The organism is Streptomyces sp. WMMB303, assembly GCF_029351045.1.
Taxonomy (GTDB): domain Bacteria; phylum Actinomycetota; class Actinomycetes; order Streptomycetales; family Streptomycetaceae; genus Streptomyces.
On record NZ_JARKIN010000001.1, the window covers coordinates 4751101 to 4866443 of the forward strand.

At 71.4% G+C, this 115343-nt stretch carries 88 protein-coding genes and 2 pseudogenes (2 of these 90 only partly in view); 41 read left to right on the forward strand and 49 right to left on the reverse strand.

The genetic code is table 11. From position 1 onward, the window contains the following. Positions 1-60, forward strand: the end of a protein-coding gene (locus P2424_RS21170) for an FAD-dependent oxidoreductase (RefSeq protein WP_276477333.1). Its footprint begins 1353 nt before the window's first position; the window shows 60 of its 1413 coding nt (coding positions 1354-1413); its start codon lies off the left edge, out of view; it ends in the stop codon at positions 58-60. 162 nt (positions 61-222) lie between these two features. On the opposite strand, the gene hemE is transcribed toward P2424_RS21170, so the two are convergent. Beyond that, on the reverse strand, positions 223-1230 hold the full coding sequence (gene hemE / locus P2424_RS21175) for a uroporphyrinogen decarboxylase (protein WP_276479058.1): 1008 nt from the start codon (positions 1228-1230) through the stop codon (positions 223-225). Positions 1231-1408: 178 nt separating this feature from the next. Here hemE and P2424_RS21180 point away from each other — a divergent pair, with 178 nt between their 5' ends. From P2424_RS21180 to P2424_RS21200, 5 genes are all read left to right on the forward strand, one after another. Then, positions 1409-2092, forward strand: a complete 684-nt coding sequence (locus P2424_RS21180; RefSeq protein ID WP_276477334.1) for a DUF3000 domain-containing protein — start codon at positions 1409-1411, stop codon at positions 2090-2092. A 419-nt stretch (positions 2093-2511) separates the two neighbouring features. Beyond that, positions 2512-3195, forward strand: a complete 684-nt coding sequence (locus P2424_RS21185; protein WP_026005023.1) for a response regulator transcription factor — start codon at positions 2512-2514, stop codon at positions 3193-3195. Between the two features lie 151 nt (positions 3196-3346). Beyond that, positions 3347-4609, forward strand: a complete 1263-nt coding sequence (locus tag P2424_RS21190; protein ID WP_276477335.1) for a ribonuclease D — start codon at positions 3347-3349, stop codon at positions 4607-4609. A gap of 170 nt (positions 4610-4779) precedes the next feature. Then, positions 4780-5994, forward strand: a complete 1215-nt coding sequence (locus P2424_RS21195; RefSeq protein WP_276477336.1) for an acetyl-CoA C-acyltransferase — start codon at positions 4780-4782, stop codon at positions 5992-5994. A 2-nt stretch (positions 5995-5996) separates the two neighbouring features. Then, the gene (locus P2424_RS21200) at positions 5997-8117 is read left to right on the forward strand and encodes a 3-hydroxyacyl-CoA dehydrogenase NAD-binding domain-containing protein (RefSeq protein ID WP_276477337.1); all 2121 of its coding nucleotides are present in this window, start codon (positions 5997-5999) and stop codon (positions 8115-8117) included. 152 nt (positions 8118-8269) lie between these two features. Here the strand turns inward: P2424_RS21200 and P2424_RS21205 are convergent, their stop codons facing one another. The 8 genes from P2424_RS21205 to P2424_RS21240 all read right to left on the reverse strand — a co-directional run bounded on the left by P2424_RS21205 (position 8270) and on the right by P2424_RS21240 (position 20012). Beyond that, positions 8270-10585, reverse strand: coding sequence for a hypothetical protein (locus P2424_RS21205; protein ID WP_276477338.1), 2316 nt, complete (start codon positions 10583-10585; stop codon positions 8270-8272). Beyond that, a complete protein-coding gene (locus P2424_RS21210; protein WP_276477339.1) occupies positions 10582-11112 on the reverse strand; it encodes a type VII secretion target in 531 nt (176 codons plus the stop codon). Before P2424_RS21210 ends, P2424_RS21205 begins: the two co-directional genes overlap by 4 nt. 183 nt (positions 11113-11295) lie before the next feature. Further along, entirely contained in the window at positions 11296-12843 is a 1548-nt protein-coding gene (locus tag P2424_RS21215; protein ID WP_276477340.1) for a glycosyltransferase family 39 protein, read from the reverse strand. Positions 12844-13037: 194 nt separating this feature from the next. Next, positions 13038-14954: a 1-deoxy-D-xylulose-5-phosphate synthase gene (gene dxs / locus P2424_RS21220; protein WP_276477341.1), complete on the reverse strand. Its 1917-nt coding sequence runs from the start codon at positions 14952-14954 to the stop codon at positions 13038-13040. Positions 14955-15350: 396 nt separating this feature from the next. Beyond that, positions 15351-16625 carry a sugar ABC transporter permease gene (locus P2424_RS21225; RefSeq protein WP_276479059.1) on the reverse strand — a complete coding sequence of 425 codons (1275 nt, stop codon included), beginning with the start codon at positions 16623-16625 and terminating at the stop codon, positions 15351-15353. Between the two features lie 50 nt (positions 16626-16675). Next, on the reverse strand, positions 16676-17482 hold the full coding sequence (locus tag P2424_RS21230; RefSeq protein ID WP_276477342.1) for an ATP-binding cassette domain-containing protein: 807 nt from the start codon (positions 17480-17482) through the stop codon (positions 16676-16678). 67 nt (positions 17483-17549) lie between these two features. Further along, positions 17550-18662, reverse strand: a complete 1113-nt coding sequence (locus P2424_RS21235) for a substrate-binding domain-containing protein (RefSeq protein ID WP_074999910.1) — start codon at positions 18660-18662, stop codon at positions 17550-17552. 165 nt (positions 18663-18827) lie between these two features. After that, positions 18828-20012: an ROK family transcriptional regulator gene (locus tag P2424_RS21240; protein WP_276479060.1), complete on the reverse strand. Its 1185-nt coding sequence runs from the start codon at positions 20010-20012 to the stop codon at positions 18828-18830. Positions 20013-20389: 377 nt separating this feature from the next. On the opposite strand from P2424_RS21240, the gene P2424_RS21245 reads away from it, so the two are divergent. Further along, a complete protein-coding gene (locus P2424_RS21245) occupies positions 20390-22069 on the forward strand; it encodes an IS1182 family transposase (RefSeq protein ID WP_276474614.1) in 1680 nt (559 codons plus the stop codon). Positions 22070-22124: 55 nt separating this feature from the next. On the opposite strand, the gene P2424_RS21250 is transcribed toward P2424_RS21245, so the two are convergent. From P2424_RS21250 to P2424_RS21280, 7 genes are all read right to left on the reverse strand, one after another. Then, on the reverse strand, positions 22125-23048 hold the full coding sequence (locus tag P2424_RS21250) for a carbohydrate ABC transporter permease (protein ID WP_276477343.1): 924 nt from the start codon (positions 23046-23048) through the stop codon (positions 22125-22127). Then, positions 23048-23992, reverse strand: a complete 945-nt coding sequence (locus P2424_RS21255) for a sugar ABC transporter permease (protein WP_276479061.1) — start codon at positions 23990-23992, stop codon at positions 23048-23050. The genes P2424_RS21250 and P2424_RS21255 overlap by 1 nt, the downstream gene beginning before the upstream one ends. A gap of 52 nt (positions 23993-24044) precedes the next feature. Next, complete coding sequence (locus tag P2424_RS21260) at positions 24045-25304, reverse strand: extracellular solute-binding protein (protein ID WP_276477344.1); 1260 nt, start codon at positions 25302-25304, stop codon at positions 24045-24047. Between the two features lie 233 nt (positions 25305-25537). Next, entirely contained in the window at positions 25538-26476 is a 939-nt protein-coding gene (locus P2424_RS21265) for a carbohydrate ABC transporter permease (RefSeq protein ID WP_276477345.1), read from the reverse strand. Between the two features lie 19 nt (positions 26477-26495). Further along, positions 26496-27416 (reverse strand): sugar ABC transporter permease, encoded by a 921-nt coding sequence (locus P2424_RS21270; protein ID WP_276479062.1) that lies wholly within the window; start codon positions 27414-27416, stop codon positions 26496-26498. 175 nt (positions 27417-27591) lie between these two features. Continuing rightward, positions 27592-29016: an N-acetylglucosamine/diacetylchitobiose ABC transporter substrate-binding protein gene (ngcE, locus tag P2424_RS21275; RefSeq protein ID WP_276477346.1), complete on the reverse strand. Its 1425-nt coding sequence runs from the start codon at positions 29014-29016 to the stop codon at positions 27592-27594. Between the two features lie 26 nt (positions 29017-29042). Then, positions 29043-29177, reverse strand: coding sequence for a hypothetical protein (locus P2424_RS21280; protein ID WP_276477347.1), 135 nt, complete (start codon positions 29175-29177; stop codon positions 29043-29045). A 232-nt stretch (positions 29178-29409) separates the two neighbouring features. Between P2424_RS21280 and P2424_RS21285 the strand changes: the two genes are divergently transcribed. Beyond that, on the forward strand, positions 29410-32901 hold the full coding sequence (locus P2424_RS21285) for a GH92 family glycosyl hydrolase (protein WP_276477348.1): 3492 nt from the start codon (positions 29410-29412) through the stop codon (positions 32899-32901). 86 nt (positions 32902-32987) lie between these two features. Here the strand turns inward: P2424_RS21285 and P2424_RS21290 are convergent, their stop codons facing one another. Further along, a complete protein-coding gene (locus P2424_RS21290; protein WP_276477349.1) occupies positions 32988-33470 on the reverse strand; it encodes an SRPBCC family protein in 483 nt (160 codons plus the stop codon). A 63-nt stretch (positions 33471-33533) separates the two neighbouring features. Here P2424_RS21290 and P2424_RS21295 point away from each other — a divergent pair, with 63 nt between their 5' ends. Then, positions 33534-34160, forward strand: coding sequence for a TetR/AcrR family transcriptional regulator (locus P2424_RS21295; protein WP_276477350.1), 627 nt, complete (start codon positions 33534-33536; stop codon positions 34158-34160). Between the two features lie 96 nt (positions 34161-34256). Here P2424_RS21295 and acnA read toward each other — a convergent pair whose 3' ends face one another. Next, on the reverse strand, positions 34257-36977 hold the full coding sequence (gene acnA / locus P2424_RS21300) for an aconitate hydratase AcnA (RefSeq protein ID WP_276477351.1): 2721 nt from the start codon (positions 36975-36977) through the stop codon (positions 34257-34259). 559 nt (positions 36978-37536) lie between these two features. Between acnA and P2424_RS21305 the strand changes: the two genes are divergently transcribed. Both P2424_RS21305 and P2424_RS21310 read left to right on the forward strand, forming a co-directional pair. After that, the gene (locus P2424_RS21305; RefSeq protein ID WP_276479063.1) at positions 37537-38847 is read left to right on the forward strand and encodes an APC family permease; all 1311 of its coding nucleotides are present in this window, start codon (positions 37537-37539) and stop codon (positions 38845-38847) included. 254 nt (positions 38848-39101) lie between these two features. Continuing rightward, on the forward strand, positions 39102-40631 hold the full coding sequence (locus tag P2424_RS21310; RefSeq protein WP_276477352.1) for a UDP-N-acetylglucosamine 1-carboxyvinyltransferase: 1530 nt from the start codon (positions 39102-39104) through the stop codon (positions 40629-40631). A gap of 262 nt (positions 40632-40893) precedes the next feature. On the opposite strand, the gene P2424_RS21315 is transcribed toward P2424_RS21310, so the two are convergent. The 3 genes from P2424_RS21315 to P2424_RS21325 all read right to left on the reverse strand — a co-directional run bounded on the left by P2424_RS21315 (position 40894) and on the right by P2424_RS21325 (position 43896). After that, positions 40894-41247 carry a hypothetical protein gene (locus tag P2424_RS21315; protein WP_276477353.1) on the reverse strand — a complete coding sequence of 118 codons (354 nt, stop codon included), beginning with the start codon at positions 41245-41247 and terminating at the stop codon, positions 40894-40896. A gap of 147 nt (positions 41248-41394) precedes the next feature. Then, positions 41395-42531: an FAD-dependent oxidoreductase gene (locus P2424_RS21320; protein ID WP_276477354.1), complete on the reverse strand. Its 1137-nt coding sequence runs from the start codon at positions 42529-42531 to the stop codon at positions 41395-41397. 48 nt (positions 42532-42579) lie between these two features. Further along, positions 42580-43896 (reverse strand): MFS transporter, encoded by a 1317-nt coding sequence (locus P2424_RS21325; protein ID WP_276477355.1) that lies wholly within the window; start codon positions 43894-43896, stop codon positions 42580-42582. Positions 43897-44033: 137 nt separating this feature from the next. Here P2424_RS21325 and P2424_RS21330 point away from each other — a divergent pair, with 137 nt between their 5' ends. Further along, the gene (locus P2424_RS21330) at positions 44034-44639 is read left to right on the forward strand and encodes a CGNR zinc finger domain-containing protein (protein ID WP_276477356.1); all 606 of its coding nucleotides are present in this window, start codon (positions 44034-44036) and stop codon (positions 44637-44639) included. Between the two features lie 64 nt (positions 44640-44703). Here P2424_RS21330 and P2424_RS21335 read toward each other — a convergent pair whose 3' ends face one another. Then, positions 44704-45126 carry a Rid family hydrolase gene (locus tag P2424_RS21335; RefSeq protein WP_276477357.1) on the reverse strand — a complete coding sequence of 141 codons (423 nt, stop codon included), beginning with the start codon at positions 45124-45126 and terminating at the stop codon, positions 44704-44706. Further along, the gene (locus P2424_RS21340; RefSeq protein WP_276477358.1) at positions 45123-46439 is read right to left on the reverse strand and encodes an acyl-CoA dehydrogenase family protein; all 1317 of its coding nucleotides are present in this window, start codon (positions 46437-46439) and stop codon (positions 45123-45125) included. The genes P2424_RS21335 and P2424_RS21340 overlap by 4 nt, the downstream gene beginning before the upstream one ends. 201 nt (positions 46440-46640) lie before the next feature. Between P2424_RS21340 and P2424_RS21345 the strand changes: the two genes are divergently transcribed. After that, positions 46641-48365 carry an AMP-binding protein gene (locus P2424_RS21345; protein ID WP_276477359.1) on the forward strand — a complete coding sequence of 575 codons (1725 nt, stop codon included), beginning with the start codon at positions 46641-46643 and terminating at the stop codon, positions 48363-48365. A 9-nt stretch (positions 48366-48374) separates the two neighbouring features. Beyond that, entirely contained in the window at positions 48375-49259 is an 885-nt protein-coding gene (locus tag P2424_RS21350) for a PaaX family transcriptional regulator C-terminal domain-containing protein (protein WP_276477360.1), read from the forward strand. Positions 49260-49347: 88 nt separating this feature from the next. Here the strand turns inward: P2424_RS21350 and P2424_RS21355 are convergent, their stop codons facing one another. The 4 genes from P2424_RS21355 to P2424_RS21370 all read right to left on the reverse strand — a co-directional run bounded on the left by P2424_RS21355 (position 49348) and on the right by P2424_RS21370 (position 53725). Continuing rightward, positions 49348-49629: a DUF3099 domain-containing protein gene (locus tag P2424_RS21355; protein WP_276477361.1), complete on the reverse strand. Its 282-nt coding sequence runs from the start codon at positions 49627-49629 to the stop codon at positions 49348-49350. A gap of 31 nt (positions 49630-49660) precedes the next feature. Further along, positions 49661-50413 (reverse strand): hypothetical protein, encoded by a 753-nt coding sequence (locus tag P2424_RS21360; protein ID WP_276477362.1) that lies wholly within the window; start codon positions 50411-50413, stop codon positions 49661-49663. 170 nt (positions 50414-50583) lie between these two features. Continuing rightward, complete coding sequence (locus P2424_RS21365; protein WP_276477363.1) at positions 50584-52890, reverse strand: bifunctional salicylyl-CoA 5-hydroxylase/oxidoreductase; 2307 nt, start codon at positions 52888-52890, stop codon at positions 50584-50586. A gap of 7 nt (positions 52891-52897) precedes the next feature. Next, on the reverse strand, positions 52898-53725 hold the full coding sequence (locus P2424_RS21370; protein ID WP_276477364.1) for an enoyl-CoA hydratase family protein: 828 nt from the start codon (positions 53723-53725) through the stop codon (positions 52898-52900). Between the two features lie 244 nt (positions 53726-53969). Here P2424_RS21370 and P2424_RS21375 point away from each other — a divergent pair, with 244 nt between their 5' ends. The 3 genes from P2424_RS21375 to P2424_RS21385 all read left to right on the forward strand — a co-directional run bounded on the left by P2424_RS21375 (position 53970) and on the right by P2424_RS21385 (position 56279). Continuing rightward, positions 53970-55310: an ATP-binding protein gene (locus P2424_RS21375; protein WP_276477365.1), complete on the forward strand. Its 1341-nt coding sequence runs from the start codon at positions 53970-53972 to the stop codon at positions 55308-55310. Between the two features lie 23 nt (positions 55311-55333). Further along, positions 55334-55720 carry a nucleotide pyrophosphohydrolase gene (locus tag P2424_RS21380; RefSeq protein WP_276479064.1) on the forward strand — a complete coding sequence of 129 codons (387 nt, stop codon included), beginning with the start codon at positions 55334-55336 and terminating at the stop codon, positions 55718-55720. A 103-nt stretch (positions 55721-55823) separates the two neighbouring features. Then, positions 55824-56279, forward strand: coding sequence for a DUF6099 family protein (locus P2424_RS21385; RefSeq protein WP_276477366.1), 456 nt, complete (start codon positions 55824-55826; stop codon positions 56277-56279). Between the two features lie 21 nt (positions 56280-56300). On the opposite strand, the gene P2424_RS21390 is transcribed toward P2424_RS21385, so the two are convergent. Beyond that, positions 56301-56534 carry a heavy-metal-associated domain-containing protein gene (locus P2424_RS21390; RefSeq protein ID WP_276477367.1) on the reverse strand — a complete coding sequence of 78 codons (234 nt, stop codon included), beginning with the start codon at positions 56532-56534 and terminating at the stop codon, positions 56301-56303. A gap of 111 nt (positions 56535-56645) precedes the next feature. Here P2424_RS21390 and P2424_RS21395 point away from each other — a divergent pair, with 111 nt between their 5' ends. The 9 genes from P2424_RS21395 (at position 56646) to P2424_RS21435 (ending at position 65997) form a co-directional block, all read left to right on the forward strand. Then, positions 56646-57569, forward strand: coding sequence for an LLM class F420-dependent oxidoreductase (locus P2424_RS21395; protein ID WP_276477368.1), 924 nt, complete (start codon positions 56646-56648; stop codon positions 57567-57569). Then, positions 57566-58486, forward strand: coding sequence for a homocysteine S-methyltransferase (gene mmuM / locus P2424_RS21400; RefSeq protein ID WP_276477369.1), 921 nt, complete (start codon positions 57566-57568; stop codon positions 58484-58486). Before P2424_RS21395 ends, mmuM begins: the two co-directional genes overlap by 4 nt. Positions 58487-58561: 75 nt before the next feature. Then, the gene (locus tag P2424_RS21405) at positions 58562-59809 is read left to right on the forward strand and encodes an arginine deiminase (protein ID WP_276477370.1); all 1248 of its coding nucleotides are present in this window, start codon (positions 58562-58564) and stop codon (positions 59807-59809) included. 60 nt (positions 59810-59869) lie between these two features. Then, positions 59870-60880: an ornithine carbamoyltransferase gene (gene argF / locus P2424_RS21410; RefSeq protein ID WP_276477371.1), complete on the forward strand. Its 1011-nt coding sequence runs from the start codon at positions 59870-59872 to the stop codon at positions 60878-60880. A gap of 238 nt (positions 60881-61118) precedes the next feature. Further along, a complete protein-coding gene (locus P2424_RS21415; protein WP_276477372.1) occupies positions 61119-62627 on the forward strand; it encodes an amino acid permease in 1509 nt (502 codons plus the stop codon). A 208-nt stretch (positions 62628-62835) separates the two neighbouring features. Continuing rightward, positions 62836-63243, forward strand: coding sequence for a hypothetical protein (locus P2424_RS21420; RefSeq protein ID WP_276477373.1), 408 nt, complete (start codon positions 62836-62838; stop codon positions 63241-63243). Positions 63244-63382: 139 nt separating this feature from the next. Continuing rightward, a complete protein-coding gene (locus P2424_RS21425) occupies positions 63383-64261 on the forward strand; it encodes a PP2C family protein-serine/threonine phosphatase (protein WP_276477374.1) in 879 nt (292 codons plus the stop codon). Beyond that, the gene (locus P2424_RS21430; protein WP_276477375.1) at positions 64261-65331 is read left to right on the forward strand and encodes an MASE1 domain-containing protein; all 1071 of its coding nucleotides are present in this window, start codon (positions 64261-64263) and stop codon (positions 65329-65331) included. The genes P2424_RS21425 and P2424_RS21430 overlap by 1 nt, the downstream gene beginning before the upstream one ends. Before the next feature lie 9 nt (positions 65332-65340). Continuing rightward, positions 65341-65997 carry a hypothetical protein gene (locus tag P2424_RS21435; protein WP_276477376.1) on the forward strand — a complete coding sequence of 219 codons (657 nt, stop codon included), beginning with the start codon at positions 65341-65343 and terminating at the stop codon, positions 65995-65997. A gap of 41 nt (positions 65998-66038) precedes the next feature. Here the strand turns inward: P2424_RS21435 and P2424_RS21440 are convergent. From P2424_RS21440 to yhfZ, 10 genes and pseudogenes are all read right to left on the reverse strand, one after another. Next, a pseudogene (locus P2424_RS21440) lies at positions 66039-66648 on the reverse strand (DUF4291 domain-containing protein). A gap of 81 nt (positions 66649-66729) precedes the next feature. Then, positions 66730-67554 carry an aldo/keto reductase gene (locus tag P2424_RS21445; RefSeq protein ID WP_276477377.1) on the reverse strand — a complete coding sequence of 275 codons (825 nt, stop codon included), beginning with the start codon at positions 67552-67554 and terminating at the stop codon, positions 66730-66732. 121 nt (positions 67555-67675) lie between these two features. After that, entirely contained in the window at positions 67676-68926 is a 1251-nt protein-coding gene (locus P2424_RS21450; protein WP_276477378.1) for a phosphopentomutase, read from the reverse strand. Next, a complete protein-coding gene (locus P2424_RS21455) occupies positions 68923-70086 on the reverse strand; it encodes an alanine racemase (RefSeq protein WP_276477379.1) in 1164 nt (387 codons plus the stop codon). Before P2424_RS21455 ends, P2424_RS21450 begins: the two co-directional genes overlap by 4 nt. 1 nt (position 70087) lies before the next feature. Continuing rightward, positions 70088-71389, reverse strand: a complete 1302-nt coding sequence (locus tag P2424_RS21460; RefSeq protein ID WP_276477380.1) for an aminotransferase class V-fold PLP-dependent enzyme — start codon at positions 71387-71389, stop codon at positions 70088-70090. 1 nt (position 71390) lies between these two features. After that, positions 71391-72389, reverse strand: a complete 999-nt coding sequence (locus tag P2424_RS21465) for a phosphotriesterase (RefSeq protein ID WP_276477381.1) — start codon at positions 72387-72389, stop codon at positions 71391-71393. A gap of 91 nt (positions 72390-72480) precedes the next feature. Beyond that, entirely contained in the window at positions 72481-73842 is a 1362-nt protein-coding gene (locus P2424_RS21470; RefSeq protein WP_276479065.1) for a YhfT family protein, read from the reverse strand. A gap of 54 nt (positions 73843-73896) precedes the next feature. After that, positions 73897-74250 (reverse strand): DUF2620 domain-containing protein, encoded by a 354-nt coding sequence (locus P2424_RS21475; RefSeq protein ID WP_276477382.1) that lies wholly within the window; start codon positions 74248-74250, stop codon positions 73897-73899. Between the two features lie 189 nt (positions 74251-74439). Continuing rightward, on the reverse strand, positions 74440-74814 hold the full coding sequence (locus P2424_RS21480; protein ID WP_276477383.1) for a PRD domain-containing protein: 375 nt from the start codon (positions 74812-74814) through the stop codon (positions 74440-74442). A 106-nt stretch (positions 74815-74920) separates the two neighbouring features. Further along, positions 74921-75865 carry a GntR family transcriptional regulator YhfZ gene (gene yhfZ, locus P2424_RS21485; protein ID WP_276477384.1) on the reverse strand — a complete coding sequence of 315 codons (945 nt, stop codon included), beginning with the start codon at positions 75863-75865 and terminating at the stop codon, positions 74921-74923. Between the two features lie 368 nt (positions 75866-76233). Between yhfZ and P2424_RS21490 the strand changes: the two genes are divergently transcribed. The 4 genes from P2424_RS21490 (at position 76234) to P2424_RS21505 (ending at position 83404) form a co-directional block, all read left to right on the forward strand. Then, positions 76234-78861, forward strand: a complete 2628-nt coding sequence (locus tag P2424_RS21490) for a SpoIIE family protein phosphatase (RefSeq protein WP_276479066.1) — start codon at positions 76234-76236, stop codon at positions 78859-78861. Between the two features lie 79 nt (positions 78862-78940). Then, positions 78941-80764 (forward strand): helix-turn-helix domain-containing protein, encoded by a 1824-nt coding sequence (locus P2424_RS21495; protein ID WP_276477385.1) that lies wholly within the window; start codon positions 78941-78943, stop codon positions 80762-80764. A 395-nt stretch (positions 80765-81159) separates the two neighbouring features. Then, complete coding sequence (locus tag P2424_RS21500; protein WP_276477386.1) at positions 81160-82512, forward strand: diaminopimelate decarboxylase; 1353 nt, start codon at positions 81160-81162, stop codon at positions 82510-82512. 73 nt (positions 82513-82585) lie between these two features. Continuing rightward, positions 82586-83404: a DUF1266 domain-containing protein gene (locus P2424_RS21505; RefSeq protein ID WP_276477387.1), complete on the forward strand. Its 819-nt coding sequence runs from the start codon at positions 82586-82588 to the stop codon at positions 83402-83404. 30 nt (positions 83405-83434) lie between these two features. Here P2424_RS21505 and P2424_RS21510 read toward each other — a convergent pair whose 3' ends face one another. After that, positions 83435-83803, reverse strand: a complete 369-nt coding sequence (locus P2424_RS21510; RefSeq protein ID WP_276477388.1) for a VOC family protein — start codon at positions 83801-83803, stop codon at positions 83435-83437. 541 nt (positions 83804-84344) lie between these two features. Between P2424_RS21510 and P2424_RS21515 the strand changes: the two genes are divergently transcribed. Then, a complete protein-coding gene (locus P2424_RS21515) occupies positions 84345-84473 on the forward strand; it encodes a DUF6408 family protein (protein ID WP_272944218.1) in 129 nt (42 codons plus the stop codon). Between the two features lie 58 nt (positions 84474-84531). Here the strand turns inward: P2424_RS21515 and P2424_RS21520 are convergent, their stop codons facing one another. Beyond that, positions 84532-86619: a DUF2075 domain-containing protein gene (locus P2424_RS21520; RefSeq protein ID WP_346660130.1), complete on the reverse strand. Its 2088-nt coding sequence runs from the start codon at positions 86617-86619 to the stop codon at positions 84532-84534. Positions 86620-86779: 160 nt separating this feature from the next. Next, positions 86780-88660 (reverse strand): DUF2075 domain-containing protein, encoded by a 1881-nt coding sequence (locus tag P2424_RS21525; RefSeq protein WP_276477390.1) that lies wholly within the window; start codon positions 88658-88660, stop codon positions 86780-86782. 305 nt (positions 88661-88965) lie between these two features. On the opposite strand from P2424_RS21525, the gene pglW reads away from it, so the two are divergent. The 3 genes from pglW (at position 88966) to P2424_RS21540 (ending at position 98197) form a co-directional block, all read left to right on the forward strand. Next, positions 88966-93702 carry a BREX system serine/threonine kinase PglW gene (gene pglW, locus P2424_RS21530; protein WP_276477391.1) on the forward strand — a complete coding sequence of 1579 codons (4737 nt, stop codon included), beginning with the start codon at positions 88966-88968 and terminating at the stop codon, positions 93700-93702. 58 nt (positions 93703-93760) lie between these two features. Beyond that, positions 93761-97405, forward strand: coding sequence for a BREX-2 system adenine-specific DNA-methyltransferase PglX (gene pglX / locus P2424_RS21535; RefSeq protein ID WP_276477392.1), 3645 nt, complete (start codon positions 93761-93763; stop codon positions 97403-97405). A 378-nt stretch (positions 97406-97783) separates the two neighbouring features. Then, positions 97784-98197 carry a hypothetical protein gene (locus tag P2424_RS21540; protein ID WP_276477393.1) on the forward strand — a complete coding sequence of 138 codons (414 nt, stop codon included), beginning with the start codon at positions 97784-97786 and terminating at the stop codon, positions 98195-98197. Positions 98198-98290: 93 nt separating this feature from the next. Here the strand turns inward: P2424_RS21540 and P2424_RS21545 are convergent, their stop codons facing one another. From P2424_RS21545 to P2424_RS21555, 3 genes are all read right to left on the reverse strand, one after another. Beyond that, on the reverse strand, positions 98291-98794 hold the full coding sequence (locus tag P2424_RS21545) for a DUF3515 family protein (RefSeq protein ID WP_276477394.1): 504 nt from the start codon (positions 98792-98794) through the stop codon (positions 98291-98293). Between the two features lie 216 nt (positions 98795-99010). Further along, on the reverse strand, positions 99011-99544 hold the full coding sequence (locus P2424_RS21550) for a GNAT family N-acetyltransferase (RefSeq protein WP_276477395.1): 534 nt from the start codon (positions 99542-99544) through the stop codon (positions 99011-99013). Positions 99545-99646: 102 nt separating this feature from the next. Continuing rightward, entirely contained in the window at positions 99647-100024 is a 378-nt protein-coding gene (locus P2424_RS21555; protein ID WP_276477396.1) for a MerR family transcriptional regulator, read from the reverse strand. A gap of 75 nt (positions 100025-100099) precedes the next feature. Between P2424_RS21555 and P2424_RS21560 the strand changes: the two genes are divergently transcribed. Further along, the gene (locus tag P2424_RS21560) at positions 100100-100828 is read left to right on the forward strand and encodes an SDR family oxidoreductase (RefSeq protein ID WP_276477397.1); all 729 of its coding nucleotides are present in this window, start codon (positions 100100-100102) and stop codon (positions 100826-100828) included. 79 nt (positions 100829-100907) lie between these two features. On the opposite strand, the pseudogene P2424_RS21565 reads toward P2424_RS21560, so the two are convergent. The 3 genes and pseudogenes from P2424_RS21565 to P2424_RS21575 all read right to left on the reverse strand — a co-directional run. Then, a pseudogene (locus P2424_RS21565) lies at positions 100908-101151 on the reverse strand (hypothetical protein); the annotation flags it as partial. Positions 101152-101493: 342 nt separating this feature from the next. After that, a complete protein-coding gene (locus tag P2424_RS21570) occupies positions 101494-101703 on the reverse strand; it encodes a DUF397 domain-containing protein (protein WP_276477398.1) in 210 nt (69 codons plus the stop codon). After that, positions 101685-102527, reverse strand: coding sequence for a helix-turn-helix transcriptional regulator (locus P2424_RS21575; protein ID WP_276477399.1), 843 nt, complete (start codon positions 102525-102527; stop codon positions 101685-101687). The genes P2424_RS21570 and P2424_RS21575 overlap by 19 nt, the downstream gene beginning before the upstream one ends. A 185-nt stretch (positions 102528-102712) precedes the next feature. On the opposite strand from P2424_RS21575, the gene P2424_RS31035 reads away from it, so the two are divergent. Together P2424_RS31035 and P2424_RS21585 are read left to right on the forward strand one after the other, a co-directional pair. Further along, entirely contained in the window at positions 102713-103096 is a 384-nt protein-coding gene (locus P2424_RS31035) for a hypothetical protein (protein WP_346660110.1), read from the forward strand. Continuing rightward, the gene (locus P2424_RS21585) at positions 103093-103428 is read left to right on the forward strand and encodes a hypothetical protein (RefSeq protein WP_276479186.1); all 336 of its coding nucleotides are present in this window, start codon (positions 103093-103095) and stop codon (positions 103426-103428) included. Before P2424_RS31035 ends, P2424_RS21585 begins: the two co-directional genes overlap by 4 nt. A 58-nt stretch (positions 103429-103486) precedes the next feature. Here P2424_RS21585 and P2424_RS21590 read toward each other — a convergent pair whose 3' ends face one another. After that, positions 103487-104407 (reverse strand): RNA polymerase sigma-70 factor, encoded by a 921-nt coding sequence (locus P2424_RS21590; protein ID WP_276477400.1) that lies wholly within the window; start codon positions 104405-104407, stop codon positions 103487-103489. Beyond that, positions 104404-105582 carry an FAD-dependent oxidoreductase gene (locus P2424_RS21595; RefSeq protein ID WP_276477401.1) on the reverse strand — a complete coding sequence of 393 codons (1179 nt, stop codon included), beginning with the start codon at positions 105580-105582 and terminating at the stop codon, positions 104404-104406. The genes P2424_RS21590 and P2424_RS21595 overlap by 4 nt, the downstream gene beginning before the upstream one ends. Before the next feature lie 364 nt (positions 105583-105946). Here P2424_RS21595 and P2424_RS21600 point away from each other — a divergent pair, with 364 nt between their 5' ends. The 4 genes in view from P2424_RS21600 to P2424_RS21615 are tightly spaced (at most 40 nt apart) and all read left to right on the forward strand, a layout consistent with a single transcriptional unit that may run on beyond the window. Next, complete coding sequence (locus P2424_RS21600; RefSeq protein ID WP_276477403.1) at positions 105947-109858, forward strand: phage resistance protein; 3912 nt, start codon at positions 105947-105949, stop codon at positions 109856-109858. Continuing rightward, entirely contained in the window at positions 109855-112839 is a 2985-nt protein-coding gene (pglZ, locus tag P2424_RS21605) for a BREX-2 system phosphatase PglZ (protein ID WP_276477404.1), read from the forward strand. The genes P2424_RS21600 and pglZ overlap by 4 nt, the downstream gene beginning before the upstream one ends. Before the next feature lie 40 nt (positions 112840-112879). Then, positions 112880-114202, forward strand: coding sequence for a BREX system ATP-binding protein BrxD (gene brxD / locus P2424_RS21610; RefSeq protein WP_276477405.1), 1323 nt, complete (start codon positions 112880-112882; stop codon positions 114200-114202). Further along, positions 114202-115343, forward strand: partial view of a DEAD/DEAH box helicase gene (locus P2424_RS21615; RefSeq protein WP_276477406.1) — the 5' portion only. 982 nt of this gene lie beyond the right edge of the window; only the first 1142 of its 2124 coding nucleotides appear in the window; its start codon is at positions 114202-114204; its stop codon lies off the right edge, out of view. Before brxD ends, P2424_RS21615 begins: the two co-directional genes overlap by 1 nt.

Genomic DNA, 115343 nt, shown 5'->3' on the forward strand with positions numbered 1-115343 from the left:
GTCTGGGATCCGGTGCTGGTGGCGGCCCGGAAGGCGGCGGCAGCGGTACGGAAGGACTGAGAGCCGCGGGCCGCCGCGTACGGGCCGGCGCCCTCCCGCGTCCCCTGGCTGCCGGGCCTCCGCGTCACCGGGCCACCGCGCCGCCCCGCCACCGTCGAGAGGGCGCGGGGGGCGGTGCTCCCCCGGCGCTCCGGGGGAAGCATCAGCGGCAGCGGGGCCGGCTCAGCGGGAGCTCTGCTCGTGCACGTACGCCACCAGATCGGTCAGCGCCTCCGGGTCGGTCTGCGGCAGCACCCCGTGCCCCAGGTTGAAGATGTGCCCCTCCAGGCCGCGGGCGGCCCGGAGGATGTCCGCGGCGCCCCGGCGGACGGCCTCCCGCGGCGCGAAGAGCACGGCCGGGTCGAGGTTGCCCTGGATGGCCTTCCCCGGCCCCACTCGGCGTGCCGCCTCGTCCACCGGGACCCGCCAGTCGGCGCCGACGACATCGGCGCCCGCCTGGCCCATGAGTCCCAGCAGCTCGCCGGTTCCCACACCGAAGTGGATGCGCGGCACGCCGTAGCCCGCGACGGCCTCGAACACCTTCGCGGAGGCGGGCAGCACCCGGTTCCGGTAGTCCTCGGGTGCCAGCGCTCCCACCCACGAGTCGAAGAGCTGCACGGCTGCGGCGCCCGCCTCGATCTGCACCTTCAGAAACGCGGCGGTGATGTCCGCGAGCCGGTCCAGCAGGCCGGCCCACAGCTCGGGGTCGCCGTACATCAGCGCCTTGGTGTGCTCGTGGTTCTTCGAGGGGCCGCCCTCGACCAGATAGCTGGCCAGTGTGAAGGGCGCCCCGGCGAATCCGATGAGCGGCGTGGCGCCCAGTTCGCGGGTGAGGATGCCGACCGCCTCGGTCACGTACCCGACGTCCTCGGGCTCCAGGGCCCGCAGCCGCTCCAGGTCGGCGCGGCTGCGGATCGGCTTCTCGACGACGGGCCCGACCCCCGGCTTGATGTCGAGGTCGACACCGATGGCCTTGAGGGGGACCACGATGTCGCTGAAGTAGATCGCGGCGTCCACCTTGTGCCGCCGCACGGGCTGCAGGGTGATCTCGGCGACCAGGTCCGGCCGCATGCACGAGTCCAGCATCGCGATGCCCTCGCGGAGCTTGCGGTACTCGGGCAGCGAGCGTCCGGCCTGCCGCATGAACCACACCGGGGTGTGCGGCACCGGCTCTCGGCGGCACGCGCGCAGGAACGCGGAGTCGAGCCCGGCGTGCGGCGCCGCGTTCGGGGTAGCGGGCGCTCGGGTGTCCCGGGGCGGCGTCGGCGGGCCCTCAGGGCGGTCGTTTCCACTCACGCTCCGAGTCTCCCACGGCCTGATGGGGTGTCCCTACCGGCCTCGGGCGCACCGTCCGCCTACCCTTCGGCCCATGACTGCGGCTCGGGCGGCGAAGGCGGGAGGCTCCGGCGGAGTGGAAGACACCAGCGGGACGGGAGGATCCGGTGACGGTGGCGGGGGTGGGGGTGGGGATGCCACACCGCCGCCGTTCCGGGCGGCGGTCGCGGCACTGAGCGAGACCCGCCCGCGCCCGGAGATCCAGCTCTCCGTCCTCCCCGCACCCCGGCGGCTGGCGCCGTACTCCTTCGCGCTGGAGGCGGCGGTCACCGACCCGGAGGGCACGGACTCCGAGCTGGCCGACGGACGGTTCGTGCTGCTGCACGACCCGCAGGGCCAGGACTCCTGGCAGGGCACCTTCCGGGTGGTCACGCTGGGGCGGGCCGAGCTGGAGCCGGAGATCGCCGGTGACCCGCTGCTGCCCGAGGTGACGTGGACCTGGCTGACCGGCGCCCTGGAGGCCCGGGGTGCCGGGTACACGGAGCCGAGCGGCACGGTGACGCGGTCGAGTTCGGCCTTTTTCGGCGGGCTGGCGGAGCGCGCCGCCGAGGAGTTGCTGGAGATCCGGGCGAGCTGGACCCCGGAGGGCAGCACTCCGGACGCGGCGGCCCACCTCACCGCATGGTGCGAACTCCTCTGCCAGTGCGCCGGGTTGCCCCCGGAGACGGGCGAGGGCAGTTCCGTGGTGCAGCTCCCCCAGCGCCGGGGACCGCACTAGCCGGCGCCCCCGCATTGCCCACTCCGGCTCACTCCGGCTCACCCTGAATCATCTCGGCTCGTTCCGGCCCCGTCCGCCTCCTGGCGGACGGGGCCGCTGCCGTGTCCGGGGGCGCCGCATGCCCGCCCTCCGGCCTCTTCGATCGCCGTACCGGCGGGAGCCGCTGCCGCCGGTACGGCGTTTTGTCTACAAAGCCGCCGTGCAATTCCGGTCACCGACCCAGCGTCTCCGTGTAGACAAAGGAATCTTTCGCACCCTGAAAATGCCGCTGGAAACGGGATTGTGGAATTTCGGGTCACTAATTCGTGATCTTTCTCTAAAGGGGCATGGAGAAGGTGCCGAAGGAGTCTGTGACCCTTCACACGGAATACCCGACTCGTTGGGTTCCGTCCCCCACAGCCACTCCCTCAGGAGGCCCGGTGTCTGTTCTTCTTGAGCACCCCACAAGCCTGGTCGCCTACCGCCCGAACAAGCCGACGGCCATGGTCGTCGTGGCCGACCCCCGCGTCCGTTCCACCGTGACCCGCCATCTGTGGGCTCTCGGCGTGCGGGACGTGATCGAGGCGTCGTCCATCGCGGAGGCCCGCCCCCGAATCGGCAACCCACGCGACATCTGCGTGGCCGACGTCCACCTGCCCGACGGCTCCGGGCTCAGCCTGCTGTCCGAGACCAGAGCCGCGGGCTGGCCGAACGGGCTGGCACTGTCCGCCGCGGACGACATCGGCGCGGTACGCAACGCACTCGCCGGCGGCGTCAAGGGATACGTCGTCACCGGCACCCGCACCAACCTGGGCGGGCCGCTGCCCACCCGGCACGGCGCCGCGCCGATCGGCGCGGCCGCTGCCGCGCGCATGCACCGCAGGCCGGGTGGCGGCGGTCCCGGCGGCCCGGGTCACCCGGGCGGCTACCGGGAGCTGTCCGGCCGCGAGGTCGAGGTGCTGCGCCTGGTGGCCGAGGGCCAGTCCAACAAGGCCATCGGCGTGTCGATGGGGCTCTCGGCGCTCACCGTCAAGAGCCACCTCGCCCGGATCGCCCGCAAGCTGGGCACCGGCGACCGCGCCGGCATGGTCGCCGTCGCCCTGCGGACAGGCATCATCCACTGACCGCACGCCCCCGTGCGGTATCCCGCCGCACTCCTGCCCCTCCCCTGTCCTCCCCCCACTTCTCACGGCTCCCCAGCTCTCCGGGCGCCCGTCGGCGTAACGTTCCGTCGGCGGGCGCTCGCCATTGCGTGCGCGCAGATACCCTTGGCTGGTGACCGACGCCCAAGAGACCGCATCAGCATCCGCAGCTCAGGCCCATCCCCAGGACTCAGCCCCGGCGCCGGTCCCCCTCCTGGAGCCACGCGAGGGGATTCCGCCGGTCACCGTGACGGCCGAGGAGCTGGCCCGGGTGACCGACGCCTACGCCGCGGGCAGCGGCCCGGTGGCGGTCGACGCCGAACGCGCGTCCGGGTACCGGTACGGGCAGCGGGCCTACCTGGTGCAGTTGCGCCGTGCGGGCGCGGGCACCGCACTGGTCGACCCGGTGGCCTGCCCGGACCTCTCGGCGCTGGACGCCGCGCTGGCGGGTACCGAGTGGGTCCTGCACGCCGCCAGCCAGGACCTGCCCTGCCTGCGGGAAATAGGTATGCGGCCCACGCGGCTCTTCGACACCGAACTCGCCGGCCGGCTCGCCGGTTTCGCGCGGGTGGGCCTCGGCGCGATGGTGGAGAACGTCCTCGGCTACGCCCTGGAGAAGGGGCACTCCGCCGTCGACTGGTCCACCCGCCCGCTGCCCGAGCCCTGGCTGCGGTACGCCGCGCTCGACGTGGAGCTGCTGGTGGACCTGCGGGACGCGCTGGAGGAGGAGCTGGCCCGGCAGGGGAAGCTGGAGTGGGCCCAGGAGGAGTTCGCGGCCATCGCGGCCGCCCCGGCCCCGCCGCCGCGCAAGGACCCCTGGCGCCGCACGTCGGGCATGCACAAGGTGCGGCGGCGCCGGCAGATGGCTGTCGTGCGGGAGCTGTGGCAGGCCCGGGACGCGGTGGCACGCAAGCGGGACGTCTCACCGGGCAAGGTGCTCTCGGACGCGGCGATCGTGGAGGCGGCGCTGAACCTGCCCGCGAACGCGCGGGCGCTGGGGGCGCTGCCCGGGTTCGGCCAGCGGGCCGGGCGCAAGCAGCTCGACCAGTGGCAGGCCGCCGTCGAGCGGGCCCGTGCGCTGCCGGACGAGGAACTGCCGCAGCAGTCGCAGGCCACCAACGGTCCGCCGCCGCCGCGCTCCTGGGCCGACAAGGACCCGGCCGCGGCGGCGCGGCTGGCGGCGGCCCGGGCGGCCGTCACCCAGCACGCCGAGGAGCTGAACCTGCCGCAGGAGAATCTGCTGACCCCGGACACGGTGCGCCGGTTGTGCTGGGAGCCGCCGGCGGAGGCGACCGCGGAGGCGGTCTCCGGTGCGCTGCGGGCGCTGGGGGCGCGTGAGTGGCAGATCGGCCAGACCGCCGGGCTGCTGCGCGTCGCGCTGACGGCCTCGGCCTGAGCGGCGCGCGGGGACGGCCCTACGCTCTCCGGGTGAGTGTGCGGCGCGCCGCGCCGCTCACCTGGCGATGTGACGTGTGCCCCTCGGCCGGAACCACCCCTTGCCACCTGGTTACCGACAAGTAGCATGGGGGGCGACCGACCCCTGGCCGCACCTGGAGGAGAGCCAACGTGCCTCGTACCGCAAGGGACGTCGTCTTCGTCGACGGCGTTCGCACACCGTTCGGCAAGGCGGGCCCCAAGGGCATCTACCACGAGACCCGCGCCGACGACCTGGTCGTCAAGTGCATCCGTGAGCTGCTGCGCCGCAACCCCGACCTGCCTCCGGAGCGCATCGACGAGGTCGCCGTCGCGGCGACCACCCAGATCGGCGACCAGGGGCTGACCCTGGGCCGCACCGCCGGGATCCTCGCGGGGCTGCCGAAGACCGTCCCGGGCTTCTCCATCGACCGGATGTGCGCGGGCGCGATGACGGCCGTGACGACGACCGCCGGATCGATCGCCTTCGGCGCCTACGACCTCGTCGTCGCCGGCGGTGTCGAGCACATGGGCCGCCACCCGATGGGCGAGGGCGTGGACCCCAACCCGCGCTTCGTCTCGGAGAAGCTGGTCGACGAGTCGGCGATGTTCATGGGCATGACCGCCGAGAACCTGCACGACCGCTTCCCGCACCTGACCAAGGAGCGCGCCGACGCCTTCGCGGTCTGCAGCCAGGAGAAGGCCGCCAAGGCCTACGCGAACGACAAGGTCCAGCCGGACCTGGTGCCGATCTCGATCCGCCGCACCTCGCCCGAGGGCGGCGAGACGGGCTGGGGTCTGGCCACCGCCGACGAGCCGATGCGGCCCGGCACCACCCTGGAGAACCTGGCCGGGCTCAAGACGCCCTTCCGTGCGCACGGCCGCGTCACGCCGGGCAACTCCGCCGGCCTGAACGACGGCGCCACCGCCTCCCTGATCGCCGCCGAGGACGTCGCCCGGGAGCTGGGACTGCCGGTCAAGATGCGGCTGGTCTCCTACGCGTTCGCCGGTGTGGAGCCGGAGGTGATGGGCGTCGGCCCGGTGCCGGCCACCGAGAAGGCCCTGGCCAAGGCCGGTCTGTCGATCGACGACATCGGCCTGTTCGAGGTCAACGAGGCGTTCGCCGTCCAGGTGCTCGCGCTGCTGGACCACTACGGCATCGCCGACGACGACCCGCGCGTCAACCAGTACGGCGGCGCCATCGCCTTCGGCCATCCGCTGGCCTCCTCCGGCGTGCGGCTGATGGCCCAGCTCGCCCGCCAGTTCGAGGAGCAGCCGCACGTCCGCTACGGCCTGACCACCATGTGCGTCGGCTTCGGCATGGGCGGGACCGTCATCTGGGAGAACCCCCACTGGGAGGGCAAGTAAGAATGAGCACCGCTGAGCTGCTGAAGGGTGCGGCCGAGCTGTTCCCGGACGAGGTCGTCACCCAGGCGCACGTACGCCACCTCGACCTGCCGTCCGGCGCGGGCCGGTTCGCCCTCATCACGCTGGACAACGGGCTGGACCACACCAAGCCCACCACCTTCGGGCCGCAGTCGCTGGCCAACCTGAACGCCGCCCTCGACCAGGTGGAGAAGGAGGCCGCGGACGGCGAGATCAAGGGCGTCGGCCTCACCGGCAAGCCCTTCATCTTCGCGGTCGGCGCCGACCTCAAGGGCGTCGAGCTGCTGAAGCGGCACGAGGACGCGGTCGCCATCGGCAAGGGCGGCCACGACGTCTTCGTGCGGCTGTCCGACCTGGCCGTGCCGACCTTCGCGTACTACAACGGCGCGGCGATGGGCGGCGGCGTCGAGGCGGGGCTGCACTGCACCTACCGCACCGTCTCGGCCGCACTGCCCGCCTTCTCGCTGCCCGAGGTCTTCCTCGGTCTGGTACCCGGCTGGGGCGGCTGCGCCCTGCTGCCCAACCTGATCGGCGCCGACCGCGCGGTCAGCGTCATCGTCGAGAACTCGCTCAACCAGAACCGGCAGCTCAAGGGCGCGCAGGTCTACGAGCTGGGCATCGCCGACGCGCTGTTCGAGGGCGCCGACTTCCTGGAGGAGTCGCTGCGCTGGACCGCCGCCGTGCTCAAGGGCGAGATCGAGGTGGCACGCCCCGAGATCGACCGCGGCGAGGCGTGGGACGCGGCCGTCGAGCGCGGCCGGCAGATCGCCGACAGCAAGGTGCACGGCGCGGCTCCGGCCGCCTACCGGGCCCTGGACATCATCGCCGCGGCCAAGAACGGCGATCTGCGCAAGGGCTTCGAGGCCGAGACGCAGGCGCTCGCCGACCTGATCATGGGCGGGGAGCTGCGCAGCGGCATCTACGCCTTCAACCTCGTGCAGCGGCGCGCCAAGCGTCCGGCGGGCGCCCCCTCCAAGGACCTCGCACGTCCGGTCACCAAGGTGGGCGTGGTCGGCGCCGGTCTGATGGCCTCGCAGCTCGGCCTGCTGTTCGCACGCCGTCTGGAGGTGCCGGTCGTACTCACCGACATCGACCAGGAGCGGGTCGACAAGGGTGTGGCCTACTGCCACGAGGAGATCGACAAGCTGCTGCTCAAGGGCCGCGTCAACCAGGACAAGGCCAACCGGCTCAAGGCGCTGGTCACCGGCTCGCTCGACAAGGCGACCACGTTCGCCGACGCCGACTTCGTGATCGAGGCCGTCTTCGAGGAGATGGGCGTCAAGCAGAAGGTGTTCGCCGAGGTCGAGGCGGCCGTGCCGGAGCACGCCATCCTCGCGACGAACACCTCCTCGCTGTCCGTCAGCGAGATGGCCTCGCAGCTCAAGCACCCCGAGCGGGTCGTGGGCTTCCACTTCTTCAACCCGGTCGCCATCCTCCCGCTGCTGGAGATCGTGCGGGGTGAGCAGACCGACGACGCGGCGCTGGCCACCGCGTTCGGTGTCGCCAAGAAGCTGAAGAAGACCGCGGTCCTGGTCAAGGACGCGCCCGCGTTCGTCGTCAACCGGGTGCTGACCCGGTTCCTCGGCGAGGTGCTGCGCTCCATCGACGAGGGCACCCCCGTCGAGACCGCCGACCGCGCGCTGGCGCCGCTCGGGCTGCCGATGTCGCCGATCCAGCTGCTGGAGCTGGTCGGCCCGGCCGTCGCGCACCACGTCGCGGGCACCCTGCACGCCGCCTTCCCGGACCGGTTCGCCGTCTCCGAGAACCTGGGCCGGGTCGTCGAGGCCGGCAAGCGGAACCTCTATGTGCCGGGCACCCAGGAGATGGACCCGGAGGTCGCCGGCCTCTTTCAGGTCGGGGACACCGTCCTGACGGAGGAGCAGGTGCGGGAGCGGGCGCTGAACGCCATCGCCGAGGAGATCCGGCTGATGCTGGACGAGGACGTGGTGGCCGAGGCCCAGGACATCGACCTGTGCCTGATCACCGGTGCCGGCTGGCCCTTCCACCTCGGTGGGGTCACGCCCTACCTGGACCGCGAGGGTGTCAGCGAGCGGGCCACCGGCCGCCGCTTCCTGCCTCCGGGCCTCGCAAGCGTCCCGGAGTGAACCGCTAGCGATCCCCTCCGCCGGGTACGGGCACCGTGCCCGGCGGGACCCGGTCCGGCCCCGCCTCGGTACTCCCCGCGGAGTGCCCCGGCGGGGCCGTCGGCGCCCTCGGCCCCCGCGAAAAAGCCCGGTCCGCGCACCCTCGCCCCGGCTTACTCCGTATAGGGCTCGCGGCCCTCGAATGCGTCCCCCTGCGGGCCGACGGCCAGGTACTTGGACTTGATGTCGTCCGCGAGATCTCCCCTCACATCCGGTCCCTTCCCGTAGTTCTCCAGATATTTCTCCGCGGTCGATCCGAGATCGCGCTCGCCCCGGGCGAAGAACTGATCCGTGTTCTCGGGGGGATCGGGCAGATCGGGCCCGCCGAAAACCGCGTCGTCGTGGAAGAGTTTCGCGAACTCCACCCCGCCCGCCTGTGCGATGGGAATCACCACACCCCAGGGTCCGCTCTTCCCGACCACCGAGAGGATCCCGTTGGCCAGGGCGGGCGCCGAGGAACTCATCCCGACCCGTGTCCAGTTCGCCGACTCGCGGAAGGCCCGCTGGGCCTCGGCGCTGTCGGCGGCGTACTGTGCCTCGATGTGCTGCACCCGGGAGTGGTCGAGCGTGCCCCGGGCTTCCGCCTCGGTGAGCAGCACCCGCCGCCCAGCCGCCCAGCTCTCCTCGCTCGTGGACGGCGGGTTCCGGGCCAACCTGTCCAGTGTGTAGAGGTGTTCGGCCTGGTTCATCAGGCCGTGCGACGTCTCGTCCTGGCCCAGCACGCTGAGGAAGTCGACAGCCTGCCCCCGGCTGAGCGAGGCGGCACCCTGGTAGGCGGGCGGGAAGGCCCCGGTGCTCTGCAGCGAGTCGCCGACCCCGGAGACCGCGCGGTTGATGTCGTCCACGTAGGCGCCGCCCATCGCGCCGAGGCTGGGCGCGATCGCGGGCTGCTCGTGCAGCAGTCGGGGGCCCTCCGGACCGCCGTAGACGTGGACGACCTGCTCCATGACGTCCGCGGTCGCGGCCGTGCGCCGGTCGCCGCCGTGCCGGAAGAGCTCCGGATCCTTCCCGGTCAATTGCGGATCGTCCCAGGCGTAGCCCGTCGCGGCGGCGGTGAGGGCGTGGCCGAGCGCCTCGTGCCCGGGCAACTGGCGGGGGTCCGCCCGGGTGTTGCCGTCGAAGACCCAGTTGCGCTCCCGGGTCAGGTAGGCGAGGCGGTCGTTGAGTTCGCCGTCGCGGTCCAGCACGCCGCTGACGTCCGCCGGCTGTGCGAAGAAGGTGGTGGCGGCGCCGGGGTTGTGGCCCAGGGCCTCCAGGAAGCCGACCATCGCGTCGTGTCCGGTGTCGCCCGGCGCACCGCCGGGGTCGAGGTCGTCGGTATCGGCGGAGTTGGCCCAATAGGCGTAACCGTCGCGGGTGTTGAGCTTCTCGTCCCAGGCGACGAGCCGGTCCCCGTACCGATTCAGGAAGCCGCCGTCATAGGTGCCCGAGTGCATCAGGTTACTCATGAGCTGGAAACCGTAGGGGTGCGTCCGGCCGCCGCTGCTCGCCAGCCGCTGGTCGCCCAGCGCGAGCATGTCCTGCTGCCACTGCCGCATCGCGGGAGTGTCCACGTGCGTGGCGTGCGCCAGCGTGGTGCTCAGCGACCCCTGGAGCGCCTTGGCCGACTTCCACCACGCCGCGTCGTCGATCTCGGTGTCCGGATGATCCGGGTGGTGCGGATGGGTGGCGTTGTACCACAGCCGCAGCATCCGCTCGGCGCCGAGCTCGGTGGCGAACCGTGCAGCGAACTCCGGGTCCTGGCTGTGCCGGGTGATCAGTGCGGTGAGCCGCTCCAGCCGGGCCGAGCTGATCGTGCCGTTGTCGGCCCGCGCCAGGTGCAGTGCCTCCTTCAGGTCCCGCGCCACCTGCGCACGGGCAGCCGCCAGGCTGTCGTACGCGTGGTCGTTGAAGCCGCGTGCGGTGCCGTTGACGTCGGTCGTCAGCGCATGCGCGAGGTCCCGGTCGGCCTGGTCCGCGCCGTCGAGCGCCGCGAGGGTGCGGTCCCGGTAGCCGGTGATGATCTCACGGTACGCCTTGGCCCACAGAGTGCGATGCTGTTCCTCCTCGTCCGTGAGCTTCAGCGAGACGGTGCCGTCGCGCGGGTCGAGTTGCAGATGCTCGTGGCCCTCGAGCTCGTCGACGATGTCCTGGAGCGCTTTCTGCGCGGAGCGGAACCTGCCCAGCGCCTCCGACAGCACGATGTGCGTCCGGCGCGACTCCTCCTGTGCGGCCAGCAACTGGGCCCGCACGGTGCGGAACCTGCGCCACGCGGCATCGGCGCTCTCGCCCTCCCAGTCCGAGTCGGCCAGGCCCTTGACGACCTCGGTGGCGAAGTTCGTGGCGACTTGCTCGAACTTGCCGGGCGCGGTCTTCCACTTGGCCACGGCCTCGCTCAGCGGGGTGAGGTCGGCCTGCCGGACGTCGGTGTAGCTGAGCCCGTCGCTCACCGGGAGCCGTTCCCGGCCGGGAGGTGCCTGCCGTTGTGCGCGCCGGTTCCGTTCCCGGCGCCCGGGCTGCTCTCGCCGCCCTGGCCGTTGCCGTCCGTGGCAGCGATGCGGTCGATGTCCGTCTTGCGGCGGTGGTCCTCGGTGGTGAACGCGCCGGCGGCGGTGCGCAGCGCGGACGCCGTGCCGGAGAACTGCTTCTCGACGTAGGACATCTGGTCGCGCCAGCGCTCCTGGAAGGTGGCGAGCGCGGTCTCGGTCCGGAAGCCGCCGAGGCTGCCGGTGATCTCGCCGGTCTCCCGCATGACCTCGTCGTCCGCCTTCAGGAACTGGCCCCGGACCGTCCCCGCGCGGCCCGCGCGGCCCCGCAGCACGTGGGCGGTCACCTGGAGCCGCGGCTTGGTCTGCTGCCAGCCGTCGGACCCGCTGCCGCATCCTCCGGTCCCGCCGGTCCCGGCGAGCCGCGTGTGCACCGTGGACTCCGGCGCGTAGGCGGCCTTGAGACCGGCCCACTCCTGCTCGAACGACAAGCTGACCACCCGTTTCCCCGTGCATGTGGCTGAACTGCGTGCGACGGCCCGGCGCACGCGGCGGCGAACGTAGCCGCCGCAGACGAACAGCAGGCGATCAACCGGGGAGCGGAAGCTGGACAACCGGGGGCCGCATGGGGCCGAGGGGGTGAATGAGGCGGGTGGGGCTTTCCGTGGGCGCGGTCAGCGGTCCCGCGGCGCGTGGCCCGCCCGGGAGATGGAGCGGAGGTCGGGACGGTTGCGCAGGTAGAACGAGGAGCCGTCGATGGTCGCCACCTTCTCGTAGTGGCGGGCGAGATGGCGGCGCAAGGTGGGAATCTGCTGGACCCCGTACCGTTTGCCGCGCGAGTCGTCCACGATCAACTCGGGCGGACGCCTGCGCAGTTCACGCTCGAAGTGCGGCCAGGCACCGTCCATCGCGTATCTCTCGCCCACCCGCGCCTCGCCGCGTCCGCCGCTGAAGTTGGTGAGGAACCCGGCGGTCAGATAGCGGGAGGCGGGCGACCGTTCGGACAGCCAGTATCCCTCCGGGTGCATGCCCCACAGCAGCACCCGGTCCTTGCGGTCGGTGTAGGAGCGCACGGTGTCGGCCAACCGGCGCGCGTGGTCGACCTCGGCCCGGCTGGCGGTGAAGCCCCAGCCCACGAACGCACAGGCCAAGAAAGCCGTCGCGGCCAGCGCAGCGGTGGCGACCCGCGCGGTCAGCTCGTGCAGCGCCGCCGCGCCGAGGATCGCGAGGGGCGGGACGAGCTGGAGGAAGTAGTGTCCGAAGAACTGGAAGCCGACGGTGGCGGCTCCGAACGAGGCGGCCAGCCAGATCCACAGATCGGCGGTGCCGCACAGCGGATCGCGCGCGGGGCACGCCGCGGCGGTGCGGGAGCCCGCACGGCGGGAGCGGACGGCGCGGACGAGGGCGGCGACGAGCGGCAGCGCGGCGAGCGTGAGCAGCCCGACCCCGGCGAGGGCGCGCAGCAGCGGTTTGAACCCGGCGCCGTCGGCGGAGAGGTAGGAGCCGGAGCCCGTGGCTATCCAGTACAGGAAACGCCCCGGATCAAAGGCGAGAGCAGCACTCACCACCGGGAGCGCCGATCCGGCCGCCACCCGGACCGCCGCCGGCCAGCCCGCCCGGTATTGCCACAGCAGCACCAGGACCGGCAGCAGCACCGCACCACCGGTCTGTTTCGAGAGCACCGCTCCGGCGACCGCCAGCCCGGCCCCGAGCCAGCGGGCGCGCTCGGCGTACCAGATCGCGGCGACGGTCCACGGCAGCATGAAGACCTCGAACGTCGCCGCCTGGGTGTCCTCCGGCTTGAGCCCCACCGACAGGAAGACGTAGCAGATCCCGGCCGTCCACCCGGCCCGCTCTCCCCAGCGACGGGACGCCAGGGACGCGGCCAGGACCGCACCCACCACGACCGCGACGACGGCCGCGACCCGCACCGGCCACAGCGAACCGTCGCCGAACACCGCGAAGGCGCCCCGGTAGAGCAGCGGCACGAATGGGGGCTTGCGGTCCACGACGGTGTCGTAGAGGACGCCGCCGTCGGCCAGTTGGCGCGCCTGCGTGGCCAGATATCCCTCGTCCGGGTTCCACGGCGTGCGGGCGAAGGACGGGAGACGGGTGAGGATCGTGAGCACGGTGAGGACGGCGAGCAGCCGCGTCCGGTTCGCCACCGCCTCCGGGACACGCGCGGCGGCGGTGAGGCGCTCCGTGGCAGGGGACAACGGCATACCGCTCAATCTAGCGAGCCCCCCGGTCTCCGGCCTCCTCGGCCCCGGAATCGACCCCCGACCGGCGGACCGGCCCCGGCGCGAACCGCCCCGGGGCCCCGGCCGAATGCCCCGGACCGAGGGGTGCGCCGGATCCCACCTACGGCGCCGGCACCGAGCGGCGACCTGTCGGCGCGGCCCCCGCGGCCCGCGGGTCAGTCGCCGGCCACCTCGGCACGCGCCGCGTCGAAGCGCCCTTCCAGCTTGGCGACCAGTCCCGTCACCTGCCGGGCGATGTCCGGCGCGGTGAGCCCGATCTCCGCCATGATCTCCTTGCGGGAGCCGTGGTCCAGGAAGCGCTCGGGGATGCCGAAGTCCCGCAGCGGGACATCCACTCCGGCGTCCCGCAGCGCCTGCGCCACGGCGGAGCCGACGCCGCCCGCACGGCTGTTGTCCTCGACGGTGACGACGACCCGGTGCCGGTCCGCCAGCGCGGGGAGGGCCTCGTCGACGGGCTTGACCCAGCGCGGGTCCACCACGGTGGCGGTGATTCCCTGCTTGTCCAGCAGGTCGGCGATCTCCAGGCACATCGGCGCGAGCGCTCCGACGGACACGATCAGCACATCGCCGGCCGCGTCCTCGGCGGGCTGGCGCAGCACGTCCATGCCGCCGATCCGGCGCAGTGCGGGGACGGCGGGGCCGACGGCGCCCTTGGAGTAGCGCACCACGGTCGGCGCGTCGTCCACCTCGACGGCTTCGCGCAACTGGGCGCGCACCTGGTCGGCGTCGCGGGGCGCGGCCAGCCGGAGGCCGGGCACGCACTGGAGGACGGACATGTCCCACATGCCGTTGTGCGAGGCGCCGTCCGAACCGGTGACCCCGGCGCGGTCCAGCACGAAGGTCACGCCGCACCGGTGCAGTGCCACGTCCATCAGGAGCTGGTCGAAGGCGCGGTTGAGAAAGGTGGCGTAGACGGCGAAGACGGGGTGGAGTCCGCCGGTAGCGAGCCCGGCGGCGGAGACCGCGCCGTGCTGCTCGGCGATCCCGACGTCGTACACGCGTTCGGGGAACTCCTGCGCGAAGGCGTGCAGTCCGACGGGCCGCATCATGGCCGCCGTGATGGCGACGATGTCCTTGCGCTCCCGGCCGAGCTTGACCATCTCCTCGCCGAAGACGGAAGTCCAGTCGGCGCCCGAGGACTTCACCGGCAGCCCGGTGTCGGGGTGGATGACCCCGACGGCGTGGAACTGGTCGGCCTCGTCCTGCCGGGCCGGCTGGTAGCCGCGGCCCTTCTCGGTGAGGCAGTGCACCAGCACCGGGCCGCCGAACCGCTTGGCGCGCTGCAGCGCCGACTCCACCGCCGCGACGTCGTGCCCGTCGATCGGGCCGACGTACTTCAGCCCCAGGTCCTCGAACATCCCCTGCGGCGCGATGAAGTCCTTCAGCCCCTTCTTCGCACCGTGCAGCGTCTCGTACAGCGGCTTGCCCACCACCGGGGTGCGGTTGAGCACGTCCTTGCCGCGGGCGAGGAAGCGCTCGTAGCCGTCGGTCGTGCGCAGCGTGGCCAGATGGTCGGCGAGTCCGCCGATGGTGGGCGAGTAGGAGCGCTCGTTGTCGTTGACCACGATCACCAGCGGCCGGTCCTGGGCCGCGGCGATGTTGTTGAGCGCCTCCCAGGCCATCCCGCCGGTCAGCGCGCCGTCCCCGATGACGGCGACCACGTGGTCGTCGGCGCCCCGCACCTCGTTCGCCTTGGCCAGGCCGTCCGCCCAGCCCAGCACCGTCGAGGCGTGCGAGTTCTCGATCACGTCGTGCGCCGACTCGGCACGCGAGGGGTAGCCCGACAGGCCGCCCTTGAGCCGCAGCTTCGAGAAGTCCTGCCGCCCGGTCAGCAGCTTGTGCACGTACGACTGGTGCCCGGTGTCGAACAGCACCCGGTCTCTCGGCGAGTCGAACACCCGGTGCAAGGCGATGGTCAGCTCCACCACGCCCAGGTTCGGACCCAGATGGCCGCCGGTCTTGGAGACCGCTTCGACCAGGAAGGTGCGGATCTCCTCGGCCAGCTCCTCGAGCTGCTCCGGAGCCAGCCGGTCCAGATCGCGTGGTCCCCTGATGCGGGTCAGCAACGCCACCCGTACCTCCTTGCGTCAAGCGTGATCGAACGCTGTCGAGCCGTCGTTGTCGGACCGTGCCGATTCCTCCCCCGGGCCCGGCCCGGGGGTACCACCGGACCGGGTCCGGAAGAGGTGCTCCCAAAGTCTAATGTTCCGCCGCCGCACGGATTCACCGGACGGTGGCAACTCAGTCACACGAATGGCGCGTCCCCACCGGTCTCCCCACCGTTCCGGACGGACCCGGGCCGGTCACGCGTGAGGGGTACCCCGGGAGGTTCTCCCGGGGTACCCCTGGTGTCCCAGCCGCAGGCCGGGCCGCTGTGCGGCAGGCTCGGAACCCGCCGTCGAGCCGAGCGGACCCGCAGGTCAGCCGCCCCTCGAGGGACTGTCCCGCGGTCTCTCGTCCCGGACGGGTCAGGCCCGCCCGGCGGTCTTCTGCGTCCGCCGGGAGACCGAGTCGATCACCACCGCGGCCAGCAGCACCGCGCCGGTGATCATGTCGCGCAGCGCGGAGCCGGTGCCCAGCAGCGCCATGCCCGAGTTGATCGACTGGATGACCAGCGCGCCCAGCAGCGCCGACCAGGTCTTCCCGCGGCCGCCGAAGAGGCTGGTGCCGCCGATGACGGCTGCGGCGATGCAGTTCATCAGCAGGCTGCCCGCGCCGGAGGACTGGTTGGCCGCGTTGATCTGTGACGCGAAGAACAGTCCGCCGACGGCCGCCATGGTGCCGGCGATCGCGTAGACCGTGATCCGGATCAGCGGCACGTTGATCCCGGCCCGGCCCGCCGCCTCGCTGCTCCCGCCGACGGCGAAGACCTTGCGGCCGTAGCCCGTACGGCGCAGCACGAAGTCACCGAGGACGACCATGCCCAGGAAGATCACCACGGCCAGCGGCAGTCCCCGGTAGGAGTTGAAGACGGCCGCCGCCGCGTAGGCCGGGACCGCCAGGATCACGGTGCGCAGCAGGATCTCGCTCAGCGGGCGGCTGGGGACCTCGGCCGCCTTGCGCCGCCGCGCGTCCAGCAGCGAGAAGGCGAGGAAGGCCAGCACGCAGACGGTGGCCAGGCCCATGGCCGCCGCCTTGTCGGCGAAGTAGTAGTTGGTGAGATGCGCCACCACGCCGTCGCCGTCGAGGTTGATCGTTCCGCTCGGCCCCAGGATCTGGAGCATCAGCCCGTTCCAGCCCAGCAGACCCGCCAGGGTGACCACGAAGGCCGGGACACCGATCCTGGCGAAGAAGAAGCCGTGGACGGCGCCGGCCGCCGTCCCGGTGAGGATGGCCAGCAGGACCGCCAGGACCTCGTTCATCCCGTGGTTGATGTTGAGAACGGCCAGCACCGCCGCGGACATGCCGCTGACCGAACCGACCGACAGGTCGATCTCGCCGAGGATCAGCACGAAGACGATCCCGACGGCGATCAGCCCGGTGCCCGCGCTCTGCACGAACAGGTTGCTGAGGTTGTTCGCGCTCAGGAACGCCGAGTCCTGGAGCTGGAAGACCACGCCGATCACCAGCAGGCCGATGACGACCGGGACCGAGCCCAGCTCGCCGGTCCGCAGCCGGCGCAGCAGGACGTCCAGGTAGCCGCTGAAGCCCTGCTGGCGCACCAGCAGCCGGGGGTCGACGGTGGAGACGTCGGCCGCCGGGGCCGGCGCTCCGCTCGCCCCGTCCTCCGGGGCCTTCGCCATGTCCACGGGCGCGTCGTCGGCCGGCGTGCCGTTCGTGGGGGTGTCGGTGGTCACTGCTGCACCTCCGCCGGGCGCGCGTTCTGGGCGGTACGGGCGTCGCGGCGGGTGACGACGTTGTCGGTCGCCCCGGTGATCGCGGAGACGATCTCCTCCTGGGTGGTCTCGCTCACCGTGTACGTCCCGTTGTTGCGGCCGAGGCGGAGCACCGCGACCCGGTCGCTGACGGCCCGGACGTCCGCCATGTTGTGGCTGATCAGCAGCACTCCCAGATCCCGCTCACGAAGCCGTTCGACCAGGTCGAGGACCTGCGCGGTCTGCTCGACACCGAGCGCCGCGGTGGGCTCGTCGAGGATGACGACGCGGGGCTCGCCCAACAGCGAGCGGGCGATGGCGACGGTCTGCCGCTGCCCGCCGGAGAGCGAGGCGACGGGGACGCGGACGCTGGGGATGCGGATGGAGAGGGTGGAGAGCAGCTCGCGGGCGCGGCGCTCCATCTCCACCTCGTCCAGGATCCCGCGCGGCTTGATCTCGTTGCCGAGGAAGAGGTTCCCGACGACATCGAGGTTGTCGCAGAGCGCAAGGTCCTGGTAGACGGTCGCGATGCCCAGCTCCTGGGCGTCGTGCGGCCGGTCGATCCGGACGGGTTCGCCGTTCCATTCCACCGTGCCCTCGTCGGCCGGGCCGACGCCCGCGATGGCCTTGACCAGGGTGGACTTTCCTGCACCGTTGTCCCCGACGAGTGCGACGACCTCGCCGGGGTGGACCTCCAGCTCGACGTCCGTGAGCGCCTGGACGGCGCCGAACCGCTTGGAGACTCCGCGCAACGCCAGCACGGGCGTAGCGGACACGTGAATCACTCCTTCTGCCCCGGGGCCGTGCCCGGGCCCACCGCCGCGGCGGTGGGCGGGCCGGCCGCCTGAGGGGTTACTTGATGCCCGCCTCGGTGCATGCCTTCTTGAAGTCGGCGGTGCAGATCTCCTTGGCCGTGAAGAATCCGGACTTGCCGACGTACTTCTTGATGTCGTCCTTGGTCAGCGGAAGCGGCGTGACGATCTTCGTCGGGACGCCCTTCTCGGACTGGCTGTCGGTCTTCGAGGAAGCGATCTTGTCCAGGGACTCGCCGCGGGCCAGCGCGACGGCGAACTCCGCGGCCGCCGACGTCTCGGGCACGTAGGGCTTGTAGACGCTCATGAACTGCGAGCCCGCGAGGATCCGCTGCACCGCGTTGAGCTCGGCGTCCTGGCCGGTGACCGGGGGCAGCTTGTCCTTGTCGAAGCCCGCGCGCTTCAGCGCGGTGATGATGCCGCCCGCCATGCCGTCGTTGGCGGAGTAGACGCCGACGATGTTCTTCTTGCCGAGCGAGGAGATGGCGCCCTTCATGTTCTCGTTGGCGTTCTCCGGCTTCCACTCCTTGGTGTCGTACTCCTTGCCGATCTTCACCTTGCCGTCGAGGACGGAGTGGGCGCCGTCCTTGTACATCTTGGCGTTCGGGTCGGTGACGGAGCCGTTCATCATGACGATCTTGCCCTTGTCGGCCTTGTCGCCCAGCTCGTCGAGCAGCGACTGGGCCTGGATTCTGCCGACCCGGGGGTTGTCGACCGAGGTGTAGGCCTTGATCGGGCCCTCGGCCAGCCGGTCGTAGGCGACGACGGGGATGTTGCTGTCGTCGGCCTTCTTCACCGAGCTGGAGATCGACTTGGCGTCCACCGCGTCGACGATCAGCGCGTCGACCTTCTTGGTGATCATCGTCTCGACCTGCTGCTGCTGCAGGTTGGCGTCCTGCTTGGCGTTGGCGTAGAGGACCTTGGTGTCCTTGCCCGCCAGTTCCTTGATCTTCTTGACCATCAGCGGCTTGTCGAACCGCTCGTAGCGGGCCGTCTGGTTCTCGGGCAGCAGCAGCCCGATGGTCAGCGGACCCTTCTTGGACTTGTCGCTGTCCTTGCCGTCCGCCTGGTCCGCACTGCCGCAGGCGGCCGTGCTGAGGGCGAGCGAGAGCGTGATGGTGCCGAGGGCGATGCCGCGCAGCGCTGCGTGCATTTCAGAGACCTCCCTGACGGGGCCGCGGCGGTGCGGCCGGGGTGTCCGGAAGTCAACTCGCAGGGGACCCAGCGGTCAATAAGCTAATACTTAACGAGACGACAACGATGCCATCCGTTGAAGAGAGAAACCCAGAACCCCGCTGTGCGGGGCGCGGGGCGCCCCTCAGGCAGCCGCTGACGCGGCGTCCACCAAGGTGGCGTCGCCCATCTCGTCGAGGACCAGCGCGAGGGCGCCCAACACCTCGGCGCGGCTGTCGAGTTCACCGGGCAGGACCTTCAGCCGACGGGCCGCACTGGGGATGGCGTAGCGCGCGACCGAGTCGCGCACCGGGCCCAGCACCAGGTCCCCCGCCTCCGCGAGATCGCCGCCGAGCACGACCCGCGAGGGGTTGAGAAGGTTGCAGAGGCTGGCGACACCGCTGCCGATGTAGCGGCCGATGTCCGCGACGACCCGGCGGCAGCCCGGGTCGCCGTCCGCCGCCAGCCGCACCACCCGGGCCATGGTCAGATCCGTGCCGTGGCTGGAGTGCAGCAGCGGCAGCACATAGCGGGCCGCGGTGAAGGTCTCCAGGCAGCCGCGGTTGCCGCAGCGGCAGACCGGGCCGGACTCGTCCAGCGTGATGTGCCCGATCTCGCCCGCGGTGCCGCCGGGGCCGCGGTAGATCTGGCCGTTGATCACCAGGCCGGCGCCGACGCCGCTGGCGACCTTGATGTAGGCCAGGTCGCGGGCGCCGTGGCCGGCGCCCCAGACCTGTTCGCCGAGCGCGCCGAGGTTGGCGTCGTTGTCGACGTAGACGGGCACCCCGGTCCGCGCGGCGAGCTCGTCGCGCGGGTTGGTCCCCGCCCAGCCGGGGAGGATGGCGGTGGAGCCGAGCACACCGGTCTCGATGTCGATGGGGCCCGGGACGCCCAGCCCGATGCCGATGACCTTGCCCGGGCTGATGCCGCTCTCCCCCACCAGCCGCCGCACCAGACGCTCGGCGCGGTCGAAGCCCTGCTCGGCGGAGGCGTCCACGTCGATGGGCTCGGCGTCCTCGGCCAGCACGGCGTGCGCCAGGTTGCCGACGGCGACCCGCAGGTGGGAGTGGCCGAAGTCGACCCCGACGACGATCCCGGCGTCGGCGCTCAGCGAGACGGCACGGGCCCGGCGACCGCCCGACGAGGTGGGGGTGACCTCCACGGTCCCGGCGTCCTTGAGCTCACGGACGATGTTGGAGACGGTCGCCGCCGACAGTCCCGTGCCGCGGGCGATCTCCGCCTGGGTGAGCGAACCGGCCATCCGGACCGCCCGTACGACACGCTCGAGATTGGCCCGGTGCAGCGAGGACTGCGACCCCGGAGTCTCCACCACTGTTCACTCCCCGCTTGTCTCCAACATCTGAACCCTTAGCAGAGCCCCGGCGGTTCTTCCCGTCAAGCCCTGCGGGCCGGGCGGAAGGCGGCTGGTGCTCATTTGTGGCTCATCATACGGAGCTGAGCGGGGAGAAAGCGCCGGGTCCCCGGCGGCGGCAGGAGACCCGGGAACAGCCACGGGCGTGCAGAAGTCTATGCCCGCTTTCCGCCCGTGTACGGCGCTCGGCGCAGTCCGCGATGCGGAGGCACCCGCTGCCGGGCCCCGGCCGGTGATCGGATGCTGTTGGTAAATCCGGGGCCTGTACGTGACGTCGGCCTTCAAGACCCGGTTGTGGTCTTGAAGGCCGACGTTGTCGTATGGGGTGGGTGCGGATGTCGATGCAGCCGAAGGGGTCTGGGGAGATCCCGGCGGAGACGGTGCGGGTGGCGCGGGCCGCGTTTCCGAAGGGGAGCCTGGCGATCCGGCTGCGGGACGGACTGGGGCCGTTGTTCACGGATGAGGAGTTCGCGGATCTCTTCCCCGCCCGGGGGCGTCATGCCTGGTCACCGGCCGGACTGGCGCTGGTGTCAGTGTTGCAGTTCGTGGAGGGGCTGACCGACCGGCAGGCCGCGGAGGCGGTGCGGGCGCGGATCGATGTCAAGTACGCGCTCGGCCTGGAACTGGATGATCCGGGCTTCAACTTCTCGGTTCTGTCGGAGTTCAGGGACCGGCTCGCCCAGGCGGACGGCGGACGCCGGGTGCTGGACGGCATCCTGACAGCAGCCCGCGAGAAGGGGCTGGTCAAGAAGGCGGGCCGGGCCCGCACGGACTCCACGCACGTGTTGTCGGCGGCGCGTGACCTGTGCTGGCTGGAGATGGTGGCGGAGACGCTGCGGTCGGCGCTGAACGCGCTGGCGCAGACGGCCCCGGACTGGCTGGCCGGTGTCGCCGAGCCCGACTGGTTCAGGCACTACGCGACGAGGGCCGAGGACAGCCGGTTCCCCACCAGCCGGGCGAAGCGGGACGAGGTCGGGCTACGGATCGGCCTGGACGGAACACGCCTGCTGGCAGCCGTCTTCGCGCCCGGCGCCCCCGACGGTCTCCGCGCCCTCGCCGAGGTGGAGACGCTGCGGCAGATGTGGGTCCAGCACTTCCACCAGGTGGAAGGTGAGGTGAGGCGGCGGGACCCAAAAGACCGCCCGCCGGGCGCGTTGCGCCCGGTCACCCCCTATGACACCGACGCGCGCACCAGCATCAAACGCGATACGGCGTGGGACGGCTACAAGGTCCACCTCACCGAGACCTGCGAACCGGACACCCCGAACCTGATCACGAACGTCGCCACGACGGTGGCCACCGTCTCCGACCGGTCGATGGCCGAGACGATCCACACCCAGCTCACCGCACGGGACTGCACGCCCGGCGAGCACTGGGTAGATGCCGGCTATCCCACCGGTGCCACCCTGATCAGCGCCCGGGACGAGCACGGCATCGCCCTGCACGGGCCGCTCCAGGCCGATAACAGCGCCCAGTCCAGCACGGACAGTGGCTTCGGCCAGGACGCCTTCATCATCGACTGGGGCAGCAAGCAGGCCACCTGCCCCGGCGGCAAGACCAGCATCAACTGGAGCGAACGGCTCTCCCAGACAGGACAGCCCGTGCTGCGGGTCCGGTTCTCCGTGCTTGACTGCCGTCCCTGTCCGGTGCGGCGGGAGTGCATCAACTCGCCCTCCGGCAAGAGCCGTGAGCTGCGACTACGCCATCACGACGAACACCACGCGCTTCAGACGGCCAGAGCCGAGCAGAAGAGCGACGAATGGAAGGAACGCTACAAGGTCCGGGCGGGGGTCGAGGGCACCATCGCCCAGGGCGTTCAGCGCTGCGGCCTGCGCAGATCCCGCTACCGCGGTCTGACGAAGACCAGCCTCCAGCACCAGCTCACCGGCGCCGCGATCAACCTCGCCCGCGTCGACGCCCACCTCACCGGCACCCCACGAGCACGCACCCGCACCAGTCATTTCGCACGACTTCGCCCCGCCGACCAGACGATCGACGGGGCGAAGAAGGCGTAGGCCCCGGATTTACCAACAGCATCCGGTGATCGGCCGGGGCCCGGCGGGGGAAGGGTCACTTCACGGAACCGGCCGTCAGGCCGGAGACCACGTGCCGTTCGATGAAGGCGAACAGGACGATCACCGGGATGATCGCGACGACCGACGCGGCGAACAGGTAGTTCCACTGCACCGTATAGGCGCCGATGAAGTTGTTGATCCCGACGGTGAGCGGCTGTTTGTCCGGCTCGGTGGAGAGCGTCAGCCCCATCACGAACTCGTTCCAGGAGGTGATGAAGGTGAAGATCACCGCGGTCACCACGCCCGGCAGTGCCAGCGGCAGCGTCACCTTGATCATCGCGCCGAAGCGGCTGGTGCCGTCCACCATCGCCGCCTCCTCCAGCTCCGGCGGGATCGACCCGATGTAGGCGGTCAGAATCCACACCGCGAAGGCCAGGTTGAAAGCGGCATTGGTGAGGATCAGCGTCCAGATCGAGTTGAGCATCTCGAGCTGGTGGAACTCCCGGTAGAGCCCCACCAGCAGCGCCGTCGGCTGGAACATCTGGGTGACCAGCACCAGCAGCAGGAACCACTTGCGTCCCCGGAACCGCATCCGCGCCGTGTAGTACGCGGCCGGCAGCGATACCAGTAGCACCAGGATCGTGGCGCCGCCGGAGATCAGCAGCGTGACCTGGAGGTTGTCCCCGAGAGAGGACTCCTTCCAGACGTCGATGAAGTTCGACCAGTTCAGCGTGTCCGGCAGGTAGGTGCGGTCCCGCAGTTCGTCCGCCGGCCGCAGGGCCGTGACGATCATCTCCAGGTACGGCGCCAGGAACAGCGCCGCGAGCAGCCAGGCCACGGCGGTGATCACCAGGGTGCGGGGCCGGAAGGTGCGCTTCGGCGGCCGCGCGGCCGGCTTGCCCGGCCCGGCGGGGCCCCGCTCGGCGGACTCGGGGTCGCGGCCGGGGCCGGCTCCGGCGGTCTGGGTTGCGGTCGCCATCAGTCCTCCTCGTTCCACCGGCTGACCTTCAGGAAGATCAGCACGAGCACGACGACCATTGCGAAGTTGACCACCGACATCGCCGCGGACTCGGCGATGTCCGTCTCCTTCAGCTTGTACATGAACACCGTGGTCGTCGCGGTGTCGCTGCCCGGTCCGCCCTGTGTCATCGCCCAGATGATCGGGAACGAGTTGAAGACGTTGATCAGGTTGATGACCACGCCGACGAGGAAGGCCGGGCGCAGCAGCGGCAGCGTGATGCCCTTGTAGGTCTGCCAGGAACCGGCGCCGTCGATCCGCGCGGCCTCGTAGACGTCGGCCGGGATCGTCTGGAGCCCGGCCAGCAGGGTGTAGGTGGTGAAGGGCAGCGAGACGAAGACCGCCACGAACATCATCCAGGGCCAGGCGGTACCGGCCGACCCCAGCCAGTCCCTGGACGAGTCGATGATGCCCAGGTCGATCATGACGGTATTCAGGACACCGGCCGTCCGGTTGAGCATCCACTTGAAGCCGATCGCCGTCATCAGCACCGAGGCGGCCCAGGGTGCGATGAGGGCCCAGCGGGTGACGCGGCGTCCCGGGAAGTTCTGGTTGAACAGCTGCGCCAGGCACAGCGAGAGCAGCATCGTCACGCCGACGACCACGACGGTCCAGAGCACGGTCCACAGCAGGACGTGCCCGAAGTCGGTCTCGTCGAAGAGCTTCTTGTACTTGTCGGTGCCGGCCGAGCCCCGCACGATCCCCGCGATGCTGATGTTCAGGAACGAGGTCCTGATCAGCTCGATGACGGGCCAGACGACGACAGCGAGAATGAGCAGGACGACAGGGGCGATCCAGGGGAGCGGGCCCAGCCGGGCCAGCCCGCCGCTCGTGCGGCGGACCGGCCGGCCGGACTGCCCTCCCCGTCCCCGGCTCCTGCGGGCCGGGGACGGCGGGGCCTTCATTGACACGGGGTCTCCTTGCGGTACGGAGGTGCTGGGTGGTGCGGGCCGCGGCCTACTTGTCGGCCGCCGCCTCCTCCGCCTTCTTCTGCAGGTCGCCCAGGACCTTCTTCGGGTCCTCCTTGGCCGCCTTGCCGCCGCTCTTCTTGATCTCGGCGGAGACGACGTCCCAGGACGGGTCGCCCAGCGGGTAGAACTTCGCGTTCTGCAGCTCGTCGAAGAAGGGCTTCAGGTCCTCGTGCTTGCCGTTGGACTGCATCGTCTCCAGCGCGTCCTGGGTGACGGGCGGGAAGTTGTACATCTCGTCGAACTTCAGCATCTTCTTCGAGTAGACGAAGTCGAGGAACTTCTTGATCTGCTTCTGCTTGCCGCCGTCCTTGAAGGCCATCATCCAGTCGGCGACGCCGAGCGTGGACTTCAGCGGCCCGTCCTTGCCGGGGATGGTGGTGACGCCGTAGTCGACCTTGCCCTGCTTGGCCATCTGGACGAGGCTCGGGTGGCCGTTGAGCATGCCCGCCTTGCCGGCCGCGAAGTCCGCGAAGGCGGTCTTGCGGTCGGTTGTGCCCGGGTTGGAGTAGGTCAGACCCGGCTTGACCAGGTTGTCCTGCAGCCAGTTGAAAGTCTCGACGTTCTTGGCACTGTCGATGGTGTACTTGCCGCTGCCGTCGGTGTAGCCACCGCCGTTGCCCAGCTCCCACATCATCATCTCGCCCTGGGCCTCCTCGGGGCCCAGGGGCAGCGCGTAGGGGGTGTCGGCGGCCTTGGACTTCTTTATCTTCTCCGCGGCGTCGGCCAGCTCGTCCCAGGTCTTCGGCGGGTTCTTGATGCCCGCCTTCTTGAAGACGTCCTTGTTGTAGAAGAGCACTCGGGAGGAGGAGACCCACGGGATGCCGTACTGGGTGCCGTCCACCTCGCCGGCCTTGGCGAAGGAGGGGATGAGGTTCTTCTGCGTCGCGGGCGAGAGGACCTCGTCGGCCTTGTAGAGCAGGTCGTCGGCGACCTTGTCGGCGTAGCCGCCGGTCTGCAGCAGATCCGGCACGTTGCCGCTCTGAATCATCGTCTTGACCTGCTTGTCGATGTCGTTCCAGTTGATGACCTGGACGTCGACCTTGATGTCCTTGTGCTGCTTCTCGAAGTCCTCGGCCACCTTGTCCCAGTAGATCTTGGAGGCGTTGGACTTCTTGTCGCCGTAGTCGGCGGCCACCAGTTTGATGGTGTTCTTGTCCCCGGAGCCCCCGCTGTCACCGCCGCAGGCGGTCACGCTCAGTGCCATGGCGAGCACTGCGGCACCGGCCGCCGCTGCTCTCTTGTTCATGTTGCTCAACCCTTCGACATCGGTGTCGACTTGCTCGCAGGTGATGCGTCACACTCCGGGCGCGACCCGGACCTCCCGGGCAGCGTCGGTCGAGGAGGCCCCGACCGCTCGGTGAGGTGTTCCCCCGTGCCGCTACGGCGCAGAGACTACTCACGGCATATTCCGCCGCACAGGTCTAGGCCACTTTCGTGGCCAACCTGAAATCACCGCGCCCCACGGAGGATTAGACCTGCCTACTTCAGGGCACCGGCCGTCAGACCCGCCTGCACCTGCCGCTGGAAGACGGCGTAGACCACCAGCACCGGCACCATGGCGATGGTCAGCCCGGCGAACAGGGCTCCCCAGTCTCCCGCGTACCCCTGCGACACCGTCAACGCCGCGAGCCCCTGAGGCAGCACGTAGTTGTTCTCGTCCTCGTTGTTGAGCAGCAGCGGCAGCAGGTACTGGTTCCACTGGCCGAGGAAGTTGAAGATCCCGATGCTCACCAGGCCCGGCTTGGCCATCGGCATCATCACCTGGAAGAACGTCCGGGTGTGCGAGGCCCCGTCGATCATCGCCGCCTCCTGGACCCCGCTGGGCAGCGTCCGGAAGAACGAGGTGAGGAAGAAGGTGGTGAAGGGCAGCGAATAGGCGATGTAGGCGATGATCAGGCCCGGTCGGGTGTCCAGCAGGGACATGTTGTCCATGATCGTGAAGAGCGGGATCAGCGCCAGGATCACCGGGAACATCATGCCGCCCGCGAACAGCAGGAAGACGAACCGGTTGCCGGGGAAGGTGAACCGGGCGATGACGTAGGCCGCCATCGAGCCCAGCAGCATGGTGCCGGTCAGCGAGCCCGCCAGGATGATCACCGAGTTGAACGCGTACCGGCCGATCTTCGCCTCGGTCCAGGCGTGCGCGAAGTTCTGCCAGTGGAGCGAGGTCGGCAGGCCCATCGGGTCGTTGAGGAAGTCCGCGGTGGGGCGGAAGGCCGTCAGCGCCACCCAGATCAGCGGACCGGCCGCCATCACCACCCAGGCGATCAGGAAGGCGTGCGAGAAGACGTTCAGCACGCCGCTCTCGCCGCGCCCCGGGCCGGAGCGCGCCGCGTCCCCGGCGGCCTGCGGGGAGGGCGCGACGGGTTCCTCCGCCCGGTCGGTGACGGCGTCGGTGGACATCGGTTCGGCACTCATCGCTTCGCTTCCCCGCTTCTCAGTACTCGATCTGGTCACGGCGCCCGACCCGCATCACGATCAGCGTGAAGACCATGCTGAGGACGAGGAGCACCACGCCGATGGCCGTGGCATAGCCGAACTGCCCCTCCCGGAACCGCTCGTAGAGGTAGACCGGGGTCACCTTCAGCGCATGCGGCGGCACCATGATCAGCACGACCGCGAAGGCGTCCAGGGCCTGGATGCCCATGTAGATCCAGCCGGTGCGCACGGTGTCCCAGATCAGCGGCAGGGTGACCCGGAAGAAGGTGGCGGCGCGCCCGGCGCCGTCCAGCAGGGCGGCCTCGTAGATGTCCTTGGGGATGGCGCCCATGGCGGCCGAGAAGAGCACCACGTAGAAGCCGACGAAGCTCCAGGCGATCACCGCCATGGTCGAGAAGAGGGCGAGCTTGTAGTCACCGCCGAGCCAGCGCTGTTCGAGTCCCTCCAGTCCGACGGAGCCGAGCAGGCCGTTGAGCAGGCCGCTGCGGGAGCTGTAGACCTGCTGCCACACCACGGCGATCAGTGCGATGGACAGCACCTGCGGGAAGAAGTAGACGATCTTGTAGAGCGAGGAGCCCGCCACGCCCGAGACCGCCCGCCCTCTGCGGTGCCGTCCACCCGCGGTGATCATGTAGGCGAAGAAGATGCCCAGCGCCAGGGTGACCAGTGGAACGACGACCAGCAGCAGCAGACTGGACTGCAAGGAGGCCCAGAACCGCTCGTCGTTCCACATCTTCACGTAGTTGTCGAAGCCGACGAAGTTCGCCGTGGCACCACCCGCCCAGTCCGTGAACGAGTAGTAGATCGCCTGGAGGAACGGGGAGATGACGAAGACCGCGTAGAAGGCCAGCGGCAGGGCCAGAAAGCCCACGATGAAGCGGTACTTGTCCAACGTGCGGTATCTGCGGTCGTTGCGCACCCGCTCGGGGGTGAACCGGGGCGGCAGGACGACGGCCAGCGCGAAGGCCGCTCCCCCGCCCGTCCGGGTCCGCCCGACGGGCCGCTCACCGCTCGTCTGCCCGCCCGTGGCCGGCCGTGTCTCAGTCTTCACGCCGCTCCGCTTCTCCCCGGGGCCGTGTCCGCCGCCCGGTCGCTCAGGACTTCTTGATCTTCGTGACGTCGGGGTCCTCGGCGGTGCGGTCGGCGGCCTTCTGCATCGCGCTCATGGCCTCCTTCACCGACGTCTCGCCATTCATGAACTTGCCCACGACGGCGTCGAAGTCCACCCGCCACAGGTCGGCGTACCACTCCTTGAAGAAGGCGATCACGATGTTGTCGTCCGCGGCCTTGACGGCCTGCTGCGCGCTCTCCACCCCCGGCGGCAGCTTCATCCCGTCGATGGCGCCCTTGACCACGGGCATCGAGGAGACCTCGCGGAAGAGGTTCACCGCGGCCTTCTTGCTGTACATCATCCGCATCCACTCCAGCCCGCCCCGCCGGTTCGAGGCCTTGGCCGGGATGATGTAGGGCTCGCCGGGCGGCGCGTAGAGGGTGCCGAAGGGCATGGCGTCGCCCTTGTCGAGCGAGGGCGTCGCGCCGACCCGCATCTCGAAGTCCTTGGGAGTGGTGTCCTTCGCCTCGTTCTCCACCCAGGAGCCGTCCGGGATGAAGACGGCCTTGCCCTTCGTCCAGGCGGTCTGCGCCTCGATGTGGGCGTTCTTGCCGTCGAATCCGGTCAGCACGTACTTCTTGGCGAGCAGTTCCTCATACGCTTCGAAGACCTGCTTGACCGCGTCGGTCTTCCAGGCGTTCGGCTCCAGATAGTCGAAGGCGTCGAGCTGCTCGCGCCCGCCCGCCTGGCCGAACATGGCGTACATGCTGAAGAACATGTAGCGCGGGTGGCCCGCCGGGTACGTCCAGCCGTGCAGCCCCTTCTTCTTGGCCTTCTTGCAGAGGGCCAGCATGTCGTCCCAGGTCTTGGGGTATTCGGTCTCCAGCGTGTCGCGGAGCATCGTGTCCGAATACCAGATGCCGTACACGGTCTGGGCGATGTTGAGCTGGTAGCAGGCTTCGCCGCCGAACTGGCCCATCTCCACGACGCCGGGCACCAGGGTGTCGCGCACCTTGACGTCCGGGTCGTCCCAGCTCGGCGCGTCGAGCAGTTCGGTGACGTCGCTGACCTGCTTGTTCTGGACCAGCTTCGAGATCGACATCATCTCGGCGCCGGAGTTGTTGACCACGTCCGGCGGGTCGCCCTTGATGATCCGCGGCTGGACCTGGGTGGCGATGCGTTCGGTCCGCTTCTGGTCGACCTCGGCCTTGGTGTACTGCTTTTCGTACATGTCGCTGACGAAGCGCGCGTACTTGTCGTCGTATCCGCCGTTGAAGACGTAGACCTGCAGTCCGGCGTCCTTCTTGACGCCGAGCGGATTCTTGTCCGTCTTCTCGCCCTTTTCCGCCTTGGTGTCCTCACTGCCACCGGTGGCGCAGGACGTCAGTGAACCGAGGGCCGGCACGGCGATCAGTCCGGCCGCGGTGGCCTTGACGATGTCGCGACGGTTGACGCTGTTGGTTCCCATGCTCAAGTCCTCGCCTTCTCCAGGACTCAGGCGGTGTACCGGTCTCCCGTCAACTCGTTACCGGCGAAGGGCCCGACACCGCGGGTCAGTTGAAGCTGGGTGGTGCGGATCTTGCGGATGGTGCGGCGCCCGAGGCGGCGTCCGCGCGCGGTACCGCTCAAGGTGCGGACAGGTATAGTCCACTCTTCGCCACGCGGGCAAGATCGAGAACATTCCCGTCCGCCATCTTTCCCGAGTTGAGACCTGTTTCGATTCCCTCCTTCCGCCGAATTACCCCGAGTTCCTCCGGAATCCCCGACTCCCCTTGACACCCAGGGGCAGACGTACGTTACTTGTCGCTGATATCCACAACCTGACAACGTTGTCGGCCTGTTCGCCTGTTGAGAGGTCCGTGTGCGCCGCAGCCCGCAACCCCCTACCCGGTCCGCCGCCGGGTCCGGACCCGCAACCCGGCTCCGCCGCGGACCCAGGGTCCGACCGCGGGCCTTATCCCGTCGCACGGCCACGCGGCGCCGGACACTCGCCGCACTCCTCGCGCTGCTCGTCACCTCCACCGCACAGGCCACCACCGCCGTCGCGGCACCGGACCCGGGCACCGGCCCGCGGGCCACCCGTTTCACCTCCTCCTTCGAGGCGGACACGCCACCGCCGGACTGGAACGACACCGTCGAGACCGGGCCGGACGGCAGGCCCCGCGCCGACGGAGTCACCGCCGACGGCCGCCCCGGACTGGCCACCCGCACCGGCGGCGGACCCGAGTCCTCGCCCACCGCCAAGACCGGCGCCGGCTTCACCGGGGCCCGCGCCCTGCGCTTCGCGGGCGACCACGCGGCACCGGGCCGCGGATACGCGTACAACAAGATCTTCGACGTCGACGTCACCGTCACCCGCGACACCGTGCTCTCCTACCGGCTCTTCCCCCAGATGACCGGAGAGGACCGCTCCTACGCCGCCACGCACGTCGCCGTCGACCTCGTCTTCACCGACGGCAGCCGCCTCGGCGACCTGCGCGCGGCCGACCAGCACGGCACCCGGCTGACCCCGGCCGCGCAGGGCGCCGCCAAGACCCTGCACGTCAACCAGTGGAACAACGTCGAGGCCCGGATCGGACAGGTCGCCGAAGGCCGGACCGTCGACCGCGTCCTGCTCGGCTACGACGCGCCCTCCGGACCGGCGAACGGCTCCCGCGCCTTCGCCGGCTGGCTCGACGACCTGCGGCTCGCCCCGCAGCGGCCGGCCGCCCCCAAGGCCCACCTCTCCGACCACGTCCGCACCACCCGGGGCACCCTCTCCAGCGGCTCCTTCTCGCGCGGCAACACCTTCCCCGCCACCGCGGTCCCCCACGGCTTCAACTTCTGGACGCCGGTGACCGACGCAGGCGCCAAGAGCTGGCTGTACGAGTACGCGCGGAAGAACAACGCCGACAACCTGCCCGCGCTGCAGGCCTTCAGCGCCAGCCACGAGCCCAGCCCCTGGATGGGCGACCGGCAGACGTTCCAGGTGATGCCCTCGACCGCGAAGGGCACCCCCAGCGCCTCCCGTACCGTCCGCGCACTCCCCTTCCGGCACTCGGAGGAGACGGCCAGGCCGCACTACTACGGCGTCACCTTCGTGAACGGGCTGCGCGCCGAGGTCACCCCGACCGACCACGCGGCGATGATGCGCTTCACCTTCCCGAAGCGGGACGCCGCCGCGCTCCTGTTCGACAACGTCGACGACCACGCGGGCCTCACCCTCGACACCCGCCGCGGCACCGTCAGCGGCTGGTCCGACGTGCGCAGCGGGCTGTCCACCGGCGCGACCCGGATGTTCGTGCACGCCGAGTTCGACGCGCCCGCCACCGGCGGCAGCAAGCTGAAGGACGGCGGGAGCAAGGATGCCGCGGGCTATCTGCGCTTCGCGCCGGGAGCGGACCGCACGGTCACCATGCGGATAGCCACCTCGCTGATCAGCGTCGCGCAGGCGAAGGCCAATCTGCGCGCCGAGGTCCCCGCCGACCACTCCTTCGCACAGGTGCGGAAGCGGGCCCAGTCGCGGTGGGACGATCTGCTGGGCGTCATCGAGGTCGAGGGCGCCACCCCCGACCAGCTCACCACGCTCTACTCCAACCTCTACCGGCTCTACCTCTACCCCAACGCGGGCCACGAGCGGGTCGGCGGCCGGACCCGCTACGCCAGCCCCTTCTCCCCCGCCACCGGTCCGGACACCCCCACCAGAACCGGTTCGAAGATCGTCGACGGTGAGGTGTACGTCAACAACGGCTTCTGGGACACCTACCGCACCACCTGGCCCGCCTACTCCCTCCTCACCCCGAAGCAGGCGGGGAAGATGGCCGACGGGTTCGTGCAGCAGTACAAGGACGGCGGCTGGATCTCCCGCTGGTCCTCCCCCGGCTACGCCGACCTGATGACCGGCACCTCCTCCGATGTCGCCTTCGCCGACGCCTACCTCAAGGGTGTCGACTTCGACGCGGAAGCCGCCTACGAGGCCGCCGTCAAGAACGCCACCGTCGCCCCGCCCGATCCCGGCGTCGGCCGCAAGGGCATGACCACCTCTCCCTTCCTCGGCTGGACGAGCACCGACACCAAGGAGGGGCTGTCCTGGGCTCTGGAGGGCTACCTGAACGACTTCGGGATCGCCCGGATGGGCAAGGCCCTCTACAGGAAGACCGGCAAGAAGCGCTACCGGGAGGAGTCGGCGTACTTCTCCCAGCGCGCCCGCGGCTACGTCCACCTCTTCGACAAGAAGACCGGCTTCTTCCAGGGCCGGAAACCCGACGGCTCCTGGCGGCTGTCGCCGCAGGAGTACGACCCGCGCGTGTGGGGCTACGACTACACCGAGACGAACGGCTGGAACTTCGCCTTCACCGCGCCCCAGGACACCCACGGCCTGGCCGCCCTGTACGGCGGCCGCGCGGGCCTCGCCGAGAAGCTGGACCGCTACTTCGCCACCCCGGAGACGGCCGAGCAGAAGTACGCGGGCAGCTACGGCGGGGTGATCCACGAGATGACCGAGGCCCGCGACGTGCGGATGGGCATGTACGGGCACAGCAACCAGCCCTCGCACCACATCCCGTACCTGTACGACGCGGCCGGGCAGCCGTGGAAGACCCAGGCCAAGGTCCGCGAGGTGCTCTCCCGGCTCTACGTCGGCAGCGAGATCGGCCAGGGCTATCCCGGCGACGAGGACAACGGCGAGATGTCGGCCTGGTACGTCTTCAGCGCACTGGGCTTCTACCCGCTGGTCATGGGCTCCCCCGAGTACGCGGTCGGCTCACCGCTGTTCACCAAGGCCACCGTCCACCTGGAGAACGGCCGGGACCTGGTGGTCGAGGCGCCGAAGAACAGCGCCGAGAACGTCTACGTCCAGGGGCTGAAGGTCGACGGCAAACGCTGGAACTCCACCGCGCTGCCGCACAGGCTGCTGGCCGACGGCGGCACCCTGGAGTTCGCCATGGGCCCGAAGCCGTCGAAGTGGGGCTCGGGCCGCGACGCGGGACCGACCTCGCTCACCCGCGGCGACCGGGCGCCGACACCGGACGGGGACGTGAGCGAGCCGGGTGACTCCCCGCTGCTGGACGACACCTCCGCGACGGCCGCGGACGCCGCGTCCGGCCCCGTACCGGTCGCGGACGGTGCCCGCGTCACGGCGTACACCCTCACCTCCGACGACCACACCGAGGCACCCGGCGGCTGGCGGCTGCAGGGTTCCCGGGACGGCAAACGCTGGCGCACCCTGGACCGGCGCGCGGACGAGAGGTTCCGCTGGGACAAGCAGACCCGCGTCTTCACCCTCCCCCGCAGCGTTCACTACACCCGCTACCGCCTGCTCCCGGCCACCAAGGACAGCCGCCTCGGCGAACTCGAACTCCTGGGCAGCCGCTGACCGGTGCGCCGGGCGCGGGACGGGCGGTCCAGGGGTGCACCCCCCGGCGGACGGGAATCGCACGTACGGCCGGAAGAGCCCGGTGGTCAGCGCATGAGAGCTCGCAGCAGTCGTACGTAGCGACTCCAGCGAGCGGCGCTGGTCACCTCGCCCGAACAGGCCAGTTCGGCACGGTCCAGGCTGTCCTCCAGGCAGGCGTCGTGGAGCGGGCGGAAGAGGAGCGGCCAGGTGAGGCGCACCGGGCCGCGGGCGGTCATGGCGAGGGTGTGGCGCAGCAGCGTGTGCTCCTCGTCGACCGCCAGGGCCGCGTACTCGTGGAATCCGTGGAAGCCGCGCGGTCCGCTGAAGGTGAAGCGCACCCATAGCGAGGGGACATGCACGGCGACGGTGTAGCGGACCGGGCCGTGGCCGCCGGCCGCCCCGGTTGCCAGGGGGCGGTCGAGGACCATCGCCGGCCAGCCGGCCTGCGGCCACAGCTGGTCGTCGCTGCTCGCCAGAGTGTCTATCAGTGCTCCCGCCTCGCTTCGCTTCGCGGCCAGCAGGCGCTCGTGCACGTTGTAGACGGCCATGCGTCCTCCCCGGGCTCTAATTAGAGGCGTGTCTCTAATATTGTCGAGAGTACCCTCCCGTTCATGGCACGACCATCCCGCTTCGATGTGCAGCAGCTGCTCGACGCCGCCGTGAAACTGGCCGCCGCGGGAGGCCCGGCCGCGGTGTCGATGTCCGCGGTGGCCATGGAGGTGGGCGCCCCGAGCGGTTCGGTGTACCACCGGTTCGCCGGACGTGCCACGCTGCTCGCCGAGGTGTGGCTACGGACGGTGGAGAACTTCCAGGAGGGCTACTTCGCGGCCATCGAAGCAGGTGTCGACGCGCGGCAGGCGGGGTGTGCGGCCGCACGCCATGTCGTCGCCTGGAGCCGGGCCCACCCGCAGGAGGCCGCTCTGCTCCTCTACGGCGCCGAGGAGTTCGGACGCGCGGACTGGCCCGAGGAGCACCGCCGGCGGGCGGACCGCGGCAACCGGCGCGTGCGCGACGCCCTCGCCTCCCTCGCCGCCGCCCTGGGCGCCGACTGCCGGCAGGCCACCGAGCGGGTCGCGCTCGCCGTGATCGATCTCCCGCTCTCGCTGGTCCGTCGCCACTTGAGGGCCGGCGCCTCTCTCCCCGCCTACGCGGAGGACCTCGCCGAGGAGTGCACCGCCGCGTTGCTCGGCTCGCCCACGGCATCGGCGTCCGTGCCGACGGCGCCGGCCACCGGCTGAAGAGACGTCTCTCCTGCCGGGAGGGAAAGCAGCGAACACAGCACGGCGGGCCGCACCCTCCAGGGGTGCGGCCCGCCGTTCAAGCGGTCGGTCCGGTCAGTCGCGGATGAGCGACCGCAGGACGTACTGCAGGATGCCGCCGTTGCGGTAGTAGTCGGCCTCGCCGGGGGTGTCGATGCGGACGGTGGCGTCGAACTCGACGCCGGTGTCCGTGGTCACCTTCACCGTGGCGGGGACGTCACCGTCGTTGAGGGCGGTGATACCGGTGATGGAGAAGGTTTCCTCACCGGTCAGCCCCAGGTCGAGCGCCGAACCGCCGGTGGGGAACTGCAGCGGCAGGACGCCCATGCCGATCAGGTTCGAGCGGTGGATGCGCTCGTAGGACTCGGCGATGACGGCGCGCACGCCGAGCAGCGCGGTGCCCTTGGCCGCCCAGTCGCGGGAGGAGCCGGAGCCGTACTCCTTGCCCGCGAGGATGACCAGCGGGGTGCCCTGCGCCTGGTAGTTCTGCGAGGCGTCGTAGATGAAGGAGACCGGAGAGCCGTCCTGGGTGAAGTCCCGGGTGAAGCCGCCCTCGGTGCCGGGCGCGATCTGGTTGCGGAGCCGGATGTTGGCGAACGTGCCGCGGATCATGACTTCGTGGTTGCCGCGGCGGGAGCCGTAGCTGTTGAAGTCGCGGCGCTGGACGCCGTGCTCGGTGAGGTACTGGCCCGCGGGGGTGTCGGCCTTGATGGCACCGGCCGGGGAGATGTGGTCGGTGGTGACCGAGTCGCCCAGCTTGGCCAGCACCCGGGCGCCGGAGATGTCCGTGACCGGCGCGGGCTCCATCCCCATGCCCTCGAAGTACGGGGGCTTGCGGACGTAGGTGGACTCGGCGTCCCACTCGAAGGTGTTGCCGGTGGGCACCGGGAGGGCCTGCCACTGGGCGTCGCCGGCGAAGACGTCGGCGTAGTCCTTGGTGAACATCTCCTGGCCGATGGCGGAGGCGACGACCTCCTCGACCTCCTGCTCGGAGGGCCACAGGTCGGCCAGGTAGACGGGGTTGCCGTCCTGGTCGGTGCCCAGCGCGTCCTGGGTGATGTCCACCTTCATGGAGCCGGCCAGCGCGTAGGCGACCACCAGCGGCGGGGACGCCAGGTAGTTCATCTTGACGTCGGGGTTGATCCGGCCCTCGAAGTTGCGGTTGCCGGAGAGCACCGAGACGACGGCCAGGTCGTTGTCGTTGACCGCCTGGGAGACCTCCTCCGGCAGCGGGCCGGAGTTGCCGATGCAGGTGGTGCAGCCGTAGCCGACGAGGTTGAAGCCGAGCTTGTCCAGGTAGGGGGTGAGCCCTGCCCGGTCGTAGTAGTCCATGACGACCTGCGAGCCGGGGGCCAGGGTGGTCTTGACCCAGGGCTTGCGGGTGAGGCCCTTCTCCACCGCCTTCTTGGCCAGCAGCGCGGCGCCGACCATGACGTACGGGTTGGAGGTGTTGGTGCAGGAGGTGATGGCCGCGACGGCGACGGCGCCGTGGTCGATCTCGTAGGTCACCCCGTCGGGGCCGGTGACCTGGACCGGCTTGCTCGGCACGCCGTTGGAGACGGCCGGCGCGTCGGAGGCCGGGAAGGACTCCTTGCCGGCCTCGTCGGTGTCGGCCTCGGAGACGTAGTTGACGACGTCCTGGCCGAACTTGTGCGCGGCGTCGGCGAGCGCGATGCGGTCCTGCGGCCGCTTCGGGCCGGCGATCGAGGGGACCACCGTGGCCAGGTCCAGCTCCAGGTACTCGCTGTACTCCGGCTCCTGGGCCGGGTCGTGCCACAGGCCCTGCTCCTTGGCGTACGCCTCGACCAGGGCGAGCTGGTCGGCGCTGCGGCCGGTCAGCCTGAGGTAGTTGATGGTCTCCTCGTCGATCGGGAAGATCGCCGCGGTGGAGCCGAACTCGGGCGACATGTTGCCGATCGTGGCGCGGTTGGCCAGCGGCACGGAGGCCACGCCCTGGCCGTAGAACTCCACGAACTTGCCGACGACACCGTGCGCGCGCAGCATCTCGGTGATGGTGAGCACGAGGTCGGTGGCGGTGGTGCCGGTGGGCAGCTCACCGGTGAGCTTGAAGCCGACGACCCGCGGGATGAGCATCGAGACGGGCTGGCCCAGCATCGCGGCCTCCGCCTCGATGCCGCCGACGCCCCAGCCCAGCACGCCGAGGCCGTTGACCATGGTGGTGTGCGAGTCGGTGCCGACCAGCGTGTCGGGGTACGCCTTGCCGTCCCGGACCATGACGGTGCGGGCCAGGTGCTCGATGTTGACCTGGTGCACGATGCCGGTGCCGGGCGGGACGACCTTGAACTCGTCGAAGGCGCCCTGGCCCCAGCGCAGGAACTGGTAGCGCTCGCGGTTGCGGCCGTACTCCAGCTCGACGTTCTTCTTGAACGCGTCGGAGGTGCCGAAGGTGTCGGCGATGACGGAGTGGTCGATGACCAGCTCGGCCGGGGCGAGCGGGTTGATCCGGTCGGCGTCGCCGCCCAGCTCCTTGACGGCCTCGCGCATGGTCGCCAGGTCGACGACGCAGGGCACGCCCGTGAAGTCCTGCATGATCACCCGGGCCGGGGTGAACTGGATCTCCTGGCTGGGCTGCGCCTTGGGGTCCCAGCCGCCGAGCGCGCGGATGTGGTCGGCGGTGATGTTCGCGCCGTCTTCGGTACGGAGCAGGTTCTCCAGCAGGACCTTCAGGCTGTACGGCAGCCGGGCGGAACCCTCTACTTTGTCCAGCTTGAAGATTTCGTAGGACTCGTCGCCCACCTGCAGCGTGCTGCGGGCGTCGAAGCTGTTCGCCGACACGACAGTCTCCTTCAGTGCCTTGAGTGCATCGGCCGCCGGTGCGCTATGGTGAGCGGGAGATGAAGTTAGGTAAGCCTTACCGTCCTTACCGAACCGGTTCTCGCCCTGCGACAGCGACCGCGACGTATGCCGTCGCCAGTTATCTCGATGTCGAGATAACTCTAGTACACGACCGGCCGCCGGTCATGCCTGCCCCCGGGTGCCCGCCGCGAGCCGCGCCGACACCCGGCCCGCGGTGCCGATACGCGGCGCGCTCCCCCGCGCCGCGGGCTCCCGGGGCCGGCCGCGGGGTGCACGGTCTCCGGGGCACCCGACCGAGCGTGCGGGACGGACGGCCCGCGCGGGGGTTCCCGACTCCGCGCGGAGCAGGCGGTTTCGCCCACCCCGCGCAAACGGCCGTGCCACACCCGGCGCGAAACAGGCCGTTCGGGGCTGCCTACCCGGACGCGCGCCGCATCCCCTGGACCCGGGGCCGCCGCTGCCGCACAGTGTCCCCGTGTCCACCGCGAACCCACACGAACCCGCACCCCGGGACGCCGGGGAACCGCCCGAACCCGCACTGAAACGTGCCATCGGTCCCAAGCTGCTCATCCTGTTCGTGATCGGGGACATCCTGGGCACCGGCATCTACGCCACCACCGGCAAGGTCGCCGGAAAGGTCGGCGGAGCCCTGTGGCTGCCGTTCGCGATCGGATTCGTGGTGGCCCTGCTGACGGCCGCCTCGTACGTGGAACTGGTCGGCAAGTATCCGAAGGCCGCCGGAGCGGCGCTCTACACGCAACGCGCCTTCAAGGTGCCGTTCCTGACGTTCATCGTCGCCTTCATGGTGATGTGCTCAGGGCTCTCCTCCGCGAGCGCGGCGGCACTGGCCTTCAGCGGCGACTACCTGGACGAGCTCACCGGCGGGGCCGTACCACCCACACTCGTCGCCGTCCTGTTCGTGCTGGCCCTGGCCGCGCTGAACCTGCGCGGCGTCTCGGAGTCCGTCAAGGCCAACATCGTCTTCACCCTGGTGGAGCTCACCGGCCTCGTGATCATCCTCGGCATCGGGGCCGCCGCCGTCCTGTCCGGAACCGGCGAACCCTCCCGCCTCGGCGACCTGGAGACCGGAGGCACCGGCTACGCGCTGTTCTCCGGAGTGCTGGGCGCCACCGCGCTGGGCTTCTTCGCCTTCGTCGGATTCGAGGACTCGGTCAACATGGCCGAGGAGACGGTGGATCCGCAGCGCACCTTTCCCCGCGGCATCTTCATCGGCGTGGCGGTGACCGGAACCGTCTACGTGCTCGTCGCGCTGGTCTCCTCGCTGCTCGTCCCGACGGCGACCCTGGAGGAGTCCAGCGGACCGCTGCTGGAGGTGGTCAAGGCGGGCGGCGTGCACTTCCCGCAGCAGCTCTTCGCCGTGATCGCCCTCTTCGCCGTCTCCAACTCGGCCCTGATCAACATGATGATGGCCTCCCGGCTGTGCTACGGCATGGCCAACGAACGCATCCTGCCCCGCGCGATGGGCAAAGTCCTCCCCGGGCGCCGCACACCCGTCGTCGGCATCGTCTTCGTGACGTTGCTCGCCCTCGGGCTGGTGTCGACCGGCGAGATCGCCGGGCTGGGCGACACCACCTCCTTCCTGCTGCTGTGCGTCTTCGCCGTGGTGAACGTGGCGGTGCTCGTGCTGCGCCGCGACCGTGTCGAACACCGGCACTTCCGGGTACCGACCCCGCTGCCCGTGCTGGGCGCCCTGACCGCGCTGGTCCTGGCCAGCCCACTCGCCGACCGAGCCACGGGGGTCTACGTCAGGGCGGGCGTCCTGGTACTGCTCGGTATCGCGCTGTGGGCGGTGAACGTGCTGGTCCGCAAGGCGGGCGGCGAGAGCTGAGCGACCCCGCGGCACCCGGCACCGGGTGGCGGGGCGGCACCCGGCACCCGGCTGGGGGAACCGGCCGCGCCCGGTGCCGGTGCGGCCCCTACCGTTCGTACGAAGGGCCGCCGAGGGCCCGCCCCGACGTCACTGCACCAGGCGGAGCCCGCCCGCAACCCGGATGCGGCATTCAGGCGGTTGCCGGACGAATCGCCGCCGCCACACCACCCCCAGGTGCGTTCCTATCTCAGATCTGAGATACATTCGTCTCCATGACCGACGACTACCTCGCCCGTATCGGGCAGTTGATCCGCGACGCCCGTCAGCATCGTGGCTGGACCCAGTCGCAACTGGCGGAGGCGCTCGGCACCAGCCAGAGCGCCGTCAACCGGATCGAGCGCGGGAACCAGAACATCAGCCTTGAGATGATCGCCCGGATCTCCGAGGCTCTGGACAGCGAGATCGTGTCCCTGGGCTACTCCGGCCCGATGCACCTGCGCGTGGTCGGCGGGCGGCGGCTGTCCGGCAGCATCGACGTCAAGACGAGCAAGAACGCGTGCGTGGCGCTGCTCTGCGCCTCACTGCTCAACTCGGGTCGTACGGTACTGCGTCGGGTCGCGCGCATCGAGGAGGTCTACCGGATCCTGGAGGTGCTCTCCTCCATCGGCGTCCGCACCCGGTGGATCAACGGCGGCGCCGACCTGGAGATCGTGCCGCCCGCCGAACTGGACCTGGACTCCATCGACCACGAAGCCGCGCGCCGCACGCGGAGCATCATCATGTTCCTCGGCCCGCTGCTGCACCGCATGGACCGCTTCCGCCTCCCCTACGCGGGCGGCTGCGACCTGGGCACCCGCACCGTCGAGCCGCACATGAGCGCTCTGCGCCACTTCGGGCTGGCGGTGACCGCGACGGAGGGCATCTACCACGCCGAGGTGGAAGCGGGCGTCGCCCCCGCCCGGCCGATCGTACTGACCGAACGCGGGGACACCGTCACCGAGAACGCCCTGCTGGCCGCGGCCCGCCACGACGGCGTCACGGTCATCCGCAACGCCTCGTCCAACTACATGGTCCAGGACCTGTGCTTCTTCCTGGAGCAGTTGGGCGTCCGCGTCGAGGGCGTCGGCTCGACGACGCTGACGGTGCACGGCGTGCCCGTCATCGACACGGACGTGGACTACTCGCCCTCCGAGGACCCGGTCGAGGCGATGAGCCTGGTCGCCGCCGCCGTCGTCACCGAGTCGGAACTGACGGTGTGCCGGGTGCCGGCCGAGTTCATGGAGATCGAGCTGGCGGTGCTGGAGGAGATGGGCCTCGACTTCGACCGCAGTGCGGAGTACCCGGCCGACAACGGGCGGACCAGGCTGATCGATCTGACCGTGCGGCCCTCCAAACTCGAGGCGCCCATCGACAAGATCCACCCGATGCCGTTCCCCGGCCTCAACATCGACAATGTCCCCTTCTTCGCGGCCATCACCGCCTCCGCACAGGGCAAGACCCTCATCCACGACTGGGTCTACGACAACCGCGCCATCTACCTCACCGACCTCAACCGGCTCGGCGGCAGGCTCCAACTCCTGGACCCGCACCGGGTCCTGGTCGAGGGCCCGACCCGCTGGCGGGCCTCCGAGATGATGTGCCCCCCGGCGCTGCGCCCCGCGGTGGTGGTCCTGCTGGCGATGATGGCCGCGGAGGGCACCTCCGTCCTGCGCAACGTCTACGTCATCAACCGCGGCTACGAGGACCTGGCCGAACGCCTCAACGAGGTGGGCGCCCAGATCGAGACGTTCCGCGACATCTGACGGGCCATCGACTGCCGCAGCGCCCCGCCCGAACCGCGCCGATGCACGGTGCAGCGCCGGACGAGGGCGCGGCGGCAGCCGCAGGACGCTTCCGCACGGTGCGGATTCCCACTCCTGCGAGATCCCCACTCACAGCGGCCTGGATGCCAGGGGATCCCTGGAAATCCTGTGGCTGCGGGCCCGGCGAGGACGGCCGTGGCCGGAGATGTCCACGGTCTGCCCCACCGGACGGCGCCTCCAGTGGCGCGGCCCCTTCGGACTGTCACCGGAACTCGTGGGTCACCTGGATCTCGCCGACGATGTGCGCGTTGAAGTCCTCCAGTTCCGCTGCCGGAACCCACAGTTCGAGGATGGTCCGTCCTCCTGCCTGCTGCACGGGGTATCGGCTCAGGAACTCCGACTCGACCTCGAAGCGGGTGACGAAGCCGGCACCGCTGTGCCGCACGTTCCAGTCCCGCGCGATCTTGATGGCGTAGTTCTCGTCGAGGACCGGATAGAAGATCGGCTGCTCGGGCAACCGTGGTGGCCAGGCACGCCAGTTCAGCTTCCGGACCAGGTCCAGCTCCTCGGGTCCGGTGGGGCGCCACAGCGTCGTCGTCGCTCGCCGAGCGGTCATGTGCATCGCTCCGATCGCGGCGAGGTGTGGGGAAGCTGGTCCGGGGAGACTACGGCGGCAGGGTCGCTGCGGCCACGCGATTTTCCCCGCAGGGCATCGTTATGGCGAGTGCAGCGCGAGCCGGTTCAGCAGGAAGGGCGGGCCGGATCAGCAGGACCGGCCGCGCTGCGGGTCGTACCGGGCAAGATCCAGTCCGGGTGCCGGGGCAGGATCCCGGCCCAGGGCGAGGCGGGCGGCGAGGGCGCCGGCGTAGGGGCCGGTCGTCAGGCCGCCCGAGCCCAGTCCGGTGGCGACGACCAGTCCCGGGGTCCCGGGGACGGTGCCCAGCAGCGGCTCGCCGTCCGGGCTCACCGGGCGGAAGCCCACCCGGGTCTCCAGGTGTTCGGCGTCGGCGAGGCCCGGCGCCACTGCCAGGGCGTGCCGCAGGACTTCGGCGAGGCCCGCGGCCGTGGTGCGGTGCGCGAAGCCGGTGCCGTCCTCGCGGGTGGCCCCGGCGACGACCCGGGAGTCGTCGAAGGTGAGCAGGTAGTGGCCGGTGCCCGCGGGGAGGACGACGGGCCAGGGTCCGGTCTCGGCTCCCGGCAGGCGCAGGTGCACGAGCTGCCCGCGCTGCGGGACGACGTCGAGGCGTATCCCGGCGGGCTCCAGCAGCTCAGCGGACCAGGCGCCCGCCGCGGCGATCACCGCGTCGGCCTCGACCAGTTCACCGGCCACCCGCACGCCCCGAACACGTGCGCCGCGGAGTGCGAGGCGGGCGGTGCCGCTCATGCTGCGCAGCCCGCGCCGCTCGGCCGTCGAGACGAGTGCGGCGCGCATGCTGCGCCCGTCGAGCCGGGCGGCTCCGGTCAGGTGCAGCGCCGTGCCCCGGAAGCCGTCGCCCCGGTGAGCGAGCGCCGGGAAAAGTCGCCGCGCCTCGTGTGCGTCGACGGTGGTGGCCTCTCCCGCATTCGGGTCGGCAGCGGCGCGTGCGGCCACCCGCTCTTCGATCCCGGTGGCCGTCTCGCGGTCCGGCGGGAGCAGGACGAGGGCACCGACCCGGCGGTGGCCGACCTCGCGCACGCCGTCCTCGGCGAGTGCCGCGAGCAGGCCCGGGTAGTACTCGGCACCGGCCACGGCCAGGGGGTCCGCCACCCGGCCCGTCCAGGGGCAGATGATCCCCGCCCCGGCCGCGGTGGCACGGCCCGCGTGCCCGGCGTCGACCAGCACGGTCTCGGCTCCCGCGCGCACCAGTTCGTGGGCGGCGGCCGCTCCGACGATTCCGGCCCCGATGACGACAACCCGCACTCTTCCTCCCGCGATCCGTCCCTGCCCGTCGCGCTGTCGGGCGCCACGTCACCACTCGGGTGATCCCGCGTCAACGGTTCCTCGTGCCAGTGGCGTCGGCCGACTGTGGCACAGGCCGCGCAAGAGTGCGGCGGCGGCCAGTTGGAGCGCCGCGATCAGTAGGAGCAGGGACGGGGGCGGCAGCGGTGCGAGGGCACCGGCAAGCGCGGTCCCGGCAGCACCCGCGGTCAGCTTGAGCCCCGCGCCGAGTGTGAAGACCTGGGCGCGGGTTCCTTCAGGGGCGTGGACGGCGCGGAGGCGCAACGTGGCGGACAGCAGCGGGCCCTCGCCCAGTCCCGCGCACAGGAACAGCACGGCCGTCCACGCGAGGGACGGGGTGAGGGCGGCGCCTGCCAGCCCGGCGGCCGTCACCAGCAGTCCGAGGCGCGCCGAGCGGGCCGGGCGGGGCGCGCCGGGCCATCGTGCCGCCACGAGGGACCCGGCGAGCCCTCCGACGGCGAACGCCGTCATCAGCAGTCCGCCGCCGCCGGACGCACCCCGGGCCTGGGCGAGCAGCACGGCGGTGACGGGGAGCGCACCGGCGCCGAGGAAGGCTACGCAGGTCGCGAGGGTGAGGGTGGCGAGTTGCGGAATGCGCCACAGGACGCGGAAGCCGGTGCCGAGTTCGCGGGTCCGGAACCGGTGGGCCGGGAGGGGTGGCCGGTCGGCCGCGCGCAGCCGCAGCGTTGCGCACAGGAGGGCCGCGCAGCCCGCCGAGATCGCGAGCAGCACCGTGGCCAGGGCCGCTGAGGACAGGGCGGCCGTGGCGGCGACGGCAGCCGGTGCGGTGACGGCTGCGGCGTTGTAGGTGGCTGCGTCGTACGCGTAACTGCGGTCGCGGACGCGGCTGGTGCGGCCTCCGGTCGGGTCTTCGGCTCCGCCGGTGCGGTCGCCGTCGCCGGGACTGCCCGGGGTCGTACGGCCCCGGCTGCCGTCGCCGCCCTCGGTGCCTGCGCGCTGCCCGCGCGTCTCGGCGAGGAGGCTGGAGAGGCCGCCGGTGACGAGCGGGCCGGCGCTGCCTCCGGCGAGGGCGACGGCGAGGGTGAGCGGCAGTGGTGTCCGGCCTGTCGTCAGTGCCAGCAGGGCGAGCGCCGTGCCGAGGAGGGCGAGTGCGCACCCGTGCAGCAGGCGCGGAGCGCGGGTCCGTTCGGCCAGTGCGCCGACGAGCGGGGCGGCCAGCGCGTGCGGGGCCAGCCAGGCCGCGAGGACGAATCCGCCCAGCGCCGGGCGGCCCGTCCGCTCCGCGGCCAGCAGAGCAAGCGCGACGCCGACCCCTTCGTCGGCGAATCGCGCCAGGAAGGCCGTGGCCAGATACGTCCTCAGCAACGCTGCTGCTCCCCTCCCCCGGTGCGGGCGGCCTGTGGCACAGGGCCTCGCACGGCGCGTCCGGTGGTCCCGGAGGTCTGTCGGCGCCGTATGCCGAACCGATCGCCAAGTAACGGCTTCACCGTATAATGCGTTACATGAAGGAGCATGGCGAGTCGCGGGACGGATTCCGGCCCGGTGAGCGGCTGATCGACCTCGCGAACGCGGTACGGGAGGATCCCGCGCTCCCCCGCGACGCGATGGCGGCCCTCCTGCGGCGGCGGCACGGCGAGTCGGAGGAGGAGCTGCGCAGCCTGACGCACGCCGAAGCGGGCGCACTGCGCCGCGCGGTGGTGGAGCTGACGGAGCGGGTACTGGCCGAGACCGGTACCGACCGTGCGGCCGAGGCGCTCAACGCGCTGCTGGAGCGCTGCGCGGCCCGCCCCCGGCTGAGCAGGCACGACGGCCACGCCTGGCATCTGCACGTCGACCGGGGTGACGACGCGAACTGGGCGGACTGGTTCACGGCGGCGGCGGCGCTGGCGCTGGCCCGGCTGCTGAGCGAGCAGGGCGGCACCGCCTGGGGCGAGTGCGCGGCACCGGGCTGCCGGCGGCTCTACCTGGGCGGCGGGCCCGGTGCACCGCGCCGCTACTGTTCCCGCCCGTGCGCCACCCGCACCCGGGTCGCCGCGCACCGGCACCGACAGCGCGGCGGGCAGCAGGCCGGGCCGGAGAGCCGGGAGCAGACCGGGCCGGGCGGCTGACCCCGCCCCACGACCCGGCCGTCCCGCGACCTCGCGTCTCCAGGGTCAGGGCAGCACCCCCGGGTCAGGGCAGCACCGCGAAACCGTCCAGTTCGATCCGGGCCTCCTCGTCCCACAGCCGTACCGCGCCGATGACCGCCATCGCGGGATAGTCGCGTCCGGCCAACTCCCGCCAGATCCGCCCCAGTTCGGCTGCGTGCGCGCGGTACTCGGGAACGTCCGTGGTGTAGACGGTGACGCGGGCCAGGTCCGCCGGGGTGCCGCCGCACGCGGCCAGGGCCGCCAGCAGGTTGCCCAGCGCGGTGCGGAACTGGTCGGGGAGGGTGTGCGCGGCGACGTGGCCCGCGCTGTCCAGTGCCGTCTGGCCCGCCAGGAACACCAGCCGCGAACCGGTGGCCGTCACGGCGTGCGAGAAGCCGCTCGGCGGGGCGAGTTCCGCGGGGTTGACCCGGTGCAGTGCGCTGCCGTCGGCGGATTCGGGGTTCACAGCCGGTCCTCCCCCGCCTCGTCCGCGGCCCGGCCGGCGGCCGCCCCCGGCGGATCGTCCCGGGCGGCCATCCCCCCACCGGAAGCAGACCCCTCCCCCGCACCGGCCCCGTCCGTGGTCACGTCCGGGTCCGCGGAGCGCTCCCGGTACAATTCCTTGGCGATCAGGGAGCGCTGGACCTCGCTGGCGCCCTCGTAGATGCGCGGCGCCCGTACCTCGCGGTAGAGGTGTTCGAGCAGGTGGCCCCGCTGGAGGGCGGCGGCTCCGTGGATCTGGACGGCCGCGTCCACCACGTCCTGCGCGGTCTCGGTCGCCAGCAGCTTGGCCATGGCGGAGCGGCGCGCCAGGTCCGCGCCTTCGCCGTCGCCGGCGTCGTAGGCGCAGGCGGCGGCGTACACCAGCAGCCGCGCCGCCTCGGTCCGGGTCGCCATCTCCGCCAGCCGGTGCGAGACGGACTGGAGGTCGCGCAGGGTGCCGCCGAACGCGGTGCGGCCGTCGGCGTGTTCGAGTGAGGCGTCCAGCGCGGCCTGGGCCATGCCGATGGCAAAGGCGCCGACGCTGGGCCGGAACAGGTTGAGGGTGCGCATGGCGACGCGGAATCCGCCGCCCGGCGCGCCCAGGAGGTCGGCCCGGGTGACGGGGACGGCGTCGAAGGTGAGGGTGCCCAGGGCGTGCGGGGCGAGCATGTCCAGGGGTTCGCCGTGCAGTCCGGGCCGGTCGGCGGGGACGAGGAACGCGGTCACGCCGCGGGCTCCGGGGGCCTCGCCGGTGCGGGCGAAGACCGTGTAGAAGTCGGCCCAGGGTGCGTTGGAGATCCAGGTCTTGGTGCCGGTCAGCCGCCAGCCCTCCGGGCTGCCGGCCGGGTCGTCGGCGCGGTTGCCGCCGTCCGGTTCCGCGTGCAGTGCCAGTGCTGCCGCGTCGCTGCCCGCGCCGGGCTCGCTCAGCGCGAAGGCCGCCACGGCCCGCCCTTCGGCGACGGCCGGCAGCCAGCGGGCTCGCTGTCCGGCGGTTCCGGCGTCGGCGACGGGTCCCGCGCCCAGCCCCTGGAGGGCGAGGGCGGTCTCGGCCTGCGGGCAGGAGTAGGCCAGCGACTCGCGCAGCAGGCACAGGTCGAGCGCGCTGACGCGGCGCCACGGAGGTGCGGCGGGAACGGCGCGGGCGAGCAGTCCCAGTGTGCCCAGTTCCTGAAGGAGCGGACGGTCGACGCGCCCCTTTTCGCAGCGGGCGGCGAGTGGGGCGAGCTGTTCTCCGAGCGTGCGCAGGCGGGCGCACCAGGCGCGCTGCTGCGGAGTGAGTGCGAAGGCGGTGGTCATGGCGGCTCCCCTCGGCCGTGGCCCGGTGCGGGGTTCCGCGCGGACCGGTTCCGGTACTGTCACCGACTCCCTGTCTATCGCGGACCATTGACTGCCGTCACCAACACGTTACGCTCGACGCCACGCGCCGGACCGGCGCCGCCGGCGGTCGCGGGCCGCCGGCCGAGTTCGGAGGACCGCCCGCGAGGGGGTAGCCCGGTGATGGATCCGACTCCGTCCGCGCACGTCGACACCTTCGCCCGGGACCATCTGCCGCCGCGCGACCAGTGGCCCGTCCTGCTGCTGGACGACCCGGCCCCGGCCTACCCCGCGCGGCTCAACTGCGGTGCCGAACTGCTGGACGGGACCATCGAGCGGCTGGGCGCCGACCGGCCCGCCTTCCACACCGGCGGACTGCCCCCCGCTCCCGGCGCGGACCCCGGCCTGGCACCGGCACCCCGGCGCACGTGGTCGTACGGCGAACTGCGGGCCACCGTCGACCGGCTCGCGCACGTCCTCACCCGGGACCTGGGCGTGGTGCCCGGCAACCGGGTGCTGCTGCGCGGCCCGACCAGTCCGGAGCTGGCCGCCTGCTGGCTGGCGGTGATGAAGGCGGGGGCCGTGGCGGTGACGGTCCTGGCCGCCCACCGGGCGGGCGAGTTGGCGACCGTCTGCCGGCTGGCGCGGGTCTCGCACGCGCTGTGCGACGTGCGGTCGGCGGACGAACTGGTCAAGGCAGAGGTGCGCGGGCTGCGCAGCGGCCTGTTCGGTGGCGGTGGCCCGGACGATGTGCTGCGGATGGCCGCCACCCGGCCGGACCGGTTCGAGGCGGTGCCCACAGCGGCCGACGACGTGGCGCTGATCGCCTTCACCTCCGGGACCACCGGCCGCCCGAAGGGCTGCGCGCACTTCCACCGGGACGTCCTGGCCGTCGCGGACACCTTCGCCGCGCGGGTGCTGCGCCCGCACGCCGACGACGTGTTCGCCGGAACGCCGCCGCTGGGCTTCACCTTCGGGCTGGGCGGACTGGTGATCTTCCCCCTGCGGGTGGGTGCCTCGTCGCTGCTGGACCAGTGGGGCGGTGCGGCCCGCACCCCGGAGGCGATCGCGGCGCACCGGGTCTCGGTGCTGTTCACGGCGCCGACGGCCTACCGGGCGATGCTGGCGCGGCTGGCGGCCGAGCGCCCCGGCGAGGCCGGTGCCTGTGACCTGTCGTCGCTGCGCCGCTGCGTCTCCGCGGGCGAGCATCTGCCCGCCGCCACCTGGGAGGCGTGGCGCGAGCGGACCGGGTTGCGGATCATCGACGGGATCGGGGCGACGGAACTGCTGCACATCTTCCTCTCCGCCGCCGACGACGCGATCCGGCCCGGCCGCACGGGAGTTCCGGTCCCGGGGTTCCAGGCGCGCATCGTGACGGCCGACGCGCAGGGGGCGTTGGTACCGGTGCCGGACGGCACCCCGGGGCTGCTGGCGGTCCGCGGGCCGGTCGGCTGCCGCTACCTGGCCGACGAGCGGCAGCGCGGCTACGTGCGCGAGGGGTGGAACATCACCGGGGACACCTACGTACGGGACGCGGAGGGCTACTTCCGGTTCGTGGCACGCGCCGACGACATGATCATTTCCGCCGGCAGCAACATCTCGGGCCCCGAGGTCGAGGAGGTGCTGCTGCGCCACCCGGAGGTGAGCGAGGTCGCCGTGGTCGGCTGCCCGGACGAGCAGCGCGGGCAACTGGCCGTCGCGCACGTCGTGCTCGCCGCGGGCGGCACACCGGATGACGGGACGGCGGAGCGGCTGGCGGCGCACGTCCGTGCGGAGCTGGCCGCTTACAAGTGCCCGCGCCGGTTCGTCTTCACCTCCGAGCTGCCCCGCACTCCCACCGGCAAGCTGCAGCGCTTCCGGCTGCGGAACGCCGGTCCGCCGGAGGGGCCCGGCACCGGCCGGGCCTAGAGTGACGGCGTGGTCCAGAACGTGTTTCCGCAGCTCGACGAGGCAGCGCACTCCCCGCGCGGCTCGCTCCGCAAGCCCTCGCCCGGCTCCCTCGTCCTCTCCTTCTACGGCGCCTACGGGCGCGAGCCGGAAGGCGGGGGCGCCGTACCGGTCGCAGCGCTGATCCGGCTGCTGGGCACCCTCGGCGTCGACGCGCCGTCGGTCCGCTCGGCGGTCTCCCGGCTGAAGCGGCGCGGACTGCTGGCCGCCGACAGACCCGGCAGCAGAGCGGCCGGATACCGCCCCTCGCCCGCTGCCGCGCAGCTCCTCGCCGACGGCGACCACCGCATCTACCACCGCCCCGAACCGGACGGCAGTTGGCTGCTGGCCGTCTTCTCCGTCCCGGAGAGCGAACGCGACCGACGGCACGTGCTGCGCTCCCGGCTGGCCCGCCTCGGCTTCGGCACCGCCGCACCGGGTGTGTGGATCGCGCCCGGGCACCTGGAGGCCGAGACCCGGCACTCGCTGGAGCGGCTGGAACTGGCGCCGTACGTGGACCTGTTCCGGGGCAGCCACACCGGTTTCGCGCCGACCGCCGAAGCGGTGGCCCGGTGGTGGGACCTGGAGGCCATGGCGGAGGGCCACCGCGCGTTCCTCGCCGTGCACGAGCCGGTGCTGCGCCGCTGGGAGCGCCGCAGCCGGGTGCCCGCTGAGGCCGCTTACCGGGACTATCTGCTCGCGTTGGACGCCTGGCGGCGGCTCCCGTACGCCGATCCGGGCCTGCCGTCGGCGCTGCTGCCCGCGCGGTGGCCGGGTGAGCGGTCGGCGAAGGTGTTCGCCGGGCTGCACGCGAAGCTGCGTGACGCGGGGTACGGGTATGTGCGCGAGGTGTACGCGGAGACGCCGGGCCGCTGAGGTGCCGGGGCGCGCCGGGGTGCCGCCGGGGACGGTGAGCAGCGGCCGGGGCCGCACCGGGATGCGCCCGGGGCTGCGGACCGCGGGCTCAGCGGCCTCCGTCGTCCCACGGGCCGCGGTCGTCTCCGGTCTCGCCGGTCCACCGGTCGTCGGGCGGCGGGTCGCCCTCGGCCGGCTCGTCCCACCAGCGGTCGTCGGGCTCCCGGCGGTTGCCCACGATGGCGGCGAGCGGCGGGAGGACCATGGCGACGGCGCACATGGCGACGGCGGCCGGCACCGACCACAGCCGTACGAAGGCCCAGGCGCTGATGAACAGCACCAGGCAGATGGCCATCAGCGTGAAGTACCGCCGCCGCCTCCGTGCGTACATACTTCCAGCGTACGGCGGCGCGTGGGGCCCGTCAGGCGGAGCGGACGGCGAAGCGCAGGGCGAGTTTCTCCAGCGCGTCGGCGGTGGCCTCCGGGTCGGTGAGCGGGCTCAGATGGTGCGCGGTGCGCCGCAGCACCCGGTGCCCGAGGGCCTCCACCCGCATCGCGGTCTCCTCGTAGCGGGGACTGAGTCGCAGATAGGCCGTCCGGGCGGGGTCCGGGTCCGGGACGGCGGCCGGGGCGGGCTCCTGGAAGTAGGCGAGCGGCAGCCGCGGGAGGCCGGCGCGGAACCGTTCGCGCAGCGCCGGATCGGGTACCGCGTCGATCAGGTCCTGCTCGGCGAAGCAGATGTCCCAGGGCGGCAGCACACCGTCCTCGGCCAGCTCGCGCAGCCGTGCGGCCTGCTCCGGCGGGAGGGCTGCCAGCCCGCTCCGCCCCGGGAGCGGCCACGGCGCGTCCACGTAGACCGTGCCGGCCACGGTGCGCGGCCGGCGGTGCCTGCCGGTGAGCAGTTCGCGGAGCGCGGGCAGCAGGGCACCTGCGGCGCTGTGCCCGGCCAGGACGACGGGGGCGCCGGTGCCGCTGCCCGGCGCGGCGAGCTGGCGGGCCACGGCGTCGAGCAGTTCGGGGTAGTAGGGTCCCGCGGCGTCGAAGGCCGCGGTCAGCGAGGGAACGCTCACCGTGCGGCCCCGTACCCGCAGCGCCCCGGCGACGGGTTGCCAGAAGAGGTCTCCGGCCAGCGGATCGTGCACCAGCACCAGTTCGGCCTGGTTCAGAGCGGGCACATTCCTCCCCTTTCCGGCTTCGGCGGGCGTGCGCGCCGGCTCGCCCGTCCGCGCCCCGGAGGCACCTTCCCCAGAGGCGGGGGATCGCGAACGGACCGCTCAGCCTAGACCCGTACGGGCCGGCGGGGCCTGGGGATTACTACATACCGCGCAGAATGTAGTGGCAGGGGCTACAGCGACAGGCGGGGCTTCGGCGCATCGGTGCGGCCGGTGGGGGGCCTGCGGCTGCCGGCCCGGTACGGCTCGGGCCACGGTGCGCCCGGCCCCTCGTACTCCTGCTCGGCCGCCGCGTGCAGCGTCCAGTGCGGGTCGTACAGATGCGGCCGGGCCAGCGCGCACAGGTCCGCGCGCCCGGCGAGGAGCAGGGAGTTGACGTCGTCCCAGGAGGAGACGGCACCGACGGCGATGACCGGGATGCCCAGCCGGTTGCGGATGCGGTCGGCGAACGGGGTCTGATAGGAGCGGCCCAGCGCGGGGCGCTCGTCGGCGACGACCTGTCCGGTGGAAACGTCGATGGCGTCCGCGCCGTGCTCGGCGAAGGCGGCCGCGATCCGGACCGCGTCCTCTCCCGTGGTCCCGCCCGGCGCCCAGTCGGTGGCGGATATCCGCACCGTCATGGGGCGTTCGGCGGGCCAGACCTCGCGCACCGCGTCGAAGACCTCCAGCGGGTAGCGCAGCCGCGCCGCCAGCGGGCCGCCGTAGCCGTCGGTGCGCCGGTTGGTCAGCGGGGAGAGGAAGCCGGAGAGCAGGTAGCCGTGTGCGCAGTGCAGCTCCAGCAGGTCGAAGCCCGCGCGGGCTCCGCGTCGTGCCGCGGCGGTGAACTCCTCCCGGATGGCGGCCATCCCGGCGGGGGTCAGCTCCTGCGGGGTCTGGTTGGCGCCGGGCCGGTAGGGCAGCGGGGAGGCGGCGACCAGCGGCCAGTTGCCCTCGGGCAGCGGTTCGTCGATGCCCTCCCACATGCGTCTGGTGGAGCCCTTGCGCCCGGAGTGGCCGAGTTGCAGACCGAGCGCGGCGGTCGGGGACTGGCCGTGCACGAAGGCGGCGATCCGCCGCCAGGCCGCCTCCTGTTCGTCGTTCCACAGCCCCGCGCAGCCCGGCGTGATGCGGCCCGATTCCGAGACGCACACCATTTCGGTCATGGTCAGCCCGGCTCCGCCCAGGGCCCGCGCGCCCAGGTGGACGAGGTGGAAGTCGCCGGGCACGCCGTGCTCGGACCTGTACATGTCCATCGGGGAGACGACGACGCGGTTGCGCAGTTCCAGTCCGCGCAGCCGGAAGGGGGTGAACATGGGCGGAGTACCCGGCGGGATCCCCGCCTCCCGTTCCGTCGCGGCGACGAAGGCGGGGTCGCGCAGCCGCAGGTTGGCGTGGGTGACACGGCGGCTGCGGGTCAGCAGGTTGAAGGCGAACCGGTGCGGGGGCTGCGCGACATGGTCGGCCAGCTCCTCGAACCAGGTCAGACTGGCGTGCGCGGCGCGCTGGGTGGAGCGCACGACCGGCTTGCGCTCGGCCTCGTAGGCGGCCAGCGCGGCGGGGAGGTCGGGCTCCTCGTGCAGACAGGCCGCGAGCGCCAGGGCGTCCTCGACGGCGAGTTTGGTGCCCGAGCCGATGGAGAAGTGCGCCGTGTGCGCGGCGTCGCCGAGCAGCACGATGTTCCCGTGCGACCAGTGCTCGTTGACGACGGTGCGGAAGGCGGTCCACCGCGAGCGGTTGCCGTGCAGCGTCCGCCCGCGCAGCGTCCCGGGGAACAGCGCGGCGCACCGGTCGGCCGCGGCGCGCTCGTCCAGCCGGTCCAGCCCCGCCGCCCGCCACACCTCCTCGCGGGCCTCGACCACGGCGGTCGAGCGGTCCGGCGCATAGGGGTAGGCGTGGAGCTGGAGGATGCCGTGCGGGGTCTCGGCGATCTCGAAGCGGAAGGCGTCCGGCGCGAAGTCGGCGGACAGCCAGATGTACCGGCAGCGGTGGGTGGTCAGCGCGGGCCGGAAGACGTCGGCGTGCGCGGCCCGGGTGGCACTGTGCACCCCGTCGGCGGCGACGACCAGGTCGTGGTCGCGGGCCAGTTGGGCGGCCGGGGGCGCCTGGGTGCGGAAGCGCAGCACCACGCCGAGCCCGCGGCACCGCTCGTGCAGCACCGACAGGAGCGTGCGGCGGCCGAGTGCCGCGAAGCCGTGCCCGCCGGAGGTGAGGGTCCGGCCGCGGTGGACGACCTCGATCGCGTCCCACCGCACGAGATGTTCGCCCAGGGTGGCGAAGACCTCCGGGTCGGCGTTCTCGATCCCGCCGACGGTCTCGTCGGAGAGGACGACGCCGAAGCCGAACGTCTCGCCCGGGGCGTCGCGTTCGTAGACGGTGACCTCGCGCGCCGGGTCGAGCCGCTTGAGCAGCAGCGCGGCGTACAGTCCGCCCGGACCGCCGCCGATGACGGCCACGCGCAGCGCCCGCCTTCCCGGAGGTGGCGCCGGGTGCGCCGCGGTCACGGCCTGCTCACCGGCCCCGCCAGGACGGCGGGCGCTTCTCGGTGAAGGCCGCGTGGAACTCCTGGTAGTCCTCGCCGTGCATCAGCAGTGCCTGGGTGGCGGCGTCCAGTTCGACGGCGCCGGACAGCGGGAGGTCCAGCTCGGCGGTGAGCAGCGCCTTGGTCTGCGCGTGGGCGAGCGCGGGGCCGTCCGCGAGCCGCCGGGCCAGGGCGTCCGCGGCCGCCCCTGCCTCGCCTTCCTCGACCAACTGGCTGAGCAGCCCGATCCGTTCCGCCTCCGGTGCCCGTACCGGCTCCCCCAGCATCAGGATGCGGGTGGCGTGGCCGAGCCCGACCACCCGGGGCAGCAGATAGGCAGCGCCCATGTCGCCGCCGGAGAGGCCGACGCGGGTGAAGAGGAAGGCGAACCGCGCGGTGGGGTCGGCCACCCGGAAGTCCGCCGCGAGCGCGAGTACCGCGCCCGCGCCCGCCGCCACCCCGTGCAGGGCCGCCACGACAGGGAACGGCGCCTCCCGCAGGGCGCGGACGACCTGGCCGGTCATCCGGTTGAACTCCAGCAGTCGGGCGGTGTCCATCCGCAGTGTGGCGCCGATGATCTCGTCCACGTCGCCGCCCGAGCAGAAGCCGCGCCCCTCGCCGGCCAGTACCAGGGCCCGGGTGCGGTCGCGGTGCGACAGTTCGGCGAGCAGGTCGCGGAGGTCGGCGTACGCCTCGAAGGTGAGTGCGTTCAGCTTCTCCGGCCGGTCGAGCGTCACGGTGGTGACGCCCTTCTCCTCGGCGACCCGCAGATGCCGCCACTCCTCGGTGCGCTGCGCAGATCCGGTGAACGGGCTCATCGCGCGGCCTCCGTCGCTCCGTCGGCAAACCGTCGGCCCGCCGCCAGTTCGGGCGGGCCGGCCACCGCGTCGAACGTATCACTGGAATCTGACTGCCGTCACGAGTGCGCGATAGACAGGGCGGACCCGGGGGCCGGAACCCATGGCCGCCGCAGCGCTCTCCGCCGTCGCCTGTCATCCGATCGGGGGAGCGCGCAGGTGCGGGAACGGTTCGCCTCGCGGGGGCGTGCATACGGTCCCCGACATGCGAGCGGCAGAGCACGGCGGCGGAACTGCCGCCACCCTGGACAGCCGTGCGGACGGCACCGACGGTCCCGCGGACGACTCCGGCCACCCCGTCGGCGACCCCGGCGGGCCCGGCGGCACCGCGGGCCTTCCCCGTACCCCCGCGAACGGCTCCGCCGACGGGCCAAACCGGGCGGCGCGGGCACCTGCCGTCAGCGCCCTGCACCTGTCCGCCTTCCGCGCGTTGCGCACCCGCACCGTTCCGCTGGGGCCCGTCACCGTACTGACGGGGCCCAGCGGCACCGGCAAGTCCACCGTCCTGGAGGCCTACGAGGCCCTGGCCCGACTCGGCCAGGGCAGCCCGCTGGACGAGGTCTTCGACACACCGGCCCCGCACTCCGCCGGGCACTCGCCCTACGTACCGCGGACCGCGCGACCCGACCGCCAGGGGCGGCGCGGCTTCCGGCTCGGCTGCACCGTGGCGGGCCCGTCCGGACCGCTGCGCTTCGACGTCGCCGTACAGGCGGAGCCCGAACTGCGCGTGGTGGGCGAACGGTTGTCCGACAGCCGCGGCGGGACGCTGCTCTCCACGGCGCTGCGGGACCCGACACGGCGCGCAGTGGCGGCCACCTGTCCGGCGGCGGGGGCGCCGCGGACACTGCGGATGCCCGACGACCGGCTGACCCTGCCGCTGCTGCCGCTGCGGGTCGCCGGGACGACGCCGGAGGAGCAGGTGCTGCTGGAGGCGGTAGAACAGGTCGTGGTCGCGCTGCGCTCGGCCTTCGCCTGCGCGCCGGTGCCCGCGCGGATGCGGCAGCCGGTCGCGGCCCGGGACGGAAGGCTGCGCGGCGACTGCGGCAACCTCGCGGACGTCCTGCGGCGCACCCGGACGGAGTGCGGTACCCGGCACGCGGCCCTGCTGGCGGCGGTGCGGGAAGGCTGTGCCGGGCCGGTCGCCGGGCTGCGCGCGGACCCGGCCGGGCGCGGCCGCGGTCCGGAGTCGGAGTTGGTGCGCGGCGTGCTGGTGCGGGACGACGGCGGGCCGGACACGCCTCTGGAGTGGCTGGGCGAGGGTGAGTTGCGGTTCACGGCGCTGGCACTGGTCCTGCTGACCGGGCCCGGGGTGCTGTCGGTGGACACCGTGCACGAGGTCCCGGCCGCGCGGCAGGCGCTCACGGTGCTGGCGGACGGCGCGGACCGGGGGCTGGACGGGCGGCAGGCGGCCGAACTGCTCGCACTCGCCCGGCGGATGGCGGAGCGCGGCCATGTGCGGCTGCTGGCGACGAGTACGGCCGGCGGTGCGCTGGCCCGGGAGGCGGCGCTGAGCGGCGGGCCGCTGCTGGTAGACCTTGGGGGGTGAACGCAGAGCACGACGAAGCAGACGTGGCACCTACCGGCGGCCCGGGCGGGGCCGGCAGCGGCCAGGAGGCTGTCCGCACGGTCGCGGAACTCCAACGACGACTCGCCCGGTTCGCCGAGGCGCGGGACTGGGGGCAGTACCACACCCCCAAGAACCTGGCGGCGGCACTGAGCGTGGAGGCGGCCGAACTGGTCGAGATCTTCCAGTGGTTGACTCCGGAGCAGTCGGCGCGGGTGATGGCGGATACCGAGGGTGCCGCGCGGGTCGAGGACGAGGTCGCGGATGTCCTCGCGTATCTGCTGCAGTTCTGCCACGTGGTGGGGGTCGACCCCCTCGCGGCACTGGAAGCGAAGATCGAGAGGAACGAAACGCGTTTCCCGGAGCCCGGAACCGGTCACTCTATGGAGTGAAGAACTTCGTCACACGAGCCTTTTATCCAGAGAATTCCGAAACCTCTCGGCGGAGCTGACCCATTTCAGTCACGCTGGGTGACGACCAGTGAGGGGTAGGCAGATGGACGCAGGCCGGCTCATCGCCGCCACACGCCAGGCCCTCGCGCTCAGCGCGGATGTGTCCGACACTCTCGCCGAGGCATGGCAGGCGCAGGCGCTCGCGGCGGCGGTCGGCAGCCATCTCGCGGTCAGCGGCCCCCCGGCGGTCCGGTCCGAGGCGCTGGGACTGAGCGAGGTGGGCGGCAGGGCCAACAGCTCCAGGAACCAGGCCATGCGGGCCGGAGCGGTGCGCGCCGCCCAGCTCTCGGAGATCGACGACCCCCGGCGCACACTGGACGACCTGGGTGCACTCCTGGCCGAGGCGGGGGTCGCCCTGGTCGGCGTCGCGGTCACGGCGGAGGAGGAGGCGCTGTACTGGCAGTGCATGGAAGCCATCGACGCGGCCGACGAGTCGGGCGACCGGATCGCCGCGATCCTCCGCACCCTGGCCATGCGGGAACGCGGCAGCCTGGCCTGACCGCACGGCGACCGCGCGGCACTACTCCCCGCAGCCGGTGACGAGTTCGTAGCCCGCCTCGTCCACCGCCTCGCGGACGGCCGCGAGACCGGGAAGTGCGCCGCCGAGGAGGGTGACGGTGTCGTGCTCGACGTCGACCACCACCTCGGTCACCCCCGGGAGCCGGCCCAGCTCCGCGGTGACGGTATCGGCGCAGTGGCCGCAGGCCATGCCCAGCACCGTGTAGCTGCGGCCGCGGTCACCCGGCGCGGTCATGCGGCGGGCTCCGGGGCGTCCGGGAGATGCCGCGTTCCCTCCGGGACGTGGCGGGCGGCCCGGGCCGGTGCCCGCGCCCCGGACCGCCGTGCGACCAGGCAGTATGGGGGCATGCGACTGCGAATCTTCACCGAGCCCCAGCAGGGGGCCGACTACGACACACTGCTGAAGGTCGCGAAGGCCACCGAAGACCTCGGCTTCGACGCGTTCTACCGCTCCGACCACTATCTGGCCATGGGCGACTCCGATGGACTCCCCGGGCCCACCGACGCCTGGATCACCCTGGCCGGGCTCGCCCGGGAGACCAGCCGCATCCGGCTGGGCACGCTCATGACCGCCGGGACCTTCCGGCTGCCGGGTCCGCTGGCGATCCAGGTGGCCCAGGTGGACGCCATGTCCGGCGGCCGCGTCGACTTCGGCCTGGGCGCGGGGTGGTTCGAGGCGGAGCACACGGCCTACGGCATCCCCTTCCCCAAGGAGAAGTTCGGCCGGCTGGAGGAGCAGCTCGCGATCATCACCGGGCTGTGGGAGACCCCGGCGGGTGAGACGTTCAGCCACCAGGGCACCTACTACCAGCTCACCGACTCCCCCGCGCTGCCCAAGCCGCGCCAGGAGCACATCCCGGTCCTGGTGGGCGGCTTCGGGGCCACCCGCACGCCGCGGCTGGCGGCGCGCTACGCGGACGAGTTCAACGTGCCCTTCGGCTCCCTCGCGGACACCGAGCGGCAGTTCGACCGGGTGCGGGCCGCCGCCCGGGAGCGCGGCCGCGACGCCGCTGAGCTGGTGTACTCCAACGCACTGGTGGCCTGCGTGGGCCGGGACGACGCGGAGGTGGCCCGCCGCGCGGCGGCGATCGGCCGCGAGGTGTCCGAGCTGAAGGAGAACGGACTGGCGGGCACACCGGAGGAGGTCGTGGACCGGATCGGCCGGTTCGGCGAGCTGGGCAGCTCCCGCGTCTACCTCCAGATCCTCGACCTGGGCGACCTGGACCACCTGGCACTGATCGCGGACCAGGTGCAGGCCAAGCTGTCGTGACCCCGCATCCCGCGTCCCCACTCGCCCGGGCGCTCGACCGAGGCGCCGTACTGTTGGACGGCGGTCTCGCCGACCAGTTGGCGGGGCAGGGCAACGACCTCGGAGACGAGCTGTGGTCGGCCCGCCTGCTGGCCGAGGCGCCCGGGGAGGTCGAGGCCGCACACGCGGCGTACGTCCGGGCGGGGGCGCGGGTACTGATCACCGCCGGCTACCAGGCGTCGTTCGAGGGCTTCGCGCGCCGGGGGTGGGATGCGGCGCAGGCCGCGGCGCTGTTCCGGCGCAGTGTGGAGCTGGCGCGGGCGGCGGCGCGGGACGCGACGGAGGAGCAGGTGTGGGTCGCGGCGTCGGTCGGCCCCTACGGGGCGGTGCTCGCGGACGGCAGCGAGTACCGGGGCCGGTACGGGCTGAGCGTCGCGGAGCTGGCCGACTTCCACCGGCCGCGGATCCAAGCCGTGGCGGCGGCCGACCCGGACGTCCTCGCGCTGGAGACGGTGCCCGACGCGGTGGAGGCCGAGGCGCTGCTGCGGGCCGCGGCGGACTGCGGGCTGCCGGTGTGGCTGAGCTGCACGGTGGCGGGCGGGCGCACCCGTGCGGGGCAGCCGCTGGCGGAGGCTTTCGGGCCCGCCGCGGGCAATCCGCAGGTGCTCGCGGTCGGTGTGAACTGCTGCGCGTCCGAGGAGGTGGACGGGGCGCTGGAGGCGGCGGCGCGGGCGTGTCCGGGGGTGCCGCTGGTCGCCTATCCGAACAGCGGCGAGGGCTGGGACGCGGCACGGGCCCGGTGGACGGGGTCGCCGTCGTTCGCGGCTGGGCGGGTTCCGGGGTGGGTGGCGCGCGGGGCCCGGCTGGTCGGCGGCTGCTGCCGGGTGGGGCCGCGGGACATCGCCGCGGTGGGGCGGCTCCTGCGGCAGGACGGCTGAATCGGGCGGGGCGCGTGCGGCGGCGGGGCCTGTCGACTCCTCGCGGTGCGCGGGGCGCTCCGTCAGGATGAGCGCATGGGATTCCATGTCGACTCCGAGACCGGGCGGCTGCGCCGCGTCATCGTGCACCGGCCGGGGCTCGAACTGAAGCGGCTCACCCCCACCAACAAGGACGACCTCCTCTTCGACGACGTGCTGTGGGTGCGCCGGGCGCTGGAGGAGCACGACGCGTTCGCCGGTACGCTGCGCGAACTCGGCGTCGAGGTGCACCTGTTCGGGGATCTGCTGGCGGAGGCGCTCGACGTCCCCGCCGCCCGCGCGCTGGTCCTGGACCGGGTCTTCGACGAGAAGGAGTACGGGCTGCTGGCCACCGGCCATCTGCGGGACTCCTTCGACCGGCTGCCGACGGCCGAGCTGGCCGAGGCGTTGATCGGGGGCATGACCAAGCGGGAGTATCTGGAGCGCTGCGCCGAACCGGCGTCGGTGCGCTTCCACGTGATGGACGAGGACGACTTCCTGCTGGCCCCGCTGCCCAACCACATTTTCACCCGGGACACCTCGGCGTGGGTCTACGACGGGGTGTGCATCAACGCGATGCGCTGGCCGGCGCGGCAGCGCGAGACCGTCCACTTCGAGGCCGTCTACCGGCACCATCCGCTGTTCGCGGCCGCCGCGGACGGCGGTTCCGGCGGCGGTTTCCACACCTGGGCGGGTGGCCAGTCGGCGTACCCGGCCACCATCGAGGGCGGCGACGTGCTGGTCCTGGGCAACGGCGCGGTGCTGGTCGGGATGAGTGAGCGGACCACTCCGCAGGCCGTGGAGACGCTGGCACACGGACTGTTCGCGCAGGGCTCGGCCCGGTCGATCGTCGCACTGGACATGCCCAAGCGCCGGGCCTTCATGCACCTGGACACGGTGCTGACGATGGTCGACGGGGAGACCTTCACCCAGTACGAGGGGCTGGGCATGCTGCGCTCGTACACGATCGAGCCGGGGTCCGGGGACCAGGAGCTGAAGGTCTCCGACCACTCCCCGGAGCACATGCACCGGGCCGTCGCGGCGGCGCTGGGGCTGGACCGGATCCGGGTGCTGACCGCGTCGCAGGACGTGCACTCCGCCGAGCGGGAGCAGTGGGACGACGGCTGCAACGTGCTGGCCGTCGAGCCGGGTGTCGTAGTGGCCTATGACCGGAACGTGACGACCAATACGCACCTGCGGCGGCAGGGGGTCGAGGTGGTGGAGATCCCCGGGGGCGAGCTGGGGCGGGGGCGCGGCGGGCCGCGCTGTATGAGCTGCCCGGTGGAGCGGGACCCGGTCGTATAGGAATTCGGTGCGCCGTATATAATTGCGGACAGCACTGCACGCGCGCACCTAGGAGCCCCCATGGCAGCAGATCTCACCGGCCGCCACTTCCTCAAGGAGCTGGACTTCACGCCGGAGGAGTTCGGCGATCTGGTCTCCCTGGCCGCCGAGCTGAAGGCGGCGAAGCGGGAGGGTACCGAACAGCCGCGACTGCGGGGCCGGAACATCGCGCTGCTCTTCGAGAAGTCCTCCACGCGCACGCGCTGCGCCTTCGAGGTCGCCGCCGCCGACCAGGGGGCGCACACCACCTATCTGGATCCGGCCGGCTCACACCTGGGCGTGAAGGAGTCCATAAAGGACACCGCGCGCGTGCTCGGGCGGATGTTCGACGGGATCCAGTACCGCGGCAGCGGGCAGACCAAGGTCGAGGAGCTGGCCGCGCACGCCGGGGTGCCGGTCTTCAACGGGCTCACCGACGCGTGGCACCCCACCCAGATGCTCGCCGACGTGCTCACCATGACCGAGCACGCACCCGGCGCGCCCGGCCGGCCGCCGGCGGAACTCGCGTACGCGTACCTGGGCGACGCGCGCAACAACATGGGCAACTCCTACCTGGTCACCGGGGCACTGCTGGGGATGGACGTGCGGATCGTGGCCCCGCGCCCGCTGTGGCCCGAGGAGCCGGTGGTCGCCCAGGCCCGTGCGGTCGCCGAGCGCACCGGCGCGCGGATCACCCTGACCGAGGACGTGGCCGAGGGCGTCGCCGGCGCCGACTTCGTCACCACCGACGTCTGGGTCTCCATGGGCGAGCCGCAGCAGGTGTGGGCCGAGCGGATCGCACTCCTGAAGCCCTACGCGGTGACCATGGACGTCCTGCGGGCGACCGGGAACCCCGAGGTGCGCTTCCTGCACTGCCTGCCGGCCTTCCACGACCTGGGCACGGCGGTGGCCCGGGAGATCCACGAGCAGCACGGGCTGACCTCGTTGGAGGTCACCGACGAGGTGTTCGAGTCGGCGTACTCGGTCGTCTTCGACCAGGCCGAGAACCGGCTGCACACGATCAAGGCGGTACTGGTGGCCACGCTGGGCTGAGGCCGGCCGCTCACCCGTGCTCGGCGCGAGTTGTGCGGCTGTGCGGCTGTGCGGCTGTGCGCATAGTCATACGGATATCCGCGGGATCATGCAGCCGAGGCACTTACGATGGAGGACACCTCGAAGGGTTCGGGCACCCGCCCGGACCCTTCCCTTGTGTCCCCGTGCCAGGCATCCCTGCGCACGTCCCGCCTGTGCACCCACCCCGTGCACACCCCCGCACCATCCTGGAAGTCCCATGCCCCGCACCGGCCCGCGTCTGAAGTCCCCCGATCTGCTGGTCGCCGAATCCGGCGCCGACCTGGAGGGGCACGGCCTCAAGCGCACCCTCGGCCCGTTCCAGCTCGTGTGCTTCGGTGTGGGCGCGATCGTCGGCACCGGCATCTTCGTCGGCCTGTCCGACACCGTCGCCGAGGCCGGTCCCGCCGTCCTCGTCTCGTTCGTCCTGGCCGCGCTGACCTGCGTCTTCACCGCCTTCTCGTTCGCCGAGCTGGGCAGCGCCATCCCGGTCTCGGGCAGCTCCTACTCCTACGCCTACGCCGCACTCGGGGAACGTGCGGCGTTCCTGGTGGGCTGGTGCCTGCTGCTGGAGTACGGCGTCTCGGTCTCCGCCGTCGCGATCGGCTGGGGGCAGTACCTCAACGAGTTGCTGGAGAACACCGTGGGTGTGCGCATCCCGGCCGCCCTCGCCGACGCCCCCGGGCACGGCGGCGTCGTCAACGTACCGGCGGTGGTCGTGATGCTGCTCGCCGCCGTGCTGCTGGTGCGCGGCGTGCGGGAGAGCGCCCGGGCCACGGCCGCGATGGCGGTCATCAAGGTCGGCATCCTGGTGCTCTTCTGCGCCATCGCCTTCACCGCCTACGACGCCGGGAACCTCTCACCGTTCGCGCCCGAGGGCCTGGGCGGCATCGGAGCGGGCGCCTCGCTGGCCTTCTTCTCCTTCATCGGGTTCGACGCCATCTCCACGGCCGGTGAGGAGGTCAGGAACCCCCGCCGGAACATCCCGCTGGCGATCCTGGTGACCATCGGCTGCGTGGCGCTGCTCTACTGCCTGGTGTCGGTCGCGGCCATCGGCGCGATGCCCTGGGAGCAGGTGGGCGGCAAGCCCGCCGCGCTCTCGCTGATCGTCGACCACGCCACGGGCTCGGCCTTCGGCTCGACCGTGATCGCGCTGGGCGCGGTGGTGGCCATCGCCTCGGTGGTGCTGGCGGTGATGTACGGACAGACCCGGATCCTGCTGTCGATGTCCCGGGACGGGCTGGTGCCGCGGGTGTTCGCACGGGTCTCGCCCAGGACCTCGACCCCGGTCGCCAACACCTGGATCGTCGCCGTCGTCTTCGCCGTCCCCGCCGCCGTGGTGCCGCTGGACGTCGTGCTCGACATGACGGTGATCGGCACCCTGGCGATCATGGCGGTGGTGAACGTGTGCGTCCTGGCGCTGCGCCGCTCGCAGCCCGGGCTGCGGCGCAGCTTCCGGGTGCCGTTCTCCCCCTGGTCTCCGCTGCTGGGTGTGGCGCTGAGCCTGTATCTGATGTCCGGACTGCCGCTGATCACCTGGGTCCAGTTCGCGGTCTTCCTGGTGATCGGAGCGCTGGTCTACGCCCGCTACGGACGGCCACGCTCCCGGTTGTCCGGGGCCACCGGGGAACAGCCCCCCGGCGGGAAGTTCCCGGGCGGCGCCCCCACGGGCGGAGAGTCGCCGAACGGGGACCCGTCGGCCGCGTCCCGTTCCTCGGTCGGCGCCTGACGGCCGCAGACCCGGCCTCCGGCCGCCGGTTCGGCACCCGCACGGCGCCCCGACGCGGGTACGGTGCACCCGGCGGCCACCGCGCGCCCTCCGCCCCGCACCGGTGCGCGTCGGCGCGCACGGCGCCGCCGACCACCGGCGGTACGCCTCGCACCGGCCCGCGGACCGCGGGAGCGGGGGCAGGGCGAGTGACAGAGCGGAGAGTGCGATGCGCGTGGGACTGCTGAGGGCTGTCGGAGCGGCGACGGCCGTGTACGGAGCTGCTGTCACGGCCTGGCCGGCGCTGCTGGCGAAGCCGTCCGGGCTGGTGGACCACGACGGCCGGACCGCCCCCGACACCCGGACCTCGCTGCGGCCGCTGGCCTGGCGGGACGCGGTCAGCGGCCTCGCCCTGGTGCTGGCCCCGGAGGGCCCGGCGCTGCGGACGGCCGCCTGGCTGCGGATCGCGGCCGACCTGGGCGACGCGGTACTGCTCGGCACGACCCTCCCCCGCGCCACTCGCGCCAAGGCCGTGGCCGTCTCGGTGGGCTGGGGCGCGCTGTCGGTGGCCGCGCTGTGCGCGGGCCGGGAGGACGAGGACATGGACGAGGACACGCAGGCAGCCGGGAGGGACTGACCCTGCCCTCCCTCGAGCCCGGTGCCCGCCCGGAACCGCGGTGCCGACGCGGCCCCACCGCCGCCTCCGGTGCCGGGGCCGCCCTCCGTGCGCATGCGCTCACCGGGCGCGGCCGCCCGGCCGGGGCTACGCTCGGATCATGGAGGGTCGGGGTCGGCACCGTCACGCGCGGCCCGCGAGCGCGGACGATCTGCTCTCGCAGCTCGGACAGCTCACCGCCCGGGTCCGCGAGGAGGTCGAGGTCCAGCGCGCGCGGGTCGAGCTGGCCGAGGCCCTGCAACGCGGCATGCTGCCCTCCACGCTGCCCACCGCGCCGGGCCTGCGGGTCGCGGCCCGCTACGCCCCGGCCCGCAACGGCCTGGACATCGGAGGCGACTGGTACGACGGCTTCCTGCTGTCCGACGGCACCCTCAGCTTCTCGGTGGGCGACGTCCAGGGGCACGACGTGGAGGCCGCCGCCTACATGGGCCAGGTGCGCATCGCGCTGCGGGCCGTGGCCGCCATGGGGTCGACGGATCCCGGCGAGATCCTGCACACCGCCAACGAACTGCTCGCCGCGATCGACAACCCGCTCTTCGCCACCTGCGTCTTCCTGCGCTTCGACCCGCGCACCTGGAGCGTGCACACCGCGCGCGCCGGACACACGGGCGCGGTATGGGCGCGGGCCGACGGGGTGTCCGGCATCATCGACCACACCCCGGAGGAGATCGGCCTGCCGCTGGCCGTGCTGGAGGGCCAGACCTACACCGTCACCGAGTACCGCTTCACCCAGCCGGGTGCATTGGCGCTGCTGACCGACGGTGTCGTGGAGGGGCCGCGCTTCCCGTTGGAGCAGGGCCTCGACCAGGTGGCGCGAGTGCTGCGGGACGGCGTGCGCGAGGACCCCGAAGTGCTCGCCGACCGGGTGATGGAGGTGGCGGAGCAGACCGGGCACACCGACGACGCGGCCGTACTGGTGCTCAGCTATGACGGGCCTGAGGCGTGTCAGACGGACCGTGCGGCGCCGGGCGTTGTCTGATGAACGATGTGCCCCCCAGCGAGACGCCAGCCGACCGCCCGCCGGAACCCGCTCCCGCGCCGGCCGGCGCGGCGCTGCTCGGCGACACCCGGTCGAGGCTGCTGGCGGCCTCTGTACTGCGGCTCGTCGTGCTCGCTCTGCTCTACTACGGGGGCGGACGGCTCGGCCTGCTGTGGCAGGTGGCGGTCGAGGGTGCGGTCGTCACCCCGTTCTGGCCGCCGACCGGTATCGCCGTCGCCGGACTGCTCTGGTTCGGACTCCGGGTGTGGCCGGGTGTTGCCCTCGGCGCGCTGCTGGTGCTCACCAATATGGGGCCGCTGAGCTGGACCTCGCTGGGCTCGGTCGCGGGCAGTACGCTCGCCCCGGTCCTCGCCTGCCTGCTGCTGCGCCGCGCGGGATTCCGCGAACAGGTGGACCGGCTGCGGGACGGGGTGAGCCTGGTCTTCCTCGCGGCGTTCCTGGGCATGCTGGTGAGCGCGACCGTGGGCACCCTGATGGTGGTGGCCGGCGGCAACCTCACGCTGCACGAGTTCTGGCCGGTCTGGTCCGCGTGGTGGGCGGGCGACGCGGTCGGAGTCCTGGTCGTCACCCCGCTGCTGCTGTCCCTGCCCAAGCTGGGCCGGCCGCGCAGCGTCCTGCAGGCGGTGGAGGCGCTGGGGCTGGGGGCGGCGACGACGGTACTGGCCATCGTGGTGACCCGTGCCCCCATGGACCTGCTGTTCCTGATCTTCCCGCTGCTGGTGTGGGCCGCGCTGCGGTTCCAGCTCGCGGGCTGCGCGGTGAGCACGACCATTCTCGCCGTCGCCGCGACCGGGGCCGCCACCGCGCGGGTGGGAGTCTTCGCGCGGGAGGACCTGATCACAGGCATGATCACGCTCCAGGCTCTGAACGGTTCCGCCGCGCTGACCACGCTGCTGCTGGCCGCCGTCACCGCCGAGAAGCGCAACACCCACCGAAGGATCGCCGCCGCCTGCGAAGACCTCGCCGAGATGGTGGAGGTCCTCGCCCCGCAGGGCCGCGGCCCGCGTTCGTTCCCGGCGGGCGGCCGGACGGGGCAGCGCCAGGGATAGGGTCCCGCCATGGCCCTGCCTCCGCCCGCCGAGCCCCCGTCCGTGCCGTCCCTGTCCGTGCCGTCCCTGTCCGCGGCCGCATGGGAGGGGGCGCTGGACACGCTGGGACCGTGGCTGGCCGCGGTGGGCCCGCGGCAACACGCCGACTGGTTGCAGGACGTCTCGGCGGTGCTGCGGCTCGGCACCCGGGATCCGCGGGGCTGGCGCACCCTCGACCAGCACGCGGGGAGCCCCTCGCGCACCTCACAGGCTCCGTACTATCCGCTGGCCCTGGTGGACGCGCACCACCTCGACCGCCACCTGGAGCTGATCACCCGGCGGGAAGCCACCATGCTGCTGACGCGCCACTGCGCCGAGTACGGCGGGCCCCCGTTCCACCCCCGTTCCGAGGCGGCTCTGCGTGCGGCGGCCCGCACCCTCCTGGCCAGGTTCGGCCCCGCCGCCGAGTTCGCCACCAACGAGGACCTGATGCCCGACGAGTTCGTCGACGACGCTTTCGACGAGGAGGAGAGGGGCGCGGAGGCCCCCGACAGGTGCCGTCGGCCGCTCGCGGTCTCCTGTCTCGCCCATCCGACCGCCGAGCGGGACGGCTACCTCATGGACATGGGCGTGATCGCCGCTTCGGAGACCGAGGTCGGCGTCTTCTGGAACTACTTCATCGACTGACCCCGGCCCCTGCCGAACTGCGCCGACGCGCGGCGGCAGTCTCAGGCGGCCAGGTGCGCGAGAAGTTCGGGGCCCGCCGGATAGGGCTCCTCGACGGGCAGCAGGCTGCGCGCACCCGTCAGGTCACCGGCGCGCACGGCGGCGTGCACCCGGTGGGCGAGCGGAGTGACGTCGGTGAGGGAGACGGTCCACTCGTCGGCGTAGCGGCGTGCGGCCTCACCCGCGAGGCCGAGCTGGAGGGAGCGGTGGGGCAGCGGGCGCAGGTGCAGGTCGCGTTCGGGATCCCACTGCACCCGGGCCGGGGACTCCCGCAACTTCCGCTTCCACGCCGCGCGGTCGGGATGCCGGTCCGGGTCGTGGTGCGACAGGCAGGCGTGGCGCAGCGCCCACTCGAAGCCCTCGCGGGTGATCTCCACGGCCAGCACGGTCTCCTGGTCCTGCTTGGTGGCCCAGCCGCAGCGGTACATCATCCACAGGAAGGACGGCTTGATCCAGGTCATCCGGTCCCGCTTCCAGGCTGCGGGGAACCGCCCGTCACGAGCGGCCGGCACGCCGATCCGGGGGGGCGTACGCCTGGTAGACGGTGACCGTGGTTGCCGTGTGCGACGCACGGATCCGATGCGTGGGTTGTTCGTGCTGATGTTCTGACACGGCCACCAGGATCGCCGCACCGGCGGCCCGCCGGCCACCGGATTTCCGGCGGGCCGGGCGGGCGGCGACAGGGGCGGCCGCTCAGAGGATCTCCAGCGGACCCTTCCGGCGCGGCGGCGGGAACGCCTCGTCCAGCACGGCACGGTCCTCGTCGGTGAGCCGCAGATCGGCCGCCGCGCGGTTCTCCTCGACATGCGCGCGCACCGACGCCTTGGGGATGGCGATGACGTCCTCGTGGCGCAGCACCCAGGCCAGCGCCACCTGCGCGGGGGATACTCCGTGCACGTCGGCGACCGTGCGCAGTGCGGGGTGCTCCAGCAGCCGCCCCTGCTCGACCGGGGAGTAGGCCATCACGGGCACCGCCAACTCGCGGCAGCGGGGCAGCAGATCGAACTCGGGCCCGCGCCGGGAGAGGTTGTAGAGCACCTGGTCGGTCTCCGGCACGGCTCCACCGGGCAGGTCGGCGAGGTCGTCGGTGTCGAGGTTGCTCACTCCCCAGAAGCGGATGTCGCCCTGGCGTACCAAGTCCTCCAGCGCCTCGACCGTCTCGGCCAGCGGGACACCGCCGCGCCAGTGCAGCAGATACAGGTCGATGCGGTCGGTGCCCAGCCGGCGCAGGCTGGCCCGGCACGCCTCGACGGTGCCGCGCCGGTCGGCGTGGGAGGGCAGCACCTTGCTGACGAGGAACACCTGGTCCCGGCGGCCTTGCACGGCCTCGCCGACCAACTCCTCGGCGGCGCCACTGCCGTACATCTCGGCGGTGTCGATGAGCGTCATGCCCAGGTCGATACCGGTGCGCAGCGCCTCCAGCTCCCGGGCCCGGCGGGAGGGGTCGTCGCCCATGTGCCAGGTGCCCTGGCCCAGGGCCGGGACGGCGGTACCGGAGGGGAGCTTCACAGTGCGCACGAGTTCGCGGTCCTTTCCGTGGGCGGCGGTTGCGGCCGGGCCCGGCGGGATGCACCGGTCCGGCGGGAGACGGGTACCCGGCGGCCCCGGTCCGGACGCCCGGTGCCGGACCCATGATCGCTCATACCGCGGCGCGCTGCGGTATCCGTCTGCCGTTGGCGAGGCCCTCGGGGTCGAGCCCCAGCGCGGCGGCGGTGGTGGCGCCCACGTCCGCGAGGCTGTCCGCGTCCGGCAGCAGCTCCACTCCGGACGCTCCGGGGCGGTGGATGAGCACCGGCACATACTCGCGGGTGTGGTAGGCGTGCCCGATGGTCGGGTCGTTGCCGTGGTCGCCGGTGACCACGAGCCGGTCCCCGGGCCGGTCCAACAGCGCGACCAGCGCGGCCAGCCCCGCGTCGACCTGCTCCAGGATGCGTGCGTACCGTTCGGTGTCCTGCTGGTGCCCGGCCAGATCGCTCTCCTGCACGTTGGCGACGACCAGCGCCTCACCCGGCGCGCGGACCGCCTCCGCCGTGTGCGCGAGGACGTCTGCCGTGGGCACGGCGGGGCGGCGGACCGCTGCCTCGCAGGCGAGGATGTCCGCGGCCTTGCCGACGAGGGTCACGGGGATGCCGGAGCGGGCCGCCAACTCGGGCAGTTGCCGGGTGTGGTCCAGCTCCGCGCCCAGGTGCCGCACCTGGAGGCCGTCGTGCCGGTAGAAGCCGCTCGCCGGGGTGTCCAGCCCCACCGTGCCGCCGTCGCCGTCGCGGACGAACTCGGGCAGCGGGCCGTCCGCGTGGCCGCCGACCGCGATGACCCGGGCGACCGGCGCCACCGCGCGCACGGTGCGGGCGACGGCGAGGATGCCGTCGAAGCCGACGGCATCCAGCTCGGCCGACGCGTTCCAGTTGATGCCGGGATCGGCCTCCAGGTTGTCGTGCACCAGCACACTGCCGTCCACCAGCAGCAGCGGCCGGCCGCCGAGGAGTTCGACCCGGTGCCCCGCCGTGCGCAGGGCCGCGGTGACCTCCGTCAGATGCTCGCCGAGCCGGGCGACGGTCACCCGGCTGAAGTCCGCGCCCATCATGGTCTGGTGCCCGGCGAAGGTGTCGGCGCCGGGGTAGCCCAATGCCGCCCGGCCTGCCGCGACGGGCAGCCGGGTGCCGCGGGCGAGGTCGGGGTGCGGGTGGACCAGGCCCAGGCCCAGCGCGCCGAGGACGGGCAGCCGCAGCGGCCTGCCGAGCGCCTTTCGGGCGTGGTCGAGTACATGACCACAGGTGTCGGCGGTCAGGTCGCCGGGACGCAGCGCACCGGCGTCCGGCATCGCCCCGATCCCGAACCCGTCGACGACGAGGATGACGGTGCGCCCCCGGTCGGCCCGCCCGCCGGTCACAGCGCCCTCCCCTGTGCGTCGTACAGCCCGGTCAGCCGGGGTCTTCCGGACTCGAGCCCGGCCACCACCGCGACTTTGGAGCGGGTCACGAAGACCTGGGTGCGGAACGCGAGCAGCGCGGTGTCGCCGGCCCGCACCGGCCGGTCGACGTCGGGGGCGGCCAGCAGCCGGTAGTAGTCGATGTTCTCCGCGGGCGCGTCCTGCACCGCCAGCCGCTGCCCGGTGCGGGGCAGCAGCGCGGAGTTGAGGTGCGCGCGCGGGTAGAACCCGCCGCCGAACAGCGCCGGCCGCCCGTCCGCCAGCGTGTGCGCGACTTCCGACACGTAGACGTAGGCGGGCCGTTCGGGCTGGCCGGTGTCGACGGCGTGCAGCGGTGTGGTGCCGGTCAGGGCGTGGCCGGGCTCGCCGTGGGTGGCGCCCAGCCGCGCGAGCAGCGGCAGACTGGCCACGGAGGTGGCGCTGGGGGCGCTGAGCTTCAGGTCCCGGTGTCCGCGCGCGGCCAGCGCCTCGCGGGCTTCGAGGGCGACGTCGAAGGTGGGAGTGGGCTCGGGCAGGCCGGTCTTGGCGTCGCACAGCACGCAGGGGAACGCGGTGACTCCCGCGATGCGGATACCCGGCAGGCGCTCGGCCTGCTCGGCGAACGTGTCGAGCCCGGTCAGCGGGACACCGCCCTCCTGCCCCGGGTAGACCGAGCCGGGGGCGCCCTCGAGCCGGACGAGGACGTCCTGCACCAGGCCCAGGCGCTGCGCCGCCGCGGAGACGGCACGCGCGTTGTCGAGATCGAAGACGGTGACGGTCTCCGGCCGCAGCGCCAGCAGCTCGGGCAGGGCGCGGTGCGGGACCTGCACCAGGTGGCCGAGGTTCCCGGCGCGGACTCCGGCCGTGTGCAGGGTGCGCGCCTCGTCGGCGTCGATGGCGGCGAACCGGGGGATGGCGCGCGCGACGGCCCGGATCAGTTCCGGGTTGCGGCCGAACTGCTTGACCACGAACCACAGCGACAGGTCCAGGCGCTGGGCCGTGTCCGCGAGCAGGGCTGCGTTCCGCGCGATGGCGTCCAGGTCCATGACGTAGGTGTCGGGTGGGATCTCGCCGCGCCGGTGGAGGTCGGCCGCGGTGTCGGCGAGCTCCGGGTTGCGGGCGAGGAGGCTGTCGAGGAACACGTCAGTCCTTTGCGCGGTGCTGCGGTACGTCGTGCGGGGCTGCGGGCGCGGCATGGTGCCGGGGCGCTTCGGGCGCTGGAGGCGCGGGGGCGGATCCGGGCGCCGGGGACGCGGGGCGTCCGGGTGCTCCGGGGGCGGGTGGTGCGGTGCCGATCACCGCCAGGGAGCGGCGCAGGATGTCCAGGACGAGGTCGGCGCCGGCGCGCATCGGATTGACGCGGACCACCCAGTCGGCCAGCTCGGGTGCGTCGTCCAGGGCCGAGCTGGACATCCGGTAGAAGAGCGGCGCGATCTCGTACCGGGAGTTGGAGCCCACCGGGTAGGGCGCCGCGCCGAACCGGGCGGCCACCTCGGGCAGCCGCCGCGCCACGGGCGCGTCGAGCTGCACGAGCAGGCATCTGTCCTGCGCGTTGGCGATGCGCACGTCGGCGACGCCGGGCACTTCGCCGGCCGCGAGGCGCTCGGCGATCTCGGCGCCGACCCGGGACTGCAGGGCCCACATCACCGGCACGTGGGTGAGGGCGCGCAGCGCGTCGAGCGCCTGGTGGCCCTGGACCTGGCCGCCGCCGGAGTAGTTGTCGGCGTGCACGCGGGCGACCAGGTCGGTGGCGCCGACGACGGCACCGACGCCCTCCGGGCCGTGCAGCTTGAACAGCGAGAAGCAGGAGGCGTCCGCGCCGAGTTCGACTCCGGAGGCGGGCACCCGGAAGACGGCGTAGTTGTCGTCGGTGAGGGTGCGGACACCGGCCTGCCGGCAGGCGGCGAGGACCTCGCCGGGATCGTAGGAGTCGGCCAGCCGCTGCCGGGTGTGCTGCACGTACGCCCAGCGGAAGCGGCCGGAGGCCAGCACGCTGCGCAGCGCGTCGAGGTCGTTGAAGTCGGCTTCGACGGTCTCGACTCCGAGCCCGCGCAGCGTCACGGCGGTGGTGCGGTAGACGGGGGCCCGGTGGATGAGCAGGGGTTCGCCCGGCCCGACGGCGGCGGTCAGGGCGGCGCGGATCGCGCCGGTGCCCGCGCCCTGCACGAGTGCGGCGTCCTCGGCGCCGAAGTACGCGGCCAGCACCGCCTCGACGCGCGCGGTGGTCAGCGGGCGGCCCAGCTCGGGCACCACTCCGGCGTCGGCGGCGAACAGCTCCGGCCCGGCGAAGTGTGCCGCGGTGGCCTCCAGCAGCCGGAACTGCTGCCCGGCCGCGTCTTCCACCGGAACGGTGTCCAGCGGGAACGTGCGGGGCAGCGGCGGGGGCGCCGGCCTCGAGCCGTGCGCGTCCGGCGTGTCGGACGGGTTCGAGGGGGTGGCGGCCATCTCAGATCTCCTCCGGGCTCGCACCGGTCAGAAAGCGCAGCGGGTTGCGCCGCGTCAGCACATCGATCAGTTCGTCGTCCACGCCGGCGGCGCGCAGGGCGGGCAGGAACGAGCGGAACAGGTGCCCGTAGCCCGTACCGCCCTCGCTGCGCAGGTAGGCGTGGCGGGAGATGTCGCAGCTCAGCAGTGCCCGGTCGGCGTGCCCGGCCTCCAGGAACGCGAGGAGCAGCCGCAGCCGCTCCTTGTCGCTCTGGTAGCTGTCCTTGCCGACGGTGTCGAACGCGACGTAGGCGCCGGCCTCGGCGAGTCGCCGGTGCACGGCGGGTGCGGTGAGCAGGTCCTGGTGCCCGACGCAGATCCGGTGCGGGGCGAGACCCGCACCGGTCAGCAGGTCGAGCTGGGCGAGTCCGCCGTGGCCGAGCTGGGCGTGGGTGGCCACCGACAGGCCGGTGGCGACGGCCGTGTGCGCTGCGGCACGCAGTACCCGGGTCTCGGGTTCGCTGGGGGCCTCGCCGTGGCTGCCCACCTCGCCGAGCACTCCGGGGCGGATGCCGGTGGGTGCGCCGTCGGGTCCTGCCATGCCCTCGCGGACCTCCGCCGTCAGGGTGGCGGCGAGCTGTTCCACGGAGGCTCCGGCCAGGTCGCCGGGCGGATGGAAGGGCTCGTAGTACCACCCGGTCGCGGCGACGACGGCGACGCCGCTGTCCCGGGCTATCCGGGCGAGGGCGGCCGGATCGCGGCCCATGCCCCGGCAGGTCAGCTCGATGACGAGGGAGAGGCCGTATTCCTCGCGCAGCGCGGCCAGTTCCCGGCCGACGGCCGGTCCGTGCCGCTGCGCGTCGAGGACGGCGGCTCCGTCGTTGCGGCGGTCCAGGTCGAGGACCAGGTGTTCGTGGGCGAGGACGGGGCCGCTGACGGATGCCGCCGCCAGCGGCCCGGCGACCGTGTGCACCCGCGGCTCGGTGCCGCGGTGCGGGTGGGGGGTGGAGCGCGCGCTCATCGGTGGGCCTTCCTGGTGGCGTGCTGCCTGGGGCCGCTCGTGCGATCCTGCGGGATCGCGGGCCCCGGGGGCACGCCCCGGTCGGGACGGATCAGCCCTTGAGAGGGGTGAAAAGGTCGAGCCAGTAGAGGATGTTGAGCAGGACGCCCCCGATGATCACTGCGGTGGGCGCGGCCGCCATCCGGACGACGGGGCGGCCCATCGCCTCGTTGAGCAGGTAGAGCCCGCCCACGATGAGGATGCCGAGTCCGCCGCCCATCGCGTTGGCCGCCATCAGGGAGCCGAAGAGGATGGCCAGGTGGAGGCTGTCGGTGATGGCGTTGCGCAGGTGCTCGGAGGAGTCCCGGACGCTGGGGAGCTTGCCGAGGACCTTGCCGATGGACGAGAGCGCCAGGACCTCGAGGGCGAAGACGGCCGCTCCGACCACCGCCGCCAGCACCGGGTTCGGCATCAGGTAGCCGATCGGGTAGACGAGCGTGAATCCGGCGATGCCGTAGGCGCCCGAGGCGAGCGCCGTCGTCGCGATCAGCGGGACGAAGCCGAAGACGCGGTAGAAGTCGACCTGCGCGGCCTCGGAGAAGTGGCCCTTGGCTATGAGGAAGCTGGTGGCTTCGCCGCCGCCGAATATGTGCATCTGGGCGAGGACGCAGACGCCCGCGCCCAGGACCATGAACAGCGGCAGATAGCGGCGCAGCCGGGTGGCGCTGGCGCTGAAGAGGGAGGCCATCGGATCGTCGTCGGGCGTTGAGCCCTCGGAGGCGGCGCCCGGGGCGGTGGCGGCCTGGCGGTCCGCCTTGCGCTGCACCAGGTCCTTGCGGACGGCGAGGCCGATCAGCAGGAGGACGCCGACCGCCATGGCGAGCGCGCCGGCGAAGATGTCGGGCCACAGCTTCATCGTCATGACGACGAGGGCCAGTTCCACCGCGCCGGCCGCCGCGCCCCACGCGCGTCCGAACTGCTTGGTGATGGCCAGCACCGGGAACAGGGTGAAGAGGAAGAGGATCGGCGTCGACATCTGCTGCATGGCCGTCAGGAAGTCGACGGGAAGGTCGTGCGCGACCTCGTTGGCCCCGTTGAGCCCGAAGACGACCACCGCGCCCCATCCGGCGCCCAGCAGCGGCGCCAGCCACTTCTTCGGAGCCAGCAGACCCAGGATGTCGGTGGGCAGGAAGAGCAGCCAGGGGTTCAGGACACCGGAGGAGAGCGCCATCGGCGCGCCGAGCCCGAAGATGAATCCTGCGGAGAGCCCGAAGGAGACCGCGGTGGTGGCCGAGCGGGTGGTCCGGCCGTGGATGAAGTCCAGCATGAACGGGCGCACTCCGTCGTTGAAGACGGCCAGCGCCATGTGCGAGATGAACGCGGTCAGCGCGCACAGCAGGATCACGGTCAACTGCTGCGGCAGCGAGAAGTCCAGTCCTGCGTCTGCGGCCAGTTGGAGGCCGGTGGTGCTCATCGTTCTCACGGGGTTCGCTCCTTACACGCCCGGGGGTTCTGCGCCTGGACCCAGTCAGGCACGCGCGAGGGCGCGGGCGAGCAGGGGGGCGATGGTCTCGATCTGGTCCATGGAGAAGCCGAAGACCTTCTTGCCGTCGGCGATCAGTGCCGCCACCTGGTCCTCATCGGGGACCGTGCGGCCGAAGGTGTGGCAGGCGGGCCGGCCGAGCAGCCCCACGAGGACGCCGAGCGAGGCCCCGGCCCCGGTGTGGCAGGTGCCGAGGTAGTAGTCGGCCTGACCGGAGCGCAGCTTCATGGCGGCGTCCATGTCGCTGGAGACCACGACGTCGACGCCGTCCAGGTCGAGGGCGCGTACCGCGTTCGCCACTTCGGTCTTGCCGACTCCGCCGGTGAGGATCTTCGTCATGAGTGGTGCCTCTCGTCTGTGCCGCGGGGCCCGGCGGCGGGTCCCGGAGGTGTGTCGGGGGTGCTTGGGGAGGGGGTTCGGGGAGGGGTGGTCCGGTAACGGCGTCCCGGTGGTGCCGGGGGGCGGTCGGGGTGGTGGGGTTCCGTGTCTCCGGTGTCTCCGGTGTCTCCGGTGTCTCCGTAGCGAGGGTCAGGGGGACACCCGCTGGGCGAGCACGGCCAGGTGCATGGCCAGGAAGTTGATTTCGGAACCGGGCAGTGAGGCTCCCAGTTCGGCCTCGGCACGGGTGGCGACGCGGCGGGCGCGGGAGACGGCCGCCGGGTGGTCGGCCAGTTCCGCCGCGACCTGGTCGTCGGTCTGGAACTCCTCGATGGGCTCGCCGTCGAGCAACCGGGTGAGGGCCATCATCAGATGGCTCGTCAGCATGCCCGCGGTCTCCTCGGTGACCGGAGCGCCCTCGCCGGCGAGCGCGGACAGTTCCGTCGTCACGAAGTCGGCCACTTCGGGGCGGACCTGGCCGCCGTCCCGGAAGAGCTGGATTCGGAGTGCGAGTTGGTCGTCCACGGCGTTCTCCTCGACGGGCGACAGAAATCGGGATTCTGGATTCTCCGGAGCGGTCGCACCCCGTCGCGAAACGGGGGCGGGTCGACGGGCACTGCCGGGGCGTCAGTCAGTACGAGGGCATCCGGTCTCCTCGTACGACCGCGGACTGCAGCTTCGTCACCCGTTCGGTGTCGATGGCCTCCCGTATGGCGTGCAGTGCGGCCACGCTCTCGGCTCTGCCGATGACCGCCGCGCTGGAGTTGCGCAGCGAGAGGTCCCGCGCTATCTCGTCGCCGAGCGGCAGCACCTCGATGCCCTCGCCGAGCCGGCCCTGCACCTCGTCCAGGTTCCAGACGGTGGCGTCCGCCTTGTCCTGCACCAGCAGATCGAGGAGCTGCATGTAGGAGCACTCGATCCACTCGACGTCCACCCGGCCCGCGAACGCGCGTTCGGCGAGCAGCCGCTGGTCCTCCGAGGCGTGGTCGACCGCGACGCGAAGGCCGGGCGCATCCAGCGAGCCCCCTTCGCGCAGCAGTACTCCGTGAGCCCCGACATAGGTGGTCGGGCCCAGGTCGACCACCAGCGAGAGGTCCTCGGGATACTCCTCGATCAGGCGGTCCGCGGCGTAGCGGGAGAGGACGACCAGGTCGGCCTTGCCCTCCAGCAGTGCCGTCGCCCTGCTGCCCGCCCCACGCATGAAGGTGATGCCGAAGGGCGTCCCGGCGTCGTCGAAGGCGGCACGCAGACCGGTCGCCAGGCCCTCGTAGCGGCGGGAGTAGGGCAGCGGCATCGCGGCGAGCAGGGTGCCCAGCCCCGACAGCCGCCACAGGATCGAGCGGTCCGACCGGACGAGGAAGGTGCCCAGATGGCCGCGCGCGGCGGTCTCGATCGCCCCGGCCTCCTCCAGCAGCCGCAGCGCACCCTGGACGGTGCCGTTGCCGCAGCCCAGCTCCTCGGCGAAGTCCCGGACCCGGGGCAGCCGGCGCTCCGGCTCGTACTCCAGCAGGAGGAGCGCGAGCTGGCGGGCCGCCAGGCCGTTGCGGGTCAGGAACCGCTCGTCGTAGTCGTTCACGACGGCACAGTAAACAGAATCCTGGATTTTTGACAAGACCCCCACCCGGATTCCTCCGGGTGCCTCGGCCCCCGCTTTCCGGGCGGAGAGAGTCCGAGTCGACGGAGGCTCACCATGCGGAGAACTGCTAGAAAAGGTGCATGCGCGGACTTTTCAGGCGCCGATCGACTCGGCGTGGACAGCACCGCCAGGTGCGGTCCGCCTCCGCGCATTCCGCGCACGGCCCGGGTGCCGAGCGGACGCCCTCCCGGGACAGGCCTCCCGACAGCGGGCCGCCGGCCCGCGAACGCCTCTTCCGGCTCCCGTTCGGCCCCCGCACCGTCGCCGGCGAGGTCTTCTTCCTCCAGGTGTCGGTCATCGTGCTGCTGATGATCGCCGTGGTGGTGGCGTTCGTCCTGCACGCGCGCTGGAGCAGCACCCGCCAGGCCAACAAGCAGTCCCTCGCCGTCGCCACCACGTTCGCGCGCTCCCCGGACGTCCTGGCCGGGCTGGAGAGCGAGGATCCGACCGCGGCGCTCCAGCCGCGCGCCGAAGCGGTCCGCAAGGCGACCAAGGTCTCCTACGTGGTCGTCTGGAAGCCCGACGGCACCCGCGTCACGGCGCCGCAGCGGGACCTGATCGGCAAACGCGTCGCGGGCCCCGTGCAGGACCTCGTGGACAACGCGCGGGAGGGCCGCTCGACCACCAAGACCCTGCAGGCCGCCCCCGGACTGACCGTGAACTCCGCCGTCCCCGTCACCCGACCGGACGGCACCCTCGCCGGACTGGTCTCCACCGGCGTCACGGTCTCCCGGGTGAACGAGGGCGTGAAGCGGCAACTGCCGGTGCTGCTCATGTCGGCCGCCGGTGCGCTGCTGCTCGCCTCCGGCACCTCCGCGCTGGTCAACCGGCGGCTGCGGCGCCAGACCCACGGCCTGGGGCCCGAGGAGATGACCCGGATGTACGAGCACCACGACGCGGTGCTGCACGCAGTCCGGGAGGGCGTGCTGATCGTCGACGAGACGGGACGGCTGATCCTGGTCAACAACGAGGCACGACGGCTGCTGGAGCTGCCCGAGGGCGCCGAGGGGCGCCCTGTCGACCAGGTCGGGCTGGGCGCGGGCATGATGGGCCTGCTGACGTCGGGCCGCGCCGCCTCGGACGAGGTGCATCTGGCCAAGGGCCGGCTGCTGGCCGTCAACATCCGCTCCACCCGCAGCGGGGAGGGCCCGCCCGGGCGGGTGGCCACGTTGCGGGACACCACCGAGCTGCACGCGCTGGAGGGCCGCGCGGAGGGCGCACGGGAGCGGCTGCGGCTGCTGTACGAGGCCGGAGTGCGGATCGGCACCACACTGGATGTGACCCGCACCGCCGAAGAGCTGACCGAGGTGGCCGTCCCCCGGTTCGCCGAGTTCGCCACCGTCGAGCTGCTGGACCCGGTACTGCGCGGCGAGGAGCCCTCCGCCGCACGCACCGACATGCGCCGCACCGCGATGAGCGGCGTCCGCGACGACGCGCCGCTGCTCCCGGTGGGTGCCGTCGTCCGGACCGTGGAGACGCTGCGCGGCCACGCCGAGGAGGCGGGCGAGCAGTCGGTCCTGGAGACCGATCTGCGGCAGGCCGACGACTGGCTGGCGCAACAGCCCGACCAGGGACGGGCCGCGCTGGAGTACGGCATCCGCTCGCTGATCAGCACCCCGCTGCGGGCCCGCGGCGTGGTGCTGGGCAGTGTCGACTTCTGGCGCACCGACCGCAGCGAACCCTACGGCGACGACGACGTGGCCTTCGCCGAGGAGCTGGCCGCACGGGCCGCGGTGAGCATCGACAACGCCCGCCGCTACACCCGCGAGAACGCCATGGCGGTCACTCTCCAGCGCAGTCTGCTCCCCCGCGGCCTGCCCGACCAGGACGCCCTGGATGTCGCCTCGCGCTACCGGCCCACCAGGGCCGGGGTGGGGGGCGACTGGTTCGACGTCATTCCGCTGCCCGGCGCCCGGGTGGCGCTGGTGGTCGGCGACGTGGTGGGCCACGGACTGCACGCGGCCGCCACCATGGGCCGGCTGCGCACAGCCGTGCTCAACTTCTCCTCCCTCGACCTGACCCCCGAGGAACTCCTGGCGCACCTGGACGAGCTGGTCGACCGGATCGACCAGGACCAGACCAGCGAGGGCAACGGTGCGACCGTCACCGGAGCCACCTGCCTGTACGCGATCTACGACGCCGTCTCCGGGCGCTGCACCGTGGCCCGCGCCGGCCACCCGGGGCCCGCGCTGGTCGCGCCCGACGGCACCGTCGACTACCCGGAGGTGCCCGTCGGCCTGCCGCTCGGTCTGGGGGGCGCACCGTTCGAGACGGCGGAGCTGCACCTGCCGCCCGAGAGCCAGCTCGTCCTGTTCACCGACGGACTGGTGGAGGACCGCGAACGCGACATCGACGACGGCCTCGCCCTGCTGCGCCGGACCCTGTCCGGCCATCCCGGCAGGTCGCCCGAGGACACCTGCCGCGCTGTGCTCGACACCCTGCTGCCCGCCGAGCCCAGCGACGACATCGCGCTGCTGGTGGCCCGCGCCCAGGTGCTCGATCCCGAACAGGTCGCCCAGTGGGAGGTACCGGCCGACTCCGGCGCGGTGGCCCCGCTGCGCGCCCAGGTCAGCCGGAAGCTGGCCGAGTGGGGCCTGGTGGAGGCGTCCTTCACCACCGAACTCATCCTCAGTGAACTGGTCACCAACGCCATCCGCTACGGCAGCGAACCGATCCGTGTCCGGCTGCTCCACCAGTCCCGTCTCACCTGCGAGGTCTCCGACGGCAGCAGCACCTCGCCGCATATGCGCCGCGCGGCGGCCACCGAGGAGGGCGGCCGCGGCCTGTTCCTGGTGGCGCAGCTCGCCGAACGCTGGGGCACGCGCTACACGCCGCACGGCAAGGTGATGTGGACGGAACAGAACCTGCATCCCGAGGAACACCGTCCCGATGAGGACGCCGACAGCCTCCTCGACCAGTGGGGCGAGTCCCTGTGACCCGGTGAGCCCCGCGCGGCCCCCGCGGGCTCGGGAACCTTCGCGCTGCCGCACTCTGCGGCTGGGCCACACTTGGGCCATGTCCAGCTCAAGCCCATGGGCCATGTCCAGCTCAAGCCCGGCCCACCGACCGGCCGCCCCCGAGGTGACAGAGCAGCACCAGGGCCACCCCACCCTGGCGAGCCTGCTGGCGACCACCCCGGGCGAGGCGCTGGACCTGCTGGCGGCGCCCCGCGGCAGCCACGTCCCCGTCCACGGGGTGGGCGTCTTCGACGCCGGGGAGACGTTCGCCGCGCACGGACAGGTGCTGCTCGCCCCCGGCACCGACGACTCCTCCGACACCGCACCCCTGGTGCTGCGGTCCGCGGCCCGCGCCGGGGCCGCTGCCGTCGTCGTGCGGCGCGGCGCGGACGGCGCGGACCCGCGGCTGCTGGAGGTGGCCGCCGAGACCGGCACGGCACTGCTGACCCGCGCCCCCTGGGTCGAGTGGACCGAGCTGATCGGCATGCTGCGGGCCGGGCTGGCACACGCCGGCGGCCCACCCGCCGGGGAGTCCCCCACCGATGTGCCGCTCGGCGATCTGCCCGCGCTGGCCCGCGCCCTGTCCGCACTGGTGGGCGGCGCGATCACCATCGAGGACCCGGACTCGCGGGTGCTGGCCTTCTCCCCCACCGAGCACGGCTCCGACCCGCTGCGCCGCCAGACCATCCTCGGCCAGCAGGTGCCCCGCTGGCGGCTGGCCGAGCTGGCCGCCAGCGGGTTTCTGCGCACCCTGTGGTCGACGGACGAGGTGGTGCACCGCCCCGCGGAGGGGCAGTTCTCCGAGCGGCTGGCGGTCGCGGTGCGCGCGGGGAACGAGGTACTCGGCTCGATCTGGGCCGCCGCCGACGGCAGCCCGCTGCGGGATGCGGCGCGCCAGGCACTGCGGGAGGCGGCACGTACCGCGGCCCCGCATCTGCTGCGGCACCAGCAGCGCACCCAGCAGGGAGCGGCGCACCGCAGGCGCGCGGTGCGGGACCTGCTGGAGGGCGCCGGAGACGCCGAATCCGCCGCCGCGCTCGGACTCGCCACCGAGACGCCCTGCGTCGTCCTGTCCGTCACCACCCAGGGCGCCGTGGCCGCCAAGGGCGACAAGGGGGCCGTGGCTCCCCGGGGCGCCGGCACCACCCAGGGCGGCCCGCCGCGGGACGGGAGCGGGGAAGCAGAGCCCCAGCCCGACGCCCACGACGGGGCGCTGCGCCTGGCCTCCCTCCAGGCGACGGCTCACCAGCCTCCCGGGCATCCGCTGCGGGACGCCGACCGGCTGGACATCCTGCTGCCGCTGGCCGACGGGGAGCCCGCGGAGGCGGACGCAGCCGCGCGGCGGCTGGCCCTGCGGCTCGCCGCCGCGGTCCACGAAGCGGGAGCCCTCCCCCTGGTGGCCCTCGGCACGCCGCAGCCCACTCCGGCGAAGGCACCCCGGTCGCGCACATCCGCGCACCTCGTCCTCCAGGTGCTGCGGGACCGCGCCGCACGAGCCGCCCACGAGAGGGCTCCGAAGCCGCTGGAGGTCGCTGCCGAGACGGACGTGCGCGCGGCACTGGACGCGCTGCGCGCCGTGCACGCGGTGGCCGGGCTGACGCCACCCGTGGACGGTCCGGTGCGGGAGCTGCTGGCCCACGACGCGCAGCACGGCACCGCGCTGGCGCCGACCCTGGCCGGCTACCTCAGCAGGTTCGGCGACGTCCCCGGCACCGCGCGCGAACTGGGTGTGCATCCGAACACCCTGCGCTACCGGCTGCGCCGGCTGCGCGACCGGTTCGGGCTCGACCTCGACGATCCCGATGTGCGGCTGCTCGCCGAACTGGCACTGCGTGCGGCGGGCAGCCATCCGGCAGCGACGCGGGACGACCGGTCGGGGTGAGCGGCGCCGCAGCGCATTGTGCGGCCGGGATCGCGTTGTGCGGCCGCACCAGAGGCGGGGCGGCGCATGGTGCGCGAGCACAGTCCCCGCCGGGATGCCGCCGCCCCGTTGGAGCGGCGTCCATCCCAGCGCCCGGAGGTTCGGCCCCGCCACCGCAGACCGGGCGGGGGCCCGCGGCGCACAGTGGACGGGTGTTCTCGGGGCGACCCGGCGACCGGCGACAGACGACCGGCGACAGCCGACAGGCGACCGGGCACGCCGGACCGGGGCGAGGCGTACGACAGCCCACCGGCCCGGCGACGGAGTCACCGAGCCGACCCGGGGAACCCGAGGCAGGAGCCCCCGGGCGGGCCGGGAGCCCGCCCGCGGGGCCGACCACGTGAAGGGAGTCGCAGATGGTGCCGGACGCCGTGGCGCGCAGGCAGGAGGCGGTCCGGGCAGCGGTCCGCGAAGAGCTGCTGGACCCGGAGGCGCCGGTCGTCGCCCTGCTGGACGTCGAGGGCATCCGGGAGAGCGCCCGGCAGTTGCACGCCGCGTTCGCCGGCCCCTCCCCCGTGCTGCACACCTTCGCCGTCAAGGCGGCCTCACTGGTGCCCGTGCTGGAATTGCTGGACGAGGAAGGAATCGGCGCCGAGGTGGCGAGCCCGGGAGAGCTGGCGCTCGCTCGGGCCGCGGGCGTCCCGGCTGCCCGGACCGTCCTCGACTCCCCCGCCAAGACCCCGGCCGAGCTGCGGGACGCGCTGGAGAACGGCGTGGCGGTCAACGCCGACAACCCGCAGGAACTCTCCCGCCTCGACGCGCTGGTGGCCGGGCGCACCGCGGCGGGTCAGGCACCGGGGGCACCGCTGGGCCTGCGGATCAACCCGCAGGTGGGCACGGGTTCCATCGACGCGATGAGCACCGCGACGGCTACCTCGAAGTTCGGGGTGGCGCTGCGCGATGACGGGGCCGAACAGTGGATCGTGGACAGCTTCCTGTCCCGCCCCTGGCTGACCCGGCTGCACTCGCACACCGGTTCGCAAGGTGTGCCGCTGGAGCTGATGGCCGAGTCGGTGCGGGTCGTCTTCGAACTGGCGGAACGGATCAACCGCGAGGCGGGCCGACAGCAGATCGACACGGTCGACATCGGCGGCGGCCTCCCGGTGAACTTCGCGGGCGACGAGACCGAGCCGTCGTTCGACACCTACGCCGGGCTGCTGCGCCGCACCGTGCCGGGACTGTTCGGCGGGCGGTACACGCTCGTCACCGAGTTCGGCCGCTCACTGCTGGCCAAGCAGGGCTTCATCGCCGCGCTGGTGGAGTACACCAAGGCCTCCGGCGGCCGCCGCATCGCCGTCACCCACGCGGGGGCGCAGGTGGCGACCCGTACGGCGTTCGCCCCCGAGGCGTGGCCGCTGCGGGTAGGTGCCTTCGACGCGAAGGGGGCACCCAAGCGCACCCCCGAGCTGGTGCAGGACGTGGCCGGGCCGTGCTGCTTCGCCGGGGACCTGGTGGCGCGCGAGCGTGCCCTGCCCGAACTGGCGCCCGGCGACGTGGTGGCGCTGTGGGACACGGGCGCCTACTACTTCTCCACGCCCTTCCAGTACAACAGCCTGCCCCGGCCCGCGGTGTACGGCTTCCGGCACGACGGTGACGCCGGTATCCGCTTCTCGCTGGTGCGCGCGGCGCAGCGGATCGAGGAGGTCGTGGCGGAGAGCGGCGCCGCCCAGCGCGGGGCGCTCACCGGCGGCCCCGCACCCGGCCGCTGAGCCGGACGGCGGCACGGATAGGCTCCCGCACCGTTCCCGGAAACACCGGGTGCGTTCCGCACGGGGGTCGAGTGTGTTCGGTTTTCTCCGCAAGTCTCCGATCTTCCCCTGGGCGGGCGACCGGCTGCGGTCGGCCCGCTCGGGGGGCGAGGCGGACGCGTCGGTGCTGCGCGGCCTCGCCTGCGGGGCACATCTGAAGTACGCCAACGGCGACCCGTGGAACACGGTCGCCGACCCGCGTCCGGCGCCCAAGTGGGAGCGCACCCGGCTCAAGTCGATGTGGAACGTCACCGACGCGCATCAGTGGCACGAGATGGTGCAGGAGTTGCTGGACGGCCAGATCTCCACCCCGCTGTGGGACATGGCCATGGGAGCCCGCGCCGCGCTCCTCGTCCGGCGGCAGGGCACCCCGGAGGCCGGGCAGCCGGTCTCGGAGCAGGCGTGGAACGACGCGCTGGGGCGCTGGCTGGTGGACCGGCTCGGCCCGCACCATCCCGAACTGCGCGACACCTCGGCGTCGCTCCGCGAGGCCGTCAGCCGCATCCTGCGCTACGAGGCCCGCTTCCGTGAGGACGGCCTGCTGGGGCGCGACGCCGTAGTACGCCGCACCCTGGCCTGGGATCTGGGCCGGGCCGCCAACATGGCCTGCTGGGGCGTGGACGCGGGCTTCGCACAGCCCGACGAGGCACGCGAGGCGCTCCGCGTCGTGGGCTGCGCCGCGGCGGAGGAGTACGGCACCTGGAGAGACTTCTCCCTCGGCTACGTCCTCGGCCGCTGCCTGCACTTCGACGAGGACGCCTTCGGCTCCTGGTACCGCGAGGTCCGCGACTCCCACCGACTCCTGACCACCGACCGCAAGAGCCCCTGGACGGCGCTGCCGCTGCGGGGGTGAGGCGCGGACCTCCGAGGGCTGCACCCGCCGTCAACGATGTCCGGTGTCGATGACGCAGAAGCGGTTGCCCTCCGTGTCGGCGAGCACGATGAAGTCCGCGTCGTCCGGGGCGAGATCCCAGTCGACCCGCCGCGCCCCCAGCGAGACCAGCCGCTCGACCTCGGCGGCCTGGTCACGTGCGTCCCCGGCGTACAGATCCAGATGGACCCGGGGATGTTCCTGGACAGGTGTGTCGCTGAGGCCGAGCGACAGTTGCACCCCGGTCCCCTCCGCCGGCACCAGCACCACCCAGTCGTCGGCCATCTCCTCGCGGGGGACGTAGCCCAAGGCCGCCGTCCAGAACGCGGCCGCACGCGGCACATCGAAGACACCCAGCACGACGGAACCGACTCTCAGCACGCGCCGATTCTGGCAGACGGGACGCCAGGTGCCCGCCTCGCATCTCAGCCATCCCAGAGCGATAGCAAGGCGCGAAGGCCAGCGGCGCCAGCTCTGTCGACGAAGCAGCACTTTCAGGAAGCGTGCCGACCGCCGAGGGCGACTGCTCGCCGCCCCGCTTTTCGCTGAGCTCTGGACGACGTTCGGGCCGACAGTTGCATCGGCGGCCGTAAGGCCAGGCACGGTCGCACCACCACGCCCACCTGAGACCTGTCAGTCGGTTTCGGGCAGCGCGGTGCGGCAGCGTGAGCCGCCTACAAGGAGGCAGGCAGTGTTCACGACGCGGGGCAGGTGAGGCCCGCCCACCAGGACGCAACCACTCGATGCGATACGGTTGTTGTGCTGCGCACCTTCCCGGAGGGTACGAGGCTCACGTTCCATTCTCACTGCAGTGAGTGTGAGGAGCGGATGGCACGTCGTGTTTTCACAGCACGGACCTTGCGGCTGCCCGGTAGGGCAATCCCGCTCTGCTATCAGCAACTCACCCTGTGGAGTGGTAAGAGTGGAGCCGGTCGAGTACAAGTCCGCGCGTCGTGCACGGGTCCGCAAGATCCTGCTCGACATCGCTACCAACACCGTCACCAGCTTGCTGGCAACGGGACTGGTAGCAGTAGCCACCCATCTCTTCTGAGGTGGGTGGCCGTGGCGGGTCCGGAGAGCCCGCCACGCTTCTTCCCACTGATCGAATTTTAGAACAGCGGCAGGGTCTGTTCTTTGCCGGTTGCCTTCTGTTTTTTCTTACCCTGATCAGGGCGCATTTGATGCTGGACGCGCAAGCCGGGGGGCAGACGTTTCCATGACGGCCTGAGACCGTGAATCTGCACTTCCCCGACGAGTTCCTTGAGGTGTTCCCTCGTCTCCTCGTCCGTCGAGTAAAGCACCGTCGCACGACTGGCACGGGTCATGAGGACGTGATAAGCATTACGGACACAGGTAGCGAACTGAGTGTCACTCAGGTTTTTCGTCCGAACCTTGTCGTCCAGTGAACCCGGTGCGGCAACCCGTTTGATTCGGCTTCCCTTTTCCTTGCACCATCGACCTCGCCGAAACACCCAACGGCCGTCGCGCCACACCATGTCTTCGCCCATGATGACCCCGCACCAATCCCATTCGAGTCCTTGGGCGGTGTACACGCAGCCGATCTGGCTGATACCGGCTTCGTGCACGGCCCAGATCTTCGACGGAGGCACGGTGCCGTTCTCGCAGTAGCTCTCGCTGTCAGCATTCCACGGTCGGCGCCAGTCGCCGATGCGTACATCCGCCTCCAGTCGCTTTCCAGGGTTCTGCGGCTTGTTCCAGGGCCAGCAGAACCCCGCCACCATACGTGCGGAAGCACCCATACGCGCCTCGTGATGAATGATCCGCTCCATCTCCTCGGGTGATTCCGCGACCTCGACATGCATCAGCCCGTCCGGGACCCACACCTTCGGGTCCTGACCGGACATACCCAGAACATCCTGAACCCAGTACACATAGGAGTTGCTTCCGCCGCACCGATACTGGTGCCTCAGGTCGAATGAGACGACCGGCGCCCCCCGCCGTTCCGCCGCATCCTTGATCAGGTTTACCGTGCCCACCTCATTGGGCCGAACGGACTGCCCTTCATCAAGAAAGAACACCGTCACCCGTGATGCGTCCAGCAGCTCATCGACCTGCGGCTTGGTTCCCTGCATTTCTGGAGGGAGGCGGTGGTTCGTGGAGCGCTCCCTCAGCCGGTGCGCCTCGTCGCAGATCAGCACATCCAAGGGTTCCTGCGGCGGAGTGACGAAGCTGCTGAAATAGGCGAAACTGTCCCTGAATGCGCGGTCTCCGTAGCCCACGTGGTTCTGGATTGCTCCGTTGAAAGCCCTGGAACCGCTCGCATAGCGGACATCGCGGCCCGCTGCTTCGAACTCGGCTTTGAGCTGCAGACCGATGGCGCTCTTCCCTGTTCCCGCACCGCCGGTGACGACGAAGACGGCACGCTCGGGCCCAGTGGCATGCATGCCCAGGACCTTGGCGGCCCTGTCCTTGACGTGATCCGCCACCTTCCGCTGATCGCGACGCAAGGTGAAGACGGTGTCCTCCCCGCGAGACATGATCATGGCATCCAGCAGGGATGTGTTCCGCAAGCCCATGCGGCTGAGGAGGGTCTCGGCATGGGAGATCCCGCTGTCCTCCCCGAAGTGTGCCCGCATGTCCTCCATCAGCTGTTCCCGCCGGTCACGGGTATAGACCGCGGAGTAGGCCCCTGTCGGCGCAGTGATGTCAAAGAGTGGCTGAACCGACTCCTGGGTTGCGTTGTGCAGGTAGGTGAAGCCGCTGCACTCGACGGTAATCCCGTGGAGCGGTCCGATTTCCCCAGCGAAGAGGTCGAAACTGATCGCCAGTTGCAGGGCGGGGTGCTTCTTCGCTTTCGGGATTCCTGGCACATAGACCTTCTCGGCGGTTGCGGCCTCCACCTGCGTCACGGTCGACCATCTTTTCAGCTCGACGAGTTGCACGGAGAGGCCATGCGATACCGGATGCCTCCCGACCAGCACCACATCGATGGTCTGGGCGTGCTTCGGATCTCCGCCGACGGTGGCTGCGCACTCGACGATCATCTCGACGTGTCCGAGATCCGCGTTCACCATGGTGTGGGCCAGCTCCACCAGGCTCTCTGCCCACGCGGTCCGCTCACCGACGGAGACTTCCTTCTCCCGGAAGTATTTCCACCGCTCTGCCAGGTGCGGCACCATGCGGTGCCGCTCGTCCAGCGTGAGCAGGTCTTCGGCACGGAGCTTCAGCAGAAGCATGGACACGGACTGGTCTCCCCCAAGGCACGAGTGACTCGTGCGGGTGGGGGCGTGTCCGTGTGGCTCAGGATGAGCGGAGCGGAAGCCCGTCGGGCCGCAATATTCTGGGCAATTCTAGTGAACGGCGACGACCGGGCGCGGTCGCGGCGGTGTCACGGTGTCACACGGCAGCAGTCTCGAGCTGGGCGCCGACCAGTTCGCGGAGCTTCGCCTGAGTCTCGGGATCCGTCGAGTGGACCACGGTGCCGACCATGCCGCGCGTCAGCAGGACCTTGTAGGTGTTGCGGATGAGCCTGTCCACGTCGTCATCCGACGTCGACTTCTTGAAGACCGGGTCCTTGGAGGCCGTGCGGTCGGTGATCCACCGGTCGCCGCGCCAGACCAGGTCGGGCCCGATGATGACACCCGACCAGTCGTACTCGAAGCCCTGGGCCGTGTAGACGCACCCGACCTGTCCGAACCCGGCCGGGTCGGTGGCCCACAGCGCAGAGGGGGGCGCCCCCGCCACCCCTCGGTCGCCTCGCAGGTTCCAGGGGCGTGCCCAGTCGCCGATCACGACATCGGCCGGCAAGGGGTCTCCCGGCTTCGGCTCGGGCGACCACGTCCAGCAGTAGCCGGCCGACATCCGGGCACCGAAGCCCTGGGCGCGCCGTTCGTCGAGGAAGCGCTCCATCTCCTCCGGGCTGTCGGCGATCCGCAGCTCCATCCGGTCGTCCGGCTCCCAGACGACGGGGCCGCCCTCCTCCAGCCCCAGGAGCCGCACGACCCACCGAAGATAGGCGTCGCTGCCGCCGCAGCGGAACTGGCTGTCGAGGGGGATGACGGTGCAGGTGAGGTTCTTCTTCTCGGCTGCGACCCTGATCTCGGCCTCGGTACCCAGCTCGCCGGGGCGAACGACCTGGTGCTGGTCGAGGAGGAAGACCGGGACGCGAGCGGCGTCGATCAGCTCTTCCACCTGCGGTCTGCCGGTGCGGAGGGCGGCGGAGGTGTAGCGGTTGGCGGAGGTCTCCCGCATGCGGTGCGCCTCGTCGCAGATCAGTACGTCGAGGGAGTTCCTCTCGGCGGCCATGAAGCTGTTGAAGTACTTGAAGAGGTCCTGCACCTCGCGCTTCCGGAAGCCCGCCACCTTGCGCATCGTCTTGGTGAACGCCTGCGAGCCGGTGGCATGGAGCGCGGGAATCCCCTGCCGGTAGAGCTCGCCCAGCAGGGAGAGGGCGATGACGCTCTTGCCCGTGCCGGGTCCGCCGGTGACGACCACGACCTCCTTGCTGTCGGCCTGCTTCGCCTTCCGGACGGCGTTGAGGACCATGCGGTACGCCACCTGCTGCTCGTCCAGGAGCACGAACTGCTCCCGCTCGCGCACTTCCTGGGCCGCGACGGCCATCAGTTGCTTCGAGGGGCCCTGCTTGCCGTTGAGAAGCGCATCGGCCATCGGGGCCCCGGGCGTCGTGTCGCTCAATTTGGAGCGGAGGTGTGCGAGGAACTCGCCTCGCTGCTGTCCGGTGAACATCCGGCCCTGGTCGTCCCGCTCGATCGCGCGCAGACCGGCGACACCGAACTCGGTGGCGTTGTGCAGGTAGGCCACGCCGCTCACACGGTGCGCGTGCTCGGCCAGAGCACCGTTGAAGTTGACGAGGTACTGGCAGTATCGGCGGACCTGTTCGATCGGGTTGAGCACGGGAGCTGCGCGGCCGGCGTGGCACAGTTCCGCATCCTCCTCGTCGGGCTCCGCCTGCCCCCACTGCTTGAGCTCGACCACGACATAGGAGGGCTCCCCGGTGGCCGGGTGCCGGCCCGCGAGCACCGCGTCAGCGCGCTTGCTGTTGAGCGGGAGGGCGTACTCGAGCAGCACCTCGACGTCGCCGAGGCCGGCTTCGTTGAGTGCGGTCACGAGCGCGGGGATGCTCCGTTCCCAGGAGCGGGCCTCCGAGGAGCCGACCCCGTGGCCGTGCTGGTGGAAGAACTGCTCGGTCAACTGGAAGAAGAGGGAGCCGTCCATCGCCATGGCGGCAACCGTCTTGGCGGACGCGCGGAACAACAAGAAATGCCCCCAGGCAGCACGATGTGACTCGTGCGGGTGGGGGCGTGTCCGTGTGTCTCCGTCTGAGCGGAGCGGAAGCCCGGCGGGCCGCAGATGGCGAGGCGATCAAGCATACCGGCGCCGCGAACACGTGTCGTAAGGACGACGGAGATGCCTGCGGCCGTCGAGAATCTGCACGTGAGCGGCGCGGATGTCGCCTCCCGCAGTTACGATTTTCACCTTGATGGTGATCGCCTTGTCGGGGGCGGCAGGGGCCGGCGATCCGTCAACCATCCACAGTGGCTTGAGAAGGCGGGGACGGAACGATGCGGGAAGGCCGGTGGACGACGGTCACCGAGTCCGAGTTCGACCATGAGCGTCGCGGACTGGACGCCATCCGCCGGAAGCTGCCCGACGCGGATCCGTGGCGGGCCTGGTCGAACTTCACGTTCACCGCGAACACCGGCCATGTGCGGGAGGTGGATCTGCTCGTCGTCGCGCCCAGCGGGGTGTGGATGATCGAGCTGAAGAACTGGCACGGCTCGCTGACGAGCGAGAACGGCACCTGGGTCCAGACGACTCCGGGGGGACACCGCCGTCCGCACGGCAATCCGCTGCACCTGGTGAGCACGAAGGCCCGGGAGTTGGGCGGGCTGCTGCGGCAGCGCGGCGGGCGCGCGTGGGTCGGCGAAGCCGTCTGCTTCACCGAGGACTCGCTGCGTATCCGGTTGCCCGGCCACGACCAGAACGGCGTGTTCAACGTCGACCAGTTGGTCGCCATGCTCCAGCGCCCCCCGCGGGACGAGCGGCACCGCGTCACGCCGACCAGTTCCCGTGAGGTCAAGGGTGCGCTGGACAAGGTGGGCATCCGGCGCAGCGACGCCGAGTACCGGGTGGGCCCCTACCAATTGGAACGCAAGGCGTTCGACTCCGGGGAGACGTGGGCCGACTACCTCGCCCAGCACGCAGAGTTGCCCGAGTCGGCGCGGGTGCGGGTCTATCTGCGGGAGCGCGGCTCGGACGCCACCATCCGGCAGTCGGTGGAGAACGCGGCCCGGCGCGAGGCCGCCGTCCTGCAGCGATTCCGGCATCCGGGTGCGGTGCAGTACAAGCAGTACCACCCCTCGGGGCACTCCGCGGGCCCGGCCCTGATCTTCGACTACCACCCGCAGACGCTGCGCCTGGACGAGTATCTGCTCCAGTACGGGGAGAAGCTCGACATCCTCGGCCGGATGGCACTGGTACGGCAGTTGGCCGAGACGATGCGCTCCGCGCACTCCAGCCGCATCCACCACCGGGCGCTGGCCGCCCGCTCGGTGCACGTCATCCCCCGCAACCGGGGCCGCCAGGGACAGACGGTCGGCGAAGAGGCCGCGTGGCAGCACCCGCATCTGCAGATCTCCGACTGGCAGATCGCCACCCAGCGCAGTGGCACCGGCTCCTCCGGCGCGGGCGCGACCCGATTCGCGCCGACGGCGCTGTCCGCGATGCACCTCGCCGACGTCTCCGACCCGTACCTGGCACCCGAGTTGACGGCGCTGAACGCCGACCCGGTGTCCCTGGACGTCTACGGTCTCGGCGTCCTCACCTATCTGCTGGTCACGGGCAAGGCCCCGGCGGCGAGCCAGGCCGAACTGGTCGCCCGGCTGGAGGCCGGTGAAGGTCTGCGGCCCAGTGCGCTGGTGGACGGGCTCTCGGAGGACATCGACGACCTGGTGCAGGCGGCCACGGCCTACCGGCCGGAGCGGCGGCTGTCCACGGTGGACGAGTTCCTGGAGATGCTGGAGCTGGTCGAGGACACCCTCACCAGCCCGGCCGACCCCGCCGTCGCCGAAGAGGCCGAGGCGCCGGAGAAGGACCCGCTCGAAGCCGTGACCGGGGATGTGCTCGGCGGGCGCTGGGAGGTCCTGCGCCGCCTGGGCACCGGTTCGACCAGCCGGGCCTTCCTCGTCCGCGACCTGGAGCACGAGGCGCGCAGAACGCGCCCGCTGGCCGTACTGAAGGTGGCCCTGTCCGACAGCCGGGGCGAGGTGCTGGTCCGGGAGGCCGAGGTGATGGGGCGGCTGCGCCCCGACTCCCGCGTCATCCGGCTGGTGGAGCCGCAGCCGCTGCACCTCGGGGGCCGCACGGTGCTCGCCCTGGAGTACGTGGGCGATGAGCGCGAGGAGGCCGTCGAGCCGGCTGCCTCCGGCAGCGGTCGCCGACGGCACCGCGGGGAGACGGTCGCCCGGCTCCTCCGCGAGAGCGGGCGCCTCCAGATAGACCAGTTGGAGGCGTACGGCGACTATCTGTTCGGCGCCGTGGACTTCCTGGAGGGTGAGAGCGTCTGGCACCGCGACATCAAACCGGACAATATTGCCATAAGGGTGCGTCCGAACCGCACCCGTGAGCTCGTCCTCATCGACTTCTCCCTGGCCGGCTACCCGGCCAAGAACCACGAGGCCGGTACGGAGGGCTATCTCGACCCGTTCATCGGCACCCTGGTCCGCACCGCCTACGACTCGCACGCCGAGCGGTACGCCGTCGCGGTCACCCTGCACCAGATGGCCTCCGGCGAGCTGCCCAAGTGGGGCGACGGCTCCGTCCTGCCCCGGCAGACCGACAAGGAGGAGTTCCCCTGTCCGACCATCGCCGCCGACGCCTTCGAACCCGCCGTACGCGACGGCCTGGTCCGCTTCTTCCGCAAGGCGCTGCACCGGGACGCCGCCGAACGGTTCCCCGAGCTGAAGCCGATGCGCGACGCCTGGAAGAGGATCTTCCTGGACGCCTCGCAGACGGTGCCCTCCAGCCACCGCTCCCGGCACAGCAGCCATCCGGGACACTCCGGCCAGGACGGGCAGGAGCAGCAGAGAGGGCAAGCGGAGGCCGCGGAGGGAGCGCCAGGGGGACGGCCCGCCATCGCGGACGCAGAACCGCTCTCCGCTGAGCAGCAGCGCGAGCAGTTGGCCGAGCAGGTCACCCGCGACACCCACCTCTCCGCGGCGGGCCTCACCCCGGCCGCCGAGTCGTTCCTCTACGGCTTCGGCATCACCACAGTCGGCGGCCTGCTGGACTACAGCCGCCGCAAGCTCCTCAACGCCCCCGGGCTGGGTGCCAAGACCCGCGGTGAGATCCAACGCCGCCAGCGCCAATGGGGCGAGCTGCTCCGCGAGGCCCCCGTATCGCCACTGACGGCACGCGGCCGGGCCGAGGCGAAGGAAGAGCTGGCGCAGCTCACCCGCACGGAGTCGGCTGTCGCCGACGGTGTCGCCGCGACCACCGATCGGCCCGAGGAGCTGCCGGAATCCGCGCTGCGCGCCCTCAGCCTCGACACCCTGGCCACCGTCCTGGTCCCGGAGCTGAACAACAACGGTTCCAACCACAACAAGGTCGAGATGGTCCGGCTGCTGCTGCGGCTCCCGGACGAGCACGGCACGCTGCCCGATATCGGCGTCTGGCCCAAGCAGAGGGAGGTCGCCGACGCGCTGGGGCTGTCGGCCGGCCGCATCCCGCAGATGCTGAAGGAGGAGCGCAAGCGCTGGAAGAAGCGCCCGGAGGTGCGGGCCCTCCGCGACGAGATCACGGAACTGCTGGCCGGACTGGGCCGTGTCGCCTCCGCCGTCGAGATCGCCGACGCACTCGTGCTGCGCCGCGGCACCCAGCTCCCCGAGCGCCCCCAGCGGCGCGCGCTGGCGCTCGCCGCGGTCCGGGCCGTGGTGGAGGTCGAACAACTCGAACCGGAGAGCGCCCAGTTCCAGCACCAGCCCAACCGCAAGGCCACCGAGGAGGCATTGGGCGCCGGACTGCTCGCCCTGGACGTACGGGAGGCCGACGAGGAGGCGGGCACCGAAGGAGACCCCCCGGACACCCCCACCGCGCCCGGCCTGCTCGACTACGCCTCCCGGCTGGGCAAGACCGCCGACCGCCTCGCGGGGCTGGACACCCTTCCGACGGCCACGAGGGTCCTGGCCGAACTCGGCGCCCTCGCCCCGCCGCCCGGCGAGGTCGAATGGGACGAACGCCGGCTGGTCGAGCTGGCCGCCTCCGCGTCCACCAACGCGGCGGCCACCCCCCGGCTGGAGATCTACCCGCGCAACCTGGACCTGGTGCGGGCACTGCGGCTCACCCAGGCGGGCCTGGTACGCCTGAACCCCGGCGTGCCGGACGAGTGGCAGCCCGGACTGACCGGCGAGGACGTGCACGAGCGCGTCCGCACCCGCTTCCCCGAACTGGTCGTCCCCGACGGCCGGGGCGGCACCACCCGCGACCTGCCGACCGCGGGCCCGCTGACGAAGGCCCTGCGCAACGCCGGCTTCGACCTCACCCTCTCGCTGCGCGAGGACACGAAGACGCTGCGCTATCTGCCCACCCGGATGGACTCGGCCTCCAGCTATCTGACGACCGGCGCCTGGCGCCGCTCCACCGACGTCGGCACCGTCACCCGCTACTCCGACGACCCGACACTCGCCGACGCCGTCCGGACCGACGAGCGCCTGCTCGCCTCCGCACGGCGGGACGGCTACCGCGTCCTGACCGTACGGGAAGCCCGTGCCTGGCAGGCCACCCAGGAACTGGGGTCGGCAGACGGCCGGTTCTGCGCCCGCGTCCTCTCGGTGACCGAACTCTTCCTGGAGGCCATGCACGCCCTGGTCCCCGAGGGCACCAAGCCGACCTGGGAGACGCTGCTGAAGGCCGATGTCGCCGAGCCCGGCTCGCGGGGCGCGATGAAGTTCGCGGAGTACGCGCGTACGGCGTGGGGTTCGGTGGAGCCACGGGTGCGGGAGCTGCTGGGCGACGGCGCCGGCAGCGGTTCCCACTCGGGCTCCGACTCCGGTGAGGGACCGGTGCTGCTCACCGACGCCGCCGTCTTCGCGCGGTACGACGCGATGGGCGTGCTGGGCCGCCTCGCGGAGGCGGCTCGCCAGGGCGGGCGCGGGCTGTGGCTGCTGGTCCCGCAGAGCGACCCGGCCCGGGAACCGAAGCTGGGGTCGGTCGCCGTCGCGTACCAGGCGGGCCTGGGTGAGTGGATCACCCTGCCGGAGTCGTGGGTGCAGAACGCCCACCGGTCGGGGGCGAGCAGCTAGTGAGCGGCGAGCGGATGAAGCGTGTAGTTCGAAGGTTCGAGTTAGAGGGAGACGTCGCGTGATCGACCGCAAGGCTCTGTTGAACGACCTCAAGCAGCAGGTCAAGGCGGTCGAGAGTGACCTCGCTCAGCAGGTCAAATTGGCGGGTGACGTCGGGGCCAAGCTGCGGAGTGAGTACGACCGGGCGAAGAAGCTCGGCCGTACGGCCGCCACCTGGAACAGTTGGCTGGACGAGCGGGTCACGCAGGTCGCGGTGGCCTGGGTGCTGGGTACGGTCTTCGTCCGCTTCTGCGAGGACAACGAGTTGATCCCGGAGCCGTATCTGACGGCTCCGGAGGGCGACCGCCGGGATCTGGCCCTGGCCCGGTACGAGGAGTACGTGGCCACGGCGGACGATCCGACCTACCGGGGTTGGATCGAGCGGGCCTTCGACGAGCTGGGCGCCGGGCAGGCGGGCCGACTGCTGTTCGACCGCCGCCACAATCCGCTGTTCCAGATCCCGCTGTCGCACGACGGGGCCCGTGAGTTGGTCGAGTTCTGGCGGGAGCGGGACGAGGCCGGCGTCCTCGTCCATGACTTCACGGACCCGCTGGAGGAGGACGGCGACGGCACGCGGGGCTGGGACACGCGGTTCCTGGGTGACCTGTACCAGGACCTCAGCGAGGCAGCGCGGAAGACGTACGCGCTGCTCCAGACCCCGGAGTTCGTCGAGGAGTTCATCCTGGACCGGACGATGACCCCTGCAGTTGGGGAGTTCGGCTATGAGGGCCTGAAGCTGATCGACCCCACGTGCGGGTCGGGGCACTTCGTGCTGGGCGCGTTCCGGCGGCTGGTGCGGCTGTGGGCCGAGGGCCGCCCGGGTGTCGACGTGCACGAGCGAGTGCGGGCCGCGCTCGATTCGGTGCACGGGGTTGATGTGAACCCGTTCGCGGTGGCGATTGCGCGGTTCCGGCTGCTGGTTGCGGCGATGGCCGCGAGTGGGATGCGCACGTTGGAGGAATCGGGGCGCTATGAGTGGCCGATGCACTTGGCAGTGGGCGACTCGCTGATCAAGCACCGGCATCGGCAGGGGAACTTGTTCGATGAGTCGGAAGAAGAGGGCGCCGACGAGCTTGCGGACTTCAAGTACCAGACGGAGGACGTGCACGAGCATCCGGACATCTTGAAGCCGGGCCGGTACCACGTGGTGGTGGGGAACCCGCCGTACATCACGGTGAAGGACAAGCGGCTCAATGAGCTGTATCGGGCGCTGTACAGCGCTTGCGCGGGGACGTACGCCTTGTCGGTGCCTTTCGCCCAGCGTTTCTTCGAGCTAGCTACGACGGGCGACCCGAAATCAGGAATCGGGTATGGCATGGTCGGTCAGATTACGGCGAACTCATTCATGAAGCGAGAGTTCGGAACGAAGCTGATCGAGCAGTACTTCGCGCACGAGGTGGAGTTGACGGAAGTAATTGACACCTCGGGCGCATATATCCCCGGCCACGGGACTCCAACGGTCATCTTGGTGGGCAAACGGCGGGAGGGAAGCAGCAGATGCACAACGATTCGCACTGTGCGGAGCATCCAGGGCGAGCCCTCTGCGCCTGAGAACAGCGCTGAAGGACAGGTATGGAGCGCCATAGTAGAACATATCGACAGTCCGGCCACTGCTTGCCAGTGGGTATCGGTTGACGACTTGGGGCGCAGCCGATACTTCAGCAAGCAACCGTGGATGCTTACAGACGGCGGCCTCGAAATGAATGATGCTATCGTCTCGTCAACCAAGGATTCGCTATCCACTCACACTGTGCGCATCGGGTTCGTAGGCATGACGCATGCCGACGATATCATGATTCGTCCCACCCGCTCTTGGAGTAAGCACGTCCAGGGTTTCACAGCACCCATTGCCGCAGGGGAACAAATCCGCGACTGGATCTCCACGACTGACTATGCCGCCTTTTACCCTTACCGTCAGGATCGCACCACCCGCCATCCATCGCACTCCGTGGTCGACTCCAGCGACCTCTGGCCCTTTCGTTCAGAGCTTGGGCAACGGGCCACATTCGGGGGTAGCAACTACTTCAACACCGGGCGCTCTTGGTGGGTTTGGCATCAACTCCCCAAGGATGTAGGCGCTCATCCCTGGTCAATCCCTTTTGCATTCGTGGCGACGCATAATCATTTCACTCTAAACCGAGACAACACGATATTTAAGCAATCTGCGCCAGTGATCAAGCTTCACGAGGAAGCGAGTGAAGAAGAGCACCTACGACTGCTCGGACTGCTCAACAGTTCAACGGCATGTTTCTGGCTTCAGCAAGTGTCGCACAATAAGGGTGAAGGAGGTGGTGCACGCGTCGATGCAGGGTACTCAACCATGGGAAGCGAAGCATGGAAGAATTGTTTCGAATTTACCGGGACGAAGCTACAGGCATTCCCCTTGCCCGCTCGCTATCCAACAACGCTAAGCGTCTCCCTCGATGCCCTTGCTCAAGACCTCACCGAGATGAATCCTTCTACCCTCGCTTGCAAGGTCATACCTACCTCCATAGAGCTCCGCGAAGCCTGCGCAACCTGGCACTCCACCCGCGCCCGCATGATCGCCCTCCAAGAAGAGCTCGACTGGCAGGTATACAGCCTCTACAACCTGCACCCCGAAGACCTCCGGGTCTCCGAGGACCCCGACTCTCCCGACATCCCGGAACTCGCCCTCGGCGAACGCGCCTTCGAGATCGTGTTGGCCCGCAAGGTGCAGGCGGGGGAAGCCAGCGACGAGTGGTTCAAGCGGCACGGCTCCACCCCCATCACCGAGATCCCCGAGCACTGGCCCTCCGCGTACCGCGAGGTGGTGCAGAAGCGGATCGATGCCATTGAGTCGTCCCGCGCCATCGGCATGGTGGAGAGGCCCGAGTACAAGCGGCGGTGGGCGACCGAGGGGTGGGACGCGCTTCAGGAGAAGGCCCTCAAATCCTGGTTGCTCGACCGGATGGAGAACAGGGAGCACTGGTACGACGAGAACGGGATGCCCGCGCTCGTCACGCTCTCCCGGCTCACCGATGCGCTGTCCCAGGACGAGGACTTCGTGTCCGTCGCGAAGATCTATGCGCCCCGCAAGGAACTGGCGGCCGTCGTCGGTGAGCTGATATCCGACGAGCACGTCCCGTTCCTGGCCGCCCTCCGCTACAAGCCCTCCGGGCTCAAGAAGCGTGAGGACTGGGAGCATGTATGGGACCTCCAGCGGGAGGAGGACGCGGCGCCGGACGAGCCGACCAAGCGCAAGATCCGCGACAGCATCCCCGTGCCGCCCAAGTACACCTCCGCCGACTTCCTCCGCCCCTCCTACTGGCGGGCACGCGGCAAGCTGGACGTGCCCAAGGAGCGGTTCATCTCCTACGGGCAGACCAACGTGGCGAAGCCGGAGCTGTACGGCTGGGCCGGGTGGAACCACCAGGAGCAGGCGTACGCCCTCGACGCCTACATCGCCGCGCACGAGGAACTGACCTCCGAGCAGGTGGCGCCCTTCCTCGCTGGGTTGCTGGAGCTCCAGCCCTGGCTGGACCAGTGGCACAACGAGTTCGATGCCACCTTCGGTGCCTCACCCGCCGCCTTCTTTCGGGGCGACCGTCAGATGGTTCAGGGCGAGCACGGACTGACGGACGACAACCTGCGCGCCTGGCGGCCGGCCGCCGCTGCACGTGGACGGCGAACCGCCAAGAAATAGCGAAGAACGCCCCCTTGCAACACTCTGCTCCGCTCGCGTATCAGGCCGCGAGCGGGGCAGAGAGACCAGAGCCACCACCATGGCCGGTGCGCTTCGGAGCTCACGTGACGCTTCGCCATCCCTGCTGCACCAGTTCTGTTCTCACAGATCGAGACGCCACCACGCCAAGACCGTGCCCCTATGCGTTGAGCCTGGCGACTCGCTTGTAGCAGCAGAGAGCTGCGGGAGATGAAGTGCCGGCCTCTCTCCCCCTTTCCCGCACCACTCCGAGCTGAGCTGACGGCCAGTCAGGCCCGCACAGTCTGCGTGGCGTTGACTGATCGATCTGTCCGAAAAGCCCATTGCAGGGCCAGATCCTGACATGGAAGCCTCAGAGTCATGATTCGCACATATCGATGGAAAATTGCAGGCATCGCCGCCGCTGGCACAGCCCTCGCACTGACCTTCCCGGCCTCGGCGTCGGCCGGCACCACCGGTGCAGGAAGCTGGGATTACGTCGGTTCCTCGTCGTTCTACGAGGTAAACGGCGTTTACTACAGCCACCCCGTAAAGTCACACGGCGGGAACTTCAAAGCCTGCATTTATACTTCGACCAGCGGGAAAAGAGCGTACGCTTTATACGAAGACGACGTGAACAATTACGACGACAAGGTCGGTTCCGTGCGCCAGCAGGTCGCGGGAGGATGCGAGACCTGGGACGTATCGGGGGCCGTGGACGGCGACAACCACCGAGCGGAACTGTACATCGCAACCAATGACTCAAGGGCGTATAAGGTGAAGTACTACGACTGACAGAATGCCATGGTGCTCGCTCCGTTACGGCGGGGCGAGCACCACGGCATTCCGGAGGAAGTGACACGCTTCATTTCATACACTACAGGCCGATCAGCCGATGTCACTCAAGTCGATGCACTTCGACTTCTGAGGGAAATCCATAATTCCTTCGTTTATTACAACCAGCACGTCGCCGCCCAGGCCGCTGTCTCCGTCGATCTTCACCTCGACTGCGGGTATGCGACCGTAGGTGGTGAGGACCTTTTCCCCGCTGCTGTTCATTCTGTTCTCGTCGAGCACCCAGTCCACACCGTTGATGTTCGTGCAAAGGTTTGGGGTCGGAGGCAGGGGCTTTACTCCGCATCGCATGACGACCGAACCGTCTCCCCACGCGGCGGCACCCGCGCCTTCGGTTCGGTCCCGGGATTGCCCGAGAAGGGTTTCAGGCACGGTCGCTGTGAGGTGTGAGCACCGAGGGTCGCTCGCGAAAGGCCCCGGTTCCACGGATTTCTTCGCGAACAGCAAGAAATACCAGACGGCGCCGGCAGAAAGAGCCACCGCGATACCTAGCCCGTAAAAAAGGTGGCTTCTTTTAGCCCCGGACTTGAACCACATAGACTCATCCTAACTGATGCCAACCGGGCCTCAGACAGAGCGCTAGTGCAATCACATGCGGACACCGTTTCCCCCTCATCCGAAAAGAGCGGAATACGCTCCTGGGCCAAGTCGGAGGGGCGAGGTGGAGGCGGGAAGCCATGCTCATCGGAGAGTGGGTCCGCGCAAGCCAACCTGGGCAAGCGCACCTTCGCTTCTACGAACGTATGGGCCTCGTTACCGGCCGACGTCTGCCCAACGGCTACCGCGACTCCCCACCGGAAGCGCCGATCTGGCTGCAGTACGTACACACCGCACAGAAGCTCGGCTTCTCGCCGGCTCGCGCACCATGAACACGTCCACCGGATCCTCGGTCTCGAGTGTGAATCCGTGCCGCTCGTACAGCCGCCGGGCGGGGCTGCCCTGCAGCACATTCAGCCGGACCAGGGTCCCATCGCAGTCGCACTGCTCCAGCAGCCTGCGCAGCACGGCTGCACCGATGCCGCTGCCCTGCCAGTGCGGGGCCAGGTAAAAGTGCTCCAGCCATCGGGCGTCTTCCGTCGGCCGCAGCGAAACGCAGCCGGCGAACACGTCGCCCACCTCGATCACCCAGGTGTGAGCCGGCGCGAACCCGTCCCGCAGTCGCTGCCGCACCTTCTGCTCGTCGTACCGCCCAAGGCGTTCCAGGTCCGCTCGCAGTACCAGGGCCCGCAACTCGGCCACCGCCTCGACGTCAGCCACCGAAGCCGGTCGAATCTCCCAGTCCGCCATGATCGCAAGACTACCGAGCCAAGCTCCTCCCGCTTTCGTTGGTCCTCTGGCTCCGCGAACTCCAGCCGTAGATCGCTGGTGCGCCGTCCGAACCGACCGCGCCTACGGGTGCGTGTCCGTGATCGCGATGACCTCGTCGAGGCGGTCCAGGGCAGCCTGCAGGTCGTCGACCTTGGCCTGGATGCGGTCGCGCTCGGCGCGCAGCATGGCTCGTTGCTCGGCGTCGGTGTGCCCGGAGTCCCAGCACGGAAGGAGTTCCGTGATCTTTCGGCTGGTCAGGCCGGCGGCGAACATCTGCTGGAAGAAGCGGACCAGGGGGACGGCGTCCTGCCGGTAGAGGCGCTGGCCGGATGGGCTGCGCTCGGCGACGAGCAGCCCCTGCTGCTCGTAGTAGCGCACGGCGCGTACCGAGACACCGGCGCCCCGTGCCACCTCGCCGATGCGGATCAGCCGCTCGCCCGCGGACTCCGTGACGGTCATGGCGATTCCTCTCACTCCGGCCCTGATGATCAACACTTGCCTCTGACGTCAGCGTCAGGTTTTAGCGTACGGGGCATGGACATCAACAACTCAGTTGCCCTTGTCACCGGAGCCAACCGCGGCCTGGGCCGCGCCTTCGCCCAGCGCCTGCTCGAACGGGGCGCCCGCAAGGTCTACGCGACGGCCCGCCGACCGGAGACCGTGGACCTGCCCGGGGTCGAGGTGCTGCCCCTCGACATCGCCGATCCCGCATCCGTGAGGGCCGCCGCCGAGGCCGCCGCGGACGTCTCGCTGCTCGTCAACAACGCGGGGATTCAGACGGGGACCGACCTGGTGACCGGCTCGCTGGACGCGGTGCGGCACGAGCTGGAGACCAACGTGTTCGGCCACCTGGGGATGGTCCGGGAGTTCGCGCCGGCGCTCGCCAGGAACGGCGGGGGCGCGATCGTAAACGTCCTCTCCGCCATGTCGTGGTTCGGGGGCAAGGGCGCCAATGCCTACCACCTGACCAAGGCCGCCGCCTGGGCCATGACCAACGGCGTCCGCCTGGAGCTTGCCGAGCAGGGCACGCTCGTGACAGCGGTGCACCTCGGCCTGGCCGACACCGACATGGCCGCGGGCTGGCCCGTGGACAAGATTGCACCGTCGGACCTGGCCGACGCGGCGCTCGACGGTGTCGAGGCGGGCTCCGCCGAGGTCCTCGCCGACCAGTGGAGTCGGGACGTCAAGTCCCGACTGCCACTGGCGCCGGAAGAGTTCAACGCCGCGATGGACCGAGCCCTGGCGGCGCTAACGGCAGGCTGAGGGGTCCTCGGGCCACGCTGGCTTCGGTCGGTTGCTTCTGAGGTCGTTCACTTGATACTCCATCCGCAGTTGTGGATCTTCATGTTGTGGCCGCGCGTCGGCGGTAGTGGCACTCGCGGCGCGCGTGCCTGGTGTCGGCGACGCCATAGCGACCAGCGCAGGCGATGGTCGCGTTGGCCGTTTGGGGATGCGGCGAAGGTCTCCTCGATCCTCCAGCGGGTTCCGGCGACGCGGACCAGGGCGGGCAGCGGTACTGGCCGCGGGCTGAAGCAGCGGTAGCAGGCCACCTCACCGGTGGTGCGGTTGCGGCGGATCAACAGCTGGCAGGTGCCCGCCGAGTGGACGGTCGACGGCGGTGTGTCCGCGCGGCGTGGCCTCACCGGCCCACTCCGCGATCGTCCAGCAGCTCTTGTGGGGCAGATCGGCCAGCAGTCCGCGAACGAACTTCCCACCCGACGCCGGGGTTCAGAACTACGGCTGGAGTACTTAGAGCTCCATCGACAACGGGATGCTCCAGTTCGTGGATTCGGTGGTGAAATCGACCTCGCTGCGAGGCTGAGACCGCTTGGGACGCCGCTCCCCCACCACGCAGGCCGGCTGAGTACAGAGGGAAGCGGCTCCAGCGGCCTATGGCGCTGGAGCCGCTTCCCTGTTCTTGCTGTCGCTCAGGCGCGCAGGTCGCCGCCCTTGACCGCCGAGAGGAACGACGACCAGCCGTCCGCCGCGAACGTCAGTACCGGCCCGTGGGGCGCCTTGCTGTCACGGACGGGGACGAGGGTGGCGAAGTCATCGGAGACCTCGACGCACGCACCACCGTCCTGATTGCTGTAGCTGCTCTTGCGCCAGCTCACGGCGCTCAGGTCGAGGGATCGCAAGGCACTTCCTCCAACATGCGCAGGATGAATTTTCGCGACTCGACTGGGGACAGCGCCAAATCGCGCACCGCATCGTACGCGAGCTGAAGTCGCTCGACCGCTGCGGTTTCCTCGATCAGTTCGCCCCGGTAGCCGCTCTCCGTGTAGGCCAACGTACGCCCCTCCGGCTGCCGGAGGTACCAGACGTCCACGTTCATCAGCCCATGAAAGCCCGCGCTGAAGGGCAACACCTGGAGCGCGACGTTCCCCCTGTCCGCCGCCCCCACCAGGTACTCCAACTGCTTCCGCCACTCCCCCGCGTCCCGCAGCGGCGTGCGCAGCACCGCCTCGGACAGGATGGTGCGGAAGGGCGGTGCGTCGTCGCCCTCCAGCAAGGAGCGCCGACTCATTCGGGCCTGCACCTGCTGTTCCAGGTCCAGGCCCTTCGAGCCACCGGCCGCGAGCACCTCACCCGCGTACCCCGGGGTCTGCAACAACCCCGGCAGGACGCTGACCGCGAAGTGCCACAAGCTCGTGGCCTTGGCTTCCAGTTCCATGTAGCGGCGGTAGCGCTCGCGGAACTGGGTCTGGTCGTTGATGGCCAGCTCCCACAGGGCCAGGAGCAGCCCTGGGGTGCCGTAGTGCTGGTCGAGGGCCTCGACGACTTCGGGCCCGCCCAGGGTCTCGCCGCTCTCCATCTTGCCGAACAGGGACCAGTCCCAGCCCAGTCGGTCGCCGAGCTGGCGGAGGCTCTCTCCGCGCTGCGCCCGCAGGTGTCGAAGTTCTTCCGCGAACCGGGCGCGTGGTTCGCGGCTGCGGCCGGTGACCGCTCGCCTCGTCGGCATGGTGTGCCTCCGTGGAAGGTGTGGAACATGCGCCGGTCTGCCGGGGAAGCACAACCGGTCTGCGGTGTGCGCAGCTCAGCCAGGACGCATTCTCGTAATGCGCCCCTCACGCACGGTAGTTCAGCCAGTGCGCGCCGAGCGGCGAAATATCAGAACAAACCATGAAAAGTTCAGGAGCACTTCCCATGGCGAACCCGCAGCAGCGCCCGGACCGCGCCGACGACAGCAACGGCGACCCGCACCAGAGCCCGACCGCCGACCCGTACCCGAACGAGCTCCGAGGCTGGACCGAGGGCCGGGTACCGGCCGGGGCCGGCAAGATCCGCGAGGCGGTGGCGGCACGTGATGCGCTCGCCGAGGCGCTGACCCGCGCCGGTGTTCAGCTCCCGGCGATGGACGTACGCACCCCGTGGCGGGACGCGCTGCCAGGTAGTGACGAGAGTGGCGGCGAGCACGACATGCCGGACTCCACGCGGGCCGCCCGGTACGCGCTCGTCCACCTCGGTGTCTGCTCGGCCTCCGTCGCCTTCGCACTGGCGGCCGTGATCGCGCGGGGTGCCGGCCGGTGACGGACGGCGGAGTCCGGTCGCAGGCGCCGGTTGCCGTCACGCCCGTGGAACCGGTCGTCGGCTCGGCGGTACGGGATCTCGCCCGTGACCGGATCGGGGTGGTGATGGAGCGGGAGGGCCGCTATCTCCAGCTCCGCCCGCTGGGCGGGGGACGGGAGTGGGACGCGGACCCCGACCGCGTCCGGCTGCTGACCCACGCCGAGGTGCTGAGCGCCCGCGTCGCGGAGACGAACGCACGCAGTCGGCGGCGCCTCGAGCTGGGCGGAGCATCCGAGGCACCCCGCACATCGTCCTGGAGCGGCCCGGACCCGTGCGGCCCATACCGCCCATGAGCAGCGGTCGCGGACGACGAGCCTCACCACGCCCGGCGACAGCTCGCAGTGAGGACGCTCAGGGCGCCCCGATGTCGTAGGCGGTGCCGTCGGCGACGGCATGGAGTTTGTCCGGGTTGGCCACGTTGTGGATGGCGGTGATGCGCCCGTCGGCGCCGAAGTCGAACGTGACGGTGGCGATCACGCGTCCCGGCCCGCTGAAGACGATGCCCGGCCCGCCGTTGATCACGACGAGTTCGGCATGCATGTCGGCCGGCGCGATGCCCTGGTACGGGACGGTACCGATGGCCGCGAACCAGTTGGCCACCGTGCTTGCGCCGACAACCGGGCGCAGGGCCTGGCGGACCTTGCCGCCGCCGTCGGTCCACAAGGTGACGTCCGGGGACAGCAGTTCCATCAGGGTGTTGATGTCACCGCCGGTCGTGGCAGCGAAGAACCGCTCGGTGGCCTCGCGCTGCCTGGTCCGGTCGGCTGCGAAGCGCGGCCGCCGGGCCCGCACGTGCTCGCGGGCCCGGTGCGCGGCCTGCCGCACCGCAGGTTCGGAACGTTCCACGGCCTCGGCGATTTCGGCGTGGCTGAAGTCGAAGACCTCCTTGAGCACGAACACCGCGCGCTCCAGCGGGCTGAGCGTCTCCAGCACCACCAGCATGGCCATCGACACCGACTCGGTGTCCACGACGGCCTCGGAGGCATCCCCACCGGTGAGGATGGGCTCCGGGAGCCACGGCCCCAGGTAGGTCTCGCGCTTGTGCCGAGTCGAGCGCAGCCGTTCCAGCGCCAGGTTCGAGACGATCCTCGTCAGGTATGCCTTGGGGTCGGCCACCTGCGAGCGGTCCGCGGCGGACCACTTGATCCAGGCGTCCTGGACGGCGTCCTCGGCGTCGGCCGCGGTGCCCAGGAGTCGATAGGCCACGGAGAACAGCAGGCTGCGGTGCTCGTGGAAGACCTGCTGGTCGGGGTGGGCTGACAGGTTGATCACCGGGCCTCCCGGACACGGGTGAAGCGGCCCCCGCGGGGCCAGAACGCACCCGAGGTGGGCATCTTCTTCATACGGCCATAGGTCGGCCAGGGCGAGGCGGTCACCGTTTCCTTGTACCGGACGGCCATGCGGCCGGTCAGGAAGATCCGGCGTGGGCTGTCATCGGGGCGGGTGAACTGCACCACGGCGTCGCCGCGTCCCAGACTCACCGGCGTGTGGTAGTAGCCGAAGCGGAACGGCATGGGCTGCTTGCCTCTGAGTATGCGCTCGATGGACAGCGCGGCATGCACCCCGGTCGGCATGCCGCCCTGGCAGGTGCCGTGCAGCACGCCGTAGCGCTGGCGGATCGCGGCTGCGTCGCCGATCGCGTATACGTCGGGGTGGGACACCGACCGCAGTGTGGCGTCGGTGACGATGCGTCCGCGACGATCGACGGCCAGCCCGGCGGCGGCCGCCGGCGGCGACACCCGGGTACCGCTCGTCCACAGGACCGCGTCGGCGGCGATGCGCTCCCCGCCTGCCAATTCCACCCCGTCGGGCAGAACCTTCACCACCTCGGCTCCTGTGCGTACCTGGACGCCCAGCCGGTCGAGCGCGGCGTGCACGTACGCCTTGGCCTTGGGATTCATGGCCGCGCCGGGCTCGGTCCGGCCCTGTAGCACGACGTCCAGTTCCGGGTGCCGCTCGGCGATCTCCGCGGCCGACTCGGTGCCGGTCAGCCCGCTGCCGGCGACCACCACCGTGCCGCTGCCGAGCCGCCGAAGTCGGTCGGCGAGCAACTCGGCGTCCGGGGCGCTGCTCAGGGTGTACGCATGGTCCTCGGCGCCCGGCACCGCCGACGTGTCGGCCACACTGCCCAACGCGTACACCAACGTGTCGTAGTGCAGGACCCGGTCGTCATCGATCCGTACAGTCCTGGCGTCCGCGTCCACCGCCGTCACCCAGCCCCGTACGAATCGCGCCCCCGTGCCCTCCAGCAGCTCCGGGATGCTCAGCTCGGCGAGCCGCTGCCCGGTCGCCGTCATGTGCAGCCGCATGCGCTCGGTGAACCGCTCCTGCGCATTCACCACGGTCACCCGTACCTCGCGCCGGTTGCTCCTGGCCGCCAGTTGGATGGCCGCGGACATCCCCGCGTACCCGGCTCCCAGGACCACCACACGGCGTGTGCCCGTCATGCCGGTTTCCTGCTGTGTGCTCACCGTTCCGTCCTCCTCCATCGCTTCCGACGACCACCAGATGGAAGCGGACCTCCCATCCGTGACAAGAGGGCGATGTGATGCACAGCACAGTCCGACTCGATGTCCGCCCAACGTTCCGCACTCCCGCACCACGCGGTTGTGCCGGCTGCTCGCCTGACGGCACGTCATTTCGTGACTGCTTTTCATCACCCCGCTGACGTGCTCGACTTCTGTATCGGAGAATGGTCCCGGACCAGGATGAAGATCCGCACAGAAGAAGACCCGCAGACCCGTCGATACGACGGATGGCACGGCCACGGCCCCCAGCGTGCCCGCAGCCGGAAGGAGAGCGAGAGCCTCGATGGCCCAGGACCCGCAGTCGCAGGCGCCCCTGCTTCGCGATGTCATCGACATCAAGGAGTCCATTTCCACCTCGGACTTCGTGCTGCAGTTGTCGGAGGCGACGACGCCGCAGGGGGCCGAGCACGCGCTGCGGGACTACGTGGTCACCGAGCGGCTGCTGGAGAACTTCGACGAGGCACTGGGCCTGATCAAGTCGGCGCTGGACGGGCACGCGTCGAAGGCGGCGTATCTGCACGGCTCGTTCGGTTCCGGTAAGTCGCACTTCATGGCGGTGCTGCACGCGCTGCTGAGCGGCAGCCCGGCGGCGCGCGGCCGGGGCGACTTCGATCCGGTGCTGACCAAGCACGAGTGGCTGGGCACGGACGGGAAGAAGTTCCTGCTGGTGCCGTACCACATGCTCGGGGCGAAGGCCATGGAGCAGCGGGTGCTCGGCGGGTACGTGAGCCACGTCAAGCGGCTGCACCCGGAGGCCCCGACGCCGCAGGTGTACCGGACCGACGCGCTGTTCGACGACATCCGGGCCATGCGGGCGCGGATGGGGGACGCGGCCGTCATCAACGGCCTCACCTCCCCGGAGGGGTCCGGCGGGGACGAGGACGACGAGTGGGGTGAGTCGTTCGCCTGGCAGCCGGCGCTGCTGGACACGGCGCTGGCCGCCGAGGAGGTGCACGAGTCGGGGCAGGCGCTGAACCTGGTGAGCCCGTCGACCCCGGCGGAGCTGCGGGCCCGGCTGGTGGAGGACGCGAGCACGTATCTGCTGCCGGGGTTCGCCAAGAACGCCACGGAGGACGAGCACGGGTTCGTCTCGCTGGACGCGGGGCTCGGCATCGTCGCCGAGCACGCCAAGTCGCTGGGCTACGACGGGCTGATCCTCTTCCTGGACGAGCTGATCCTGTGGCTGGCCACCCTCATCCACGACCAGAAGTGGGTGGCCCGCGAGGCGGGGAAGATCACCAACTTCGTGGAGGGTGGCGACGCGCGCCGCGCCATCCCGGTCGTCTCCTTCATAGCCCGGCAGCGGGATCTGCGGGAGCTGGTGGGTGAGGAGGTGTCGGGCGCCGCCGAGTCGTCCATCCAGGACACGCTCAATCTGGCCTCCGGCCGGTTCGACAAGATCACCCTGGAGGACCGGAACCTGCCCCAGGTCGCGCACGCGCGGCTGCTCAAGCCGAGGAACGCCGAGGCCGGGGCGCGGATCGAGGCGCAGTTCGAGAAGACGCGCAAGGTCCGCCAGGAAGTGTGGGACACCCTGCTCGGCTCGGACCGGGGTGCGGACGGAGTGGGAGCCGACGAGGACAGCTTCCGGCTCACCTATCCCTTCTCCCCCGCGTTCATGGACACGCTCGTCCATGTGTCCTCGGCGCTGCAGCGCAACCGGACCGGTATGAAGCTGATGGGGCAGCTCCTCGCCGACCATCGCGACGAGCTGCGGCTCGGGGATCTCATTCCGGTCGGCGATCTGTATCCGCTGATCGCCGACGGCGGCGACAAGCCGTTCACCGACAGCCTGAAGGTCGTCTTCGAGGCGGCGGACAAGCTGTACAGGACCAAGCTGCGGCCGTATCTGCTCGGTACGTACAACGTGACCGAGGAGGACGTCGAGCAGTACACACACCGCGGGCCGGACAGCATCAAGGACCCGGAGCTGTGTGGGCGGATCAAGACGTTCGTCGGCGACAACAGGATCGTCGGCACCCTGCTGCTGTCGTCGCTGGCGCCCAGCGTCCCGGCGCTGGCGGACCTGACGATCCGCAGGCTCTCCGCGCTGAACTACGGCTCCGTGGTCGCGCCGATACCGGGGCGCGAGTACGGCATCCTCAAGAACAAGGTGGCCGAGTGGGCCGGCCGCTTCCCCGAGATCAAGGAGACCGGCACCGAGGCGAACCCGGGTGTGCGGCTGGAGCTCTCGGGTGTGGACGTCGACTCCGTGATCGCCAACGCCAAGGTCAACGACAATCCCGGGAACCGGCAGGCGCTCGCCAAGCGGCTGCTGTCCGAGGATCTGGGGGTGGCGCACGGGCAGTTGGCCAGCCGGGTCGACTTCGTGTGGCGGGGTACGGAGCGGGCCGCCGAGGTGGTCTTCGGGAACGTCGCCGACGAGGACGAGCTGGCCGACCACGACCTGATGCCGCAGCAGGACGGCCTGTGGCGGATCGTCGTCGACCTCCCCTTCGACGAGGGCGAGTTCGGCCCCCGGGACGACGTGAACCGGATGCAGCGGCTGCGCGAGCGGCAGCAGAGCGAGAGGGCCCGTACGGTCGCCTGGCTGCCGACCCATCTGTCGGCGCAGCGGTACGCGGACTTCTGCCGCCTGGTCGTCATCGACAAGGCGCTCGCGGACGAGCAGCGCTTCGAGTCCCAGTACGCGGGCCATCTGAACGCCGACAACCGTGCGCGGGCCAAGGGGCTGCTGGAGACGCAGCGCGAGTCGCTGCTGAAGAACGTGAAGGCGGCCTTCAAGCAGGCATACGGGCTCGCGGACAAGAAGGCGACCGATGTCGAACTGGGCTTCGGCGAGCACTTGCAGTCGCTGCGGGAGGTCGAGGGGCTGACGCTGTCCTTCGGCCAGTCGCTGCGTGACGGGCTGCGCCATGTCGTGGGCAGGCTGCTGGCGGCGCAGTACCCGGACCATCCGGACCTCGACCCGGACCACACCGGCACGCCGGTGAAGTCGGCCGACGTCCGCAAGGTCTTCACCCACGTGCGGGCGGCCGCGGAGGCGCGCGACCAGCGTACGGAGGTGCCGGCTGCCGACCGCAAGGCGATGCAGCGCATCGCGGGGCCGCTGCGGCTCGGGCAGCAGAAGGAGGCGTACTTCGAGCTGTCGCTGTACTGGGCCGACCACTTCCGGCGGCTCGCACGCGAGCGCGGCCACACCGGTGACCTGAGCCTGATCACCCTCACCGACTGGACGGACCTGCCGCAGCCGCGCGGGCTGCCCGGATATCTGGCCCGGCTCGTGGTCGCCGCGTTCGCCGAGATGGACGACCGGGTGTGGGTGCGCGGCGGGATGCCGCTGGACCCGGCACCGGAGATGGCGCAGCTCAAGGAGCACGACGCGCTGCGCAGCCAGCCGCTGCCCGGCGAGGAGGACTGGGAGTGCGCCCGGCAGCGGTTCGCCACGGTCTTCGGGAAGACGGCGCCGACGCTGCGGCGCGGGCGGATCGTCAACCAGTTCGCCCGCCAGATCACCGAGGAGGCCCGCACCCACCAGGAGCAGGCGGCCGATCTGGTGCGGCAACTGGAGGAGCGCTCGGCATTCCTGGAGCTGGACGACACGGACGAGAGCGGGCGGCTCGCGCTGGCCCGCCGCTGCGTCGAACTGCTGAAGACGCTGACCCAGGGCATGGGGCAGGGCGCGGCAGGAGCGAAGAAGACGGTGGAGGCACTCGCCTCCTTCGACCTGGGAGAGGTCTCCGCCGACCGCTACGGCACTTCGATCACCCAGGCGGGAGCCGTGACCCGCGCGCTGGACGCCGCGTCCTGGACCACCCTCGACCTCGCCTCGAACGAGGGGCCGGAGGGCCGGGCGCTGCTGGAGTCGCTGCGCAACGTGGCGCGCAGCGACCAGCGGACGAGCGATCTGTGCGGCGCTCTGGAACGCACCCAGCGCGAGGTGCTCGCCCTGGTCAAGCGAAACCGGGCGGCACAGAGCCCGCAACCCGATGCCGAGCCCGCCCGGCCACCCGGCCCCGGCGACGTTCCGCTGCACACGAACAGCAGCCACCCGCCCGTCCCGGAGCAACTGTCGCCCGGGGCAGGAGGGCGTCCGGGGCAGGTGAAGCGCTCCGGCGGCAGCCGGACCACCGCCGCGCGGGCCGCGGCCGAGCTGCGGGAGGAGCTGACCGCACTGGCGGCAGCCGAGCCCGATGCCACGATCGAGGTCACCTGGCGGGTCGTCGAGTCATGAGCACCCCGGTCACCGACACACCAGGAACCGCCGCGACCGCGGTCTCGGTGGCGGCGCGGCTGAACCTCGCCACCGTCACCCAGTACCTGTCCTCGCAGACCTCGCTCGCCGACGCGCTCACCGGCAACGACAAACGGCGCGCCGTGCTGCTGCGTGCTGCGCCCGAGTGGCCCGGCCCGCCGCAGCCCGCATGGGGTGAGGGCTGCACCGCCCGGATCGCCGTCGCGCTCTCCCCGCTCGCCGTCCACGAACTCGTGCTGAGCCATCTCGCCGGATCGCCCGAGGACGAGGACGGTGGCCCCGCCGTGCTGGTCGTACTGACCGATCGCGAGCAGAGCGAACTCGACGCCTCGATCGTGGCCCGTACGCACAAGAAGCGCGTCAACACCGTCGACGGCTGGGACGTGGTGCGTGAGGCCTTCGGGGCCGAGCAGTTGGAGACTCGTCTCAAGGACGCGAGCTGGGCCGCCGAGGCGCTGCTGGACGCCACTCCGCCCGGCGGCTGGCCCCCGCACCCGGGCAGTGTGCTGTCGCGGCGTACGGCACTGTCCGCGTTGGCGCTGCGGCGGCTGCGGCTGGGCCGGTACGACAGCGAAGCCGGCTCCGCGCATCGCGCACCGGTGAGCGACCCCCTGGACATCCATACGCTGCTCGGCTGGTCCCTGGCCCCTGGCGGCCCTGAACGGCTGCTGGACCTGCGCGCTCCCGAACGCGACGGGCTGACGGAGTTCCTCGGTGAGGAAGGGCAGGCAGGTCCGGCCGGGCAGGCGCTGCTGGCACTGGTGGGGGCCGCGCACGGCCCGGACGCGGTGGCCTTCGGCCTGGTGTGCGGCGCCCTGTGGCTGCACGCCGACGCCGACGCCGACACCTACCGGGCACGGGGACGCGCCGAGCGCTGGTTCGGGGAGCAGCCGCCTGCGGCCGGCGAGGCGCTGGACGTGCTGGCCGGCTCGTTCGGTCGGGCTTGCGAGGAGTACGTCGGTGTGCTGCTCACGACCGCGTCCCGGGAGCAGGAGAGTGCCGCGCTGGAGGCGCGCGCGGCCCGCCGGGTCAGTGGCACCGTGCTCGACCGGGCGGCGGTTCTGGCCCGGCAGTTCGGTGCCGAGTCCGCGGCCCAGGCCAGTCCGCTGCTCTTGCAGGGGCTGGAAGCGCGGTTCGCGGCGGTCGGTCACGCGCTGGCCCACTCTGCGGGCACGGCCGAGCAGGTGGGGGCCGCCTTGGAGGTGCTGGGCAGGCACAAGCGGGCCGGGGAACCCCAGGCGCGGGTGCGCGTCCAGCGGGCGCACATGGCTCAGCGGCTGGCCCGGTGGCTCGCAGGTGGTCCCGATGCCGCCTGCCGTTCGGCTGCGGACGGCATCGCGCGCCACATCGCGGAGACCGGCTGGGTGGACCAAGCTCTCGAACACATCGAGGCCGGTGGCGATCCCGACCCCGTCCTCAAGTCCGCGTACGACAGACTCGCCCTACGGGTGCGGGAGGTGCGGCACGAGATCGACCGGGACTTCGCCCGCGCGCTCGCCACCTGGACGGCCGCGGGTACCCCGCCGGGCGCCATGCTGACAGTGGAGTCCTTCCTCGACCGGGTGGTCAAGCCGATCGTCCAGGGCGGGGAAGGGCGGCGGGTGCTGCTCGTCGTCCTGGACGGGATGAGTGCGGCCATCGCCACCGAGCTGGGCGAGGAGATCCGCTCCTCATGGGCGGAGTTCGACCCGGTGCCGGACGGCACGCCGCACCGCCGCGCCATGGCCGCAGCGCTGCCGACCGTGACGGCCGTCTCCCGTACATCGCTGTTCGCGGGGCGGCTGACAAAGGGGGCACAGGCGGACGAGAAGCGGCTCTTCCCGCAGCAGAAGCTGTGGGGCGGGGCTCCGGCAGCCGTCTTCCACAAGGACGATCTGCGCGCCGAGAGCGCCGGGGAGGTCTTCGGCCCGCAGCTCACCGAAGCACTGGGCGACGGCCGCACCCATGTGGCGGTCGTCCTCAACGCCATCGACGACCGGCTCGGCAAGGAGCAGAAGCTCGGGGACGGCGCCTGGCAGGTCCAGCACATCCCCGGGCTGGCGGAGTTGCTGCGTGTGGCCGCCCTGCAGGGCATGGCTGTGGTCCTGACCAGCGACCACGGGCATGTGGTGGACCGGCACGGTGCGAAGGTCGAGGCCGGAGAGCCGGAGTCGGCGCGGCATCGTGCCGCTTCCGGGACGGAGGAGCCCGCGGCTGCGGCCGAGGTCGCGCTGTCCGGGCCGCGGGTCGTCTGGCCCGAACCGGAGTCGTCCGTCGTCGCGCTGTGGGACGCCGACTCCCGCTATACCGGACTCAAGGCCGGCTACCACGGCGGAGCCTCCCTGGCGGAGGTGGCCATCCCCGTTCTGGCGTTCCTGCCGTTCGGTGCCTCGCCGCCCCGAGGGTGGCGGGAGCTGGGTGAACAGCAGCCCCTTTGGTGGAAGACCGACGAGAAAGACGCGCGGCTGCTCGGCGGCCCGCCTTCGAGCGCTGCGACGAAGGACGCGGGGCCACGCGAGAAGCAGACCTCCCGGCACAAGCCGTCGAAGACCCAGGCGGAACTGGCCGCCACCCACGACTCCTTGTTCGACGTGGCCCCGGCACCCGTGCCCGAGCCCGTCGAGCCTGCGGAGCGGCCGGAGCAGCCCGAGCCGGGCCCACCGGAAGAAGCCGTCGTGGCGGAGCTCTTCACCTCGGAGACATTCCGGAACCAGGTGGAACTCCTCGCCCGCAAGCCGCGCGAGCGCGAACTCGACAAGTTCCGCCTCGCCGTGGTCGCGCTCCTCGAGACGGGCGGCACCTTGCCAGTGACGGCGCTGGCGCAGCGGGTCGGCTTCCCCGCCACCCGCGCCGACGGCTTCGCCGCCGTGCTGCGACAGCTCCTCAACTACGACGGAGTGCAAGTGCTGGAGACCATGCCGGACGGGCGGACGCTGCGGCTGCACGGCGACGCACTGCGTGCGCAGTTCGGACTGGAGTGAGGGACGCGGGGTGGTACCGGAGGAATGCGAGACTGGAAAGGTGACCGATCCACGTGCCTCCAGCGTCTCCGCCGTCCGGCGGCGCACCGTCATCGACGCCCTGCGGCGCGGCGCTGTACCCGACAGCGGATTGGACCTGCTCGCGACCGGCCTGGACCGGTTCGCGGACGCTCTCGAAGCCGAGTTGACCGCAGTCGCCTCCGGTGCGTCCGTGTTCAAGGCCGTCCGCGGCGAGTACGGGTCCGGTAAGACCTTCTTCACCCGGTGGCTGGGCGAGCGCGCCAAGCGGCTCGGCTACGCGGTCGCCGAGATCCAGATCTCGGAGACCGAGACCCCGCTGCACCGGCTGGAGACTGTGTACCGGCGGCTGACCGAACGACTCGCCACGTCGAGCTTCCCGCCGAGCGCGCTGCGGCCGGTGGTCGACGCCTGGTTCTACGCGCTCGAGGAGGACGCCCTCGCGGCCGGCGCCGACGAGGAGGAATTGACCGGAGAGGTCGAGAAGCTGCTCACCGCGCGGCTGGCCGAGGTGTCCCGACATGCGCCCTCGTTCGCGACGGCACTGCGCGGGTACCGGACGGCACTCGTCGAGGGGGACGAGGTGACAGCGGCGGCCGTGCTGGCGTGGCTGGGCGGGCAACCACATGTGGCCGCCGCGGCGAGGCGGTCCGCCGGGGTCCGCGGCGACCTCGACCACTTCGGGGCTTTCGGCTTCCTGCAAGGGCTGCTGACAGTGCTGCGCGACTCGGGGCACCGCGGGCTGTTCGTCGTCCTGGACGAGGTGGAGACCCTGCAGCGGGTGCGGTCCGACGCCCGGGACAAAGCACTCAACGCGCTGCGGCAGCTCATCGACGAGGTGCACTCGGGCCGGTTCCCCGGCCTGTATCTGGTGATCACCGGAACGCCCGCCTTCTACGACGGCCCGCAGGGAGTGCAGCGTCTCGCACCGCTCGCCCAGCGGCTGGCCACCGACTTCACCACCGACCCGCGCTTCGACAACCCGCGCGCGGTGCAGGTGCGGCTGCCGGGCTTCACCCAGGAATCGCTGATCACCCTCGGCACCACGATCCGCGACCTGTACGCGGACGGGGCATCCGCGCCGGACCGGATACGGCAGCTCGCCGACGACGCGTATATCGCCGACCTCGCCGCCGCGGTGGGCGGTGCGCTCGGCGGCAAGGTGGGAGTGGCGCCGCGGCTGTTCCTGAAGAAGCTCGTCGGCGACGTCCTGGACCGGATCGACCAGTTCGCGGACTTCGATCCCCGGCAGCACTACCGGCTGACGGTATCGGAGAGTGAACTCACCGAGGTCGAGCGCAACGTCGCAGCGGCGGCGGCTGATGACGTGGAGCTGAACGTGTGATGGCGCCCGACCCGGTCGACCGGCTCGATCCCGTCGTCCTGCACCACGTGGTCAACACACTCGGCTGGCCCGACCTGCGGCCCCTGCAGCGTGCCGCGATCGATCCGCTCATGGACGGCGAGGACGCGATCCTCCTCGCCCCCACGGCGGGCGGCAAGACGGAGGCGGCCTGTCTGCCCGTCCTCTCCGCGATGTCCGCACAGGGCTGGTCCGGCACCTCGGTGCTCTACCTGTGTCCGCTGAAGGCGCTGCTGAACAACCTCGTCACACGCGTGCACGGGTACGCCCAGTGGCTCGGGCGCCGTGCGGAGCTGTGGCACGGCGACACCACCGAGGCGCGGCGGCAGCGCATCCGCACCGATCCCCCGGACCTCCTGCTCACCACGCCCGAGTCGCTGGAAGCGATGCTGATCGGGGTCAAGACCGATCACGCCACCGTGCTGGGACATGTCCGAGCAGTCGTCGTGGACGAGGTGCACGCCTTCGCCGACGACGACCGGGGCTGGCACCTGCTGGCCGTGCTGGAACGCCTGCAGCAGGTCACCGGGCTGCCCCTGCAGCGGATCGGCCTGTCGGCGACCGTCGGCAACCCGCAGCAACTGCTCACCTGGCTCCAGGGCTCGGGGGCGGGGAAGCGACCCGGCCGGGTGGTCGCCCCGGCCCCCGTGCAGAGCGCCGCCTCCGACCGCCCCGCGGGCGAGGTCGAACTGGACTACGTCGGCTCCCTCGAGAACGCCGCCAAGCTCGTCGCCACGCTGCACCGGGGCGAGAAACGGCTGGTGTTCTGCGACTCCAGGAGCCAGGTGGAGCAGTTGGGCGCTGCGCTGCGCGAGCGGGAGGTGACGGTCTTCCTCTCGCACGCCTCGCTGTCGGTGCAGGAGCGCGCCAGATCCGAGCAGGCGTTCGCCGAGGCGCGGGACTGCGTCATCGTCTCCACCTCCACCCTGGAACTCGGCATCGACGTCGGCGACCTGGACCGCGTCATCCAGATCGACTCCCCCGGGACCGTCGCCTCCTTCCTACAGCGCATCGGCCGCACCGGACGCCGCCCCGGCGCCACCCGCAACTGCCTCTTCCTCGCCACCCGCAAAGACACACTGCTGCAGGCGGCGGCCTTGCTCGTGCTCTGGTCGCGCGGCTG

What these genes read in the sequence shown, in the direction of transcription:
- P2424_RS21415 (WP_276477372.1), top strand. Translation starts at nt 61,119, where the DNA reads ATGCCCCGCACCGGCCCGCGTCTGAAGTCCCCCGATCTGCTGGTCGCC.
- P2424_RS21250 (WP_276477343.1), bottom strand. Translation starts at nt 23,048, where the DNA reads ATGGCGACCGCAACCCAGACCGCCGGAGCCGGCCCCGGCCGCGACCCC.
- P2424_RS21425 (WP_276477374.1), top strand. Translation starts at nt 63,383, where the DNA reads ATGGAGGGTCGGGGTCGGCACCGTCACGCGCGGCCCGCGAGCGCGGAC.
- pglZ (WP_276477404.1), top strand. Translation starts at nt 109,855, where the DNA reads ATGAGCACCCCGGTCACCGACACACCAGGAACCGCCGCGACCGCGGTC.
- P2424_RS21490 (WP_276479066.1), top strand. Translation starts at nt 76,234, where the DNA reads ATGATCGCCGTGGTGGTGGCGTTCGTCCTGCACGCGCGCTGGAGCAGC.
- P2424_RS21290 (WP_276477349.1), bottom strand. Translation starts at nt 33,470, where the DNA reads ATGGCCGTCTACAACGTGCACGAGCGCCTGCTGGCCGCGAAGCGAAGC.
- P2424_RS21405 (WP_276477370.1), top strand. Translation starts at nt 58,562, where the DNA reads ATGGGATTCCATGTCGACTCCGAGACCGGGCGGCTGCGCCGCGTCATC.
- P2424_RS21225 (WP_276479059.1), bottom strand. Translation starts at nt 16,625, where the DNA reads ATGGCGAAGGCCCCGGAGGACGGGGCGAGCGGAGCGCCGGCCCCGGCG.
- pglW (WP_276477391.1), top strand. Translation starts at nt 88,966, where the DNA reads ATGCGGGAAGGCCGGTGGACGACGGTCACCGAGTCCGAGTTCGACCAT.
- P2424_RS21595 (WP_276477401.1), bottom strand. Translation starts at nt 105,582, where the DNA reads ATGACGGGCACACGCCGTGTGGTGGTCCTGGGAGCCGGGTACGCGGGG.
- P2424_RS21550 (WP_276477395.1), bottom strand. Translation starts at nt 99,544, where the DNA reads ATGGCGGACTGGGAGATTCGACCGGCTTCGGTGGCTGACGTCGAGGCG.
- P2424_RS21295 (WP_276477350.1), top strand. Translation starts at nt 33,534, where the DNA reads ATGGCACGACCATCCCGCTTCGATGTGCAGCAGCTGCTCGACGCCGCC.
- P2424_RS21575 (WP_276477399.1), bottom strand. Translation starts at nt 102,527, where the DNA reads ATGCCGACGAGGCGAGCGGTCACCGGCCGCAGCCGCGAACCACGCGCC.
- P2424_RS21200 (WP_276477337.1), top strand. Translation starts at nt 5,997, where the DNA reads ATGAGCACCGCTGAGCTGCTGAAGGGTGCGGCCGAGCTGTTCCCGGAC.
- P2424_RS21215 (WP_276477340.1), bottom strand. Translation starts at nt 12,843, where the DNA reads ATGCCGTTGTCCCCTGCCACGGAGCGCCTCACCGCCGCCGCGCGTGTC.
- P2424_RS21385 (WP_276477366.1), top strand. Translation starts at nt 55,824, where the DNA reads ATGGACGCAGGCCGGCTCATCGCCGCCACACGCCAGGCCCTCGCGCTC.
- P2424_RS21475 (WP_276477382.1), bottom strand. Translation starts at nt 74,250, where the DNA reads ATGACGAAGATCCTCACCGGCGGAGTCGGCAAGACCGAAGTGGCGAAC.
- P2424_RS21470 (WP_276479065.1), bottom strand. Translation starts at nt 73,842, where the DNA reads ATGAGCACCACCGGCCTCCAACTGGCCGCAGACGCAGGACTGGACTTC.
- P2424_RS21315 (WP_276477353.1), bottom strand. Translation starts at nt 41,247, where the DNA reads ATGACCGCTCGGCGAGCGACGACGACGCTGTGGCGCCCCACCGGACCC.
- P2424_RS21420 (WP_276477373.1), top strand. Translation starts at nt 62,836, where the DNA reads ATGCGCGTGGGACTGCTGAGGGCTGTCGGAGCGGCGACGGCCGTGTAC.
- argF (WP_276477371.1), top strand. Translation starts at nt 59,870, where the DNA reads ATGGCAGCAGATCTCACCGGCCGCCACTTCCTCAAGGAGCTGGACTTC.
- P2424_RS21345 (WP_276477359.1), top strand. Translation starts at nt 46,641, where the DNA reads ATGGATCCGACTCCGTCCGCGCACGTCGACACCTTCGCCCGGGACCAT.
- P2424_RS21330 (WP_276477356.1), top strand. Translation starts at nt 44,034, where the DNA reads ATGAAGGAGCATGGCGAGTCGCGGGACGGATTCCGGCCCGGTGAGCGG.
- P2424_RS21435 (WP_276477376.1), top strand. Translation starts at nt 65,341, where the DNA reads ATGGCCCTGCCTCCGCCCGCCGAGCCCCCGTCCGTGCCGTCCCTGTCC.
- P2424_RS21555 (WP_276477396.1), bottom strand. Translation starts at nt 100,024, where the DNA reads ATGACCGTCACGGAGTCCGCGGGCGAGCGGCTGATCCGCATCGGCGAG.
- P2424_RS21430 (WP_276477375.1), top strand. Translation starts at nt 64,261, where the DNA reads ATGAACGATGTGCCCCCCAGCGAGACGCCAGCCGACCGCCCGCCGGAA.
- P2424_RS21465 (WP_276477381.1), bottom strand. Translation starts at nt 72,389, where the DNA reads ATGAGCGCGCGCTCCACCCCCCACCCGCACCGCGGCACCGAGCCGCGG.
- P2424_RS21180 (WP_276477334.1), top strand. Translation starts at nt 1,409, where the DNA reads ATGACTGCGGCTCGGGCGGCGAAGGCGGGAGGCTCCGGCGGAGTGGAA.
- P2424_RS31035 (WP_346660110.1), top strand. Translation starts at nt 102,713, where the DNA reads ATGGCGAACCCGCAGCAGCGCCCGGACCGCGCCGACGACAGCAACGGC.
- P2424_RS21355 (WP_276477361.1), bottom strand. Translation starts at nt 49,629, where the DNA reads ATGTACGCACGGAGGCGGCGGCGGTACTTCACGCTGATGGCCATCTGC.
- P2424_RS21235 (WP_074999910.1), bottom strand. Translation starts at nt 18,662, where the DNA reads ATGCACGCAGCGCTGCGCGGCATCGCCCTCGGCACCATCACGCTCTCG.
- P2424_RS21395 (WP_276477368.1), top strand. Translation starts at nt 56,646, where the DNA reads ATGCGACTGCGAATCTTCACCGAGCCCCAGCAGGGGGCCGACTACGAC.
- P2424_RS21370 (WP_276477364.1), bottom strand. Translation starts at nt 53,725, where the DNA reads ATGAGCCCGTTCACCGGATCTGCGCAGCGCACCGAGGAGTGGCGGCAT.
- P2424_RS21245 (WP_276474614.1), top strand. Translation starts at nt 20,390, where the DNA reads ATGTCGATGCAGCCGAAGGGGTCTGGGGAGATCCCGGCGGAGACGGTG.
- P2424_RS21600 (WP_276477403.1), top strand. Translation starts at nt 105,947, where the DNA reads ATGGCCCAGGACCCGCAGTCGCAGGCGCCCCTGCTTCGCGATGTCATC.
- P2424_RS21495 (WP_276477385.1), top strand. Translation starts at nt 78,941, where the DNA reads ATGTCCAGCTCAAGCCCATGGGCCATGTCCAGCTCAAGCCCGGCCCAC.
- P2424_RS21340 (WP_276477358.1), bottom strand. Translation starts at nt 46,439, where the DNA reads ATGACCACCGCCTTCGCACTCACTCCGCAGCAGCGCGCCTGGTGCGCC.
- P2424_RS21460 (WP_276477380.1), bottom strand. Translation starts at nt 71,389, where the DNA reads ATGGCCGCCACCCCCTCGAACCCGTCCGACACGCCGGACGCGCACGGC.
- P2424_RS21260 (WP_276477344.1), bottom strand. Translation starts at nt 25,304, where the DNA reads ATGAACAAGAGAGCAGCGGCGGCCGGTGCCGCAGTGCTCGCCATGGCA.
- P2424_RS21375 (WP_276477365.1), top strand. Translation starts at nt 53,970, where the DNA reads ATGCGAGCGGCAGAGCACGGCGGCGGAACTGCCGCCACCCTGGACAGC.
- P2424_RS21500 (WP_276477386.1), top strand. Translation starts at nt 81,160, where the DNA reads ATGGTGCCGGACGCCGTGGCGCGCAGGCAGGAGGCGGTCCGGGCAGCG.
- P2424_RS21540 (WP_276477393.1), top strand. Translation starts at nt 97,784, where the DNA reads ATGATTCGCACATATCGATGGAAAATTGCAGGCATCGCCGCCGCTGGC.
- P2424_RS21390 (WP_276477367.1), bottom strand. Translation starts at nt 56,534, where the DNA reads ATGACCGCGCCGGGTGACCGCGGCCGCAGCTACACGGTGCTGGGCATG.
- P2424_RS21265 (WP_276477345.1), bottom strand. Translation starts at nt 26,476, where the DNA reads ATGAGTGCCGAACCGATGTCCACCGACGCCGTCACCGACCGGGCGGAG.
- ngcE (WP_276477346.1), bottom strand. Translation starts at nt 29,016, where the DNA reads ATGGGAACCAACAGCGTCAACCGTCGCGACATCGTCAAGGCCACCGCG.
- P2424_RS21560 (WP_276477397.1), top strand. Translation starts at nt 100,100, where the DNA reads ATGGACATCAACAACTCAGTTGCCCTTGTCACCGGAGCCAACCGCGGC.
- P2424_RS21255 (WP_276479061.1), bottom strand. Translation starts at nt 23,992, where the DNA reads ATGAAGGCCCCGCCGTCCCCGGCCCGCAGGAGCCGGGGACGGGGAGGG.
- P2424_RS21545 (WP_276477394.1), bottom strand. Translation starts at nt 98,794, where the DNA reads ATGTGGTTCAAGTCCGGGGCTAAAAGAAGCCACCTTTTTTACGGGCTA.
- P2424_RS21520 (WP_346660130.1), bottom strand. Translation starts at nt 86,619, where the DNA reads ATGCTTCTGCTGAAGCTCCGTGCCGAAGACCTGCTCACGCTGGACGAG.
- P2424_RS21310 (WP_276477352.1), top strand. Translation starts at nt 39,102, where the DNA reads ATGACCGACGACTACCTCGCCCGTATCGGGCAGTTGATCCGCGACGCC.